Origin of the sequence: Paractinoplanes rhizophilus, from assembly GCF_042664765.1 — a bacterium.
Classification (GTDB): domain Bacteria; phylum Actinomycetota; class Actinomycetes; order Mycobacteriales; family Micromonosporaceae; genus Actinoplanes; species Actinoplanes rhizophilus.
Genome location: NZ_JBHTBJ010000010.1, coordinates 56714 through 172056 on the forward strand (window position 1 = coordinate 56714; position 115343 = coordinate 172056).

General features: G+C 70.9%; 101 protein-coding genes and 1 tRNA gene (2 of these 102 running past the window's edge). 44 read left to right on the forward strand and 58 right to left on the reverse strand.

The window, feature by feature from the left end:
* On the reverse strand, window positions 1-4031 hold the 5' portion of the coding sequence (locus tag ACFQS1_RS16255) for a type I polyketide synthase (protein WP_378968770.1). The gene continues 1621 nt to the left of window position 1, outside the view; 4031 of the gene's 5652 nt are visible here — the first part of the coding sequence; it begins with the start codon at window positions 4029-4031; its stop codon lies off the left edge, out of view.
* 286 nt (window positions 4032-4317) lie between these two features.
* On the opposite strand from ACFQS1_RS16255, the gene ACFQS1_RS16260 reads away from it, so the two are divergent.
* On the forward strand, window positions 4318-5568 hold the full coding sequence (locus ACFQS1_RS16260) for a condensation domain-containing protein (RefSeq protein WP_378968772.1): 1251 nt from the start codon (window positions 4318-4320) through the stop codon (window positions 5566-5568).
* Here the strand turns inward: ACFQS1_RS16260 and ACFQS1_RS16265 are convergent.
* The 19 genes from ACFQS1_RS16265 to ACFQS1_RS16350 form a co-directional block, all read right to left on the reverse strand.
* On the reverse strand, window positions 5480-6460 hold the full coding sequence (locus tag ACFQS1_RS16265; RefSeq protein WP_378968774.1) for an aldo/keto reductase: 981 nt from the start codon (window positions 6458-6460) through the stop codon (window positions 5480-5482). The two genes, ACFQS1_RS16260 and ACFQS1_RS16265, sit on opposite strands and share 89 nt — an antisense overlap.
* Window positions 6457-6945: a hypothetical protein gene (locus tag ACFQS1_RS16270; RefSeq protein ID WP_378968776.1), complete on the reverse strand. Its 489-nt coding sequence runs from the start codon at window positions 6943-6945 to the stop codon at window positions 6457-6459. Before ACFQS1_RS16270 ends, ACFQS1_RS16265 begins: the two co-directional genes overlap by 4 nt.
* Window positions 6938-8986 (reverse strand): transketolase, encoded by a 2049-nt coding sequence (gene tkt, locus ACFQS1_RS16275; protein ID WP_378968779.1) that lies wholly within the window; start codon window positions 8984-8986, stop codon window positions 6938-6940. Before tkt ends, ACFQS1_RS16270 begins: the two co-directional genes overlap by 8 nt.
* Window positions 8983-9921: a sucrase ferredoxin gene (locus ACFQS1_RS16280; protein ID WP_378968781.1), complete on the reverse strand. Its 939-nt coding sequence runs from the start codon at window positions 9919-9921 to the stop codon at window positions 8983-8985. Before ACFQS1_RS16280 ends, tkt begins: the two co-directional genes overlap by 4 nt.
* A complete protein-coding gene (locus ACFQS1_RS16285) occupies window positions 9918-11279 on the reverse strand; it encodes a PLP-dependent aminotransferase family protein (RefSeq protein ID WP_378968784.1) in 1362 nt (453 codons plus the stop codon). The genes ACFQS1_RS16280 and ACFQS1_RS16285 overlap by 4 nt, the downstream gene beginning before the upstream one ends.
* Window positions 11276-11842 (reverse strand): hypothetical protein, encoded by a 567-nt coding sequence (locus ACFQS1_RS16290; RefSeq protein WP_378968786.1) that lies wholly within the window; start codon window positions 11840-11842, stop codon window positions 11276-11278. Before ACFQS1_RS16290 ends, ACFQS1_RS16285 begins: the two co-directional genes overlap by 4 nt.
* Window positions 11829-13088 carry a hypothetical protein gene (locus ACFQS1_RS16295; RefSeq protein WP_378968788.1) on the reverse strand — a complete coding sequence of 420 codons (1260 nt, stop codon included), beginning with the start codon at window positions 13086-13088 and terminating at the stop codon, window positions 11829-11831. The genes ACFQS1_RS16290 and ACFQS1_RS16295 overlap by 14 nt, the downstream gene beginning before the upstream one ends.
* 67 nt (window positions 13089-13155) lie before the next feature.
* Window positions 13156-14421 (reverse strand): PLP-dependent aminotransferase family protein, encoded by a 1266-nt coding sequence (locus ACFQS1_RS16300; protein ID WP_378968791.1) that lies wholly within the window; start codon window positions 14419-14421, stop codon window positions 13156-13158.
* 399 nt (window positions 14422-14820) lie between these two features.
* The gene (locus ACFQS1_RS16305) at window positions 14821-15522 is read right to left on the reverse strand and encodes a hypothetical protein (RefSeq protein WP_378968793.1); all 702 of its coding nucleotides are present in this window, start codon (window positions 15520-15522) and stop codon (window positions 14821-14823) included.
* 14 nt (window positions 15523-15536) lie between these two features.
* A complete protein-coding gene (locus ACFQS1_RS16310; RefSeq protein WP_378968795.1) occupies window positions 15537-16301 on the reverse strand; it encodes a hypothetical protein in 765 nt (254 codons plus the stop codon).
* An 839-nt stretch (window positions 16302-17140) separates the two neighbouring features.
* Complete coding sequence (locus ACFQS1_RS16315) at window positions 17141-17341, reverse strand: DUF2750 domain-containing protein (RefSeq protein WP_378969113.1); 201 nt, start codon at window positions 17339-17341, stop codon at window positions 17141-17143.
* A gap of 266 nt (window positions 17342-17607) precedes the next feature.
* A complete protein-coding gene (locus ACFQS1_RS16320) occupies window positions 17608-18129 on the reverse strand; it encodes an N-acetyltransferase (RefSeq protein WP_378968796.1) in 522 nt (173 codons plus the stop codon).
* Complete coding sequence (locus tag ACFQS1_RS16325) at window positions 18126-18413, reverse strand: type II toxin-antitoxin system TacA family antitoxin (RefSeq protein ID WP_378968799.1); 288 nt, start codon at window positions 18411-18413, stop codon at window positions 18126-18128. The genes ACFQS1_RS16320 and ACFQS1_RS16325 overlap by 4 nt, the downstream gene beginning before the upstream one ends.
* A 443-nt stretch (window positions 18414-18856) precedes the next feature.
* A complete protein-coding gene (locus ACFQS1_RS40655) occupies window positions 18857-19168 on the reverse strand; it encodes an immunity protein TriTu family protein (RefSeq protein ID WP_465263208.1) in 312 nt (103 codons plus the stop codon).
* Window positions 19162-26004, reverse strand: a complete 6843-nt coding sequence (locus ACFQS1_RS16330; protein ID WP_378968801.1) for a TreTu family toxin — start codon at window positions 26002-26004, stop codon at window positions 19162-19164. The genes ACFQS1_RS40655 and ACFQS1_RS16330 overlap by 7 nt, the downstream gene beginning before the upstream one ends.
* A 55-nt stretch (window positions 26005-26059) precedes the next feature.
* The gene (locus tag ACFQS1_RS16335) at window positions 26060-32509 is read right to left on the reverse strand and encodes a carboxypeptidase regulatory-like domain-containing protein (protein ID WP_378968802.1); all 6450 of its coding nucleotides are present in this window, start codon (window positions 32507-32509) and stop codon (window positions 26060-26062) included.
* Window positions 32510-33302: 793 nt separating this feature from the next.
* A tRNA-Met gene (locus ACFQS1_RS16340) sits at window positions 33303-33376 on the reverse strand.
* 118 nt (window positions 33377-33494) lie between these two features.
* Window positions 33495-36479, reverse strand: a complete 2985-nt coding sequence (locus ACFQS1_RS16345) for a UPF0182 family membrane protein (protein ID WP_378968805.1) — start codon at window positions 36477-36479, stop codon at window positions 33495-33497.
* A gap of 83 nt (window positions 36480-36562) precedes the next feature.
* On the reverse strand, window positions 36563-37594 hold the full coding sequence (locus ACFQS1_RS16350) for a YlbL family protein (protein ID WP_378968806.1): 1032 nt from the start codon (window positions 37592-37594) through the stop codon (window positions 36563-36565).
* Between the two features lie 112 nt (window positions 37595-37706).
* Here ACFQS1_RS16350 and ACFQS1_RS16355 point away from each other — a divergent pair, with 112 nt between their 5' ends.
* The gene (locus ACFQS1_RS16355; RefSeq protein ID WP_378968807.1) at window positions 37707-38993 is read left to right on the forward strand and encodes a zinc-dependent metalloprotease; all 1287 of its coding nucleotides are present in this window, start codon (window positions 37707-37709) and stop codon (window positions 38991-38993) included.
* Window positions 38994-38997: 4 nt separating this feature from the next.
* On the opposite strand, the gene ACFQS1_RS16360 is transcribed toward ACFQS1_RS16355, so the two are convergent.
* Together ACFQS1_RS16360 and ACFQS1_RS16365 are read right to left on the reverse strand one after the other, a co-directional pair.
* Window positions 38998-39594, reverse strand: coding sequence for a hypothetical protein (locus tag ACFQS1_RS16360; RefSeq protein WP_378968809.1), 597 nt, complete (start codon window positions 39592-39594; stop codon window positions 38998-39000).
* 120 nt (window positions 39595-39714) lie between these two features.
* Window positions 39715-40248, reverse strand: coding sequence for a M48 metallopeptidase family protein (locus ACFQS1_RS16365; protein WP_378968810.1), 534 nt, complete (start codon window positions 40246-40248; stop codon window positions 39715-39717).
* Window positions 40249-40679: 431 nt separating this feature from the next.
* Between ACFQS1_RS16365 and ACFQS1_RS16370 the strand changes: the two genes are divergently transcribed.
* The 4 genes from ACFQS1_RS16370 to ACFQS1_RS16385 all read left to right on the forward strand — a co-directional run bounded on the left by ACFQS1_RS16370 (window position 40680) and on the right by ACFQS1_RS16385 (window position 44743).
* Window positions 40680-40841: a DUF5679 domain-containing protein gene (locus ACFQS1_RS16370; protein WP_015625326.1), complete on the forward strand. Its 162-nt coding sequence runs from the start codon at window positions 40680-40682 to the stop codon at window positions 40839-40841.
* Window positions 40842-41039: 198 nt separating this feature from the next.
* Window positions 41040-42041 (forward strand): hypothetical protein, encoded by a 1002-nt coding sequence (locus tag ACFQS1_RS16375; RefSeq protein ID WP_378968813.1) that lies wholly within the window; start codon window positions 41040-41042, stop codon window positions 42039-42041.
* Between the two features lie 78 nt (window positions 42042-42119).
* On the forward strand, window positions 42120-43466 hold the full coding sequence (locus ACFQS1_RS16380) for an ABC1 kinase family protein (protein WP_378968815.1): 1347 nt from the start codon (window positions 42120-42122) through the stop codon (window positions 43464-43466).
* A 17-nt stretch (window positions 43467-43483) separates the two neighbouring features.
* A complete protein-coding gene (locus ACFQS1_RS16385; protein ID WP_378968817.1) occupies window positions 43484-44743 on the forward strand; it encodes a M18 family aminopeptidase in 1260 nt (419 codons plus the stop codon).
* Window positions 44744-45062: 319 nt separating this feature from the next.
* Here the strand turns inward: ACFQS1_RS16385 and ACFQS1_RS16390 are convergent, their stop codons facing one another.
* From ACFQS1_RS16390 to ACFQS1_RS16400, 3 genes are all read right to left on the reverse strand, one after another.
* On the reverse strand, window positions 45063-45425 hold the full coding sequence (locus ACFQS1_RS16390) for a WhiB family transcriptional regulator (RefSeq protein ID WP_020513791.1): 363 nt from the start codon (window positions 45423-45425) through the stop codon (window positions 45063-45065).
* A gap of 141 nt (window positions 45426-45566) precedes the next feature.
* A complete protein-coding gene (locus tag ACFQS1_RS16395; protein ID WP_378968820.1) occupies window positions 45567-45944 on the reverse strand; it encodes a hypothetical protein in 378 nt (125 codons plus the stop codon).
* Window positions 45945-46091: 147 nt separating this feature from the next.
* Entirely contained in the window at window positions 46092-48239 is a 2148-nt protein-coding gene (locus tag ACFQS1_RS16400; RefSeq protein ID WP_378968822.1) for an ATP-dependent DNA helicase UvrD2, read from the reverse strand.
* Between the two features lie 81 nt (window positions 48240-48320).
* Between ACFQS1_RS16400 and ACFQS1_RS16405 the strand changes: the two genes are divergently transcribed.
* Window positions 48321-48563 (forward strand): mycoredoxin, encoded by a 243-nt coding sequence (locus ACFQS1_RS16405; RefSeq protein ID WP_378968824.1) that lies wholly within the window; start codon window positions 48321-48323, stop codon window positions 48561-48563.
* Window positions 48564-48577: 14 nt separating this feature from the next.
* Here ACFQS1_RS16405 and ACFQS1_RS16410 read toward each other — a convergent pair whose 3' ends face one another.
* The 6 genes from ACFQS1_RS16410 to ACFQS1_RS16435 form a co-directional block, all read right to left on the reverse strand.
* Window positions 48578-49234, reverse strand: a complete 657-nt coding sequence (locus ACFQS1_RS16410; protein ID WP_378968827.1) for a hypothetical protein — start codon at window positions 49232-49234, stop codon at window positions 48578-48580.
* The gene (locus ACFQS1_RS16415) at window positions 49231-49707 is read right to left on the reverse strand and encodes a hypothetical protein (RefSeq protein ID WP_378968829.1); all 477 of its coding nucleotides are present in this window, start codon (window positions 49705-49707) and stop codon (window positions 49231-49233) included. The genes ACFQS1_RS16410 and ACFQS1_RS16415 overlap by 4 nt, the downstream gene beginning before the upstream one ends.
* A 22-nt stretch (window positions 49708-49729) precedes the next feature.
* Window positions 49730-50623 carry a phytanoyl-CoA dioxygenase family protein gene (locus ACFQS1_RS16420; protein WP_378968830.1) on the reverse strand — a complete coding sequence of 298 codons (894 nt, stop codon included), beginning with the start codon at window positions 50621-50623 and terminating at the stop codon, window positions 49730-49732.
* Between the two features lie 102 nt (window positions 50624-50725).
* Complete coding sequence (nudC, locus tag ACFQS1_RS16425; RefSeq protein WP_378969115.1) at window positions 50726-51685, reverse strand: NAD(+) diphosphatase; 960 nt, start codon at window positions 51683-51685, stop codon at window positions 50726-50728.
* Window positions 51686-51807: 122 nt separating this feature from the next.
* Window positions 51808-53127: a M16 family metallopeptidase gene (locus ACFQS1_RS16430; RefSeq protein WP_378968832.1), complete on the reverse strand. Its 1320-nt coding sequence runs from the start codon at window positions 53125-53127 to the stop codon at window positions 51808-51810.
* Window positions 53124-54431: a M16 family metallopeptidase gene (locus tag ACFQS1_RS16435; RefSeq protein ID WP_378968834.1), complete on the reverse strand. Its 1308-nt coding sequence runs from the start codon at window positions 54429-54431 to the stop codon at window positions 53124-53126. The genes ACFQS1_RS16430 and ACFQS1_RS16435 overlap by 4 nt, the downstream gene beginning before the upstream one ends.
* Before the next feature lie 246 nt (window positions 54432-54677).
* On the opposite strand from ACFQS1_RS16435, the gene ACFQS1_RS16440 reads away from it, so the two are divergent.
* From ACFQS1_RS16440 to ACFQS1_RS16450, 3 genes are read left to right on the forward strand one after another with little or no spacing between them, the layout of a single operon-like run.
* A complete protein-coding gene (locus ACFQS1_RS16440; protein ID WP_378968836.1) occupies window positions 54678-55751 on the forward strand; it encodes an ABC transporter substrate-binding protein in 1074 nt (357 codons plus the stop codon).
* Window positions 55752-55765: 14 nt separating this feature from the next.
* Window positions 55766-56524: an ABC transporter ATP-binding protein gene (locus tag ACFQS1_RS16445; protein WP_378968839.1), complete on the forward strand. Its 759-nt coding sequence runs from the start codon at window positions 55766-55768 to the stop codon at window positions 56522-56524.
* Window positions 56514-57452, forward strand: a complete 939-nt coding sequence (locus tag ACFQS1_RS16450; RefSeq protein ID WP_378968841.1) for an ABC transporter permease — start codon at window positions 56514-56516, stop codon at window positions 57450-57452. Before ACFQS1_RS16445 ends, ACFQS1_RS16450 begins: the two co-directional genes overlap by 11 nt.
* Here the strand turns inward: ACFQS1_RS16450 and ACFQS1_RS16455 are convergent.
* Window positions 57449-58330: an RAD23 family protein gene (locus ACFQS1_RS16455; RefSeq protein WP_378968842.1), complete on the reverse strand. Its 882-nt coding sequence runs from the start codon at window positions 58328-58330 to the stop codon at window positions 57449-57451. The two genes, ACFQS1_RS16450 and ACFQS1_RS16455, sit on opposite strands and share 4 nt — an antisense overlap.
* 36 nt (window positions 58331-58366) lie before the next feature.
* Window positions 58367-58570: a hypothetical protein gene (locus ACFQS1_RS16460; RefSeq protein WP_378968844.1), complete on the reverse strand. Its 204-nt coding sequence runs from the start codon at window positions 58568-58570 to the stop codon at window positions 58367-58369.
* 113 nt (window positions 58571-58683) lie between these two features.
* On the opposite strand from ACFQS1_RS16460, the gene ACFQS1_RS16465 reads away from it, so the two are divergent.
* Window positions 58684-59397: a lysophospholipid acyltransferase family protein gene (locus ACFQS1_RS16465; protein WP_378968845.1), complete on the forward strand. Its 714-nt coding sequence runs from the start codon at window positions 58684-58686 to the stop codon at window positions 59395-59397.
* Between the two features lie 83 nt (window positions 59398-59480).
* Here ACFQS1_RS16465 and cspE read toward each other — a convergent pair whose 3' ends face one another.
* Window positions 59481-59684: a transcription antiterminator/RNA stability regulator CspE gene (cspE, locus tag ACFQS1_RS16470; RefSeq protein ID WP_020513806.1), complete on the reverse strand. Its 204-nt coding sequence runs from the start codon at window positions 59682-59684 to the stop codon at window positions 59481-59483.
* A gap of 223 nt (window positions 59685-59907) precedes the next feature.
* Here cspE and ACFQS1_RS16475 point away from each other — a divergent pair, with 223 nt between their 5' ends.
* Complete coding sequence (locus ACFQS1_RS16475; RefSeq protein ID WP_378968847.1) at window positions 59908-60315, forward strand: pilus assembly protein CpaE; 408 nt, start codon at window positions 59908-59910, stop codon at window positions 60313-60315.
* Here ACFQS1_RS16475 and ACFQS1_RS16480 read toward each other — a convergent pair.
* The 4 genes from ACFQS1_RS16480 to ACFQS1_RS16495 form a co-directional block, all read right to left on the reverse strand.
* Complete coding sequence (locus ACFQS1_RS16480) at window positions 60312-63701, reverse strand: UvrD-helicase domain-containing protein (RefSeq protein ID WP_378968850.1); 3390 nt, start codon at window positions 63699-63701, stop codon at window positions 60312-60314. The genes ACFQS1_RS16475 and ACFQS1_RS16480 overlap by 4 nt on opposite strands.
* Window positions 63698-67594: a PD-(D/E)XK nuclease family protein gene (locus tag ACFQS1_RS16485; protein ID WP_378968851.1), complete on the reverse strand. Its 3897-nt coding sequence runs from the start codon at window positions 67592-67594 to the stop codon at window positions 63698-63700. The genes ACFQS1_RS16480 and ACFQS1_RS16485 overlap by 4 nt, the downstream gene beginning before the upstream one ends.
* A 433-nt stretch (window positions 67595-68027) precedes the next feature.
* The gene (locus tag ACFQS1_RS16490) at window positions 68028-68570 is read right to left on the reverse strand and encodes an LOG family protein (RefSeq protein WP_378968854.1); all 543 of its coding nucleotides are present in this window, start codon (window positions 68568-68570) and stop codon (window positions 68028-68030) included.
* Window position 68571: 1 nt separating this feature from the next.
* A complete protein-coding gene (locus tag ACFQS1_RS16495) occupies window positions 68572-69351 on the reverse strand; it encodes an LOG family protein (protein ID WP_378968855.1) in 780 nt (259 codons plus the stop codon).
* 207 nt (window positions 69352-69558) lie between these two features.
* Here ACFQS1_RS16495 and ACFQS1_RS16500 point away from each other — a divergent pair, with 207 nt between their 5' ends.
* Entirely contained in the window at window positions 69559-69741 is a 183-nt protein-coding gene (locus tag ACFQS1_RS16500) for a hypothetical protein (RefSeq protein ID WP_378968858.1), read from the forward strand.
* Between the two features lie 3 nt (window positions 69742-69744).
* On the opposite strand, the gene dapE is transcribed toward ACFQS1_RS16500, so the two are convergent.
* Window positions 69745-70824: a succinyl-diaminopimelate desuccinylase gene (gene dapE / locus ACFQS1_RS16505; protein ID WP_378968859.1), complete on the reverse strand. Its 1080-nt coding sequence runs from the start codon at window positions 70822-70824 to the stop codon at window positions 69745-69747.
* Between the two features lie 75 nt (window positions 70825-70899).
* On the opposite strand from dapE, the gene dapD reads away from it, so the two are divergent.
* Window positions 70900-71847, forward strand: coding sequence for a 2,3,4,5-tetrahydropyridine-2,6-dicarboxylate N-succinyltransferase (gene dapD / locus ACFQS1_RS16510; protein ID WP_378968861.1), 948 nt, complete (start codon window positions 70900-70902; stop codon window positions 71845-71847).
* 3 nt (window positions 71848-71850) lie between these two features.
* Here dapD and ACFQS1_RS16515 read toward each other — a convergent pair whose 3' ends face one another.
* Window positions 71851-72654, reverse strand: a complete 804-nt coding sequence (locus tag ACFQS1_RS16515; RefSeq protein WP_378969117.1) for a LysR family transcriptional regulator ArgP — start codon at window positions 72652-72654, stop codon at window positions 71851-71853.
* Between the two features lie 76 nt (window positions 72655-72730).
* Here ACFQS1_RS16515 and ACFQS1_RS16520 point away from each other — a divergent pair, with 76 nt between their 5' ends.
* From ACFQS1_RS16520 to ACFQS1_RS16545, 6 genes are all read left to right on the forward strand, one after another.
* Window positions 72731-73327: a LysE/ArgO family amino acid transporter gene (locus ACFQS1_RS16520; RefSeq protein ID WP_378968863.1), complete on the forward strand. Its 597-nt coding sequence runs from the start codon at window positions 72731-72733 to the stop codon at window positions 73325-73327.
* A gap of 60 nt (window positions 73328-73387) precedes the next feature.
* Entirely contained in the window at window positions 73388-74410 is a 1023-nt protein-coding gene (locus ACFQS1_RS16525) for a DNA polymerase III subunit beta family protein (RefSeq protein WP_378969119.1), read from the forward strand.
* Window positions 74411-74443: 33 nt separating this feature from the next.
* A complete protein-coding gene (locus ACFQS1_RS16530; RefSeq protein WP_378968865.1) occupies window positions 74444-74758 on the forward strand; it encodes a metalloregulator ArsR/SmtB family transcription factor in 315 nt (104 codons plus the stop codon).
* On the forward strand, window positions 74755-75147 hold the full coding sequence (locus ACFQS1_RS16535; RefSeq protein WP_378968867.1) for an SRPBCC family protein: 393 nt from the start codon (window positions 74755-74757) through the stop codon (window positions 75145-75147). Before ACFQS1_RS16530 ends, ACFQS1_RS16535 begins: the two co-directional genes overlap by 4 nt.
* 68 nt (window positions 75148-75215) lie before the next feature.
* Entirely contained in the window at window positions 75216-75974 is a 759-nt protein-coding gene (locus tag ACFQS1_RS16540) for a class I SAM-dependent methyltransferase (RefSeq protein ID WP_378968869.1), read from the forward strand.
* A 7-nt stretch (window positions 75975-75981) separates the two neighbouring features.
* Window positions 75982-76689 carry a carbon-nitrogen hydrolase family protein gene (locus tag ACFQS1_RS16545; RefSeq protein WP_378968871.1) on the forward strand — a complete coding sequence of 236 codons (708 nt, stop codon included), beginning with the start codon at window positions 75982-75984 and terminating at the stop codon, window positions 76687-76689.
* A 51-nt stretch (window positions 76690-76740) separates the two neighbouring features.
* On the opposite strand, the gene ACFQS1_RS16550 is transcribed toward ACFQS1_RS16545, so the two are convergent.
* The gene (locus ACFQS1_RS16550) at window positions 76741-77469 is read right to left on the reverse strand and encodes a class I SAM-dependent methyltransferase (protein ID WP_378968873.1); all 729 of its coding nucleotides are present in this window, start codon (window positions 77467-77469) and stop codon (window positions 76741-76743) included.
* A gap of 329 nt (window positions 77470-77798) precedes the next feature.
* Here ACFQS1_RS16550 and ACFQS1_RS16555 point away from each other — a divergent pair, with 329 nt between their 5' ends.
* A complete protein-coding gene (locus ACFQS1_RS16555) occupies window positions 77799-78452 on the forward strand; it encodes a hypothetical protein (RefSeq protein WP_378968875.1) in 654 nt (217 codons plus the stop codon).
* 60 nt (window positions 78453-78512) lie between these two features.
* Here ACFQS1_RS16555 and ACFQS1_RS16560 read toward each other — a convergent pair whose 3' ends face one another.
* From ACFQS1_RS16560 to fdxA, 7 genes are all read right to left on the reverse strand, one after another.
* Window positions 78513-79154 (reverse strand): SIMPL domain-containing protein, encoded by a 642-nt coding sequence (locus ACFQS1_RS16560; protein WP_378968877.1) that lies wholly within the window; start codon window positions 79152-79154, stop codon window positions 78513-78515.
* A 62-nt stretch (window positions 79155-79216) separates the two neighbouring features.
* Window positions 79217-79855 carry a hypothetical protein gene (locus tag ACFQS1_RS16565; RefSeq protein WP_378968879.1) on the reverse strand — a complete coding sequence of 213 codons (639 nt, stop codon included), beginning with the start codon at window positions 79853-79855 and terminating at the stop codon, window positions 79217-79219.
* Between the two features lie 72 nt (window positions 79856-79927).
* Window positions 79928-80896, reverse strand: a complete 969-nt coding sequence (locus tag ACFQS1_RS16570; RefSeq protein ID WP_378968881.1) for a S8 family peptidase — start codon at window positions 80894-80896, stop codon at window positions 79928-79930.
* A 116-nt stretch (window positions 80897-81012) separates the two neighbouring features.
* Window positions 81013-82515, reverse strand: a complete 1503-nt coding sequence (locus ACFQS1_RS16575) for a hypothetical protein (protein WP_378968884.1) — start codon at window positions 82513-82515, stop codon at window positions 81013-81015.
* The gene (locus tag ACFQS1_RS16580) at window positions 82512-82931 is read right to left on the reverse strand and encodes a hypothetical protein (RefSeq protein ID WP_378968886.1); all 420 of its coding nucleotides are present in this window, start codon (window positions 82929-82931) and stop codon (window positions 82512-82514) included. The genes ACFQS1_RS16575 and ACFQS1_RS16580 overlap by 4 nt, the downstream gene beginning before the upstream one ends.
* Before the next feature lie 99 nt (window positions 82932-83030).
* On the reverse strand, window positions 83031-84122 hold the full coding sequence (dapC, locus tag ACFQS1_RS16585) for a succinyldiaminopimelate transaminase (RefSeq protein WP_378969122.1): 1092 nt from the start codon (window positions 84120-84122) through the stop codon (window positions 83031-83033).
* Window positions 84119-84442 carry a ferredoxin gene (fdxA, locus tag ACFQS1_RS16590; RefSeq protein ID WP_378968888.1) on the reverse strand — a complete coding sequence of 108 codons (324 nt, stop codon included), beginning with the start codon at window positions 84440-84442 and terminating at the stop codon, window positions 84119-84121. Before fdxA ends, dapC begins: the two co-directional genes overlap by 4 nt.
* A gap of 83 nt (window positions 84443-84525) precedes the next feature.
* On the opposite strand from fdxA, the gene ACFQS1_RS16595 reads away from it, so the two are divergent.
* Entirely contained in the window at window positions 84526-85488 is a 963-nt protein-coding gene (locus tag ACFQS1_RS16595; RefSeq protein WP_378968890.1) for a GNAT family N-acetyltransferase, read from the forward strand.
* A gap of 42 nt (window positions 85489-85530) precedes the next feature.
* Here ACFQS1_RS16595 and ACFQS1_RS16600 read toward each other — a convergent pair whose 3' ends face one another.
* The 3 genes from ACFQS1_RS16600 to mshB all read right to left on the reverse strand — a co-directional run bounded on the left by ACFQS1_RS16600 (window position 85531) and on the right by mshB (window position 87479).
* Window positions 85531-86001 (reverse strand): hypothetical protein, encoded by a 471-nt coding sequence (locus tag ACFQS1_RS16600; protein WP_378968893.1) that lies wholly within the window; start codon window positions 85999-86001, stop codon window positions 85531-85533.
* A 135-nt stretch (window positions 86002-86136) separates the two neighbouring features.
* Window positions 86137-86589 carry a hypothetical protein gene (locus ACFQS1_RS16605; RefSeq protein ID WP_378968896.1) on the reverse strand — a complete coding sequence of 151 codons (453 nt, stop codon included), beginning with the start codon at window positions 86587-86589 and terminating at the stop codon, window positions 86137-86139.
* Window positions 86586-87479: an N-acetyl-1-D-myo-inositol-2-amino-2-deoxy-alpha-D-glucopyranoside deacetylase gene (gene mshB / locus ACFQS1_RS16610; RefSeq protein ID WP_378968898.1), complete on the reverse strand. Its 894-nt coding sequence runs from the start codon at window positions 87477-87479 to the stop codon at window positions 86586-86588. Before mshB ends, ACFQS1_RS16605 begins: the two co-directional genes overlap by 4 nt.
* 63 nt (window positions 87480-87542) lie before the next feature.
* Between mshB and ACFQS1_RS16615 the strand changes: the two genes are divergently transcribed.
* The 5 genes from ACFQS1_RS16615 (at window position 87543) to ACFQS1_RS16635 (ending at window position 93726) form a co-directional block, all read left to right on the forward strand.
* Window positions 87543-89405, forward strand: a complete 1863-nt coding sequence (locus tag ACFQS1_RS16615; protein ID WP_378968900.1) for a S9 family peptidase — start codon at window positions 87543-87545, stop codon at window positions 89403-89405.
* 68 nt (window positions 89406-89473) lie between these two features.
* Window positions 89474-90028: a Uma2 family endonuclease gene (locus tag ACFQS1_RS16620; protein ID WP_378968903.1), complete on the forward strand. Its 555-nt coding sequence runs from the start codon at window positions 89474-89476 to the stop codon at window positions 90026-90028.
* 32 nt (window positions 90029-90060) lie between these two features.
* Window positions 90061-91497 (forward strand): TldD/PmbA family protein, encoded by a 1437-nt coding sequence (locus tag ACFQS1_RS16625; protein ID WP_378968906.1) that lies wholly within the window; start codon window positions 90061-90063, stop codon window positions 91495-91497.
* The gene (locus tag ACFQS1_RS16630) at window positions 91494-92954 is read left to right on the forward strand and encodes a TldD/PmbA family protein (RefSeq protein ID WP_378968908.1); all 1461 of its coding nucleotides are present in this window, start codon (window positions 91494-91496) and stop codon (window positions 92952-92954) included. The genes ACFQS1_RS16625 and ACFQS1_RS16630 overlap by 4 nt, the downstream gene beginning before the upstream one ends.
* A 400-nt stretch (window positions 92955-93354) precedes the next feature.
* Window positions 93355-93726, forward strand: a complete 372-nt coding sequence (locus ACFQS1_RS16635; RefSeq protein ID WP_378968910.1) for a hypothetical protein — start codon at window positions 93355-93357, stop codon at window positions 93724-93726.
* A gap of 33 nt (window positions 93727-93759) precedes the next feature.
* On the opposite strand, the gene ACFQS1_RS16640 is transcribed toward ACFQS1_RS16635, so the two are convergent.
* Entirely contained in the window at window positions 93760-93978 is a 219-nt protein-coding gene (locus ACFQS1_RS16640) for a hypothetical protein (protein ID WP_378968912.1), read from the reverse strand.
* Between the two features lie 34 nt (window positions 93979-94012).
* Between ACFQS1_RS16640 and ACFQS1_RS16645 the strand changes: the two genes are divergently transcribed.
* The 4 genes from ACFQS1_RS16645 (at window position 94013) to ACFQS1_RS16660 (ending at window position 98623) form a co-directional block, all read left to right on the forward strand.
* Window positions 94013-94534, forward strand: a complete 522-nt coding sequence (locus ACFQS1_RS16645; protein ID WP_378968914.1) for a hypothetical protein — start codon at window positions 94013-94015, stop codon at window positions 94532-94534.
* A gap of 299 nt (window positions 94535-94833) precedes the next feature.
* The gene (locus ACFQS1_RS16650; RefSeq protein WP_378968917.1) at window positions 94834-95658 is read left to right on the forward strand and encodes a hypothetical protein; all 825 of its coding nucleotides are present in this window, start codon (window positions 94834-94836) and stop codon (window positions 95656-95658) included.
* Between the two features lie 14 nt (window positions 95659-95672).
* Window positions 95673-97595, forward strand: coding sequence for a fumarate reductase/succinate dehydrogenase flavoprotein subunit (locus tag ACFQS1_RS16655; RefSeq protein ID WP_378968919.1), 1923 nt, complete (start codon window positions 95673-95675; stop codon window positions 97593-97595).
* Complete coding sequence (locus ACFQS1_RS16660; protein WP_378968921.1) at window positions 97595-98623, forward strand: succinate dehydrogenase/fumarate reductase iron-sulfur subunit; 1029 nt, start codon at window positions 97595-97597, stop codon at window positions 98621-98623. The genes ACFQS1_RS16655 and ACFQS1_RS16660 overlap by 1 nt, the downstream gene beginning before the upstream one ends.
* A 403-nt stretch (window positions 98624-99026) precedes the next feature.
* Here the strand turns inward: ACFQS1_RS16660 and ACFQS1_RS16665 are convergent, their stop codons facing one another.
* Together ACFQS1_RS16665 and ACFQS1_RS16670 are read right to left on the reverse strand one after the other, a co-directional pair.
* Complete coding sequence (locus tag ACFQS1_RS16665) at window positions 99027-99569, reverse strand: GNAT family N-acetyltransferase (RefSeq protein ID WP_378968924.1); 543 nt, start codon at window positions 99567-99569, stop codon at window positions 99027-99029.
* A gap of 51 nt (window positions 99570-99620) precedes the next feature.
* Window positions 99621-100397, reverse strand: a complete 777-nt coding sequence (locus tag ACFQS1_RS16670; protein ID WP_378968926.1) for a TetR/AcrR family transcriptional regulator — start codon at window positions 100395-100397, stop codon at window positions 99621-99623.
* Between the two features lie 86 nt (window positions 100398-100483).
* Between ACFQS1_RS16670 and ACFQS1_RS16675 the strand changes: the two genes are divergently transcribed.
* Together ACFQS1_RS16675 and ACFQS1_RS16680 are read left to right on the forward strand one after the other, a co-directional pair.
* Entirely contained in the window at window positions 100484-102004 is a 1521-nt protein-coding gene (locus ACFQS1_RS16675; protein ID WP_378968928.1) for an MFS transporter, read from the forward strand.
* Between the two features lie 156 nt (window positions 102005-102160).
* Window positions 102161-102796, forward strand: coding sequence for an alpha-ketoglutarate-dependent dioxygenase AlkB (locus ACFQS1_RS16680; RefSeq protein WP_378968930.1), 636 nt, complete (start codon window positions 102161-102163; stop codon window positions 102794-102796).
* A gap of 148 nt (window positions 102797-102944) precedes the next feature.
* Here the strand turns inward: ACFQS1_RS16680 and ACFQS1_RS16685 are convergent, their stop codons facing one another.
* A complete protein-coding gene (locus tag ACFQS1_RS16685) occupies window positions 102945-103772 on the reverse strand; it encodes a hypothetical protein (protein WP_378968933.1) in 828 nt (275 codons plus the stop codon).
* A 191-nt stretch (window positions 103773-103963) separates the two neighbouring features.
* On the opposite strand from ACFQS1_RS16685, the gene ACFQS1_RS16690 reads away from it, so the two are divergent.
* Genes ACFQS1_RS16690 through ACFQS1_RS16735 form a run of 10 tightly spaced genes read left to right on the forward strand, consistent with a single transcriptional unit; the run spans window position 103964 to window position 112965 of the window.
* Window positions 103964-104695: an ABC transporter ATP-binding protein gene (locus tag ACFQS1_RS16690; protein ID WP_378968935.1), complete on the forward strand. Its 732-nt coding sequence runs from the start codon at window positions 103964-103966 to the stop codon at window positions 104693-104695.
* Entirely contained in the window at window positions 104692-105396 is a 705-nt protein-coding gene (locus tag ACFQS1_RS16695; protein ID WP_378968938.1) for an ABC transporter ATP-binding protein, read from the forward strand. Before ACFQS1_RS16690 ends, ACFQS1_RS16695 begins: the two co-directional genes overlap by 4 nt.
* Window position 105397: 1 nt before the next feature.
* Window positions 105398-106276 carry a branched-chain amino acid ABC transporter permease gene (locus tag ACFQS1_RS16700; protein ID WP_378968940.1) on the forward strand — a complete coding sequence of 293 codons (879 nt, stop codon included), beginning with the start codon at window positions 105398-105400 and terminating at the stop codon, window positions 106274-106276.
* The gene (locus ACFQS1_RS16705) at window positions 106273-107310 is read left to right on the forward strand and encodes a branched-chain amino acid ABC transporter permease (protein WP_378968942.1); all 1038 of its coding nucleotides are present in this window, start codon (window positions 106273-106275) and stop codon (window positions 107308-107310) included. The genes ACFQS1_RS16700 and ACFQS1_RS16705 overlap by 4 nt, the downstream gene beginning before the upstream one ends.
* A 16-nt stretch (window positions 107311-107326) precedes the next feature.
* Window positions 107327-108634 carry an ABC transporter substrate-binding protein gene (locus ACFQS1_RS16710; RefSeq protein WP_378968944.1) on the forward strand — a complete coding sequence of 436 codons (1308 nt, stop codon included), beginning with the start codon at window positions 107327-107329 and terminating at the stop codon, window positions 108632-108634.
* 45 nt (window positions 108635-108679) lie between these two features.
* A complete protein-coding gene (locus ACFQS1_RS16715) occupies window positions 108680-109423 on the forward strand; it encodes an SDR family oxidoreductase (RefSeq protein WP_378968947.1) in 744 nt (247 codons plus the stop codon).
* Window positions 109420-110196: an SDR family oxidoreductase gene (locus tag ACFQS1_RS16720; RefSeq protein ID WP_378968949.1), complete on the forward strand. Its 777-nt coding sequence runs from the start codon at window positions 109420-109422 to the stop codon at window positions 110194-110196. Before ACFQS1_RS16715 ends, ACFQS1_RS16720 begins: the two co-directional genes overlap by 4 nt.
* Window positions 110193-111185, forward strand: a complete 993-nt coding sequence (locus tag ACFQS1_RS16725) for a phosphotransferase family protein (protein ID WP_378968952.1) — start codon at window positions 110193-110195, stop codon at window positions 111183-111185. The genes ACFQS1_RS16720 and ACFQS1_RS16725 overlap by 4 nt, the downstream gene beginning before the upstream one ends.
* Complete coding sequence (locus ACFQS1_RS16730) at window positions 111185-112384, forward strand: acyl-CoA dehydrogenase family protein (protein ID WP_378968954.1); 1200 nt, start codon at window positions 111185-111187, stop codon at window positions 112382-112384. The genes ACFQS1_RS16725 and ACFQS1_RS16730 overlap by 1 nt, the downstream gene beginning before the upstream one ends.
* On the forward strand, window positions 112381-112965 hold the full coding sequence (locus ACFQS1_RS16735) for a TetR/AcrR family transcriptional regulator (protein WP_378968956.1): 585 nt from the start codon (window positions 112381-112383) through the stop codon (window positions 112963-112965). The genes ACFQS1_RS16730 and ACFQS1_RS16735 overlap by 4 nt, the downstream gene beginning before the upstream one ends.
* A 38-nt stretch (window positions 112966-113003) precedes the next feature.
* Here the strand turns inward: ACFQS1_RS16735 and ACFQS1_RS16740 are convergent, their stop codons facing one another.
* A complete protein-coding gene (locus tag ACFQS1_RS16740; protein WP_378968958.1) occupies window positions 113004-113360 on the reverse strand; it encodes a hypothetical protein in 357 nt (118 codons plus the stop codon).
* A 246-nt stretch (window positions 113361-113606) separates the two neighbouring features.
* Between ACFQS1_RS16740 and ACFQS1_RS16745 the strand changes: the two genes are divergently transcribed.
* Window positions 113607-113798 carry a hypothetical protein gene (locus tag ACFQS1_RS16745; RefSeq protein ID WP_378968961.1) on the forward strand — a complete coding sequence of 64 codons (192 nt, stop codon included), beginning with the start codon at window positions 113607-113609 and terminating at the stop codon, window positions 113796-113798.
* Between the two features lie 72 nt (window positions 113799-113870).
* On the opposite strand, the gene ACFQS1_RS16750 is transcribed toward ACFQS1_RS16745, so the two are convergent.
* Together ACFQS1_RS16750 and ACFQS1_RS16755 are read right to left on the reverse strand one after the other, a co-directional pair.
* Window positions 113871-114419 carry a DUF6886 family protein gene (locus ACFQS1_RS16750; protein WP_378968963.1) on the reverse strand — a complete coding sequence of 183 codons (549 nt, stop codon included), beginning with the start codon at window positions 114417-114419 and terminating at the stop codon, window positions 113871-113873.
* A 12-nt stretch (window positions 114420-114431) separates the two neighbouring features.
* Window positions 114432-115343: the 3' portion of an alcohol dehydrogenase catalytic domain-containing protein gene (locus tag ACFQS1_RS16755; protein ID WP_378968966.1), read on the reverse strand. The gene runs 177 nt beyond the window's last position; the window shows 912 of its 1089 coding nt (coding positions 178-1089); its start codon lies off the right edge, out of view; the stop codon is at window positions 114432-114434.

A 115343-nucleotide genomic window follows, 5' to 3' on the forward strand; every position in this document is an offset into this window, starting at 1 on the left:
CAGTCACCGCGGCCGTTCTGCTGGGCCCAGGCGTTGAGGAACGCGTTGGCGGCCGCGTAGTCGGCGCTACCCAGCATGCCGGTCAGGCTGGCGATGCTCGAGAACAGCAGCAGGAAGTCCAGCGGCTGGCCGGCCAGGCACTCCTCGATCAGGACGGTGCCGTGCAGCTTCGGCGCCAGGACTTTCATGACGTCTTCGCGCGAGCGCTGCCGGACCAGGCCACCGCCCGCCACCCCGGCCGAGTGGACCACTCCGTGCAGGGCGCCGAACCGGTCCCGCACCTGGGCGAGCACCGACTTGAGCGAGTCCCGGTCGGTGACGTCACCGCGGACCACGAGCACCTCCGCGCCCGCCTCCTCCAACTCCTCGATGGCCGCGGCCAGCTGCGCTCCCTGTAACGAGTCCGTGGCCGGCGAGGCCGATCGGCCCATGAGCACCAGCCGCGGCTCCAGACCGGTGTCGGCCAGGGCCTGGGCGGTGACGAGCCCGATGCCGCCCAGCCCTCCGGTGATCAGGTAGGTGCCGTTGACCCGCAGCCTCGGCCGCCCGGGAAGGGACGTCCGGGGCACCGGCCGCAGCCCCGGCTCCCACCGGGCCGATCCGCGCAACGCCACCAGCGGCAGGTCGAGCGTCGCGATGGTGTCGGTCAGCATCTCGGCGCGCGTGCCGGCGCCGACGTCCACCAGCACGCAGCGCAGGTTCGCGTACTCCTGTTCCAAACTCCGCAACAGGCCGTGCACCATTGCGGTGGCCGGGTTGACCGTCTCGGCGCCGGTGACGTCGACCGCGTTGCGGGCCAGGACGAGAAGGATGGTCTCGTCCCGCCCTCGGGACCGCGCCACGGCCCGGGCGCAGGCCACCAGGTCGTGGTAGCCCCGCTCGAGCTGCTCGTCGAGATTCGCGCTGCTGACCTCTGCCGGACCACCGGCCAGCAGGGCATGGGCGATCAGCAGCGGAGCGTCCGGAGCGAGGTCGGACAGGATCCGGGTCCAGTCCTCCTCGGAGCCGGGGGCGAGGACCCGGCCGCCCGTGGGGGCCGGCCCGGTGGCCGGGCGCTCGGGGGCGGTCGCGATCCGGGTGCGGTAGCCGGCCCGCTGGAAGGCGCGCCGGAAAGCCGCCGCGTCGGGCAGCCCGCCCGGCAGGACCAACAGGGCGTCCTGCCCGCCGATCCGCGCGGCCGGGACCGGTGCGGTGCCCTCCAGCCTGCGGGTCCAGTCCCACGCCGCCAGGCTCCACTCGGACGCCGGTGCTCCGGGAACCGGCACCCCGGGCGCACTCTCCGCCGGGGATACGGCGGCCGGCTCGGCGACCGGGGCGGTGTCCTCGGTGGACGTCGGCGCGGCGGTCTCGGCCGGCGCCACCGGAAGGGCGTTGTCCCGCGCCGGCGAGTGGGTGACGGCTCGCTCGACCCAGAAACGACGGCGCTGGTACGCGTATCCGGGCATCTGGATGCGATGCAGGCCGCGGCCCGCATCCCGGCGGGCCAGATCGACCGGCAGGCCCTCGACCCACAGCCGGCCGAGCGTCTCCTCCAGGTCGTGCCGGCCCCGCTTGTCCGGCACGGTGGCCGGCGACGTCGGGAGGGCGACCGAGCCGGAGGACCGCACCTCGGCGTCGCCGCGCATCAGCGCGCTCAGCGTGTGCCCGGGACCGACCTCGAGCAGGAACGCCGGTCCCGCCTTCAGCAGCGTGTGCAGCGCGGGCGCGAACAGAACCGGGTCGACCAGCTGGCGGGCCCAGAAGCCGGGCTCTTGCGCCTGCTCGCCGGTCAGCTCCTGACCGGTGGCGACGGAGACCAGCGGGAGCGCGGGCGGCGACAGGGTGACGTCCTTGAGCATCGCCTCGAACGCCGCGGCGGCCGGCGCCATCATGGGCGAGTGGAACGCATGTGAGCTGCCCAGGCGGCTGGAGGCGATGCGATCGGAACGCAGCCGCTGAGCCACGTCCTCGATGGCCTCCTCCGGGCCGGAGACGATGGTCTGGGCCCGTCCGTTCACCGCGGCGAGCGACACGTCCTCGTTGAGATACGGCTCGACGGCCGCGCGACCGGCCGCCACGGCCAGCATCCGGCCGCGCGGCATCTCCTGCATCAGGCGGGCCCGCTCGGAGATCACGCGCAGACCGTCCTCGCGGCTGAATACCCCGGCCACCGTCGCCGCCGCGATCTCGCCGACGCTGTGGCCGAGCACCCGATCCGGGGTGAGTCCCCAGTCGGCGAGCAGATGGGCCATGGCGCACTCGAGCAGGTAGATCAGCGGCTGGGCCAGGCGCGTCTCCGCCATCACCTCCGGATCCTCGGCGGTGAGCCAGGCCCGCCTCAAGTCGAAGCCGAGCAGGGGCTCGAGGATCTCGAACGACTCGTCGCAGTACCGCTGGAACACCGGCTCCTCGCGATAGAGCTGGTGCGCCATGCCCGGGTGCTGGGCGCCCTGGCCCGGGAAGCAAAAGACCGGCGAACGGCGGGTTCCGTCGGCGCGAATGCCCGCGTTGCCCGACCGCAAGGCGGTCACGGCGCTCCCGGCGTCGCCGGCGACCAGGGCCCGGCGGTGGCGGCGCTGGGTGCGCCCGACGCGCAGGGTGTACGCGGAGTCGTGGAACGCCCGATCGTCGACGTTCTCCAGGTGGTCGGCCAGGCGGTCGGCGTACGCGTCCAGGGCCTTCTCCTCGGCCGCCGACCAGACCAGCAGCTCGCACGACCGGTCCGCGACCAGCGGGGTGCGGTCGGTCGCCGGCGCCTCCTCGAGGATGACGTGCCCGTTCGTCCCGCCGATCCCGAACGAGCTGACCCCGGCCCGGCGCGGCCGGTCCGCCACCCGCGGCCACGGCGTGGTCTCGGTCAGCACCGTGAACGGGGTCTTCTCCAATTGCAGCTTGGGATTGAGCTTGCGCAGGTTGATGCTGGCCGGTAGCACCTCGTGCTGCAGGGCGAGCACCGTCTTGATGAGACCGGAGGCGCCGGCTGCCTGGGCCATGTGCCCGACGTTGCCCTTCACCGACCCGAGTCCGCAGTACTGGGCCGGCAGCGGTTCACCGGCGACCCGCTGGAACGCGTCGACCAGCCCGGCGACCTCGATCGGGTCGCCGACCGAGGTCCCGGTGCCGTGCGCTTCGACGTAGGAGATGTCCCGGGGGTGAACGCCGGAGCTGCGCAGCGCGGCCGCGATGCACTCGGCCTGGCCGACGGGACTCGGCGTGGTGAAACCCGCCTTGCGGTCGCCGTCGTTGTTCAACGCGGTGCCCCGGATGACGGCCAGCACTTTGTCCCTATCGGCGAGCGCGTCGTCGAGGCGCTTGAGCAGGACGACACCGGCCCCGCTGCCGAAGTTGGTGCCGTCGGCGTCGGCGTCGAAGGGCCGAACGACCCCGTCCGACGAGACGATGCTCCCCTCCTGATGGATGTACCCGTAGGCGATCGGGAACTGGATGCTCGCCACCCCGGCCAGGGCCATGTCACAGTCTCGGGTCTGCAACGAGCGGCACGCGGTGTGCACCGCGGTCAGCGTGGAGGAGCAGGCGGTATGGACGGTCAGCGCCGGTCCCCGCAGCCCGAGCCGGTGGGCGACGAACGTGCCGACGTAGTCGGGGTGGTTCGCGATCTCGATGGACAGGAATCCGACGGTCTGCATGATGTCGGGGATGGGCTCGAGGTGGTCGACGCGGTAGCGCTGGTCGTTGGTCCCGCCGAACACGCCGATCGCGCCCGGGTACCGCGCCGGGTCGTAGCCGGCCTGCTCGATGGCGCTGTGGCAAAGCTCCAGGAAGACCCGCTGCCCGGGATCGCGCAGCTCGACCTCCTTCGGCGTCAGCCCGAAGCAGCGGTGATCGAACATGTCCGGCTCGGGCATGATCGGCCGGCGCCGGACGTAGCCCGGATTGGCCAGGTAGTCGGGCGACTCACCCCGCCGCAGCAGGTCGTCGTCCTCGAGCTCGGTGCAGCAGTCGCGGCCGGCCACGAGGTTGTCCCAGTACTCGCCGACGTCCATCGCCTGCGGAAAGCGAACTGCCGTTCCGATGACCGCGATGAATTCCATCATATCTCCCCCGCTTCTCACACCGTCGAATCAATACATCACCAGCGGGCGGTCGGCAGATCTGTGAAATTCCGCCCGCATGGACCGTCCAATGTCTTCTCCCGTGGGCGCGTAACCGACCGGCGCTGGTCCTGAGAGCCGCATGGTTTCTACCATGGACGCGATTCGATGAGCAAGGCCCGGAGCGCCGGTGTAGCCCGCGGCAATTGCTCTCGCCGGGTCCGTGGTTTACCTTTCCCGATGCGAGAGGCCGGGCTCCGGCCGGCCGTCGACGAAAGGCCGCCGCATGACGTCTTATGCCATACCGACCTCGGTTCAGCAGGAGGTCTGGATCGCCTCACTGGGCCGGGGCGGATCGTCGGTGACCGTCCCGGCGATACTCCGGATCCCGGGCGGGGTCGACCGGGCCCGGCTGGGTGCCGCGCTCGATGCGCTGACCGTCCGGCACACCGCCCTGCGCACCGTCTTCCGGCTCGGCGAACCGCACCGGGCGGTCATCGCCGAGCCGTACGCGATCCCGGTCGTCACCGCGGAGCCGGACGTGCCCGGCCCGGCCGGGCCGATCGCGTCGGCTCAGCAGCCGTTCCCCCCGGAGCTGCCGGAACGCGCTCGCGCCGTCCTCATCGGACTCCCCGACGACACGCACCTCCTCGCCTTGTCCGCGGACCACCTGGTGTGCGACGGGACCTCGGCTCAACTCCTCGGGCAGGACCTGGCGAACAGCTACCGCGACGGTCCGCAGCGCCTGCTGTCCGGCGGCGCCGACGACAGCTACGCGCGGTTCGCCGAGCACCAGCGCTCATGGTGGGACGGGCCGGCGGGCGCCCGGGTCCGTGACTTCTGGGACCGCTATTTCGACCGGTGGGGTTCGGGACTGCCGGGCTGCGCACTGGCCCGCGAGTCCGGCGCCCCGGGGTCGGAAAAAGCGGACCTTCCATTGTCGGCCGACGCGCGTAATGGTCTCGACGAGGTAGCACGGAAATGCGGGACGACGCGTTTTGTCGTATTGGCGGCAGCCATCCTTCGCCGTCAATTGTTGGAGACCGGTGCATCCGCCGCCGGTTTGAGCACGGACTTCCACGGCCGCACGGTTCCGTGGGCCGCGACGACGGTCGGACTTTTCGCGCACGGACTCAACGTCCATCTCAGCGCGAATGAGAAAGAAGATTTGACGTCCGCGGCCTCGGCGGTGCGCGACCGGCTCGAGGAATGTACGGCATCGGCGATCCCGCGCCGGGCCGTGATGAGCGGCCGAACGGAAGCCGGCGGCCCGGAGATGCCCAATCTCCATCTCGTCCCGGGCAACCGGCGGGTGCCCCGCACCCGCCCGTCCCGGGATGACGCCGATCAGCTGCCGCTACCACAGGTCCTCGATCTGTCGTTGTTCATTCAGGCTCGGCCCGGCCGGTTGACCGTCGAGCTGTCCGCCGGTCGCGGCGAGGCGACCGTCAGCGTCTGGATGTATCGGCGTGACTTCGATCCGGAGCGGGTGACGGACTTCTTCCACGCGGTGACGGAAGATCTGGCCACGACGTGACGACGCCGTCGATCTCGGCCGCGAAGTCGGCGCCGAGCTCCAGGCCGACGGCCGCCGCGTTGTTCCGCACCTGTTCCGGCCCGCTGGCGCCGGCCACCGCGGCGGTGACCCCCGGCCGGCTCAGAACCCAGGCGAGGGCCACCTGGGCCGGATCCGCCTCCCGTCGCGCGCACAGCCCGGCGAACGCGTCCGCGCGGGCCTGCGCGCCACCGGACCGGATCCGTGCCGCCCGCTCGGGTCCCATCCGGTCCAGCCGGCTTCCGGCCGGCTGCCGCCCCGACCGGTACTTGCCGGTCAGCAGGCCCTGAGCGAGCGGCGCGTACGCGAGGAAGGCGAGGTCCCGCGACCGGCAGTACGGCAGCAGCCGCGCCTCGGCCCCGCGCGAGAGGAGGTTCAGCTCGTCCTGCACGCACCCCATCCCGGGATAGGCGCGCACCGCCCGTTCCAGGTCTTCCGGGCCGAGGTTGGCACATCCGGCCACCCGGACCAGGCCTTCGGCGACCAGTTCGGTCAGCGCTCCCATGGTGTCCTCGACCGGGACGTCCGGGTCCGGCACGTGCAGCAGATAGACGTCCACCCAGCGGGTCCGAAGCCGGCGCAGCGACCCGAGAAGGGCTTCCCGGATCCGGTCCGGCCGCGCCGACGCCGGTCGCCCGTCGAACTCCGAGCCGCCTTTGGTGCACAACACCACCTCGTCCCGATGCGGGGCGAGAACGGCGCCGAGGATCTCCTCCGCCCGGCCACGGCGGTCCCGCCCGTAGCTGTCTGCGGTGTCGAACGTGGTGATGCCGCAGTCCAATGCGGCCGCGATCGCGGCCACCGAGGACGCCTCGTCGTTGTACTTGGTGAAGCCGCTGGTGCCCAGGACCATCCGGCCGCCGGGGAACGTCACGACGACACCGTGGCCAGCGGACCGCTGACGTACGGGCCGATGCCGTACATCCGCACCGGTTCCAAGGGGACCAGGACGTGCCGGCGCCCGCGCGCGTCGGTGACCGGCTCGGTGGCCGGCGCCGCGGCCCGGGCATAGCAGGTGAGGACCGTTCCGTCGTCCCGATGTTTCTGCAGCGCCAGCCGCGGGACGTGCTTCAGGTCGCGGTCGCGGACCGTGTCGAGATAGAGGAACATCGTCAACGAGGCCGACCGGTCGAACTGCAGCTTGACCGCCGCCAGGTGGGGCCAGCCGGAACTGCCGTAGCTCGCGACCGCGCACATGTAGATGGCGTTCCAGGTCTCCACGAAGTCACGGGCCCGCAGGGTCCGGTCCGGCTTGGCGAAGAACGACGTCTGCACCGGGCCTGCCCGGTCGAGCGATGCGTCGAGGATCTTCTGCACCCGGTCCAGACCGGCGGGATCCCAGTCCTCGGTCTCATTCATGATCGCTCTCCCCGTTCCTCGTCGTCGTTTCCGGGCGGGTGAGCAGGCGGCGCGCCGCGCCGACCACGTTCCCGGCCGTCATCCCGAAATGCTCGAGCAGGACATCGCCGTGATCGGAGGCGCCGAACTCGTCCACCGACAACACCTCGCCGTCCAGCCCGACCCACCGATGCCAGCCCATCGAGGACCCGGCCTCGACCGCCAGCCGGATCCGGACAGCCGGCGGCAGGACGGCGTCCCGATATTCGGTCTCCTGCGCGCCGAACAGCTCCCAGCAGGGCATCGAGATCACCCGGACCGCCGTGCCGGAACGGGTGAGCTCGCGTGCCGCGGCCACGGCCAGATGGACCTCGCTGCCGCTGGCAAGCAGCAGGATGTCCGGTTGACCCGGGCAGTCGGCGAGCACGTATCCGCCCCGGGCGACGCCGGCCGCCGCGGCGGCCGCGCCGGCCTCGTCCAGAACCGGTAGGAGCTGGCGAGCCAAGACCAGGGCGACCGGGCCGTCGGTCCGGGCCAGGACCGCACGCCAGGCGTGAGTGGTCTCGTACGCGTCGGCCGGGCGCATCACCCAGAGACCGGGCATGGCGCGCAGCGAGGCCAGGTGCTCGACCGGCTGATGGGTACGCCCGTCCGCCCCGATGGCGATCGAGTCGTGCGTCCAGATCCACAACACTGGAAGACCCATGAGCGCGGACAGCCGGACCGCCGGACGCATGTAGTCGCCGAAGGTGAGGAACGTGGATCCGAACGGCTTGGGGATGCCACCGTGCAACGCGAGCCCGTTGACGATCGCGGCCATCCCGTGCTCCCGGACCCCGAAGGCCAGGTTGCGGTCCGGAGCCGCCGCGGTGAAGAAGCTCGCCCCGGCCACCGCGGTCTTGGTCGAGTCGACGAGGTCCGCCGCTCCGCCGGCCATCGTCGGCAATCGGTCGCTGAGCTCGTCCATGATCAGCCGGGAGACGTTGCGGGGGGACACCGGCTCGTGTCCGGGAACCGGGAAACCGGCCAGCACGTCCGCGGGGACCGGCCCGTGCGCCGCATCCCACCCGGCCCGCAGTTCCGGGAACTCCCGGCTCCACTCGCCGAAGGTCTTTTCCCACAGGGATCTGTCCCGGTCACCGCGCGGGCGCGCGTCGAGCATCCGGGCGCTGTCGGCCGGGACCTGGAAGGTGCGGGCCGGATCCAGGCCGAGCGCGGCCTTCGTCCGGGCGGCCTCGGTGGCGCCGAGCGGGGACCCGTGCGCCTTGGTCGTCCCGCGTACCGCCTCGGCCGGGTACCCGATCTCGGTCGGCAGGACCACCAGGGTCGGCCGGCCGTCGCCGCGGTGCCGTGCCCGGCGCAACGCGTCCGCGAGAACCTCGACGTCCTCGACCGCGGCAACCTGCTCGACCGCCCAGCCGCTGGCCCGGAATCGAGCGAGCTGATCCTCGACACCGAACGACAGCGAGGTCGGGCCGTCGATGGTGATGCCGTTGCTGTCGTAGCACACCACGAGCTTGTCCAGGCCCCATTGCCCGGCCAGGGAGATCGCCTCCTGGCTGACGCCCTCCATCAGGTCGCCGTCCGACGCCACCACCAGCGTGGCATGGTCGACGATCTCGAACCCCGGGCGGTTGAACCGGGCGGCCAGCAGGCGTTCGGCCACCGCCAGGCCGACTGCCGTGGCCAGCCCTTGACCGAGCGGACCGGTGGTGGTCTCCACGCCGGGCGTCAGGCCGCGCTCGGGGTGACCGGGGGTGATCGAGCCCAGGCGCCGGAACGATCGCAGGTCGTCCAGGGTCACGGCATAACCGGCGAGGTGCAGCAGGACGTACTGCCAGGCCGAGGCGTGCCCGGCGCTGAGCACCAGGCGATCCCGGTCCGGCCAGTCCGGCCGGGCGGGGTCGTGCCGCAGCACGTCACCGTAGATCGCGCATCCGAGCGGCGCGAGGGCCAGCGCCGCCCCGACGTGGCCGTTTCCGGCGTGCTCGACGGTGTCGATGATCAAGCCCCGGGCCGTGGCCACCGGCCCGGCCCACCGGGAGCTCTCGGCGCCGGTCACGCGTCGTGTCCGATCGGCTCGGCCGAGTGCAGCTCGACGCACGACCAACGGACCGGTGTCGAGGGCCCGGCGTCGGTGCAGGACTGGAGCCGGGCCGGCGACTGGTCCTCGGAACGGACCGTCACCGTGTGCCGGCGCCCGTCGGCCGTGGTGAACCGGCTGCGGTAGGTCCGGTCGCCCGCCTCGACCGCTCTCTCGACCAGTGACACCTCGTCCAGCCCGAGGTACGAACCCTGCTGGCGGAGCGCGTCGTCGGCCGCCTGCTCCGGGATGGTGTACGTCGACCGGCCACGGAAATGCTCCAGTTCGATCCGGCCCGCCTCGGTCGCGGCCGTGATCGCCGCGGCCGCCGCCGGGTCGACCCGGCCGTAGTAATGCCCGTGCGGGAAGACGACCACGTTCGCCGCGAACTTGTGCCCCCCGACGTGTGCGGTGCGGCGGGCCCGATCGCCCACCTGCGCCCGGAGTGCGACGTGCACCGCGGCGCCGCTCCGCCCGCAGCACGGGTCGCCGGCCTCGTTCGCGCAGACCGCGTACAACGGCTCCGCCACCGGTTCAAAGTCCGGCGGGAGCTGCCCGGCCGCCAGGGCCGCGAAGTCGAACCCCAGCAGGTCGGCGAGGCCGTCGACCGCCCTCCGTCCCCATCCGGGCGCCCGGCCCGGCGCGCGCACCGCGGCGTAACACCACCGGGGCTCCTGCTCGGCGGGTGGGCTGATGAGCTGCGTCCGTACGCCGATCCGGCGCTCGATCCGGTCCAGTTCGGCGGTGCCGGCCGGGTCGAGGCCGCTCTCGGTCAGGGCGTTCTTGCCCCATGGGCCGGCGTGCTCCAGCAGCAGCCAGGCGGTCACCTCGAGCGCGGTGGCGGTCAACGGATCGCCCAGCTGCTGGGCGAGCACCGAGCACGCCGGCGTGTCCGGACTGACGATTGCGGTCATCGGGCGTCACCTTTCAGGAGGGCGCGGAGCAGTTCGAGATCGGCGCCCAGCGCGTCCGGCGGCACCGAGATGTTGAGGCGAATGGCTTGGGTGGCGGGATACAGCCGGCTCCACACCTGTTCGTCGGCGCCGAACAGGTACATCGGGTTGACCTTGAGCCCGATCCGGGCCGCGTCCGTCGCCCACCCGGTGATGGCGCGTCCGGTGTGCAGGTCCGGGATCCGGCGAAGCGCCGAGTAGCCGGCCACCGGGTCCGGCACTCGGTCCACCGGCACGAGCAGGCCACTGCGGTCGGCGATGTCCAGGGCTTGCAGGAACTCACCGCGGTGCGCGCCGGCCACGGCGCGGAACTCGGTCAGCGCCGGTTCGCCGCACCACGGCAGGCGCGCGGCGCGGAAGGCCTCCGCCAGCACCGGGGCCCGTCCCGCCCCGCCCGGGTCGAACACCGCCAGCAGGAGCGCCAGGTGAACCGCGGCGACCCGCCCGAGGCCCACCGACACCGAGTACCCGCGTTCGAAGCGATCCGCCCGCGCGTAGGCCAGCAGCTCGGGATCACGGGTCAGCATGATTCCGCACCGGATGCCCGGCACCGAGAGATCCTTCGACGGGCTCATCAGCACCGCGGTGCGCTCCAGCGATCCGATCCGGGCCCGCAGCTGAGCCCGGAACTCGTCGGCCGGCTGGAACGTCGGCAACGCGAAGACGTGGTCCACGACGTCGAACGACGGTGCGAGGGCCTGCCGTACCGGCGCCGTCCGCGCCCACGCCCCGCTGACCCCGTTGGGCGCGATGTCCACGAGCAGCGGCCCAACGTCCCGTTCCCCGGATACTCGCAGGATCCGGCCGTCCGCGGTGTAGTACGCGCACACCGGGACCCGGTGCCGGGCCGCGGATTGCTCGAAGCTGCAGTACAGCGGCAAGGGGAAGGCCGCCGGCAGGCGCCGGGCCGCGGCGAAACCCAGCAGGACGCTGATCGCCTCGGTACTTCCGTTGAACAGCACCACGTGCTCGGGTTCGAGCTCGGTGTCCAGGTACCGCCCGGCGAGCTGAGCGATCAGGGAGCGGTCGGCGAGATCGTCCGCGCCGGTGTAGTCGGCGAGCCGCCCGTCGAACATGTCGTCGTACATCCGGCCCAGCCAGTGCCGCACCGCCGTGACGGGCATCCGGCGGTTGATGCCGTACCCGATCTGGCGCGCGGTCGCGGTGGCGCCGGAGCGGATACGGCGGTAATAGGTCACGCACTGCACGTCGGGCAGCGCCGGGAAGCCGGCGTCCGCCGGAGCGGCGAGCGGTGGATAAGAGCCGGTGACGGGAGACAGCGAGTCCAGCTCCGGCGCGGTCCCGACGGCCGGCATCACGCTGCCGCACCCACGACGAGGTGCAGACGCAGGTCGCGTGCGCCGTTCAGAGCGGTGTGGGTGTGCCGGGTGTCGACGAAGTAGGCGTCACCGTCGGCCGGCATCCGAAAGACGTTGTTCTCGTCGACGAATACGAACACCGCGTGCTCCGTCGTCTCGATGGCGACATGGACGCGAGGCGTGGCGTCGCGGTGCACCGAGTAGCAATGCCTCGGATCGACACCGAGCAGCCGCGCCCGGAAGACGGTGAACGGGAAGCCGGCCAGCACCTCGGCGAGGTACGTGCCTTCGAGCTCCGGGTTCAGGGTGTCGTACTCCTGTTCCGGGGCGATGTCCTTCTCCTGGTAGCAGGACTCGTACCAGGGATCGGTCGAGCCGGGCCGGATCTGGAGAGCGAGCTGCCGGGTGGACTCGAAGATGAGCGGATGCTTCTCCAGCAGGCCGCTCGTCTCGGCGCGCAGCCGTTCCACGTCGATGCCGAGCGGGAACCGCCCGACGAGCGGCGCGCCCGTTGCGCCCCGGACGATCCACTCGGGCTCCGGCATTGTCTTACGGTCGTTCATCGACGCGCTCCATCCCGTGGTCGTCGACCAGGTATTGGTCAGGGACCGGCAATTGTCCGAACTGTCGTGCGTGCACGAGCGTGTAGGCACCGAACGAAGTGGCCAGGAGGCGGTCGCCGACGGCGAGGCGGGTCGCCGACGGCGTCCGTGCGGTACGCCGGAACCGATCCTTTTCGTACAGCGACGGACCGAAGACGTCGCCGGTGAAGACCTGCGATGCGTCGGCGACCGGGTGGAACGACGGGTAGGCCCAGGGCGCGAGATTCCACGCCGACGCGTCGACCACCACGCCCTGACCGTGCGGCGACGCGCAGTCGGCGTCGAGCACCTGGGTGACCAGGTAGGCGTGGTCGAGGGTGAGCGCGGCCCCGGGCTCCATCCACACGCTCAGCTCCGGACCGTCGTACGCGCGGAGCTCGGCCCCGATCGTCCGCAGTGTCGCGTCGAGGAGGTCAGGTCGTCGCGACAGGCGCAGCAGGCCACCGCCCAGGTTGATCTGATCGACGGTGCCCAGCAGGCGGGCGACGAGCACGGCGTACCGGGCCCGGAAGGCCAGGAGGTCCGGGGTCACCTCACCGGTGTGCACGCGTACCCGCCGCACGGGTTGCGGCGCCGACCGGAGGCGATCGGCGAGGCGCTCGTCGAGCACCAGCCCGAAACGGCTTTCCTGGCCCCGGCTGGTGGACGAGCGCAGGACGTCCGGGAGCGGCACCCGGACTCGCACCCCCCAGTCCACCGCGCCACCGGCCGCCGCGGGGAACGGCTGTTCCAGCAACTGGTCCAGCTGCACGGGCGACTGCGCGTCGAAGAGCACACCGCCGGCGAGCAGGTCCGGAATCTGTTCCCGGGCGAACGCCGGGCCGGTGGCGGAGATGCGGCTGAACCCGAGGCTCCGGGCCAGCCGGAGCTCCTCGGCCGTCGCCACGTCCGCGGCCCGGACTGTTTCCCGCAGGAGCCGGACGATCGGCGCGCTGGCGCAGGCCTTGAGGGCACAGTGCATGCTCAGGCCGTGCCGGGCCAGCAGGCGCCCGAGGAACCCGATGTGAGCGGTCAGGCCGGGAACGTCCCAGAGAATGCCGGGGGTCGACTTGACCTGCGCGGCCGCCCGGACGATCCGCGCCGGCACCGCGTTTTCCGGCGGGTCGAACGGTGCGGCTCCGTCCGCCGTCTCCGTACCCCGGAAGACCGGGGATTCCCGCAGGGCCGTCACCTCAGCCGTGTATCGCGTCCATCCACCGGTGCGCACGCTTCCCCCTTAGCGCCACAGAAAAATCTCCTGGGATGTCGGTGCCGTCACGCCGTCGAGAGTGGACTCAGTCGCCGGCGGTGGCCACCACGCTTCGCCCCAGACGGTCGCTCGGGAGCGCGGCTTCGTCGCCCGGCTCGAACCAGTACGGCCGCCCCGCGGCGTCCCGGACATCGTGGGCCAGGCGGAGCACCTTCTCGGCGTCACCGTCCCGCGCCGCCGTGAATGCCTGGACAAGCAGATCCACCGACTCCTCGCGGGCGCCGGTGAACGTCAGCTCGTTGACTCCCAGACGCAGCGCCGGCCCGGGTACGCCGGGCAGGTCCACCTGGACGTTCACCCGGATCTGTCCCTCGTAGAGGCATCCGGCGAACGCGTCCGTCGCCGCCGCGTCCCCGATCCGCACCCACACCTGGTGGTTCTCCGTCGCCCGGCCGTCCTCGAGCACGACATCGAATCCGGCCTCGCCCAGCCCGGTCTCGAAACGGCGAGCGTTCGCGACGGTCTGCGCGGCGTATGCGGGCCCGAACACGGTGAACTCGGTGGCAGCCACCCCGAGCGCCAGTGTCTCGGCGAAGTGGTGCGACGAGAGGAGCGTGAACTGCGCCTCGGCGATGGCCCGGTGCAGCTCGGGACGGCGGGTCATGAGCACGCCCTTGTGCGGTCCGGGGAAAGTCTTGTGCGTCGACCCGCCGATGGAGTCCGCGCCGTCGTCCAGCGGGTTCGGGTGCGCGCCGCCGAGCACCAGCCCGAGCGAGTGACTGCAGTCGACGTGGACAAGCGTGGCGGGCGACTCGGCCCGGACCGACTCGACGACCGCCGTCACGTCCAGGACCTGACGGCTGTTCTGCAGGTCCAGGTAGACGAGCCGGGGCCGGTGGGTGCGCAACGCCGACCGCAGCGCGGTGTCGTCCACCGTGCCCGTACGCACCGGCAACAGCGAGACCTCGAAGCCGAGCCGCCGTGCGACCGAACCGGTGGCGTAGTGCCCGCCGCGTTCCGGGTGGACGCACAGAACGTGTCCGCCGGGCGGCCCGCCGAGGCCGGCCAGGGCGAGGACCATCGCGCTCATGCCGGAGATCGGCCGCACGTTCACCAGCTCGGTACCGGCCAGATCCCCGAGACTCGACTTGGTCAGGTCGGTCTCGAGGAAGCCCACCGACTGCCCGCCACGGAACTGCCAGAAGCCCGGGTCCAGGCCGTCGTTGAAGAAGTAGCGGTGGTAGAAATCCGTTCCCAGCACGCTGGACGCCAGCGGCGAGAGCCGGTTCTCACTGGGCACCAGGTTGAGCGCGTCGCGCGACGTCCGGCCGGCATCGGCCAGGACCCCCATGACGTCGCCTAGACGTCTTTTGACCGCGGCCGGTTCGTGACCGCTGATCCGCATCCGGTTTGCCACGTCGCCGTCGATGGCTCAAACGAGCGAGGCGACGAGTGCGAAATTGCGGGCACGCACAAACATTGAATTCACAACAATTTCCCCCCGGTACAAAGCAGACCACGAACCAGCCATTCGAGAAACGCGATTGGCGAGTTGTGGCCACAATGCGAAGTGTCGCGAACAATAGCAACTCTATGTCGCTTCGACGAGCATGAATGCTACCTACGGCGCCGAGAGGCTGTCAAGGGACGGGTGTCCGGTGCAGACATCCCGAGATCACTCACAGTAGATGAGCACGTACGGTAAGTAGGAACCTTCCCGCGTCCAGGCCATCCGGAGCGCACCTCAGCGTCACGACCCTTCGATACTAGGCATATCGAATTCAGTCGAATCAATGTCGAGTCGGGAATTCCGGTCGTATGCGGCCGCGCCGATCTCGGGTGGCTCCGCCGAGCCGGCGGCGAGCTGGGGGCGCGGAATAATGGCTCGATCGAGTTGCCGGGCCAGCCGCGGAATAGAGGTCGAGGTCAAATAAGCTTCCGCCCCGGCGTCGAGGGCACGGCGTATCACGCCCTGATAGTCCACCCCCAGACTCTCGTCCGCCACCTCGGCGATGACGATTCTCGCGGCGGGGAACATCGCCCGGAGATTGCCGATCAACTGGGGACTTGCGGGTGGTAGCAGCAACACGTCGGTCGTCGCGGTCGCCGCCCGCAGGTCGACGACGATGTAGCCGTCGCCGAGTTCGGCGGACAACGCGGCGCGCGCCGATTCCGACAGTTTCATCGCGGCGGCGACCACGGTCACCCGGTCGGGCACGTCCTCGGCGGCCCGGTCGGGCCGGCTCGCCGGCCCGGGCACCTCCTCCGCGGCCCGGTCCGGGGAAATGACGACTCCGGTAAGCACGCTACCGGCACCGGTTATCGTGGCGACCCGGGCGCCGCCGCGCACGATGGCGATCTCCTCCCCGGGCTGGAGCGCATCGATGCGGGCCACGACGTCATCCGGAAGGCCCGTGACGTCGATACCGGCCGCGTCGGATCCATCGGTCATGGCACCGGCGATGATCAGCCGGTCACCGGCGGGGCGGCGGCCACCTCGTTGATGACGCGGGCGACCTCGCGGCGGCCCAGCAGCTCCAGCCGGGTGCACTCCACGGCGGTGATCTCGGTGGCGGATGCGCCCGGCCAATTCCCCCACAGCGGCGCCTCGCTGGAGTTCACCAGATGGACCGGCCCGGGCCACGGCGTGTACGTGGCGTTGTGCACCGCGATCAGGTGCCGGAGCCAGTCGACGGCCGCACCGGTGAGTTCGGCGGCGATCTCCCGGGCCACGACGGCATCGCCGATGTCACCCATCAGGACGTCGGTCGCTGCGGCCATCAACGCCTCCCGCATCAGCCCGAGCACCCCGGCCGGGTCCTGCCGCAACGACGTCTCGGAGACGTCCACCGTGGACGCGCGATCACCATAGCGGCTCAGCAGGCTCTCGAACGACGTCGCGACGAAGCTCGGCGGGCAGCCGGCGCCGTCAACAGCGATGACCGGAACGACCCGGCCGGTGCGCTCGAACAGGATCCGGGCGATGTCCTGCCCGATCGGTGCGGCCATGCAGAACGCGGCAACGCAGGCGATCTCGTCCTCGGGCGTGGCCAGACGTCCCAGTAGTTCCCGCGCCCACTCCTCGCTGGTGAACGCCTGCGGCAGCCGGCCGCCCAGCACGTCCACCAGCCGGACCGTCAGCTGCGTGCTCAGCCCGGTCAGCCGTGGCCGGCGTTCCAGGCCCGGATAGTCCAACCCGAGCACGACGGGCAGCCGTTCCCCCGATGCCATCACAGCGTCATACCCTCCCGTAGAAGACGCTCGATATCCAGCACATCGTAGGCACCGATCGGCTACGTGGTCGCCCCGCACCGTAACTGCTGACGGCGAGGCTCGATGAACGCTGCATGAAGTGCCGCCACAACCGTGGGCGCCTTGGTCGCTCGATCGCTCCATTGCTTCAGCACTTCCGGCGGACGGGCGAGCGCCGTCCGCAGTTGAATGTGTATCTGCTCGGCCGTCGCCCGGTCTTGTATGTCGGGATCGGGATCCGAGTCGACCGCGATGTCGAGCTACGACTTGGCCAGGCGGCGTTTGCGGAAGAACCAGCGGATGCACCTGTTGCGGTTGCCCGCCGAGGAGTCCGGGTTGCGGGCTGGACTGCTGTAAGCGTTGCAGCACAAGTACCCCATGCGGTTCATGACCGCATTCAAGAAGGCGGCCGGCCGAAGCCGGGCCGCGCCACGCACTACAGGCCCACGGCCCACGCGCACGCCGATCAACGCCGAGCCGCCGAGTAGGTCCACCGCATTCGCCGAAGATTCGATGATCAATCTTCAGGATCCGGATAGCCGCACTATAAGAGCCGCCTCAATCCATCGAAATCTGGGAGAGTTTGACCTCGATTGATGGCAACCGTGACGGCAACCCAGGCTTACCGGAGCATCGCCCGACAATCAACCATTCACGCAACGTGACTTCCTGCGACAGACCCACCGCTCGCCTGACCTTACTTCCCGTATGGCGGCTCGCCGAGTGCATGGCTGAGACGATTGAGTACCTCGTCAGCAGTGAAGTCCCATCCGGTTAGCCGCTGCCCACTCCAATTGATACCCACGCGGAAGTCATCCTTAGCAGGTCCGGCAGCGCCGCACTTCGCCAATGATCCAAGGGCATCGAAACAGCACGAAATTGAGTCCCCATAGATTAGCGGCCCGCTGCGCACGGGCCTCCGATGACCAATAGGGAAAAGCTGGCCGCCCAGAACTCGAGAGTGGGGTGGGGCTGCCACCGTCGTCTCGAACCCACCAAACAGTATGAGTTTGGACGATCTCGCGGAAGAACGCCGCCGCCTGAGCCCGCTTGTGCTAGCCCTTGAAGCGAGCCGCCGCAGTTGTGCACGAGGACCGGCGTTTCGCCTGCCATCACATAGTACGTGTGGCATATTCACGACCGACACGGAGCGTTACCTATCCGGGCAGGAGCTGTCACCTGGTCTTTCGTGGATGGGCCCGATAGCGGATCGGGCTGTCGGGCCGCGTTGACGGCAACCGTGACGGCAACGTGCACAGACCACCACGTCCGAACGACACCCGTGCTACCTGGCGAGGGCCCGGCGGAGGTCCTTCATCAACAGCAGCAGGTGCATCGGGTCCGTGGGGCTCGGCTCGAACTTGGCCAGGCGCAGGTAGAAGTCTCGGGCGGCGTCGGTTTCGCAGTGGATGAGCACGGCCCGGACACCGATGACCTCGGCGGCGGCGGCAATCCGCCGCAGCGCGTCGACTACCAGGGCACGTCCGAGGGCGGCACCCTGGGCGCTGCGGTCGACGCCGAGCCGGGTCAGGATCACCACGGGCTGGTGGTAACGGCCGGCGCCCTGCCGTAGTCGCGGAGAGGCGTCAGCCGGGGCGACGCTGCCTGCCGCGAGCGCGTAGTAACCGACAACGCGGCGATCCGGGTGATCGGAGTCGCCGACGACGTACACGCGGGACAGCCCGGCCCGGTGTGCCTGCAGGGCATGCTCGGTCAGCCAGACGGACTGGGCCGGCGAGCCGCAGTCGAAGCCGCTCACCACATGCGCAGCCGACAACGGCTCGACCGGAGAGAAACGCGAACTCACCGCCGAGCCTCGCCCAAGTCGTCGAGGACCGTCGGCGTGCTCAGCAGTTCCCGCAAACCGGCGATGTCGCAAGCCGAGCGGTCCAGAGCCTCGTCGAACACCTGCCACGCGTCCTCGTCCAGCAGGAACGCCCGCCGGTCAGCCAGCACATCAGCAGCCGCGTCGGTAGCCGCCTTCAACACGAACGTCGACACACTCGCACCAGCGGCCAGACTGGCCGCCTCCAGCAACGCCTTCTGCTCGGCATCCACCCGCAGATGCAGCCGCTCCGCCTTCGCACTCATCACCCAAGTGTACGCACAACGTACGCCAGCACGAAGGGCTGGACCGAGGCTGGTCCAAATTTGCTCTACATAATCAAGAACGGCCCGGCCGATGGCCGGGCCGCGCGCACGCGCTACAGGCCTACGGCCCCGCGCGCACGCCGTCCGCACCGAACCACTGACCCCGAACTCGGACAGTGGGGGACGGCGCCATACCACCCGGCTGATCGGCGAAACGACCCTCCGCCCGGGATGTCGCGTCGCTGTGCGGCCACAGCAGTCGGGCGGTCCGGTTCGGGCACCAGCCCAATATATCGATCAGTGCTGATATGTATCCGAGACTGACGGCAACCTTGACGGCAACCCAGGAGAACACCCACGCACGCGAGGGCCCAGCGAGGCCAGCCGATAGCGGAGCGTAGTGGCTGCTTCAAATCGGCGCAGGCATAACCAACGCTCGCCGCCTACGATCGGATCACCCACTGACGGACGATTTCCATTACCTGGTCTAGCTCCTGCCGAGAATCAATCTGCCGATGTTCAGAGCGGACCTCAGAAGTTGCGACGTCGATGAGATCAAATTCGGACTGCCCGTCTTCCCAGAGAACAATTTGACTCATCATTTCCGAGCTTTCCAGTATCCATCGAATAGAGCGGGGATTCCGATCTCCTGGTGATTCCTCGATTTCGGAACTGGCACCCAGACTTGTCGGAACATGCTCCGGGCGAGTGATCCAACCACGGAAAGCTTCCAGCAGCTCAGAGCCCCTTAGCATCCGGCACCTCCGCCCAGCGTAATGTTCTTCGCCGCCGGCAGCTCAAGCGGCGCACCACCCTTGCTAACCGCCAGTCGCGAGAAGACAGTGCTGGAGTCTGACATCTTGAAGTCGCCCGGACGACCACCTGGAATCAGCGACGACCGGGGAACATCAAACTCTGCATACACGGATCCTGGACGCGCGGACCTGTACGCCTCTGGATCAGCTGGATGCACCACGTAGGTGAGGCCGCCACCCCCACGCTGCACCATTCCTGTCCTCACCATCGCATCATATTCGGCCTGCGACATCCACCGACCGACTCGGGCAACGTCGTCGCCGCCATCGTTGTGGACGAGCACGGGCGTGTTGCCGGCGAGCACATAGTACGTATGCAGGTCGTCGATGGTCAGGTTGTATGCGGGGGCCATGCGGTGGGTGGTGACACTGAAGCCGTCCACGTGAGCTGGCGCGCCGGTCGGGGTCAGTAGGACGTCGCCCTTTTCGAGGTCGTCGGCGCGCTCCCAGCGGCCGTCGGTTTCGTCCCAGAACGGGTGGTCCTCAGTTGTCGTCAATGGCTTGCCGTCGATGGTCAGGGTGTAGAGGTCGTCGTCGTGGACCCAAACCGTCTGTACCTTCCGGATCCCCTTCTGGCCGGTCTCCGGGTCAGCGGCCTGGACCTCGTCGCCCTCCTTGACGTCCTTGAACGTCTTGGTGGTGCCGTCGGCCATCAGGACCTGCGTGTCGGCTGAGAAGCTCTTCCGGCCGCCGGCCGCGAACGCTCGGCTCTGGCACGCCGGCAGACCCGATATCGCCTCCCCGATCATGCCGATCGCCGCGAGGCCCGTCTTCCAGGCCGGCGTTCCGTGGGCCTCCGTCTCCGCGTGCACGGCTGCCTCGGCGGCCCCGTTGCTGAGCATCAGGTAGGCCGGCATGGAGCAGTTCTCGGAAAGCTTGACGCCGTCGCCGCAGGCGTTGACGATCGCCATCAGGTACTGGAAGTCGGCCAGTGTCTGGCCGCCGTTGCCTTGGCTCAGTGAGGCGATCTGGGCGTTGTAGGCGTTGATGAACGCCTGGATGTTGGTGACCTGGTACTGGTCCAGGCAGAGCACGTCGGTAACGCAGACATGGGCGATTTTTTGCTTGTCCGCACCCAGCGTTTCGACGACGGTGATGTCGCCCTTGGCGTTGCCCTTTCTGGCGCTGCCACTGCCACCGTGACCATGCCGCTCACCCGGCTGGACACTCTTGCCGGTGCCCTCCAGAGGCGTGCCGAACTGGTTGTCAAGCTCCGGGTCCTGGGCTCGGAGTCCGCTCGGGTCCGACAGCGTGGTCGGGTTGTTGCCAGCGTAGGCGTAACCGTTCCATTGTTGGGGATCGGCCAGGTCCTGAACCGGGTCGACCGAGATGAACCGGCCGATCCCCGCGTCGTACTCCCGGACGCCCAGATGGGTCAGGCCAGTGTTGTCGAGGGTGCCGCCGACGAAACCACGGTTGTTCGGCCAGGCGATGGCGGAGGTGCCGCGGGACGCGCCGAACGGGGTCTGCCGGCGGATCGTGGAGCTCTGGGTGTCGCGTTCGATGGCAACCGTGGCGGTGCCCTGATGATCGCTGGAGAGCCACGTCACGCCGGCGGCGGTGCGGGACGCTATCGTGGAACCGCCGAACGTGTAGTAGCGAGTGCAGGTGGTCGCGCCTGTGGCGGTGGTGTAGCGGACATCCTGACCGGGCAGGAACAGGATCGTCCCCGCGGAGTCGCGGCTGACCAGCCGGTTGCCGTCGGCGTCGTAGATGTAGCTGGTGGTCCCGCTGCTGTCTGTGCTGCTGGCGAGATGACCCTCCGGGTCCCACGTCAAGGTGCCGTTGCCGGACGCGGTCGGCCGGGTCAGCGTGTTGCCGGTGTTGTCGTACGTGTAGCCGGCCGTGACGCTGGAGGAGCCAGTCGTGACTGTGGTGCCGCTCAGCGCGTGCGGACGGCTGGACCCGGTGGCCGGGTAGTTGTACGTGGTAGTGGTATTTAGGTCAACCGAGGTGGTCGCGTGGTCGACTTGGCTGCGCCGGTTGCCGGTCACGTCGTAGGCCCACGACTGCCAGTACGGCGCCGGGCCGCCGAGCCCCGCCGTGCTGGGCGCGGTGTTGCAGTTGCTGGTGGCAGGCGTCCATGCCTGGGTCAGCCGGCGCAGGTAGTCGTACTGGAAACACTGGTTGTCGCCGGTGGCCGCGTCGGACGATCGGGTGACGTTGCCCGCGTTGTCGTACGAGTAGCTGGTGTTGGTGACCGTGTAGGGGGCGACCGAGTCGCGGTCGGTGCGGGTGCTGGTGAGCCGACCGGTCTCGAGCTCGTAACCGAAGGTCTGGTAGACCCGCTTACCCAGGTCGTCGTACAGGCCGGGGTAGAGCATCAGTTCGCTGATGCGGCCAAGCGCGTCGTAGGTGGTGCGGGCGGCGTAGCTGATCGCTCGACCGCCGAACCCGCTGGTCGAGTTCGTCGGCAGCCCGGTCGTCGTGTCGTAGTGGTAAGACACCGATTCGAGGGGCAGGTCACCAGCTGCCGGATACGTCGTGAAGTCGAGACTGCCGTCCACGTTGTAGCCGACGTTGACGGCGTATGTACCGCCAAGTCCGGTCTCCGTGGACGGGATCTCGTACGCCTCGACGATGGGCCGGTAGGCGTCGTCGTATGCCTCGATCCGGCGGGTGTAGTTGGTGACGCCGACGTACCGGATGGATTTGTCGAGTTGCCCCTTGGCGAGGTTGTCGTAGAACCAGCGGGCCCGGGTGCCGACCCCGGTCTGGAAGACGGCGGTGCGGCGGTCGAGGTTGTCGTAGCCGTACTGGAGTTTGATGCCGCGGGCGTCCACGGTGGAGGTGACCCGGCCGGCGGCGTCGTAGGTGCTGGTGGTGGTGCCCTTGTCCGGGTCGGCCGCGGTCAGTTGCCGGCCGCGCAGGTCGTAGGTGTAGTCCCAGTGGTTGCCGGCCGCGTCGGTGACCCGGGTCAGCTGGCTCTTGCGGTTGAAGGTGTATGTGGTGGTGTCGTAGGCGCCGGTGGGTGTCGCGGCGTGGTACTGGCGTACGGCGGTCGTTCGGCCGAGCGCGTCGGTGAGCGTGGAGGACGCGGTGCCACCGGACGGCGGCGTCACGTCGACCCGGTCCCCGCCGTACGCAGTGGTGGTCCGCCATCGTTCGGTGGTGTACGGCTGGAAGATCGAGGCTGTGATCCGGCCGGCGCCGTCGTACACGGTGCTTGTCTGGTTGGGTACGTCCTGCCGGTCGGTGGCGGTGGACAGGGTGGTGCTCGCCGCCCCGCTGGCGTAGTAGGAGCCGTGCTCACGAACCTGCCGCCCGGCGGAGTCGTAGAAGATGTCGGTGAGCAGCCGCCCACCCGACGGCGACGGGGACTGGGTCTGCCGTGGCCGCAGCAGCCCGTCGTAGAGGGCGTAGCTGGTCAGGTAGTTGCCGGCCGCGTTCAGGGTGTTCGTGCCGACCGCGCTGGGCGCAGTATTGCTGACCAGGTAGCTGAAGGTGCTGCTGGCGGTCTGGGTGGCCTTGTCCCGGCCAGGCTGCCAGACCGCGGTCAGCCGGCCCAGCCCGTCGTAGGTGACCTCGGTCGTCTTGCCGTTGGGGTCGACCACCTTGGTGGGCACACCCCATGCCGGGTTGATCGTAGTGGTGGTCGTGTGGCCGAGGGCGTTGGTCAGCACGGTCTGGGTGACCAGCCCACCGCCGGCCGAGGTGTAAGCGATAGTGCTCTGGTGGTTCAGTGCGTCCCAGGCGCTGGTGATCCGCCCGCCGCTGTCGTACGCGGCGCGGCTGACCTGCTCGTAGGTCGGGCTGCCGGCGTTCCACGCCTTGGCCTGCTCGGTGCGTGTCACCAGCCCGCGGGTGGGCGCCGTGCCGTAGATGGTGGCGCCGTCGAAGTACGTCCGGGTGTCGGAGACAACGTCGTCGTCGGTGAGCTCGGTCAGGTCGTCGGCCGAGGCGCACGGCACGGCCAGGGTCAGGGCGCGGTGGGCCGCCGTCATCACCCAGGCGGTGGTGTTGCGCGGCTCGTAAGTGGTCATGGTGCAGGTCTCGTCGCCGGTGACGGCGTCGTCGCCGGCGTCGTCGACCGCCACCGTCATGCCGTAGGCGTCGAATGTGTTGCGTACGGAGTGGACGCGTTCACCGCGCCCGCCGTCCAGCACGGTCCGGTCGTGGCTGGCCACCGCCGCGGTGAAGCGGGCCTGGACGGTGTCACCGTTGATCGTGCGGCTGGCGGTGGCGTCCGACTGCCACGGCTCCGTGACCTGGCGGGAAACGACGGCCCCGTCGGGTCCGTTGTAGACGGTCGACTCACGCGCCATGCCGGCGTACGCGTCCTCGTCGTTGACCGTCGGCACGCCGGTTCCGGTCACCGTCACCGTACGGGTACCCGAGGCAGCCTTGTCGCCGTGCATCCCCCGGAAGTACTTCGTCTCGGTGTACGACTGCTCGCCGGCGTCGCCGACGGTCACCCCCACCCGGGAGTAGCCGCGCCACACCGACCAGGTCTTGTCCTTCGCCTCGATCAGCCCGTCGTCGTCGGTGTAGTGCCACGCCGGGGCGCCGATGTAGCTGTACTTGTACACCACCCGGGGGCTGCCCTTCGGCGTCACTCCCCCGGTGTTGTCGGCCTCGTAGACGGTGGTGACGACGTACTTGTGGAAATAGTCGATGACCGGATCCTGGTAGCCCTCCGGCGTCCACCGCACCGGATAGCAGCGCTTGGTGTTCGACGCCGGCGAGGTCGGAACATTCGTCTGCGCCACACATTCCGGATCGGAGTAGAGCACGCTCACCGTCCCGCCGGACTCGTACCGGATCTGCGAGATCCGCCACCAGTTCATCGCCGCGGCGAAGTCGATGGTGTCCACCCGGTTGTTCATCTGCACCCCGGAGAACTCGACGTCCGGCACGCTCTCCGACCCGCCGGCCAGACCGGTGTGCGACAGCTTCGACAACCACAACCCTGCCCGGGTGCCGTCGCCCGGATCAGGGAAGGTGTGCGTCAGCGTCCACCGGTCCACGCTGTCGTACGACGACCCGTTCCAGACCTTCGTGGTCACCGTCGACAACCGTGTGGTCGACCAGAACGACGGGCTGTACGTCTCGCACGTCGACCCGGTGCACTCCTGATCCCACGGCGTGTCCGGCCAGTGCGCTTCGTCATGGGTCGAGCACTCCGACAGGCACCGGTCGGCCACCCCGAAGTCCACCCGGGCCGGCGCGCTCGCGGCGAACCGGCTGTCCATCCCAGCGTCGCGGCGGGTGCCGTACTCGATGTGGTCCAGATGCCCGTCCCGGATGTAGCTGACCACGTTCGAAGAGGTCAGGTTCCGGCCGTACTTGTTGGTGTCGGTCGAGTACCAGTACGAGGCGGAATTGCCGTTCACGTCAACGACGTAGTCCAGGTTCCAACGCCACGCCTGGGTGCAGCTGGAATCGGCGAACGCCGTCGCGTGGCACGGCTCGTGCGCGTTGTTGCCGTACACCGGCAGCGTCCAGGTCGACTTCGTGACCGGGTCGCCGGAGCTCCAGCCGGGCAGCCGCTGCGCACCGAACCAGAACTGCGTGCCGTCGGTGATGGTGACCACCCAGTACTCGCCGTCATCGTCGCCGTTGCTCGCGCCGGTCTTGCGCTCGATCCGGGAACCGTCGTCGGCGCGCAGATGCCACCGATCCTCGGACGAGTTGTAGATCAGCTCACCGGAGTGCCCGGCCAGCGACAGCGTGGCATTGTCGGTTGCCCAGCACATGTCGCCGGTCTTGGTGGTGTTGTTCGCGTCGCCGCCCATGTCGTCCTGGCACTGCTCGTACCGGCGCTCGATGAAACCGCCCACGCTGGTGTCGAAACCCTCGCCCGCCCACGACGGCTGGTTGTTCGACGCCGCTTGGCGGCCGTCGACCGACTGCGCCGAGTACGAGAGGTTCAACGCGGGGACCGGGGAGCCCGCCGCCGGCGGCACCCGCATCGGATAGGACCACGAGAAGTCCCCCGAACTGCCGCCGGCCGACCAGATCGACGACGGCTGCAACGAGGTCGCCGCGAAGCTGCCCGCCTCGCCCGAGGTCCCCGCGCTCAGAGCGACGAGTGCCGGCGCCGAGGCCGCCGAGGTGCTGCTGGCCGCACTGCCGGGCAGGCTGACGGTGGCGGTCACGCTGCCGGCCTTCGGGTCGTTGCGCGACGGCAGCGGTGTGCCCGCACACTCCCGCCGCTCCGGCGTCGTCAACGCGCATTCCGGCAGGGCCACCAGCCGCAGCCGCGACGCCCAGTCCCCGCCGTACGCCGTCCGGAAGGTGCCGTAGTCCACCGACAGATCGACCGCGGCGGCATGCGGATCCCGATCGGCGCGGTCCACCTGTAACAACACCCCGCGGACCCCAGCCCGTGCGGTCGCCGCCCGATCCAGCACCCGAACCCCGACCTTCGCCGGCGCCACCGCGGCGGCCCGCGCAGCCGCCCGCTTCCCGGCCACCCGGACCGTGCCTGGCTGCGCAACCCGCACCGGAAGCCCCGGCGCCCGCGCGGCCTGACTCGCCGGCCCAGGCACCGCCACCTCGGCCGCGCCCGCCGCCGGCCACACCGGCGCCGGCTTCTTCGTGCCGTCCGGCATCGCGGCCTGCTTCACCGCCACCGGGTCGACCTTGCTGACCGCCACGGCCGGCATCTTCTTCGCCGTCGGCGGGGTGAACGGCTTCGGCCGGTCCGCCCAGGCGGGCGCCTGCAGCAGGCTACTGAGGACCGCCGCCGCGGTAGCGACAGCGATCAGCCGGCGGGCACGGCCCGTCCGGCGCCGGCGGATCGGCGGCGGGATGAGGGCAAGGGGGTCCTTCACCAGGTGCCTCCATGGAGCGGGAGCGAGCGCGGAAACGGGCCGGGAGGTGGGGTGGTCACTGCGGTGGGTCGAAGCGCAGGCCGAGGCCAGGCCGCAGGACCGGCTGGCGGTAGGTGTATTGCAGGGCCCAGGTGCCGTCGGCGTTCTCGATGCCGATGGTGGCGCCGCCGCCCTTGGTCAGGAACGTGCCGTCGACGGTGGGGTAGGCGAACGAGTAGCCGCCGGCTTCGTCGAAGATGACCTGGAAGGTGGTGCGGGTGGTCGGGTCCTCGTAGGACGAGACGTTGCGCCACTCGACGACGTACTGCCGGTTGGGTGCCGTTCCCCGGGTGGCGGTGCGGACGCTCGCGTTGCTGTCGACCACCCAGTCGTGCCAGAACGGATAGACGGCGGCGTTGGGTTCCTCCGGGTTGCGCGGCGACGGGATCGGCCAGGCGTCGGAGTTGGGGGTGCCGGGATCCTCGAAGGTGACCAGGCCGTTGCTGTCCACATAGCCCGTGCTGTAGGTCTGGCCGTAGAGGGTGACCGGGAACGGGAGGGTGACGGGAGCGTAGTCCTCGTCGCCGGTGATCGGCAGCGCCGTGCCGCCGGCCGGTGTGTAGGTCACCGGTTGTTCGGTCAACCGGTAGCCGGCGCCGGCGGGCGTGGTGACCCCGGCGAAGTCGGCGGCGGCGACCGTGCCGGTGCCGACCGTGACGTCGTCGACCGTGGAACCGGTGCAGGTGCCGGCGCGGGTGGCGATGACCGCGTACGTTCCGGCCGGCACGTTGTCGATCCGGTACGTGCCGTCCGCGCCGGTGGTGACGGTCTGCCCGGCCGCGGCCACCGTCGCCCCGCCGACCGTGGTGCCCTGGCACGAGACCGTGCCGGCGATGCTGCCCGCGCCTGGCGGACTGGGTGTGAACGTCACACCCTTGCCGGTCTGCAGCAGTTGCTCGTTGTAGAGGTACTGGAAGCCGATCGTGCCGCTGCCGTTCTCGATGCCGACCGTGGCGGAGGACCCCTGTGCCTGCGGGCTGGTGGACGGGATCGACCCATAAGCGAAGGTGATCGAGCCGTCCTCGCCGAGGATGGTCTCGAAGGTGGCCCGGGTGGCGGTGTCACCGGAGCGGTAGACGTTGCGCCACTCGACGACCCACTTGCGGTTCGGTGCTGTGCCGGTCGTCGCGGTCGCGATGTGCGAGCTGCTGTCGAGCGCCCAGTCATACCACTGGGGGTAGACCGCGGCGTCCGGCTGGCCCTCGGCGCCCGGCGTGGGCAGCTCGTTGTTTACCGGGCCTATCCAGCCGAAGAACAGCGGGTCCTTGAACGCGAGCACCCCGTTGGCGTTGATCCAGGCCGAGGTGTACTGCTCGCCGTACAGCTTGATCGGGAACGGCGGGTTCTTCTGCCAGGTCACCTCGTCGCCGGTCCAGTCTTCGGTGACCGTGCCCGGGATGAACGTCGTGGTGCCGGCGGTGCAGGTGTAGCCGAACTCGTCGCCCGCGGTCATCACCGACAGGTCCACGTCCATCGTGCTGCCGGGGAAGTTCACGACCTGCTTGGCGTACCGGCCCGGGCAACTACTGGTCCCCGTGGCCACCTGCACGGTGTATTCACCGATCGGCACCCCGGTGAACGAATAGTTGCCGGCCGCGTCGGTGACCGTGCTCCGGCCACCCGGGTTCAACGTCACGGTCAGCCCGGCCGCCGCGCTGCCGGTCACCGCCACCGAAGCGGTGCCGCTGACCGTCCCGGCCGCGTGCGGGGTGAACGTGATCGTCCCGTTCGAGTTGACCCGCGCCTCCTGGAAGGAGAACAGCGTGGCCACCGTGCCGGAGGCGTTCTCGATACCGATCGTCGCCGCCGCGCCCTGCTGCAGCGCGGTGCTCAGGGTGCCGTAGTTGAACGCGACCTCCCCGGTCGTCTCGGTGAACACCACCTCGAACGTGATCCGGTCCGGGCCGCTCGGCCGGAACTTCGCGTTGCGCCACTCGATCACATACTTGCGGTTCGGCGCGGTACCAACCGTGCTGGTCCGCACGCTCGCCGACGCGTCGATCTCCAGGTCGTCCCAGAACGGGGCGACCACCGCGTTCGGCGCGGCCGCGGTCGGCATCGCCGGGTTGACGTACGAGTTCGTGCCCAGGTTCGTGTCGAAGGTGACAAAGCCGTTCGTGCTGACCGTCGCCGAGGTGTAGCTGCGGCCGTGGAACGGGAAGCTGAACGGCAAGCTCACCCCGGTCGTGGCGTCGTCACCGGTCAATGCCAGCACGGTGCCCGCCGACGTGAAGCTGCCGGACACCTGCTGGCAGACGTAGCCCATGCCGCTGTAGTCGAGGCCCCGCTGCAGATCCCGGACCGTGTCCGCCGTCAGGTCGACTATCTCCTGCGCCACTTGCGGGCACTTCTGGTTCTGCGCCGAATAGACGGTGTACGTGTCCGCGACCAGCCCGTCGAACCGGTACGAGCCGTCGGACGCCGTAGTGGTCGACAACCCGCCCGGGTCCAGCGTCACCTTCGCGCCGGAGATACCCGTGCCCGACATGCTCAGCACCTTGCCGGACAGCGAGTGCAGGTCCAGCGCGCCGACACCCTCGGGGTGGTCGAACACGACCGCCTGCCCGTCGGCCAGCGCCGGGGTGTTGCGTGAGTACGTCAGGCCGTCCCCGGCGTCCGGCGCGGCGATGCCGACCGCGGCCGCGGCGCCCTTCTCGGCGTCCGAGTCGAGCCCGGTGTAGTTGGTGGTCACCGTGCCGTCCGCGGCCAGCACCGCCGTGAACGAGACGCGCTGCGAGGTGTTCGCCTTGCGCTGCACGTTGCGCCATTCGATGGCGAACGTCGCACTGCTCCCGCTGCCGGTGGCGGACGTGCGGACACTGGCCGAGGAGTCGACCACCAGGTCGTCCCAGAACGGCGCGACCATCGCGGTCGGGTTGACGGCCGACGGCAGCGAGCCTCCGTCGTACGGATGCGAGCCGCTCGGATCGGTGAACGAGACGATGCCGTTGGTGTCCACCCACGCCGTCCGGTACGCCTGCCCGTAGAACGGGAACGCGAACGGCAGCGCCACCGTGGCGACCGCGTTGTCACCGGTCAACGCGACCACGCTCTGATCGGCCGGGCTGAACGCCTGCGCCCGCGTGTCACAGGTGTAGCCGAGCCCGTCAGCGACCGGCATGAGCAGCAGATCGAGGGAGCCGTTCCCGCCGATCGGCACGTCCTCGGCGACCGCCCGCAGGCCACAGGACCCGCCGTAGGTGGCGGTGACCGTGTACGTGCCGGCCGAGAACCCGGTCAGCAGGTACGTCCCGTCAGCGCCCACGGTCGCGGACGCCCCACCCGGATCCAGCCGGACCACGGCTCCGGGCAGCGGGTTGAACTCGCCGTCGATGACGAAGCCGGTTAGCGTCGCCGGCTGGACCACACTCAGCTGGACCGTGCCGATCTCGGACGAGACCCGACCGGCCGTGTCCACCGCGACCGCGTAGACCGTGATCGCACCGGCGGTGGCCGTGTTCAATGTGATGGTGACCGCGCCACCGGCCGCGGACGGAGTCGCCGTCAGGTTCAGCGCTTTGGTGTTGAAGCTGTACTTGTACGACACGACGTTCGTGTCACCGCCGGAGCCGATCACCACGTTCGCGGCCGTGCCGACCGTGACCGAATCGCCGCCGGGCAGCGTCACCGTGGGCGTCTCCGGTGCGGCCAGCTCGGCGAGCTTCGAGGCGGCCGGGACGAAACTGTAGAACCTGACGTCGTCCACCGCCCCGTTGAGGAACCCGTCGTCCACACCGTTCCACCGCCGTTTGCCCACCGCGAACCCGGCGGTCGCGTTGAAACCGCCGCTCAGCGTGGCGGTGGCGGTCTGCGCGGCGCCGTCGACATAAAGCGTCAGCTTCTTGGTGCCCGCATCGTATGTACCGACCAGCAGCGTCCATTTCCCGGCCGTCGGCGCCGCGTTGGACAGCACCGAATACACCGCCGGGTTGTCGGCGTCCGCACCGGCCATCATGAACCGCCACCGGTTGTCGGCCGGCGAGTAGCCGAGCGTGTAGGCGCTGGTGTGGCTGCCGAAGGCGGACACCGCCGTGGGCTGTCCGGAACCGCCGGTGGCGGCGAGCCGGACCCGGGCGGTGACCGCGAAGCTGGCGTCCGTGCGCACCGGCGTGGCGACGCCGGTGGTCGGGTGCGGAGCCGTGAGCGCGCCGGTCAGAGTGGCGGCACCGGTCGAGCCGTCGAGGGTCAGTGCCGAACCCGCACCGCCACGCCCGGTGGTCCGGGTCGCCCCGGAGGTCAGGGTGAGCGAGTTGGCGTGTCCGGAGTCGTCCGCAGTGGTCGTGCCGGCGTCGTCGAACGACCACCGGGCGGCCGGGCCGGTGCCCGCCTGCACCGTGAACGAGTACGTCAGCGGCGACGCCGAGTACCAGCCCGCCTTGTCCTTGGCCCACACCCGCATCGTGTAGACACCGTCACGCAACGGCACGTACGGCACGGTCACGCTCTGCCCGGCGCTCGCATTGACCTGGGTAGCTGCGGACGCCTGCAACCCCTGGTCCAGCGTCCACGCGTACCCAGCCAGGTCGGCCGCACCGCCGGACGGCGGCGCGAAGGTGAATTGCCCGGACAGGCCGACGCCACCGCTCGGCGTGCCGGCCGGATAGTCCGCCGAAGTGACCGAGGACGGAGCCGGTGGCGCGCTCACATCGACGGTGAACTCACACGTCGCCGAGAAGCCGCCGGTGGCGTGTGCGTCGTTGGTGCGGGCCTGCCACACGTACGTCTTGCCGTCGGTCAGTTTCCCGGCCGGGATCGCCTTGGCGACCAGGGTCTTGTTGCCGGCCGACTGGGACACCTTGTTCGACTCGCTGCGCGAGCTGCCCGACTGCCACCAATAGAACGAGGTGGTCAGGCCCTGGTCGTTGTCCGGGTCGGTCTGCCTGGCCGCCAGCGTCGGGGTCAGGGTGCGCACGTACGGCCGGGACGAGCCGGTCGCGCAACCCTTGGCGTCGGAGTTGCGCTCGGAGGGGGCCGCCGGCGCCGTGTTGTACGTGATCGCCAGCTTCGGCGACTTGTGGTTGAACCGCTTCCACTGGTTCTTCGTGCCCTCGTCGATCGCCCGCAGCCCGAGGGTCAGCGAGGTCCAGTTGCTCGCCGCCGCGTGGGCCACCATCGCGGTCGTGTTGAACTCGATCGTGCCCGTGCCGGCGCAGCCGTGGATCGCACCGACCTTACGGTTGGCGGCCGTCTGCGCGGTGTACGAGCCGTACCAGGTCGGCTGGTTGTTCCACGTCACGCTCGACGAGATACCGCTGGTCATCCACACCTTGGCGTTCGACTTCGGGCTGCACGTCCAGGAGTGCCGCTGCTCGATGCGGAACGTCGCCGAGAGGATCTGCTTGGACCGCACTTTGCTGACGTCCATCGAGAAGAACGACCGGATGATGTAGTCCGAGCACCCCGAGCAGTCTTCGGTACGACCCGCGCCGGCCGATCCGTACGTCGAGCCATTGTTGAGCGCCGACGCGTTCTTCCAGAACGAGCTGGTCTTGTATTTGCTCCACACGGTCGTCCAAGCACCGCCGGCTACCTGCCCGCTGACCGCCGGGTCGAGGTAGACCGGGAACTTGGTGGCCGGGTCGGCGAGCAGCTTCGCGTCGGGGCGCAAGGTGAGGATGTTCTTGCTGAACGTCATCGGCATCACCGCGCGCTTGGCGGTCGCGGCCACCGTGGCGGTCCGCCCGGACGGCTTGGCCGGCTTCGCCCCGGCCGCCTCGGACTGGTTCACCGCCGGCTTTTTCGCCGCCGGTCCGGCGGGTTTCTGCTGGTCGGGCTCGGCCGGCGGGGTGCCGCTCTCGGCGGCATCCTGCACCGAGGCGTCCCACATCAGCGGCGCGGGCGCGGTGAACACCGACTTGCCGTGCTTGTCCCGGGCCACCAAGCCGCCCTGCGGGGTGGCCCGGACCTGCACGCCCTTGGTGGTCAGGCCGAACTTCAGGGTGCTCAGACGGGGATTCGCGGCGGCCTCGCGGTCACGCACGATCAGCAGCTCGCTGAAGCCGAGCGAGTCGGCGGTCACCTGCAGGTCCACGTGCGGCAGCACGTCCGGGTAGAGCGCGATGTTCCCGCGCAGCACCGGCTTCGGCAGCGTGTCCGGCCAGGAGAAACTGATCTCATTCGACCCGTCGCGCAACCGGGCCAGCGGACCGTCGCCGCCGCCGGAGAGCGTCATCGGGAGCGCCGCAGCCCGCGGCGCTACACCGTCCGCGGTCTTCGCCAGCGTCGTGTCGATCGGCATCCAGGTGGAGCCGTGCTTGACCCGGACCGGCTCGATCGACTCCTCGACCGTATGGGTCCCGTCCGGGTTCACGAACGTCTGCGCCACCTCCGACCGCTCCGCCAGGATCTCCACCCGCTTGCCACAGGTCCGCGTCATCGCCGCCGCGGCCGCTTCGGTGGCCTGCTCCGCGACGCAGGCGGGCTTCGCGGACGGCGCCGCGGCGGCGGTCGCGGCCGGAAAACCCACCAATGTGGACAGAACGAGCAACGGAGCGGTGAGCCAGATGATCGATCGGGATCGGCGAAGAGATGGCGAAATGCGGCGGCCGGCAGGCATCAGACTTCCCCCATGAGATGACCATCCGTGATGATCACATCACAGTCGATCAAACGTCTGATGTCAATATGGACGATCATCGAATGCGTGCACCCATGCACCATCCGACCGCACCCGAGCACATCCCGTAGACCCGGTCACCGGTGGGCCGTAGCGAACGTTGACGATCATGAAATCCCTGCTCAGAAGACCGCTGTCGAAGTCCTGGAGCGTTGGCGGCGACCGACCCGGGCCACGTCGACCGACTTTGACGCATGACGCGCTTACCTGCATGCGGCCACCTATCCAGGGGTGATTCCGCGGGTATTGCACCGGTTCGGGCGTCTCGGTGTGGCTCGCTGTTACGAGCACCTAAACCAGGTTCGTGCCGCCACGCGATGCGCAGCCGAAGGCAAGCAAGCCCCAGAGGACCCAACCGCCCACCACCCGCCCACCGCAACCACTCGCACCGACCACGCAAAGCGCAGCCGAAGGCAAGCAAGCCCCAGAGGACCCAACCGCCCACCACCCGCCCACCGCAACCACTCGCACCGACCACGCAAAGCGCAGCCGAAGGCAAGCAAGCCCCGGAGGACCCAACCGCACCACCCACCCACCGCAACCGCTCGCACCGTGGGGGGTTCGGGGGGCTCGGCCCCCCCGGCAGACATGCGAAGAGGCCCCCGGTCCGCGCTTTCCGCGGACAGAGGGCCCCTAGGACTCGTAGCGGGGACAGGATTTGAACCTGCGACCTCTGGGTTATGAGCCCAGCGAGCTACCGAGCTGCTCCACCCCGCGTCGGCTCGTTAACACTAGCGCAACCCGGCGGCCGCCTGCAAAACGGCGCCGGGTTGCGCGCGTCACCTCAGCCCGCCGGGCGTCGCCGGCGGGCTGAGGGCTCGGCATGGGCCTGGCCTCACCCGCCTGGCGTTGCCGATGGGCTGGCCGGTGCGGATGGGGCGGTCGAGGCGGACGGGCCCGCCGTGGTGCCGGCCGCCGCGGCCTGCTGGGCGGCCTGGAACTTCGCCATGGCGGCGTCCAGCTGTTGGAGCGCCTGGCCGTACTTCGCAAAGTCGCCGGACTGCTGAGCGGTCCGCACGTTGTCGATGGCCTGGTCGACCTCGGCCGCGGCCGCGGCCAGCTCGGAGTTGAGCGTGGCCGGCGGCACGTTGCCGCTGTTGTTGCCGGTCTGGCCCTCGTTGCCGGTCTGGCCCTGGTTGCCGCTCTGCGGCGGCGAGCCGGAGGTCGCCTGTTTGCCCTGGGTGACCAGCGCGTCGAGGCCCGCCTTGAGGCTGTCGGCCAGGACCACGTAGGTGCCGCCGTCGCCGTACGACATCAGGACCTTCTGCAGCAGCGGCGCCGCGGTTTCCTGGTTGCCGGTCTTCACGTAGACGGGCTCGACGTACAGGATGCCGTTCGCCACCGGCAGCGAGATCAGGTTGCCGTACAGGACCTGTGCCTGGTTGTTGTTGGTGGAGAGCAGGCTGAGCTGCTGCCGGACCGCGGCGTTGTTGGTCATCTTCTGATGGACCTGGACCGGTCCGGGGATGACCGTCTGGTCGGGCAGCTCGAGGACCTCGAGCTTGGGTTTGTTGTCGACGTACGACCCGGAGATCAGCGCCGCCAGGTTTTCCCGGTTGGCCGGGGTGACGCCGGCGGTGAGCTGGAACCTGGTCTCCTTCTGCTCGGGCAGCTGCACGTTGAGGTAGAACGGCGGCTGCTTCACGTTGCTGGACGGCGCGTCCGGCGCGTTCGGCACCTGCCAGAAGTCCTGCCCGCTGAAGAACGCCCGCGGCTCGGTGACGTGGAACTTGGTGAGCAGGTTGCGCTGCACCTTGAAGAGGTCCTGCGGGTAGCGGAAGTGGGCCTCGAGGGAGGCCGGCGTCTCCGCCTTGGGGATGATCAGATCCCCGCCGAAGGCCTTGTTCCACGCCTTGAGGATCGGGTCGGTGTCATCGAACTGGTACAGCTTCACCGTGCCGTCGTACGCGTCGACGGTGGCCTTGACCGAGTTGCGCATGTAGTTGACGTCGTCGCGGGCGAGGGCGAACTGCCCCTGACCGGTGAGCTCGTCGCGCGTCTCGTTCGCCAGGTTGATCTTCTGGGAGTACGGGTAGCTGTTGGACGTCGTGTACCCGTCGAGGATCCAGACGATCCGGCCGTCGACCGCCGCCGGGTACGGGTCGCCGTCGATGGTCAGGAACGGCGCGACCTTTTCCACCCGGGAGCGCGGGTCGCGGACGTACATCAGCTTCGAGTCGTCGTTGACCGCGTCGGAGAGCAGGAAGTTGCTCTCGGTCAGCTTGATCGAGAAGACCAGCTTGCGGAAGAACGAGCCGATCGGCACGCCGCCCTTGCCCTCGTACGTGTAAAGCTCTTCGGCGTTGTTGTTCTCTTCCTGCGGCCGATCGAACTCCACCTTCTTGTTCTTGTCGGTCTGGCCGACGATGGCGTACTCGGTCGACTGCTCGCCGTAGTAGATCCGCGGCTGGTCGACCTTGATCTCGTCGGTCTTCGCCGAGCAGCCGGGCGGGCGGTCGTCGCCGAGGAAGCCGGAGACGAAGAACGGGAGGCCACCGCAGACGACCTGGTTGGCCGGGGCCGCCACGAGGCCGTAGCCGTGGGTGTAGACGGTGTGCCGGTTGAGCCAGTTGCGCTGCTGCGGGGTCAGCTTGTCGTCGTTGATCTCGCGGGCGCCCACGACGTAGTCGGCGGTCTTGTTGTCGATCGTGTACCGGTCGACGTCGAGCTTCTTGCCGAAGTCGTAGAAGCCGCGCGACTGCTGCGACTGGGTGAACGCCTGCGAGACCAGCTGCGGGTCGACGAGCCGCGCGCTCTGCGCGCTGGTGTCGCTGGCCAGGGTGGCCGGCGGCACCACGTTGTTGGCCTGATATCGATCGGCTTCCGTGGTTTCCAGGCCGAAGGCGGCCCGGGTCGCGTTGATCGACCGTTGGATGTACGGCGCTTCCTTGTCGGCGAGGCTGGGCTTGACCGAGAAGTTCTGCACGGCGAGCGGGTAGATGCCGCCGATCGCGACCGCCGAGATGGCCAGCAGCGCCAGCGAGACGCCCGGCCAGACCAGGTTGCGCATGCCCGCGTTGGAGAACACGATGATCGCGATCGCCACCACGATGGAGATGTAGGCCAGGATCTCCTTGGCCGGCAACAGCGCGTTGACGTCGGTGTAGCCGGCGCCGTAGAGCCCCGGCGACACGTGCTGCTCGAGCAGCAGGGCACGCCGGTCCAGCACGTACGCGACGGCCTTGAGCAGCACGAACACCGCGACCAGCGTGGTCAGGTGGGCCCGGGCCGCGGTCGTCATGCGGTCGCCCACGCCCTGCAGGCGCACGCCGCCGAAGACGTAGTGGACGGCGAGCGCGCCGAGCACGGAGAGGACCACCGCGGTGAACGCGACGCCGAGCAGGTAGCGCCAGAACGGGTACTCGAAGACGTAGAACCCGATGTCCACCTTGAACTGCGGGTCGTCGACGTTGAACGGCTGGCCGTTGCGGAAGAGCATCCACTGCTTCCACTGGCCCTGTGCGGACAGGCCGGCGAAGAAGCCGATGATCACGCAGAGCACGGTGATCCAGGTGCCCAGGCGCGGGGCGATGACCATGCGGTAGCGCTCGAGCGTGGCCTGCTCGGCCGAGTGCGGGCGCAGCAGGGGCCGCAATCGGTACGCCAGGTAGAGGTTGGCGCCGATGATCAGGGCGACCACCACCCCGATGACCAGGAAAAGGATCAGCCGGGTGAGCAGCACGCCGGAGAAGACGTTGACGAAGTCGACCTCGTTGAACCAGAGGTAGTCCGTGTACGCGTCGATGCCCCAGCCGAGCAATGTGAACAGAAGGAAGACCCCGACCAGGACGCCGACGGTGACGCGACCGCGCCGGCTCATCCTCGGCAGAGGGCTGTTACGCATGACCAACGTGGGCTCCACACATCATTTGGGGCAACCGGTGTCTCACATTACGACATCTGTCACGACGCCGAGCACGGCTTCGGGGTGCCACCGCTGGTGAAGGCCTTGAGCGCCGTCAGGGCGTCGTCCACCGTGGCCACCTCGGCCATCGGGAGTCCGTCCACGGCGTTCTTGAGCGCTTCGGCGCAGTTGTCCTTGGGCACCAGGAAGATTTGAGCGCCGGCGCGCTTGGCGCCGACCAGCTTCTGGGGGATGCCACCGATCGGTCCGACGTTGCCGTCGTCGTCGATCGTGCCGGTTCCCGCGATGATCTTGCCGCCGGTGAGGTCGGCCGGCTCGAGCTTGTCCATGATCCCGAGCGTGAACATGAGTCCGGCGCTCGGACCGCCGATCTTGTCGAGGTCGATCTTGACGTCGAACGGGTGCGGCTGCTTGGTGCCGATCTCGACGCCCAGGCGGGGCGTCTTGTGGTCCGTGGCGTCGGGCTTCGTCGTGATCTTGGCGCTGCCGGCCTGGCCGCCGCGGGTGTAGGAGATCGTGAACGTGGTGCCGACCGGCTTGGCCCGGACGGCGTCGGTCAGCCCGCTGGGGTTGGTGACCTTGGCGCCGTCCACCGCGGTGATCACGTCGTCGGCCCGCAGCAGGCCGGTGGCGGCACCATCGGCGGAGATGCTTTTCACGTACGTCTGCACGGGGTAGCCCAGCTTGGTCAGGGCCACGGTCACGGCGCTCTCCTGCGACGCCGTCCACTCCTCGGCGTTCTGCTGCTCGACCTGCTTCTCGGTCTGACCGGGCGGATAGATCAGCGCGCGCGGCACGACCGCGTCCTTCTTGCTGAACCAGCTGCTGATCGCCCACACCAGCTCGACCTGGGACTGCACGTTCACCGTGGTCAGGCGAAGCTGGCCGGCGGACTCGGTGGTCTTCGCGTTCGTCACCTGGATCACCTGGGTGCCGTTGCTGGAACCGAGCGTGTTCACCGTCGGGCCGGGTTTGAGCACGACGTACGGCAGCGGCGCCGCCATGACACCGACGGCGAGCAGCGCGGTGAGCAGGGCGCCGAGGATGACTGTGACACCGCGACGTCTCATGCGCGTGAGACTATCGTCCCCACCTGAGCGAACTCTGAGCTGGCAGCGCGTTCTCTCTGAGCTGACACGACCACCGGTCCGCGGGGGGCGTTTCGCGCGTACGGTTGACTACGTGCCTGATATCCCGTTCGGCTTCTCCCTGCCGGGCGCCCAGCCGCCCGACCCCTCCGACCCGCAGCAGATGCAGCAGTTCATGGCGCAGCTGCAGCAGATGTTCGCCGGCGGCCCCGGCAGCGGCCCGGTGAACTGGGACCTGGCCCGGCAGGTCGCGGCCAGCCAGCTCGCCGCGTCCGGCGATCCCGCGGTCAACATGTTCGAGCGCCACCAGGTCGAGGAGAGCCTCCGCCTCGCCGACCTGTGGCTCGACCCCGTCTCCGCGCTCCCGAGCGGCATCCGCGTGGCCGCCGCGTGGAACCGCAACGAGTGGATCTACAACACCCTCGACGTGTGGAAGAAGCTGTGCGACCCCATCGCGGGCCGCATGGTCGGCGCCATGGGCGATCTCGTTCCCGAGGAGGCCAAGGCCCAGCTCGGCCCCATGCAGTCGATGGTCGCCACGCTCGGCGGCGCGCTGTTCGGCGGCCAGCTCGGCCAGGCGCTCGGCCAGCTCGCGGCCGAGGTGCTCTCGGCCGGCGACATCGGACTTCCGCTCGGGCCGACCGGCACGGCCGCGCTGGTGCCGGCCAACATCAAGGCGTACGGCGAGGGCCTGGAGCTCCCGGAGGACCAGGTCCGGCTGTACGTGGCGCTGCGCGAGGCGGCCCACCAGCGCCTCTTCGGGCACGTCCCGTGGCTGCGCGCGCACGTGCTGAGCGCCGTCGAGACGTATGCGAACGGCATCACCGTCAATCGGGAGGCGATCGAGGAGGCGATGAGCCGCGTCGACCCGAGCGACCCCGAGTCGATGCAGGCCATGGCGCTCGAGGGCATCTTCACGCCCGAGGACACCCCGCAGCAGAAGGCTTCGCTGGCCCGGCTCGAGACGGCGCTGGCGCTGATCGAGGGCTGGGTCGGCCACGTGGTCGACACCGCCGCCGGCGATCGCCTGCCCAGCGTGTCGGCCCTCGGTGAGGCGTTCCGCCGGCGCCGGGCCGCGGGCGGGCCGGCCGAGCAGACCTTCGCCGCGCTGGTCGGCCTCGAGCTGCGTCCGCGCCGGCTGCGCGAGGCCGGGGCGCTGTGGGCGGCCGTCACCGAGCACCGCGGCATCCAGGGCCGCGACGCTCTCTGGGGCCACCCCGACCTGCTGCCCACCGACGACGACTTCGCCAACCCGCAGGCCTTCGCCCAGAGCTCCCTCGACTGGGACATCAGCGAGCTGGAAAACCTGGGCGACGCCCCCCGGGAAAGCGGCCCGGACGAGAAGGGCCCGGACGAGAAGGGCCCGGGCGAGCAGAAATAGCGACTCAGCCGCCCAGGAGGGCTCGGGTGTTCTCCCAGCCCTCCAGGGCCGGGTCGAGCGAGGCCAGCTCGGCCGGTCCGCGCAGGCGCCGCCACTCGGGGGTGGAGGTCACCTCCCCGGGTCGCGGCGCCTTTTTACGCAGCAGCTGAGCCGAGGCTGTGTCGAGATCGTGGTCCACCAGCCAGGTGGGCGCCGGAAGGCTCGTGGCCACGCCCAGCAGGCCGTTGCCGGCTCCGCCCGGGGCGACGGCGACGGCCTTGCTGTCCAGGGGCTGCAGCAGCTTGCCGAGGATCATGCCGGGGATGTCAGGCGCGTCGGCCGCGATGACGGCCGCCTGGTCGAAGCCGTCGGCCGCGGCGGCCGCGAAGACCGGCAGATAGGTCGCGCTGGGCACCTCGTAGACGTGCATGCCGGGCCAGGCGATCTCGTCGGCCAGCTCGCGGTCGCCGGGGGTGGTGGCGATGGCCGCCTCGGCCTGGGCGAGCCGGGCGAGCAGGTCGACGACGTCCTCGGCCAGCGCGGCGCGCCAGGCCACCCGGTCGACGCCGGGCGGACTCCACTCGACCGGCACCAAGAGGGCGGCCACGACCCGGCGTACCACGCACCCACCCTAGCCCGCGTTGCAGCTCAGCCCGGATGCGGGCGGCAGCGGGCCGGGACGGCAGCGAGATCGCCGCGGCGGCGGGGACCGAGCGCGGCCTCGTACGATATATGGGTTTTTCTAATCGTCGCCGAGCACGAGCCCGGTCGCCGCGGAGATGCCCTCGAGATAGCCGCGGGCCCGCTCGGACTTGGGGTAACGCGCCACGAGATCCCAGAAGCGCTGGCTGTGCGACGGGACCACGAGATGGGCCAGCTCGTGCAGCAGCACGTAATCGATCACCCAGTCGGGCATCTCCTGGATGCGGTGGGAGATGCGGATCGTGCCGTCGTCGGGGGTGCAGGAGCCCCAGCGGCCGTTCTGGTTGGTCACCCAGCGCACGCTCGCGGGGGTCACCTGATGGGCCTGATCGGCCAGGTAGCGCGCGGTGAGGCGGCGCGCCCGGGCCAGCAGCTCGTCGTCGGTGCGCCGGATGCGTTCCTCGCGGGCCGCCAGCCGGGCCAGCATGCGCTCGACCCACTCGGTTTCCTCGGCGCGGGAGAAACGGTCCGGGATGAGCACGACCACGCGCTCACCGTCGCGATACGCGGACACCGTCCGGCGCCGGCGCTGGCTGCGCCGCACTTCGACGACAGGCTTACGCGTCCGGGCCATTACCGGCTCGCGCGGCCCAGATTCGGGTTCACGTTGAGACGCTAATCCGTGAGACCCATGTCACCGCAAGGGTACGGGCGATGACACGCGCCGGATATGGGCGCTTCCTCCCCGTATAACCGAAAAAATTTTGCACCCTCGCAACATCTGTGCGGACCGGCCAACGTAACGCACGCCGCGAAGCGGCTTCCAGGCCCAAATCGTCCTTTTCGCCGTAAATTTCCGGCGTGTTCGGGCGCAACTTCGCGAAAAGGGCGATTTCTCCCGGCACACTCACGTCGGCGGCGCTGAAGTGACATGGAATTGGCCGGACCTGGGTAGTGACCGCCCTGCGGGAGGCCACATCCACGTGGCCGCGGAGCGGCTCAGCGCCACCTGCGAACCAACGGCATCGGGCCGACCCCGGCCGACGAACATGACGAGGAGGAACCGTGGCCGACAACACGTACAACGGCTACTGCGTGAAGTGCAAGGAGAAGCGCGACTTCCAGGGGACCGTGGAGGTCTCGAAGACCGGCATGAACATGGCGAAGGGCAAGTGCCCGGTCTGTGGCACGACCGTGAACCGGATCCTCGGCAAGGCCAAGGCCTGATTCACGCTTGCGGGTAGAGCGGCGCGGTGCGTCGCTCTACCCCATAACCGTGTCGGGGCGGACACGTTGAGTAGTTTGTGGATAACGGCACGAGCCTGTGGATAACTCGCGTTTAGCTGTGGACAACGAGCCTCCCGCGCCCGCCGGACCTGTGGACAACCAACTCGCTCCGCACCGTGGGCGTGACAACCTGTCACGGTGAACCGCCCCACCCTGATTCCCGGCCTCCCCCGCGTCTGGCGCGGGCCCGGCGAGCTGCAGATCGGCTCCGACCCGGCCCGGGCGCTGCTGCTGCGCCTTCCCGACGAGCGCTGCGAGAAGGTCCTCGACCTGCTCGACGGCAGCCGCTCCGAGCGGGTCGTGCTGCGCGGCGCCGCCGAGCTCGGCATCCCCGAGGAGCACTGCCGCTCGCTGCTCGAGACCCTGCGGACGGCCGGCCTCACCCTTCCGGCGTCGTCGCTGGTCCCGCCGAGTTTCGGGGCCGACGCCCGGCGCCGGCTCACCGGCGAGGCCGCCGCGCTGGCGCTGCACGGCATGCCCGCCCCGGCTCAGTCGCTGCGGCGCCGATTGGCGGCTCACGTGCTGCTGGCCGGCCACGGGCGGCTCGCCGCCCCGATCGCGGTGGCGCTCGCCCAGGCGGGCGTGGGGCACGTGCGGCCCGATGTCACCGGCAAGGTGCAACCGGGCGAGCTGCCCGGCGGGCCGCTACGCGGCGCCGATGTCGGCCGGCGGCGGCGCGACGCGATCAAGGAGGTTCTGTCGCTCCTGGTGCCGGGGACCACCGAGGGGGTACGCCGCATCGCACCGACCCTGCGCATCCAGCTCGACCACGACGAGCCGGTGTCCGTGCTCGCGCATGCGCTGGCGGTCCGGCGCCAACCGCACCTGGCCGTGACCATCCGGGAGGGCGCCGCGGTGGTCGGCCCGCTCGTCGGCCCCCGCGGCCGGCCGTGTCTGCATTGCTTGGACCTGCACCGTCGCGAGCGGGACGCGACCTGGCCCGGCCCGGTCTCGGCCGGCGTCGAGCCGTGCGCGGTCAGCACGCTGCTGGCAACGACGGCGTATGCGGTCGCCGAGGCGCTGACCTTCCTCGACGGCGGCACCCCGCAGACCGCCGGGGCGACCGCCGAGATCACGGCGCCCGGCCGGATCCGGCGGCGCAGCTGGCGCCCGCATCCGGAGTGTCCGTGTGCCCGCTGACCGGAGTTTTGGGTTGATAACGGGCGAAGCCGCATCGGCCGGGCGGTTGGCCGGCGATTCGTCGGTCACAATGATCTGGTGAGCGACATACCGCGTCGTGCCGCGTCCCGCACCGCGAGACTGGCCGCGCTGCCATTGGGCTTCGCCGGGCGCACCGCGCTCGGCCTCGGCAAGCGCGCCGTCGGGATAGCGACCGACGTCATCTCGGCCGACATCCAGCAGCGCACCGCCGAGCAACTGTTCAGCGTCCTGGGGCAGCTCAAGGGCGGCGCCATGAAATTCGGGCAGGCGCTGTCGGTGTTCGAGGCCGCGCTCCCCGAGGAGATGGCCGGCCCCTACCGGCAGGCGCTGACCAAACTCCAGGAAGCCGCGCCGCCGATGCCGGTGGCCAGCCTGCACAAGGCGCTGGCCGAGCAGCTCGGCGACGACTGGCGCGAGAAGTTCACCGAGTTCGACGACAGCCCGGCCGCCGCGGCCAGCATCGGCCAGGTGCACCGCGCGCAGTGGAAGCTGCCGAAGGCCCGCAAGAACGCTCGGCAGAAGACCGTTGAGGTGGCGGTCAAGGTGCAATACCCCGGCGCCGGCGAAGCGCTGCTGGCCGACCTCAAGCAGTTGTCCCTGCTGGCCGGCATGTTCAAGATCATTCAGCCGGGGATGGACATCAAACCGCTGATGGCCGAGCTCCGCGCCCGGATCACCGAGGAGCTCGACTACGCGATGGAGGCCGAGACCCAGACCGCCTTCGCGACCGCCTTCGAGGGCGACGACGAGATCTACGTCCCCCGGGTGATCGCGGCCGCGCCGCGGGTGCTGGTCACCGAGTGGGTCGAGGGCACCCCGCTGGCCAAGGTGATCAGCGACGGCTCGCCCGCGGAGCGCGACGAGGCCGGCCGGCTCATGGCCACCCTGCACTTCTCGGCACCGGCCCGGGCCGGCCTGCTGCACGCCGACCCGCACCCCGGCAACTTCCGCATCCTGCCGGACGGCCGGCTCGGCGTGATCGACTTCGGCGCGGTGGCCCGGCTGCCCGGCGGCCACCCCGAGCCGATCGGGCGGCTGGTGCGGCTCGCGCTCGACGGCGACGCCGAGGCGGTCGCCGACGGCCTGCGCGACGAGGGGTTCATCAAGCCCGACGACGAGCTCGACGCCGACGCGGTCCTCAAGTTCCTGCGGCCGATGATCGAGCCGCTCGCCGTCGACGAGTTCCGGTTCACCCGCTCCTGGCTGCGCGGCGAGGCCGCCCGGCTGAGCAGCCCGCGCAGCCCGGCCTACCAATTGAGTCGCAAGCTCAACCTCCCGCCCTCCTACCTGCTGATCCACCGGGTGACGCTGGGCTCGATCGGCGTGCTGTGCCAGCTGGAGGCCCAGGCGCCGTACCGGGCGATCGTGGCGAAGTGGCTGCCCGGATTCGCGCCGGTCGCATGATCTGATGGGATAGGGCGATGGACGCCTCGGCCCACATCGACGATCTCGGCGGCTTCATCCAGGCCTCGCCCAGCTCTTACCACGCGGCGGCCGAGGTGGCGCGGCGCCTGACCGAGGCCGGCTACGCGGCGCTCGACGAGACCGCCGACTGGCGCGAGGCGGTCCGCCCCGGCGCCCGGCTCGTCCTCGTGCGGGACGGCGCGGTGATCGCCCTGGCCCTGCCCGGCCAGGTCGGGTCGGCCACGCCGTTCCGCATCCTCGGCGCGCACACCGACTCGCCGACGTTCAAGCTCAAGCCACGCCCGGCGCTCGCGTCGAACGGCTGGCTGCAGGCCGCGGTCGAGGTGTACGGCGGCCCGATCATCGCCTCCTGGTTCGACCGCGAGCTGGAGCTGGCCGGCCGGCTCGTGACCCGCGACGGCACGACCCACCTGGTGCGCACCGGCCCGTTCGCGCGCATCCCGCACCTGGCGATCCACCTCGACCGCGAGGTGAACACGTCGTTCGCCCCCGACCGCCAGCGCGACGTGCAGCCGATCTTCGCCGTCGACGGCCCGGACGTGCTGACCCACCTGGCCCAGCTCGCCGGGGTCTCGGCCGCCGAGATCATCGGGCACGACGTGGTGACGGTGGACACCGCCGCCCCGGCCCGGTTCGGCGCTTCCCGATCCCTCTTCGCCGCGCCCCGCCTCGACAATCTCTCCTCGGTGCACGCCGGGCTGACCGCGTTGCTGGGCTTCGAGGGCGGCGACGCCGTCGCGGTGCTGGCCGCTTTCGATCACGAGGAGCTGGGGTCGGAGAGCCGCTCCGGCGCGTCCGGCCCGATGCTCGCCGACGTGCTGGAACGCGTCGCGGCGGCCGTGGAGATCGACCTGCACCGGTCGATCCCGGCATCGTGGTGCCTCTCGGCCGACGCCGGGCACGCCGTGCACCCGAACCGGCCCGACAAGCACGACCCGACACACCGGCCGGCCGCCGGCGGCGGCCCGCTCCTGAAGGTCAACGCCAACCAGCGCTACACGACCGACGCGCTCGGGTCGGCGCTGTGGGCGCGCACCTGCGAGGCGGCCGGCGTGCCGTGGCAGCCGTTCGTGTCGAACAACGCGGTGCCCTGCGGCTCGACGATCGGCCCGCTCACCGCGACCCGCATCGGCATCCCGACGCTGGACGTCGGGACGCCGCTGCTCTCGATGCACTCGGCGCGTGAGCTTTGTCACGTCGACGACCCGGCCTACCTGAGGGCCGCGACGGAGCTGTTCTTCGCGGGCGCCGCCTGAGATCCCGCGGTTGGCACAGCGAAAGCCCGTCCGCGCGAACGCGGACGGGCTTTCGTCAATGGTGAGTTCTCATCGCGTCAGCGGGTCTCAGTAACGCCCACCGCCGAGTTCGCGGGAGGCCCGGTGGTGGGCCTTCATGGCTACAAGGCGAGCGGGACGGTGTGCCTCAGGTGTGTAGTCACGCTGAGGCCGAGGCATTCGAGCCCTGGACAACGCTTCTTGGAGAAGTCTCATTTTGGAAGCTCCATTCGTGCTCATTCTCGGTCTCTGCTTTCGGTAGGTGGCCTCGGAAGGCCGGTATGGGGAGGGAGTTGTCGGGTCAGGCCGCGAGGCGGACCTGGTTGCGGGACTCGAGACCGTTCGCGGCGAGCCGCTCCTCGACCTCGACTGCCAGCTCGGCGTCGCGCGCCACGTCCGCCTTACGCGGACGGCCACGGGGCCGCTTGCGCGGAACCACGGCGCCGCGCTCGAAAATCTCGCCGCCCCAGACTCCCCAGGGCTCGTTCCGCTCGACCGCGCCGGCGAGGCACTCGACGCGCAGCGGACAGTCCCCGCAGAGCGACTTGGCCAGCTCCAGCTGGGCCGGGGAGTCCGAGAACCACAGGTCCGGGTCGAACTTCCGACAGGGCAGGTTTGCCTCGATGTCGACGCTCACGTCGATCGGGGCCAGCGCCAGACTCATAAAGCCCGGTCACCTCTCTCTTCTTCTTCGATCTTCTGGATCGCAGTGCTGGTCGTGCACCGGCCGGTGAGCCGGCAAAAAATTAGGCCGCGGACCCTGTACGGGTTCCGCGGCCTCGAGGTGAGCCGGAGGTCTGGTTTATCAGACCGGCCTTCCTCGAGGCGGGACACCGTCGGCGCCATCCGTGTAGCGCTTGCTGGAGCCATCGATGCCCTTGAACCCAGTGGTGCTGATGGTGCTGGTGCTGGTGGTGCCGTTGGTGCCAGTGATCCCGTTGGTAAGCATCAGGACCTGGGCCAGCTCGGCCTGGGCCTGGGCCTGGTGCACCCGCGAAACCGGAGCCCGCTCCGCGGCCAGCACAGCCACCGGAGCGGCGGCAGGTGCGGTCAGGGAAACGGTCGGCCACTGGTTCGCCCGGAAAGCCACCGGGGTCGCCCGGAAAGCGATCGGAGCGGCCGACGGAGCGCAGGCACGGGTCAGCGGCATCGACGGTCGCTGCGTCATCGTGTAGATCTCCATCGTTGCCACCTCCTCCAGAACGTTGCGCTCGGTGGGATCGAAACTCGATCCCTCTTGGTGTTTCGGACCCGGGCGAGCAGGCTCGCTCGCCGTGGTGTGTCCTGAGGCTATGCCTCCCCCGGAGGCGAGGGCAAACGAATTAACGGACTAGTTTCCAAAGTTTTTTGCCGAGGCTCCGGACGACACTTCGTCGGGGTCGGCGCCGCCGACCAGAGCGAAGACCTGCTGCCCGTACTGGCTCAGCTTGCGCGGCCCGATCCCGGCGATCGCCAGCAACTCGGCCGGGGTGCTCGGGCGCCGCTCGGCCATGGCCACCAGCGTGGCGTCGGTGAACACCACATACGCAGGGACTTTGAGCTCCTCGGCGGTGGTCTTGCGCCACGTCTGGAAGCGTTCCAGCAGGTCCTCGTCCAAATCGGACGGACAGGACGGGCAGCGGCCCAGTTTGCGGTCGGCGCCGGCCAGCAGGGTGGCCCCGCAGACGCGGCAGGACGACACCTGCGGGCGCCGCCGGTCGGGTTTCCGACTCCGCTCGCCGGCCCGCTCGGCCGGCGAGTTGCGCTCGAGCTGCGGCAGGAAGCGGCACGGGCGCCGCGGCCGCCCGCCCGCCGAGCGGGCCTGACCATAGGAAAGCCACAGCCATTGCCGGGCCCGGGTCACCCCGACATAGAGCAGGCGGCGCTCCTCCTCAAGCTGGTCGGGGGTCTTCGCGTACGTCGTCGGCAGCGTCCCGTCGGAGAGACCCACGAGGAACACCGCGTCCCACTCGAGCCCCTTGGCCGAATGCAGTGAGGCAAGCGTCACACCCTCGACCGTCGGCGCGTGCTGCTGCTCGGCGCGGCGGGCCAGCTCGTCGTTGAACGCCGCGAGCGAGACGTCGCGCTGCACTGCCCCGGCCACGCCGATCGGCACGAGGGCGGGCGCCTTCGCGTACTCCTCGGCCAGGGCGACCAACGCGGCCAGCGCCTCCCACCGCTCGCGGGCGGCGCCGCCGGCCGGCGGCTGCTCGCGCGACCACCCGGTGGCCGCGAGGGCCTCGACGACCGCCGGCACGAGCGGCGTCTCGCCGGGCGTGGAGCGCACGGCGGCGCGCAGCGCGATCATCGCCTGCCGGATCTCGGGCCGCTCGAAGAACCGCTCGGCGCCGCGCACCACATACGGCACCTCGGCCTCGGTGAGCGCCTCCTCGTAGGTCTCGGACTGGGCGTTGGTGCGGAACAGGATCGCGATCTCGCTGGCCGCAATGCCGGTGGCGATCAGCTCGCGGCACCGCCGGGCCACCGCGGTCGCCTCGCCCGCCTCGTCGGGAAAGATCTTGAGCTCGGGCTCGGGGCCGGACGGGCGCTGGCCGACCAGCTCGAGCCGCAGCCGCGCCTCGCTGCCCCGGGCCTGCCGGATCACCGCGTTGGCCAGCCCGACCACCTGCGGGGTCGAGCGGTAGTCGCGGACCAGCCGGACGACCACCGCGTCGCGCCGCTGCCTCGGGAAATCGATCAGATAGGCCGACGTGGCGCCGGTGAACGAGTAGATCGTCTGGCTGGCGTCGCCGACCACGGTCAGGTCGTCGCGCCCGCCCAGCCAGGCGTCGAGCAGTCGCTGCTGCAGCGGGTTGACGTCCTGATACTCGTCGACCACGAAGTGGCGATATTGATTGCGGATCTCCTCGGCGACGTCGGCGTGCTCCTCGATCCCCCAGACCGCGGCGCGCAGCATGTCCTCGAAGTCGATCACGCCCTGGCGCCGCTTGATCGTCTCGTACGCCGCGAAGACCTCGGCGACCTTGGCCGGCTCGTGCGGGGGCTCGCGCAGCGCCTTGGTGGCGGCCACCGGGTACTCGCTCGGCTCGACCAGGGATGATTTCGCCCACTCGATCTCGGAGGCCAGATCGCGGGCGCCGGTGCGGTCGGCGCGCACGCCCGCCCGGGCGGCCGCGAGGCCCACCATGCGGGCCTTGGACTCCAGGAGCTCGGGCATCTGGCGGCCCTCGAGCAGGCGGGGGGCGAAATAGCGCACCTGGCGCAGGGCCGCGGCGTGGAAGGTGCGGGCCTGCACGCCGGTGGCGCCCAGGGCGCCGAGCCGGGCGCGCATCTCGGCGGCGGCGCGGGCGGTGAAGGTGACGGCGAGCACATGCCGGGGGCTGACCTCGCCGGTGAGCGTGCGGTAGGCGATGCGATGGGTGATCGCCCGGGTCTTGCCGGTGCCCGCGCCGGCCAGGATGCAGACCGGCCCGGCGGGCGCGGTCACCGCCGTCCGTTGCTCGGGGTCGAGACCGGCCAGCACCGCATCAGTACGCACGCTGGGAATCATGGCACCCCGGTCTGACGTTATGCCGCACGGCGAAGTGCCATGTGATTCAGCCGAAGGGATCCTTGACCGATGTTGACCATGTATTCGACGTCCTGGTGCGGCTACTGTCACCGACTCAAGTCGCAGCTCGACCGCGAGGGAATTGCCTACGACGTCGTCGACATCGAGCAGGACGAGGCGGCCGCCGAGTTCGTGCAGAGCGTCAACGGTGGCAACCGCACCGTGCCGACCCTCCGCTTCGACGACGGGTCCGCGCTGACCAACCCGTCGATCATCCAGGTCAAGGACCATCTCGCGGCCATCGCCGCCTGACTCACCCGCCTGACTCACCCGCCGGCGAAGGCCGCCGCCTCTTCCTCTCCCGACCCGATGAGCTGGTCCAGTTCGGCATCGCCGAGGGCCAGCTCATCGGCGAGAGAGGCAAAGAGCAGCAGGTGTACGGCGATACGCACGCCCTCGTCGATGTCGCCGACCGGCACCACCTCGCCCAGCGCCGCGCGCACCAGCATCTCGGCGTCGAGCGTCGGTATCGCCGCGGCCGCGTGGTCGTGCACGGCGGTCGCGACCGTCCGGCCGATCTCGGCGAGCGGCGCGCCCGGCTCGAACCGCCGGCGCACCGCCAGACCGAATGCGATCTCCCACACCCGGCGTGCCGAGTCGTCGACCGCGCCGGCCGGCGAGCCGTACCGCGACGGCGCCTCGTCCCGTGCCGCCTGCCGCAGATAGCGCCCGGCCTCGGTGGCGATCACCCCCGCGGCACGCGCCGTGCCCGGCGGCAGCTGGCCGGAGAGCGCCCCGACGGCCGGCTGGTCCGGGGACCGCGCGGCGTCGTCCGCCCGCGCCGACGTTGTTTCCGAGCGGCGAGACCGGCGACGGCTCTTGGCGAGGGCCGGGCGCTCCCGCACCTCGACCGGCGCGGCCGGGACGGGCATGGCGGACGTCGGCTCGGCGGCACGCAGGGACCGGCGCCGGTTCTTCTTCACAGCGTCCTCCGGCCGACGACCCGGTTGCGCGGCCGGTCGAACCGGGCCACCCGTTTCTCGGCCTGATCGACCAGCGCGTGCAGTTCCGCCTCCGGCGCCCCGGGCGGGCGGGCCAGGTCGCCGACCACGTGACAGATCAGCTCGAAACGGCGCAGCTCGGGCACCCCGTGGACGAGCTCGGGCTCGGCGATCCCGGCCCGGATCATCGCCTCGGCCTCGCGGGCCAGCTCCCCGCCGGCCGGCAGCGACTGATACTCGAGCAGGTCGCGCACGTAGCGGGTGATGTCGCGCGGATCGCGCCCGACGAAGCTGCGGCGCACCGCCACGACGAACAGCTCGCGCAGCAGGCGTACGGCCCGCGGCGAGTCGCCGAGACGCGACAGCGACCGCGCCGGGCGCTCCTCCTCCATCGCCTCGAGGATGAGCCGGCCGGCCGCGGTCGCCGCCTTGTCCAATGTCCCGGTTTGCCCCATATAGGGGACTCTAACGGGGTAGTTACGGGATGAGAGCCGGAATGCTGGAGTCGAGCAGGCCCCGCTCCTTGAGCGCGCCGTAGAGCGGCGTGGTCTCCGGGTAGTGGCCCCAGGCGTGATCGCCGGTGCCGTCACCCTCGGGGCAGTGGCCGAGCAGCTGCTTCTGCACCGGGTCGAGACCATCGAACCAGGACTGGCCGGGCAGGCCGGCCACGTCGTCACGGCCCGCGATCCAGCGGTACGTGTACCCGAAGAACGCGCCCATGCGGGTGAACGGCGAGTAGTTGTCCGAGCGGGCATGCCAGATGCGCCGGTCGAAGACGACCAGGTCACCCGGGTTGGCGGTGATCTGGGTCGCGCCCTCGGGCTGCGGCCACGGAACGCCGCGGTTCGGCGGGCCGGGCAGCCAGTTGGTCTTGTGGCTGCCCGGGATCACGGTGAAGTTGCCCCGGCCGGTCTCGCTGACGTCGGAGAACCAGAACGCGAGCTTCACGGAGAACATCGGGCGGGGATCGGTCTCGATCTCCCGGTTCTGCCGGCCGCCGTCCTGGTGCCAGTGCCACCATTCCTTCTGCTTCTCGTGGATCTGCGGGTGCACGTCCACGTGGGAGTGGTAGATGTGGATGTTCCAGCCGAGCAGCGACCAGATGTACTTGAACGCCACCGGGTGATCGATCAGGTACGCCAGCTCGGGGACGGAGGTCACCGCGGACAGCTGGTGCAAGGCGCCGGTCGCGTTCAGCCCGTGGCCGCCGGGCTGCTGGGCCCGCTCGTACGCGGCCTGGATCGCGTTGCGCCCGACCTCGATCTCACCGGCGCTGAGCACCCCGGGAACGACGAGGATCCCGTCCCGGTCGAACTGGGCGCGCTCGTCCTCCGTCATGGGCACCCATGCGGGCGCTTCCACCTGCGTCATCGAAGAATCCACCTCTCGGTCTTTGTATTCGAGACGCAGCAGAGGCCCGTTTTGGTTACTCCGGAACGAGAAAACTTTTTCATTTGGAGGAACGTCAATACGTTATCGGGCGAAACCGCCCAACCACGTTTCGATCAGGTAATACGCGATCGAAGAGCGCATCGGCGGACTCATCCGGACACCGGAGCCGGGGTGCACGAAGTCCCCGGCGATCATCTTGGCGATGTCGTCGCGGGTGAACCAGTGCGCCTCGTCGATCTCCTCGGGATCCAGCCGGATCGGCGCGGCCGGGTCGGCGGTGGCGTGGAAGCCGAGCATCAGCGAGCCCGGGAACGGCCAGGACTGGCTGCCCGCGTAGGTGAGGCTGGTCAGCGGGATGCCCACCTCCTCGGCCACCTCGCGCAGCACGGCGGCCTCGGCCGACTCGCCCGGCTCGACGTAGCCGGCCAGGCACGAGAAGCGGATGACGCCGTCCGGGCCGACCGGCCAGGTGGCGTTGTGCCCGAGCAGGCAGCGGCCGTCCGGCCCGGCCACGCCGTCGTGCACCAGCACGATCATCGCCGGGTCGGTGCGCGGCCACATCTCGTTGCCGTCGGGATCGCGCCGCACCCAGCCGGCCTCGGCCGCGGTGGTAGCCAGGCCGGTACGCGGCGAGAAGCCGTGGCTCGCGTGCCAGTTGCTCAGCGCGACCGCGGTGGTGAACAGCCCGGCGTCGCGGGCGTCGAGCAGGTGACCCACGTCGCGCAGGGTCACCGCCCGGGCGCCCTCGACCTCGGGCAGGGGCGCGGTGAGCGTCCAGAGGGTGGTGCCGTCGGTGTCGACGCCCAGGAAGCGGCGCTCGGCCTCCGGTGCGTCGGCGGCGGCCAGCAGCACCAGCCCGACGCCGCCGTCCGGCCGGTCCGCCACCAGGGCGCGGCCGCCGCGCGGGTCGACCACCAGCACCAGGCCGCGCGACCACGCCTCGGCGAGCCAGGCCTGGTCTCGCCGGCGCAGCGCGGAACGGTCGAGCGTGCTGCGGGCCAGCGGCGGGGTCGGGAACTCGGGCGTGCTGCGGGCCGGCAGGGCCGGGAACTCGGGCGTGCTGCGGGCCGGCAGGGCCGGGAACTCGGGCGTGCTGCGGGCCGGCAGGGCCGGGAACTCGGGCGTGCTGCTGGCCGGCGGCGTCGCCGGGACCTCGGGGGTGCTCACGCGGTGCCGCGCACTACCGGGGTGAGCGCGGCCAGCGGGGCCTCGACCCTCTCGGCGTCGCCCAGCACCACCGTGATCGCCCGCGACGGCGCCAGGAACTCGGCCGCCGCCGCCGACACGTCGTCCAGCGTCGCCGTGGCCAGCGCCGCCGAGTGCTCCCGCAGGTGCTCGAGGCGCAGGCCGAAGCTCGCGTACATGCTGGCCAGGCCGGCCAGCCCGGCCTGGGTGGACATGCCGAGCCGCAGCGTGCCCAGGGCGTAGCGCCGGGCCTGCTCGAGCTCCTCCTCGCCGGGCGGCAGGCTCGCGATGCGGCCCAGCTCGTAGAGGGTCTCCAGCAGCGACGGGCCGGTCACCTCGGTGGCGACCTCGGCCGCGACCATCAGCGCCGAACCGGCCAGGTAGTGCTCGATCGCGGTGTGCGGCCCGTACGTGTAGCCCTTGTCCTCCCGGATGTTCTCCACCCAGCGTGACGAGAAGTACCCGCCGAAGACCATGTTGGCCAGCTGGAGCGCCGCGTACCGCGGATCGGTGCGCGGCACCGCCGGCAGCGCCATCCGCAGCGAGGACTGCACGGAGCCGGGCCGGTCGACCAGGATCAGCGGGCCGGACTCGAGCGGCGGCGTGGCGGGCGTCGTCTCGTCCTTACCGGGGCCGGTCCAGCTGCCCAGCGCCTTTTCCGCGGCGTCGATCGCCTTGTCGGGGTTGATGTCGCCGACGAGCACCAGCACCGCGCCCTCCGGCCGGAGCCGCTCGGCGTGCAGCGTGCGCAGCTGGGCCGGGCGGACGCCGCGGACCTGCTCGGGCTCGGGCGTCTGGATCGCGTACGGGTGCTTGCCGTACATCCGCTTCAGCAACGCCGTCCGGGCCAGGTGCGCCGGCTGGCTCAGCGCCACGTTGATGTGGTCGACGAGGCGGTCGCGCTCGGTCGCCACCTCGGCCTTCGGGTACGCCGGGTCGGTCAGGACCGCGGCGAGGATCTCCAGCATCCGGTCGAGGCCGCTCGCCAGCGCGTTGCCGGTGACCAGCAGCCGGTCGGGGTCGAGCCCGGCGGAGAGGCCGCCGCCGACCGTCTGCAGCTCGGCCGCGATGTCGACGCTCGACATCGTGCCGGTGCCGGTGAACAGCGCCTGGGAGAGCAGGGTGGCCCGAGGCAGCGGCGCCTTGCCGAACGGGACCCGCAGCCGCAGCTCGACCAGCGGCACCGCCGAGCGCCGGATGGCGATCACGGTGAGGCCGCCGGGGAGCGTGCGCTCGGCCTGCTTGGGCAGCTTGAGCTTGGCGTCGGGGACGAGGTCGGGCAGGGTCTTGCTGGTCATTGGGCAGCTCCCGGGGTGACCTCGACGACGGCGCGGGACTCGGGGCGCAGGGCGCTCGCGGCGGCGACGACCTGTGCCTCGGTGACCTCGCCCACGAGCTTGGGCAGATCGTTGAGCAGTTCGGGGCGGCCGCGCTGCAGCTCCAGCACCGCCATCGGCAGCGCCCGGCCCAGCACGGCGTCGGTGTCGCGCAGCAGGTGGGTCGCGATGCGCGCCTGGGTGCGCTCGAGCTCGCCGGCGGCGAGGCCGTCGTGCACCAGGCGGTCGAGCTCCTCGTCGACCGTGCGCAGCACCTTTTCGGCGTCGCCGCCGGGCGGCATGTGCGCCTGCAGGAGCAGGGCGGTCGGGTTGCGCACCTGGAACTCGTCGCCCATGAAGCCGATGTACCCGCCGATGCTGGTGACCGAGCGGTCGCGCTGGACGAGCCGATCGACCAGGCGGGACGCCTCGCCGTCGGTGAGCACCTCGGCGAGCACGACGAACGGCAGGTAGTCGGCGAAGCCGGCGATCGGGTCGGGCACCCGCCAGCCGGCGGCCACGGCGGGCAGCGGGGCGAGGCGGTCGGTGTAGGCGTCGCGCCGCTCGGCGTCGAGGGCCGGCTCGTCGAAGTCGGGCAGCGTGGGCGCGGGGCGAGCCGGCACGTCGCCGAAGTGCCGCTCGATCATGACGGTGGCCGCGGCCACGTCGAAGTCGCCGGCCACCGCGAGGGTCGCGTTGCCGCTGGCGTAATAGCGGTCGAAGAACGCCTTCGCGTCCTCGACCGTGGCGCTGTCGAGGTCGCCGAACGAGCCGTACCCGTCGTGGCTGTTGGCGAACGTGGAGAACATGACCGGCGGCAGCTTGAGCCAGGGGAAGCCGCCGTACGGCCGGTTCAGCACGTTGACGCGGATCTCCTCCTTGACCACGTCGATCTGGTTGCGCAGGTTTTCCTCGGTCAGGCGGGGGCCGCGCATGCGGTCGGCCTCGAGGAAGAGGGCCCGCTCGAGGGCGCCGGACGGCAGCACCTCGAAGTAATCGGTGTAGTCCAGGTGGGTGGAGCCGTTGAAGGTGCCGCCGGCGCCCTGCACGTGCCGGAAGTGGGCGAGCTTCTCCAGGTTTTCCGAGCCCTGGAACATCAGGTGCTCGAAGAGGTGGGCGAAGCCCGTGCGCCCCTCCGGCTCGGAGCGGATGCCCACGTCGTAGACGACGGCCACGCCCACCACGGGCGCGCTGCGGTCGGGCGTGAGGACCACCCGCAGACCGTTGTCCAGCGTGAACCGCTCCACCGGGTACTTCGTTGCCGGAATCTTGCCTCTGCGCGCCACGGCTTGACATTAGCGCGCCCGGTGTACGCCGTGGCGACGACAGGTCACCGGAGCGCCACGCCACGTTCCCGCCATCCGGTCGTGGGCTTGACGTCCGATTCCCACTTCCTCCATTATTCCCATGCATCAGATAGGGGAAGCAGGGTTTAGCCGAGTGCGGGTCGCCGTCGCGGAAGCCATCGAGGTCGTCGTCGACCACAAGACCCTTGCCGAACTGTCCCCGATAACGAGTAACTAGGAGTGAGCATGAGCTCCCGCACCCTCCGTGCGCTTGCCCTCGCCGCCACCGCCCTGATAACCGCGACCGCCCTGACCGCCTGCGGCGGCGACGACAAGGACGCCGCCTCCGCCTCGGGCAGCGGGTCCGCCGAGGCCTCGGCCATCCGCCTCGGCTACTTCCCGAACATCACCCACACGCCCGCCTTGCTCGGGGTCAACAAGGGCTTCTTCCAGGAGGCGCTGGGCAGCACCAAGCTCGAGGCCAAGACGTTCAACGCCGGCCCGGCCGCGATCGAGGCGCTGTTCTCGGGTGCCATCGACGCCACGTACATCGGCCCGAACCCGGCGATCAACGGATGGGCGCAGTCGAAGGGCGAGGGTCTGAAGATCATCGCGGGCAGCACCTCGGCCGGCGCCGGCCTGGTGGTCAAGCCGGGCATCACCACCGCGGCCGGCCTCCAGGGCAAGAAGATCGCCACCCCGCAGCTGGGCAACACCCAGGACGTCGCGCTGCGCGCCTGGCTCAAAGAGAACGGGCTCAACGCCGACACCCAGGGCGGCGGCGACGTCTCGATCCTGCCCCAGGACAACGCGACGATCCTGCAGGCGTTCGCCCAGGGCGCGATCGACGGCGCCTGGGTGCCCGAGCCCTACTACAGCCGGCTGCAGCTCGAGTCGGGCGGCAAGGTGCTGGTCGACGAGAAGGAGCTGTGGCCCGGTGGCCAGTTCGTCACCACTCACCTGATCGTCACGCAGGAGTTCCTCAAGAAGTACCCGGGCACGGTCAAGAAGCTGCTGCAGGGTCACCTCAAGGCGCTGGACTACATCAAGGCCGACAACACCGGCGCGCAGAAGGCCGCCAACGACCAGCTCGCGGCGCTCTCCGGCAAGCCGCTCAAGGACAACATCCTCGCCGCGTCGTTCCAGAACCTGACCTTCACCGCCGACCCGATCGCGTCCTCGTTGTTCACCAGCGCCCAGCACGCCCAGGACGTCGGCCTGCTCAAGCCGGTCGACCTCAACGGCATCTACGACCTCGGCCCGCTGAACGAGCTACTCAAGGCGGCCGGCCGGCCCGAGGTCAGCGACGCCGCGGCCTGAAAGGCGGAATCACCATGCGCGTCCTGGAACATCCCCTGGTCCGCCTCGACAACGTCGCCAAGCAGTACGGGTCGGGCAGCTCGGCGCTGCTGGCGCTCGACCGGGTCTCGCTGACCGTCCGGCCGGGCGAGTTCGTCTGCCTGCTCGGCGCCTCCGGCTGCGGCAAGAGCACGCTGCTCTCGCTGGTCGCGGGGCTCGACAAGATCAGCGGGGGCACCCTGGACACCGGCGGGCGGAAGGTGTCGCTGATGTTCCAGGAGCCCGCGCTCTTCCCCTGGCTCTCGGTATCCGGCAACGTCGAGCTGCCGCTGCGGCTGCAGGGCGCCGGCCGGGCCGAGCGCCGCAAGCGCGCCGAGGAGCTGCTGGAGGTCGTGCGGCTGCGCGGCTTCGGCGGCAAGCGGCCGCACGAGCTCTCCGGCGGCATGCGCCAGCGCGTGGCACTCGCCCGCGCGCTGGCGCAGGACGCCGACATCCTGCTGATGGACGAGCCGTTCGGCGCGCTCGACGCGATGACCCGCGACATCCTGCACGACGAACTCGAGCGGATCTGGCGCGAACAGGAGCTCACGGTCCTGTTCGTGACCCACAACGTGCGCGAGGCGGTCCGGCTCGGCGACCGGGTGATCCTGCTCAGCAGCCGGCCCGGCCGGGTGATCGAGGACTTCCCGGTCGCCCACGAGCGCCCCCGGCGCATCGACTCGCCCGAGGTCTCCGGCCAAGCCGCCGAGATCACCGACCGGCTCCGCGCGGAGGTGGCCCGCCATGCCCATTAAGTACCCGTCCGCCCGCGCCGGGCTGGAAAGCGGCACGGCCGAGGCGGCCGTCCCCGCGACGCCGGCGAAAGTGGCCGTCAACCCGCAGGCCGCCGAGGTCACCGGGCTGGACGCGCTCGAGCTCGCGGGCCACGCCCGCACCGGCGCGGCCGGCAAGCGGATCTGGCGGAGCGCCTGGCCCAAGCTGCTCGCCGTCGCCATCGTGCTGATCGTCTGGCAGGCCGTGGTCTGGTCGGAATGGAAGCCGGAGTACGTGCTGCCCGGCCCCGAGACCGTCGTACGCGACCTGGGCGGCGTGCTCACCGACGGCGGCTTCTGGGACGGCGTACGCCTCACGCTGATCCGGGCGCTGACCGGATTCGCGCTGGCCGTGCTGATCGGCACGGTCGTCGGCGCGGCGGTCTCCCGCTTCGCGCCGCTGCGGGCCGCGATCGGCTCGCTGATCACCGGCCTCCAGACGATGCCGTCGATCATGTGGTTCCCGCTGGCCATCCTGCTCTTCCAGATCAGCGAGAGCGCGATCCTGTTCGTGGTCGTCCTCGGCGCCGCGCCATCGGTGGCGAACGGCCTGATCAGCGGCATCGACTACGTGCCGCGCACCTGGCTGCGGGTCGGGCAGGTGCTGGGCATGCGTGGCCTGGCGAAGTACCGGCACCTGATCCTGCCGGCGTCGCTGCCGTCGTTCATCTTGGGCCTCAAGCAGGGGTGGGCGTTCTCGTGGCGCAGCCTGATGGCCGGCGAGCTCCTGGTCATCGTGCCGGGCGCGCTGTCCATCGGGGTACGCATGCAGCAGGCGCGCGACCTGTCCGACTCCAGCCTGGTGATCTGCTACATCATCGTGGTCCTGGTGATCGGCATCCTGATCGACGTGCTCTTCAACACCGCCGACAACGCGCTCCGCAAGCGCTGGGGTCTCACCAGCAGCTAGCGGACCCGGACCGACTTCATGACGTCCTCGACCACGTAGTCCCACTGCTTGTGGGTGCCTGGGATGGAGACATAGAGGACCGCCGCCGTGGGCTTGCCCACGTCGATGACCGCCACCGCGGAGAGCTCGTCGGTGGCGGTCAGGCCCCGTGCGTGGAAGTGCAGGCGGAACTCGCTCAGATAGGCCGGGCGCCCGCCCAGGGTGGTCAGGCCGTCCCTGATCGTCTCCAGCGTGTTGGGCTGCGGGTAGTACTCGGCCCGGACGTCGGCGGCCACCTGCCGACCCACGCACTCGAGGTTGAGCGACACCGCGTCGTTGTCGGCGGCCGGGACGGCGGCCGACAGGATCGAGGCGTGGTACTGGCCGGCGCTGTAGTTCTCGGTCACGAAGTGCTGGCCGACCTTGTACGGGACCTCCAGCGTCCCGGCCCGCCACACGTCGTCCCACGGCACCCACGGCGCGCCGTACGCCCGATACGAGATGCCGGCCTCCTCGTCGACCGTGCGGGCGCCGGTGGCAGCCGGCGGCGCGCTCGGCACCGCGGTGGGCGCGGCGTTGGGCGACTCGGTCGGTGCCGGGCAGGCCTGGGCCAGCGGCGGGCGTACGTCGGTGGGGGCGGAGGCCTTGTCGCGAAAGGGGTTGGTGTCCCCCGAGAACGCCAGCGCCAGGATGATCACCAGGCCGATCGCGACGATCCCGCCGGCGATGCCCCCGAAGATCTGAAGTTGCCGCCGGCGGCGCCGCGGGCCGTCGGGCCGCGGCGGCTCGGGCGGGGCCGGCGCCGGCGCGCCCGGGAGCCGCGGCGCGGCCACCATGCCCGACGCGAACCGGTCGCCGGGGCGCTGCCAGGCGAACGTCTCCGGGGGCGGCTCAGACATGAATCCCAGTGAACACCACGCACCTGAGAACCCGGGTCACCGCGTCAGCGCCGGGTCTCCGTCCCGCTGGTCGTCGCCCACGAGGTGCGCGATGCGGTCGCCGACCGAGGTCAGGTCGGCGGTGGCGCGCGGGGCGGCCGGATACCACGGCGCGAACACCACCACGAGCACCAGGGCCAGGCCGGCGCAGGCCACGGCCAGCACGAAGGCCAGCTCACGGCGGGCCGGCGTGCTGCGCATGCGATTCCTCCCGGGCCCGGCGAACAGAAGCGTCACAGGGTTAGACGCAGTCGGCGGCCGCACGGTTGCACCCGAACCAGCCGATCTTCAGAAAGGTCCGCTACCGTCTTTCCATGGAACTCGTGTATCCCCCGGTCATCGCCTTCGCCAAGACGATGTTCCGCGCGCTCGACCTGCGTATTCAGATCGACGGCGCCGAGCACATCCCCGCGGAGGGCGGTGCGGTGCTCGCGAGCAACCATGTGAGCTACCTGGACTTCATCTTCTGCGGCCTGGCCGCCCAGCCGGCCAAGCGGCTGGTCCGGTTCATGGCGAAAAAGTCGGTCTTCGACCACAAGATCAGCGGCCCGCTGATGCGCGGCATGCGGCACATCCCGGTCGACCGGGACGCGGGCGCCGGGTCGTTCCGCGCGGCCACCAACGCGCTCAAGGGCGGCGAGGTGGTCGGCGTGTTCCCCGAGGCGACGATCAGCGAGTCGTTCACGGTCAAGGAGCTGAAGTCGGGGGCGGTCCGGCTGGCCCGCACGGCCAAGGTGCCGCTGATCCCGATGGCGGTCTGGGGCCCGCACCGGATGTGGACCAAGGGCCACCCGAAAGAGCTGACCAAACGGCACGTGCCGGTGCTGATCAAGGTGGGCGAGGCGATCGAGATGCCCAAGGGCGTCTCACCGGACGCGCTGACCGCACTGCTGAAGGAGCGCCTCAGCGGCCTCCTGGACGCCGTGCAGAGGGCGTACCCGGAAAAACCCGCAAGCGACGACGACCGCTGGTGGCTTCCCGCCCACCTCGGCGGCACGGCGCCGCTGCCGCAGGCAGCAGCCGTCTGATCGGCACGCCACCAGGGCGAACGGCGCCGCATCCCTCGGCGAGGGGTGCGGCGCCGCCTTGTTTGACCCGATCTCGGCCGAGATCAGAGGGCGCGGATGTTCGCGGCCTGCGGGCCCTTCTGGCCCTGGGTGACCTCGAACTCGACCCGCTGGTTCTCTTCCAGGCTGCGGTAGCCCGACATCTGGATCGCGGAGAAGTGGGCGAAGACGTCGGCACCGCCGTCGTCGGGGGTGATGAACCCGAAGCCCTTGTCCGCGTTGAACCACTTCACAACGCCGGTAACCATGATCGTCTCCTCGACGGTCGATCGCTCTTGACCATTATGGACTGGAGCGAGGTGGTAAGACCCGGTTTCCCCGAGTCTCGTGTCGCCGTACTGATCGCCCGTACCGGAGGAATCCGGGTTACGACAAAGAGCGCCTGGGGCAGACTTCCCCACAGGCGCTCCTGAGTACTTGGGAACCAAACGAACAACGGTCGGAGCGTAGCACGGGTATGGAGGCTCAGCGGTGATCGGCGCACAACTCGCACGACAGCTCAAGGAGGCCGGGCTGGTCTGGAAGCCGGCGCTCGGCGACCATTTCGCCATCCCGGACCGCGATCTCGACGACGAGGTCTTCGTGCTCAGCAACATGACCATCGAGGTGCACACGATGCCGGAGGGACGGGTGATCGGCTTCAACGGCACCACCGAGTGGGCGCTCGACGACGTGGAGATCGAGGAGACCGTCTGGCTGCCCCGCGAGGACCAGCTGCGGGAGCTGCTCGGCGGGACTTTCCGCGGGCTTCGCCGCGATCCCGCGGGCTATGCGGTGACCATCGCTCTGCTGGGCGAGGAGCGGGAGTTCGTGGGTCCGGGCGCCGAGGACGCGTACGCCGCCGCGCTGCTGCACCTGCTCGCGGCGGCCACCGACTAGTCACCCGATTCGGGCACCTCGGCGATCAGGGCCGCCAGCGCGTCGGCGTCCAGCAGGTCGGCGGGCCGGACCGTGACCTGCTCGCGCACGTAGTGGAAGCCCGCGCGCACCCGGTTCACCGGCACGCCCGCCAGCGACGCCCAGGCGATCCGGTATGCGGCCAGCTGGACCGCGGCCGCCTCGGCCGCGGGTCCGGACGGGCGGCGGCCGGTCTTCCAGTCGATCACGTCGTAGCGGTTGCCCGAATCGGCGAAGACCGCGTCCATCCGGCCACGCACCACCACGCCGGCCACCGAGGTCGCGAACGGGACCTCCACCTCGATCGGGGTGCGGTCGGCCCACTCCCCCGTCAAAAACGCCTCCTGCAGGGCCGCCAGTTCCTCGTCGGCGGCCGCGTCGTCGTCGGCCGCGCCGGGCAGCTCGTCGATGTCGATCAGCCGGGCCGAGCCGAAGCGCTGCTCCAGCCAGGCGTGGAAGGCGGTGCCGCGGCGGGCATACGGCGTCGGCCGCTGCGGCAGCGGACGGCGCAGCGACCGGGCCAGCCCCTGCGGGTCGCGGCGCAGCACCACCAGCTGCGAGACGGACAGGTGGGCGGGCAGCGCCACCTCGATCGGCCCGTCCCGGCGGGACCGCTCCTCCCGCTCGGCCAGCAGCAGATCCGCTTCGCGCCGCCACCGCACGATGTCCTCGTCCCCGGGTTCGTCGAGCGTCGGCAGGCCCACCAGGTCGGCCGCGAAACCTGCCCGGGCGGCGATCTCGGGGTCGTGGGCGGCCAGGTCGGCGAACGCCTCGGCGGCCGAGGCCTCGGGCCGGGCGATCATGCGGCGGATCAGGTCGGCCGCGGCCGTCATGGCGGGGCGGCGGCGGCCCAGCGGGTCGAGCGGCCACTCCAAGGACTGCACCTCGTCGCCGGCCGGATTCGAGGCGTCCGGGGCCGGTTCCGGCACCCAGCGGTCCACCACCCCCGAGCCGGCCGCACAGGTCGCGCGGATCTCGTCGAGGAAGACCGACGGGCCGCGCGGCCGCTTCACGCCGTCGCCCCACCAGTAACCGGAACACAGCAGCAGGCGGCGGGGACGGGTCACCGCCACGTACGCGAGACGCCGTTCTTCTCTCTCGTCGTGCTCCCGCCAAGCCCGGCCGAACGCGGTGACCGCCGCCAGCACGCCCTTCTGGTCGACCGCCTCGGAAAGGTCGAGCCGGGGCAGCCCCTCGGCGTCGCCGCGCAGCGGGAACGGCAGCACCCCGATGCCCATCAGGTAATGGTCGGTGGCGCGCACCTGGCCCGGCCAGACGCCCCGGCTCAGCCCGGCCACCGACACCACGTCCCACTCCAGGCCCTTCGCGGCGTGCGCGGTCAGGATCTGCACCGCGCCCTCCACCACGTCGACCTGGCCCGGCTCGAGCCCGCGTTCCTCCTCCTCGGCGGCGGCCAGGAACGCCAGGAAGCCGGCCAGCGTGCCGCCGTCGGTCTCGGCGGCGTAGCGGGCCGCCACGTCGCCCAGCGCGTCCAGGTGGCCGCGCGCCAGGCCCGCGTCCCCGGCTCGCCAGCCGCGCACGGCGACCTCGACGTCGAGGCCCGCGGTGCGCTCGATGTCGGCCACCAGATCGGGCAGCGGCTGGTCCAGGCGCTGCCGCAGGGCGCTCAGCTCCCGGCTGTACGCGCGCAGCCGGGCGTACCCCTCGGCGGAGTACTGCTGAGGCGCGCCCAGATCGGCCATCGCCTCGATCAGGGTGGCGTCGTCGAGCCGGTCGCTCAGGAACTCCTCCGGGTCGGCCCGGCTGACCACCTCGGCGCGGGCGGCGGCCAGACCGCGGGCCCGGCGGTGCAGGGCCACCAGGTCACGCGGGCCGATCCGCCAGCGCGCGCCGGTCAGCAGGCGCAGCAGCGACGCCCCGTCGGTCGGGTCGGCCAGCACCCGCAGCGTGGACACCACGTCGCGTACCTCGGGGGTGTCCAGCAGACCGCCCAGGCCGACCACCTCGACCGGCAGGCCGCGGGCGCGCAGCGCCTGCTCGATCGCCAGGATCTGGCTGCGCACCCGCACCAGCACGGCGCTGGTCGGACGCTTCTCCACCGGGATCTGCTCGGGCGCCGCGTCGAGCATGCCGGCCGTGATCCGCCAGGCGGCGAGCATCTGGTCGGCGATCCAGTCGGCCTCTTGCGCGTACGTCTCCAGCAGCGCGCAGGTGACCGTGCGGCCGCCGACGCTGGCCGCCACCCGGGGCGCCGCCTGCAGGGTGGCCACCTGGGCACCGAAATCGCGCAGCGGGCGGGACAGCTCGTTGGCCACCTCGAGGATCTCCGGGCGGTTGCGCCAGCTCTTGGTGAGGCTCCGGACCGGGGCGTCGCGGCCGTCGCCGGTGACGAACTCGCGCGGGAAGCGGTCAAGGGTGCCCGCCGAGGCGCCGCGCCAGCCGTAGATCGACTGGCACGGGTCGCCGACCGCGGTCACCGGGTGGCCGCCGCCGAAAAGCGCGTTCAGCATGGTCACCTGAGCGTGGCTGGTGTCCTGGTACTCGTCCAGCAGCACGATCCGGAACCGGCCGCGCTCGATCTCGCCGACCTCCGGGTGGTCCCGGGCCACCAGCGCGGCGCGGGCCATCTGGTCGCCGAAGTCCATCGCCTCCAGGTCGAGCTTGCGCTGCTCGTAGAGGCGCACGAGGGGCAGCAGGGTGAGCCGGTGCCGCTGGCGCTGCAGCGCGTCGGCCACGTCCTTGTAGACCCGGCCCGGCATCTCCTGCACCTCGGCGAAGAAGCGCCCGGTCCAGGCGGCCAGCTCGTCCGGGGTGACGAGATGGTCGGCCAGCTCGGCGGCGAGCGCGAGCACGTCGTCGGTCACCGTGCCGGGGGCGCGGTTCAGGCCGGTCATTTCGCCCGTGTACGCGCGGACCAGCGAGTCGACGATCTGCCAGCGGGCCGCCTCGGTGAGCAGCCGGGCGGACGGCTCGAAGCCGGCGCGCAGGCCGTGCTCGGTGACCACCCGGGCCGCGTACGAGTGATAGGTGGAAATGGTCGCCTCGCCGACCAGCGCGTCGTCCCGGCCCAGCCGGCGCACCAGCTGGCCGAGGCGGGTGCGCACCCGATGCGCGAGCTCGCCGGCCGCCTTCCGGGTGAAGGTGAGGCCGAGGATCTGGTCGGGATGCGCGTACCCGTTGGCGACCAGCCACACCACCCGGGACGCCATCGTCTCGGTCTTGCCCGAGCCCGCCCCCGCCACCACCAGCAGCGGCTGCACCGGCGCCGAGATGATCGTTTCCTGCTCGTCGGTCGGCCGCGGCAGGCGCAACAGCCTGGCCAGCTCGGACGGCGTGTATCGCGGTCCCGAGTCGGCACGGCGGCGCGGCGCCGCCGGTTCGTCGGCGAAGAGGCTGGGCTGGGTCACTGCGTATCTTCTACTACCTGACGTCCCTTGCCGGAGATCGGGCAGCTGGTGCGGACCGGGCAGACCCGGCACCGGTTGTTCGCCACGGCGGAGAAGGTAGCAGCGGCCATCGTCTCGGCGGTGCGCCGGACCATCTCGTACGCCCATCGCGGATCGGTCGCCTGAGCCAGCGGCACCTGCATCTGCTCGCGGGCGTCCTTGCCCGGACCGAGCTGCACCAGCGCCGCGCCGCCGCTCTCGGCGCCGTGGTCGGCGAAGGCGCCGGCCTCGACGGCGGCCTGGTAGCCGGCCAGCTGGGCGTGCTCCTCGAGATCGGCGTTCGACACGGCGGTCGTCTTGCCGGTCTTGAGGTCGATCACGACGAGCCGGCCCTCCTCGTCCACCTCGAGCCGGTCCACCCGCCCGGTGAGCTGGATCGGCCGCCGCTCGTCCTCGAGCCGCACGGTGAACTCGTGCTCGATCGCCAGCAGCCGCCGCGGGTTGGCGGCGAGCCAGCGCAGCAGCTTGTCGACCATCCCCTCGGCGCGCTCCTGCTCCGGCCCGGACAGCCAGCGGGCGGCCAGCTCGATCGCGTCGAATCGCGCCGACACGTACTCGACGAGCTTCTCCCGGTCGGCGTTGGCGTCCTCGGCGAGCATGGCCGCGGCGTGCACGAGGTTGCCGACGCCCTGAGCCGGCCCGGGTGGCGCGGCGCCGCCATGGCGCTCGAGGAGCCAGCGCAGGCTGCAGCGGAGGGCGCTCTCCATCGAGGACGGCGTGACCTTGACCGGCTCACCCTCGTCGACCAGCGGCCGGTCGTCGGAGAGCGGCCGCAGACCCCACCACTCGTCCGGGTGCGCGCCCGGCACCCCGGCCGCGGCCAGGCGGGCGAGCTCTTTCGCGGCGGCGAACCGCCGGGCCGGCGTCTGGTCACGGCCGACGACGACGGTACGCAGCTCGGCCACCAGACCGGCCAGCGTCAGGGCACGCGGCGCCCGCCCCACCGGGATCTCGGTCTCGGGGAACGACCGCGACTCCCCCGCGTCGCTCCCATTCGATCGAGTCGCGGCGGCCGCCCGCGCCTCGGCGAGGCCCTTCTCAGCTTCGGCTGCGCCCGAGCTGGCTGCGGCCGGACTGGTTGTGGCCGGACTGGTTGTGGCCGGACTGGTTGTGGCCGAGCGGGCTTCGGCTGCTCTGGCTTGGGCCGGGCCGGTCTTGGCGTCGGCTGGTCCCATGTCGCCCCCGGATGGGCCCGCGTCGCTTGCGGATGGGTCGGCCTCGTTCCCGGGCGCGCCGGCGTCCGTGTCGGGCGGGCCGGCGTCCGTGTCGGGCGGGCCGGCGTCCGTGTCGGGCGGGCCGGCGTCCGTGTCGGGCGGGCCGGCGTCCGTGTCGGGCGGGCCGGCGTCCGTGCCGGGCGGGCCGGCGTCCCATGGGTCCGGCTCTGGTGGCACGTCCGGGGGCGGCGGCATGTCGGGGGGCGGCGGCGGGGTTCCCGGGTCGCCCGGGAGCGGGAAGGACAGCTCGGTGAGGAAGCGGCTGGGCTGCTCCTCGCCCTCGGCGCCGCCGACGCCGGCCGAGGCCACGGCGGTGACGATCAGTTTGCGGCGGGCGCGGGTGGCGGCCACGTAGAAGAGGCGGCGCTCCTCGTCGAGCAGTGCCGAGGTCTCGCCGACGACCGCGGCCGGGCCGGTGGCCACCCGGCCGGCCAGGACGTCGACCAGGCGTTCGGAGCCGAGCAGGCTGCCGCGCAGGCGCAGGTCGGGCCAGATGCCCTCCTGGACGCCGGCCAGCACCACGACGTCCCACTCCAGGCCCTTGGCGGCGTGCGCGGTGAGCAGGCGAACGGCCTCGCCGCGGTCGGCGCTCGGGGCGATCGAGTCGGCCGGGAGGTCTTGGCCCAGCACGTGGTCGAGGAAGACCTCGGTGCGGGCGCCGGGCAGGCGGTCGACGAAGCGGGCGGCCGCGTCGAACAAGACGACCATCGAGTCGAGATCGCGGTCGGCGGCCTCGGCGCGCCACTGCCGGGCCCGGGCCACGTCGGCGTCGTCGGCGAGGCCGACGCGGGTGCTCATCCCATACCACCGGTCGGACAGGCCGCTGGCGCGCCAGACCGTCCAGAGGACCTGCTCGGCGTTCGCGCCGGGCTCGGCGGCCGCCGCGCGGGCGGTGGCGATCAGGCGGGCGACCTGCTGCGCGGGAGCGGCCCAGCGGCGCTCGACCATGTCCAGGCCGGCCGGGTCGCGGACGGCGTCGACCAGCAGCTCGCCGGAGGGCCGCCGATCGCCGGCGGCCAGCGCGAGGGCGCGCAGGCCCTGGCGGAGGCGACGCTCGGCCAGGGGGTCGGCGCCGCCCAGCGGCGAGTGCAGGAGGGCGACCGCCGCTTCCTCGTTGAGCGCCTCGGGGTCGAGGGCGCAGCGCAGCAGCAGGAGGAAGGGCGCCACGGCCGGCTGCAGGTGCAGCGGCATGTCCTCGGCGTGGGTCACCGTCGGGACCCCGGCGGCGGCGAGGGCTCGCTGGTAGGACGGCAGCTGCAGGGAGGTCGAGCGGAGCAGGACCGCCATCCGGGACCAGGGGACGCCGTGCAGCAGGTGCGCCTCGCGCAGGGCGTGGGCGACATATGCGCTCTCGGCGGTAGATGCCCGGAAGGTGCGCACGACCGCGCCCTCGGCAAGAGGATCCGGCGTGCGTGCCCGGCCGGCCGCCTGGGCGGACCCATCAGGTTGCGCGGAAACGCCAGGTTGCGCGGGCGCGGTGGGAGACGCGGGCGCGGTGGGAGACGCGGGCGCGGTGGGAGACGCGGGCGCGGTGGGGGGCGCGGGTGGGTGCATCGGGCGGTGGGTGATCGGGCCTCGCATGTGGCGGGCCACCCGGGAGGTCACCGTCAGCAACGCGGACGCGGCGCGGTAGTTGGTGTGCAGGGTGATGGTCTCGGCGACGGCGCCCGAGGCGGTGCGGAACCTGGCCGGGAAGGAGCTCACGGCGGTGGGGTCGGCGCCGCGGAAGGCGTAGATGGACGAGTCGGGGTCGGCGAAGGCGACCAGGGGCTTGCCACCGCCGGCGACCTGATGGAGGAGGTGGATCTGGGCGGGGTCGGTGTCGGCCAGCTCGTCGACGTAGACGAACGCCAAGCGGTCGCGCTCGGCGGCGAGCAGGGCGGGGTCGTCGGCCAGCAGGCCGGACGCGGCGCGGACCAGCTCGGCGGGATCGTACGCGCTGGAGCCGCGGGTGGTGACGTCGCGCAGGGCGAGCACCGCGACGTACTCCCGCAGGAAGCGCGCCGCCGCCGGCCAGTCGTCGCGGCCCAGGCGCTCGCCCAGGCGGGCCAGCTCGGCGGGGCCGACGCCGCGCTCGGCGGCGCGCTGCATCAGGTCGCGCAGCTGCTGGGCGAAGGCCCTGGTGGGGATCGCCGACCGGAGGGCCTCGGGCCAGCCGATCTGGTCGGGCTCGCCGGGGTCGCCGACCACCTCGAGGAGCTCACGGATGATCAGGTCTTGCTCGGGGCCGGTGAGCAGGCGTGGCGACGGCTCGCCGCGCTCGGCGGCCGAGCGGCGGAGCAGGGCATAGGAATACGCGTGGAACGTGCGCACCAACGGCTCGTGCATGATGCGGCCTCGGTCGCCGGCTATCCGCGCCTCGATGCGGTCGCGCAGGGCCGCGGCGCCGCGGCGGCCGAAGGTCAGGACCAGGATGCGCTCGGGGTCGACGCCCTCGGCGATGCGCGCCGCCACCGACTCGACGAGCATCGTGGTCTTGCCGGTGCCGGGCCCGCCGACCACGAGCAGCGGGCCGTCGGCGTGCGCCGACACGTAGTTGTGCAGCTCATCGGGGATCAGCGTGGGCAGCACGGCGGGGCGGCGCCGGACCAGGCGATAGACAGGCCGGCGCACCGAGGCGGAAGCGGCCGGCGTGCTCACGGCATCAAGGAAACCACGGGGGTACGACGTTTTCGACGCGCGGCCTGCCGCACCTGGCGCCGGCCTCGATCAACGCTCACGCCGCGGCCGGCCCGGTCGTCAGCTCGTCCGAGACGAACGGGTGGGCCATATCGACCGGCACGAGTAATCGAGCGATTACCGATCGACATGTCTTGACGGTCCCCCGAACGGGGGCCAGGGTCGATTTAGACCGATTGAGAGGGACGTGCCCCGGCGAGTTGCGACCCCGTCGGGTGAATCCGGCGCGAGCGCACCGAGCGCGTCCGGTGAGAGCGTGCTGCTGGCGCGCCCCCGGCTCCACCCGCGGGCTCACCGGGGCCGAGGCCACGCCGGGCGGGTGTGGTGACACCCGCCCGGCGTGGCACCTTTCACGACGCACCTTTCACGACGCACCTTTCACGGCGCCCCCCTTTTACGACGCGGACTCGATCTGGTCGAGCGCCTCGCCGATCGATTTGGCCACCGAGACCCGGGCCAGCGCGGCCGGCCGCACGAACGCGGTGCCGGCCAGCTGGTCGAGCCAGGCGAGCAGACCGTCGTAGAAGCCGTCCGGATCGAGCAGCACGATCGGCTTGGCGTGCAGGTCGAGCGTGGCGGTGGTCCACACCTCGAACAGCTCGTCGAGGGTGCCGAGGCCACCGGGCAGGGTGAGGAACGCGTCCGACCGCTCGATCATCAGGTTCTTCCGGGCGCCCATGTCGCCGGTGACGATCAGCTCGTCCGCGTTCAGGTCGGCGACCTCGAGGTCGACCAGGGACTGCGGGATCACGCCGAGCGTGTGTGCCCCGCCGGAGCGGGCGCCGTCGGCGACCGCGCCCATCATGCCGACGCAGCCGCCGCCGGAGACGAGCGTGTGGCCGCGGGCGGCGAGCTCGGCGCCCGTCTGCGTGGCCAGGTCGAGCCATTTCTGATCGAGGGTGCTGGAGGAGGCGCAGAAGACGCAGATAGCGGCCACGTCACCGCTTCCCGTCGGCGGCGGCGAGGGCCGCGTCGGCGTTCACGATGATCTGTACGGCCTCGTCGACGTCGTCGGTGACCTGGATGAGGTCGAGGTCCGACTCGCTCACCTTGCCGTCCTTGAGCAGCGTCTGCTTGATCCAATCGAGCAGGCCCGACCAGTACTCGGCGCCCATCAGGATCACCGGGAAGCGGGTGACCTTCTTGGTCTGCACCAGCGTGATCGCCTCGAACAGCTCGTCGAGCGTGCCGAACCCGCCGGGCAGCACCACGAACGCCTGCGCGTACTTGACGAACATGGTCTTGCGGACGAAGAAGTACCGGAAGTCGATGCCGACGTCGACCCAGTCGTTGAGGCCCTGCTCGAACGGGAGCTCGATGCCGAGCCCGACGGACATGCCGCCGGCCTCGGTGGCCCCGCGGTTGGCCGCCTCCATCACGCCCGGCCCGCCCCCGGTGATCACCGCGTACCCGGCCTCGGCCAGCGCGGCGCCGAGGTCGGCGGCCATCTCGCACTCGACGCTGTCGGGCTTGCTGCGCGCCGAGCCGAAGACACTCACGGCCGGCGGCAGGTCGGCCAGCGTGTCGAAGCCCTCGACGAACTCGGACAGGATGCGCAGCGATCGCCAGGCATCTTTGGTCCGCCACTCCCGCCGGTTGCTCGAGTCGAGCAGTTTCTCGTCGGCGGTGCTCGTGGGGAGGGATTCGCGGCGCAGCGTGACCGCTCCGCGATGACGCTCCGGCGCCGTGCGCCGTCGCCCGTTGGTGCTGTCCGTCATGCCACAAAGGTAGTGCGGACGGTCAGCAGCCGGTGAATAACCGGTTGGGTTTCGGTAAGAGGATTGCCACCGGCGGACCTTTTTGGCAGGTTGAAGCAACGGACGGTAGCTCTTAAGCGTCTGTACAGTTACGAATCCACGGCAGCGTTAGGAACCACGGCAGCACGGCGCCCGGCCCCGGCCGGGCTCCTGGCTTAGGGAGCCACCGTGACGAACAGGTACGAGCGGATGAAGGCCCAGCGCCGCATGCAGCGGCGCATCCGGATGGTGGTCGAGGAGCGGCGGATGGCCCGCGCCGAGACCCCGCCACCGAGCGATCCCGAGAAGACCGTCGAGATCCCGCCGCAGGCACTACGCGCCATCGGCAGGTTCCCGGTCGACGCCCTGTAAAAGCTAGAACGAGGGGGCGGCCAGCCAGCGGTGCAGCGTCGCCGCCCCGTCCCGGATCTTGCCGATCTCGACGTGCTCGTCGGGCCCGTGCGCGAGCAGCGGATCGCCCGGGCCGTAGTTGAGCGCCGGGATGCCCAGTGCCGCGAAGCGCGCCACGTCGGTCCAGCCGAGCTTGGCCGCCGGCTCCGAGCCGACCGCGGCGAGGAACTCGCGGGCCGGCGCCGCGGTGAGCCCGGGCAGCGCGCCCGGCGCCGAGTCGGTGCGCTCGAGCTCGAAGCCCTCGAACACCTCGCGCACGTGCTCGAACGCCTGCTCCTCGGTGCGGTCGGGGGCGAAGCGCATGTTGACCTCGACCACGCACTCGTCCGGCACCACGTTGCCGGCGACACCCCCGGCGATGCGAACGGCGTTGAGCCCTTCCCGATACGTACACCCGTCGATCGTGACCGTGCGGGGACGGTAATCCTGAAGTCGCCGCAGCACCTCGCCGGCCGCGTGGATCGCGTTGACCCCGCGCCAGGCGCGGGCGGTGTGCGCCCGCCGGCCATGCGTGCGCACCAGCGCCCGCAACGTGCCCTGGCAGCCGGCCTCGACCACGCCGTACGTCGGCTCGAGCAGCACCGCGAACTCGGCGCGCAGCCACTCCGGGTGCGCCTCGGCGACCAGCGCGAGACCGTTGTACCGCGACTCGATCTCCTCGGCCTCGTAGAAGAGGTAGGTGATGTCGTATCCGGGGTCGGGCAGCGTCGCCGCCAGGTGCAGCGCGAGCGCGGCGCCGGACTTCATGTCGGACGTGCCGCAGCCGTAGATGAGGTCGTCGACCACCGTCGAGGGGAAGTTGTTGTTGATCGGCACCGTGTCGAGGTGACCGGCCAGCACCACCCGCTGTTCGCGTCCGAGATCCGTGCGGGCCATCACCGTGTTGCCGAGCCGGCCCACGCTCAGATAGGGCGCCTTCCGCAGGACCTCCTCGACACAGTCGGCGATCGCCTTCTCGTTGCGGGAGACGGACTCGATGTCCACCAGGGCGCGGGTCAGCACGACCGGGTCGACCAGCACGTCCGGGGTAAGCGGGTTGGCCATGAGCCGCACCATACCGGCACCGGGCGAATCCCCCTCGGAGTTAAGATCCTCGTCACGTCCCCTAGGATCTGGCTCGTGGAAACCGCGCTCTCGACCTCGCCCGCCTGGGGTATCGGCCTGGCCACCGTCACGGCGGAGGGCCAGGTGCTGGACACCTGGTATCCGACCGGCTTCCTCGGCCTCGGCGACGCTCCGGCCGAGACGCCGGCGCTCCCGGCCGGGCTGACCGGGCCGCGCTCGCTGCCGGGCCTCTCGGTGATCGAGGTGTCCGTCACGATCGACTCGCTGAGCGACCCGATCAAGGATGCCCCGGACGCGTACCTACGGCTTCACCTGCTCTCCCACCGCCTGGCCCGGCCGAACACGATCAACCTGGACGGCATCTTCGGCGCGCTGGCCAACGTCGCGTGGACGTCGGCCGGCCCGTGCCCGCCCGACAAGGTCGACGAGCTTCGCCTGCTCGAGCGGGCCGCGGGCCGCCACCTGCAGGTGTACGGCCTCGACAAGTTCCCGCGGATGACCGACTACGTCACGCCGACCGGGGTGCGCATCGCCGACGCCGACCGGGTGCGCCTCGGCGCCCACCTGGCCGCCGGCACCACGGTCATGCACGAGGGCTTCGTCAACTACAACGCCGGCACGCTCGGCGTCTCGATGGTCGAGGGCCGCATCACGCAGGGCGTCGTGGTCGGCGACGGCTCCGACATCGGCGGCGGCTCGTCGATCATGGGCACCCTCTCCGGCGGCGGGAAAGACCGGGTCAGCGTCGGCGAGCGCAGCCTGATCGGAGCCAACTCCGGGATCGGCATCTCGCTCGGCGACGACTGCGTGGTGGCGGCCGGCGTCTACATCACCGCCGGCTCCAAGCTGACCCTGCCCGACGGCCGGGTGGTCAAGGCCCGCGAGCTGAGCGGGCAGGACAACCTGCTGTTCTGGCAGAACTCGGTGACCGGCACCCTCGAGGCGCGCCCGCGCGTCGGCACCGGCATCGAGCTGAACTCGGCCCTGCACGCCAACGACTGACGACTAGGTCCGAAGCGATGCGGCGGCGGCCGACCGGACCGCCGCCGTCAGGTCCCGGAGCACCGCCGACTCGATCTTCCAGCACTGCCAGTAGAGCGGCACGTCGAGGTATTCCGGCGATAACTGACGGTAGTGACCGGCCGCGATGTCCGGCAGAGCGTGATGTTCGGGCACCATTCCCCAGCCCAGCCCGAGCCGGATCGCCTCCACGAAAGCCGCGGCGGCCGGGACGTAGTGGATCGGTGGCTCGGTCCGGCGCCGCAAGGAGGCCAGGAAGCGGTGCTGCAGCTGGTCCTTACGGTTGTAGACGATCATCGGCGAGTCCAGGTCACCGCGGCCGACCGGCAGGTAGCGCATCGACCCGAGCGGCTCGAGCCGGCAGCCCTGCACCGCCACGTGCTCGGCCGTGACCGCGGCCATCGCGGTGCCCGAGCGCAGCAGGTCGGCGGTGTAGTCCTGGTCGTCGGTGTGCAGCTCGTAGGACGGCCCGGGCACCGCCGCCAGCGCCGGCAGGAACCAGGTGTCCAGCGAATCCGCGTTCACCACGATCGACACGCGGGTGCCGTCGCGGGCCTGGGCGAGCGCCTCGCGCTCCAGCAGCTCGACCTGCCCGGCGAAGCGGATCAGCGCCTCCCCGGCGGGCGTGGCCACGCACGGTTTCGCCCGGCGCACCAGCACCTGCCCGACCGCGCTCTCCAGCGCCTTGATCCGCTGGCTCACCGCCGACGGCGTCACGTGCAGCTGCCGCGCCGCCGCCTCGAAGCTCCCGGTGTCCACGACGGCCTGGAACGTCGCCAACTGCACCATGTCCACGTAAGGAAATCTAAACCAAATTCAAAATCTTTAGTTTGAGTACGAGTTGAGCACCGCTTAGCGTCGAACCGTGGTCACCTCCGTCCTCGCCGGCTTCGCCGCGTCCGCCGTCCTGATCGTCGCCATCGGCGCGCAGAACGCGTTCGTCCTGCGCCAGGGTCTGCGGCGGGAGCACGTGCTCGCGGTGGTCGCGATCTGCGCGGTCTCCGACCTGGTGCTGATCCTGGCCGGGATCGGCGGGCTGGGCGCGGTGGTGTCGGCTCGTCCCGGCGCGGTGACGGCGATCCGCTGGATCGGGGCCGCCTTCCTGGTCTCGTACGCGATCATGGCGGCCCGGCGCGCGGCCCGCCCCTCGACGCTGAACCCCGCCGAGCGCACGCCCACGACCCTCGGCGCGACCCTGATCACCTGCCTGGCGCTGACCTACCTGAATCCGCACGTCTACCTCGACACCGTGCTGCTGCTCGGCTCGATCGCGCAGCAGCACCCGCACCGGTGGCTGTTCGGCATCGGCGCGGCGGCGGCCAGCCTGGTGTGGTTCGCCGCGCTCGGCGCCGGCGCGCACAAGCTCGGCCCGCTGCTGGCCCGCCCGGCCGCCTGGCGCGTCCTCGACGGAGTGATCGCCCTGGTCATGCTCGGTGTGGCGGTAAACCTCGCGACCGGTTAGGGTCCGGCCCTTGACTCTCCAGCAGGTGGAGACACCAGGGTCAGCGAGGTGCGAGGAGAGATGCGCGGCATCGGCGAGGTGGCCCGGGCCAGTGGGCTGGCGGTCAGCGCGCTGCGGTTCTACGACAACCAGGGCGTGCTGGTCCCGGCCGAGGTCGACCCGGCCAGCGGCTACCGGCGATACACCGACGAGCAGGTGCGCGCGGCGCGGCTGATCGCCGGGCTGCGCCGGGTGGGCCTGCCGGTCGCCGAGATCGCCGAGGCGGTCCGCGAGATGGGCGACCCCGGCCTGGTGCGCGACCGGCTCGACCGCCATCGCCGGCGGCTCGAGGACGGCCTGGCCGACGCCAAGCGTGAGCTCCTCCGCATCCACGCCCTGCTCGACCTGGAGGAGAACCTGATGACCCGGATCACGCTGCCCGCTGCCGCGCTTGCCGCGAGCCTCGACGCGGTGCGCTTCGCCGCTGCCGACCCGGCCGGGCTGCTGCCCGGCGTGCTGTTCGAGACCGGCGACGGCCGGCTCACCTTGGTGGCCACCGACCGATTCCGGATGGCGCTGGCCGAGGTGGCCGCCGTCGTCGAGGGGCCGCCGGCCCGGCTGTTGCTGCCGCTGGACTTCGTCGAGCAACTGCGGGGCGTGGACGGGGTGGTCACCCTCGACCTGGCCGCGGAGGTGCGGGCCGAGGCCGGCGGGAAGGTGATCGGGTGCAAGCCGCTGCCGGTCGACTTCCCCGATTACCGGCGCCTGCTCGACCACGGGCGCGAGCCGGCGGTCCGGGCGACGGTCGACACCGCGGCGCTTCGCGAACTCGTGGCGGCCGCGCCCGGGACGCCGCGGGAACACGACGGGACGGCGTACGAAATCGTGATTTTTGGTCTTGATCTTGACGGAAGCGTGCGCCTGGCCACCGAGAGCGAGTGGTCGGCGGAGCACGTGGCGGTCAACCGGGAGTTCCTGCTGGAGGCGCTGGACGCGGGCGGCGCCGGGCAGCTGGTGCTGGAGCTGGACGGCCCGATCCACCCGCTCGCGGTGCGCGTGCCCGGCGAGTCCCGCTTCTCGGTGCTGATGCCGGTGCGCCCTTGACGTGTCGGAGATTTCCGACGCATTATCGACGGCATGCCGGAGATGGACGTCTTCGGCGCGCTGGCCAACCCGGTGCGCCGTCAACTGCTCGAGGCCCTGCGCGGCGGGCCGCTCCCCGCGGGTGAGCTCGCCGCGCGCTTCTCGCTGAGCCGGCCCTCGATCTCCGAGCATCTGGCCGTCCTGCGCCAGGCCCGGCTCGTCACCGAGGAGCCCCGCGGCCGGCATCGCTACTACCACCTGGCCGCCGAGCCGCTGGCCGACGTGCAGGACTGGCTGCATCCGTTCGAGCGCTACTGGCGGCAGCGCCTCACCGCGCTGCGCGACCTCGTCGAGGGAGACAACCCATGAGCATCACTTCCACCAAGATCGAGTGCGATCAGTTCATCGCCCGTCCGCCGGCCGCGGTGTGGCGGGCCCTCACCGAGCCCGACCTGCTGGCCTCCTGGTGGGCGCCCGGCGATATCAAGCCGATCGTCGGTCACCGCTTCACCATGGACATGGGCGAGTGGGGTCACCAGCCCTGCGAGGTCCTCGAGGTCGAGCCCGAGCGGCTGCTCAGCTACACGTTCGCCGAGGGCGTGCTGAACACGACGATCACCTGGCGGCTCGAGCCGGAGGGCGCCGGCACCCGGCTCTTCCTCGTGCACGACGGCTTCGAGCCGGGCTCGCCGGCGCTCGAGGGCATGGGCAACGGCTGGCCCGGCATCCTCGCCCGGCTTGCCGTTGTCATACCGTAACCATGTTTCGAGCTTGAGGAGCGTCACAACCGAGGCCGACGCACAGGTGCCGTCGCTAACGTCGGCTTGTGCGCAGCGGGCAGCAGTACGGCGAGCCGGTCGACTCGGCCATGACCGTCCTCGGCGAGCGCGCCACCGGCCTGGAATTCGCCTGGCTGGACGGCCGTCCCGGGGAGCCGTCGTGGTCGTACCCCGATCTCGCCCGCGCCTTGCTCCGCCACGCCGGCTCCCTGCTCGACCTCGACACCGGCAGCGGCGAGCTCCTCGCCGAGCTCGCCCCGCTGCCGTCGCACACCGTCGCCGTCGAGACCTGGGCCCGCAACACCCCCGTCGCCCGCGACCGGCTGAGCCCCTTCGGCGTGCCGGTGCTCACCGAGCTGCCGGGCGGCGAGGACGAGTTCGACGTGGTGCTCAGCCGGCACGGCCGGCTGCCCGCCGCCGACATCTGCCGGCTGCTGCGCCCCGGGGGGTCGCTGCTCAGCCAGCAGGTCGGCAGCGACGATCTGGCCGGGCTCAACGCCGCGCTGGGCGCGCCCGCGGCCTACCCGCGCAGGTGGAACGCCGAGATCGCGGCGGCCCGGCTGGAGGCGGCCGGCCTCCAGGTGACCGACGTGCGCGAGGAGCACCCCACGCTCCACTTCGACGACGTCGCGTCGGTCGTACGCCGGCTGCTCGACCTGCCCTGGCAGATCCGCGACTTCAGCCCCGAGCGATACGCGGACGCCCTCGCCCGCGTCGACTCGTTCATCCGGCTGCACGGCGGGCTCGTCGTGACCGCCCATCGCTTCCTCGTCCAAGCGGTCCGCCCCTACCCCCCGAAGGAATGATCGGCTCATGCGCTCCCTGATCATCGCCGTCTGTCAGCCCCGCGTCGCCGCCCTCGACGTCGCCACCAACGCGATCCGCCACGCCGCCGCGGTGCGCGCGGCCTCGGCCCGGGTCGTGGTCTTCCCCGAGATGTCGCTGACCGGTTACGAGCTGGAGGCGCCGACGGTCGCGCCCGACGATCCGCGGCTCGCACCGCTGGTCGAGGCGTGCGCGGCGACCGACACGGTGGCGCTGGCCGGCGCACCGATCGAGGGGCCGTACATCGGGATGCTGGCGATCGACGGCGCCGGCGCGCGGGTGGCCTACCGCAAGCAGCACCCGCACACGAGCGAGGAGCGGTTCCGGCCCGGCCCGTCGCCCGAGGTGCTCGAGGTCGACGGCTGGCGGCTGGGGCTGGCGATCTGCCGGGACACGGGCGTCGCCTCGCACGTGGCCGAGACGGCGGCGCTGGGCATCGACGCGTACGTGGCCGGGGTGGTCGACTCGCCGGCCGCCGAGGCCGTCGTCGCCGACCGGGCGCGGCGGGTCAATCAGGAGTACGGCGTGTGGGTGGCGGTTTCCTCGTTCGCCGGGCCGACCGGCGGCGGGTACTCGGAGACGGCCGGCCGCTCGGGCATCTGGGCGCCGGACGGCCGGGTGGAGGCGCGGGCCGGGCGGGCGCCGGGCGAGATCGCGCGGGCCACGATGGTGGCCTCGTCGCTGGCCCATCTCTAGCATCCACCGCGACCCCGGGCCTGTTCCGGCTTTCATCGCGGGCGCGGCCACCTACGGCGTCGCCAGCACCAGCGTGGTCCGCAGGTCGAAGGTCACCGATCCGCCGAAGTCGTCGAGGATGGCGCTCAGCCCGTCGAGGATCTCCTGCCGGATCTCGGGGGCGTGCCGGCGGAACGGCGAGAACGTCTGCATCAGCGCCAGATAGCGCGGCTTGCCGAAGACCGGGCGGTCGTGGAAGCGGTGCTCGGCGACATCCGACCAGACGCCGGAGGCGACCGCGTCGTCGAACACCCAGCGCTCGTCCTTGTCAGGCACGCTGGGGTCGATCCGCATGAGCAGCTCGTCGATCGCGGCCGACTGCGCGGGGTCGGCGTAGTTGTACCGGTGGTGGAAGATCGCCAGCACCCCGTCGGGCCGCAGCGCGTCGCGGGCACGCTGGTGCCGGGTCTGCGGGTCCATCCAGTGCCAGGCGGTCGCGCAGGCGATCAGGCCGACGCCGCCGGGCGGGGCGGTCCAGTTCTCGAAAGTCGTCTCGGCCACGCCGGCGCCGGGGAAGTTGGCCCGCAGAACGGCGGCCATCCGCGGGTCGGGCTCGATCGCGGTGAGCGGCGCGCCCAGGCCGAGGAGCAGGCCGGTGGCCTTGCCGGTGCCGGCGCCGATCTCCACCACCTCGGCGGGCGGGCGGCCGAGACGATCGAGGATCTTTTCGCGTACGTCATCGGGATAGCCCGGACGGACGTCGTCGTACATCGATGCCACTTCGCCGAAGATCCCCGTCACGGCCCGAGCGTAGCGGCGGCCCGGTCGATGGCGCAGGCGCGTACGGATTAGGCCGACCGGCCGCATTGCGCGCTCGTCCCGGCGTACGTCTCGCATTCTCCCTTGCGCGACCGGCTCGCCCGTCGTGACCACCTCGGATTCGCCGGCGCCGCTGCGACGTGCCGTCCCCCGTTGGGGTTAGCCCGGACAGGCGCACCTGTGCGTTATATCCGCACGCAACGGCGGACCAACAACCGATCACATGACCTTGGCTCTTCGGGGACCGTTGAACAGGCAGTTCTATCGGGTCCCTGAGGAGGAGCTCGCCTCATGCGAAAGCAGGCACTCTCGTGATCCGGCTCGACGCGCTGAGCCGGCGGCGCGCCGCGTCCGGCTCGACGGCATCATCGGAGTCGCCGCAGCGGGATCAAAGCGGCGCCCCGACCGGCCACATCGAGCTGCGACCGTCCGATCACGAGGAGCCGACCTGGGAGGTCCGCCACCCCGGCGACCGGCCGCGACGCCGGCTCGACGGCCGCACCCGGACGATCCTCGCGGTGGCGGCGGCCGCCACGGTGGTGGTGAACGCCGGCGCGGCCTGGCTGTACTGGCGGATCACCGGCTCGGAGACCGGTCACTGGGGCGCGGCGGCCACGGTGGAGCTCACGCTGCGCGCTCGTTCCGACATCCACCGTCCGTTGCTCGCCGGGCAGACCGGCAACCTCACGGTCACGGTGACCAACGACGACGACACCCCTGTCAAGATCACGTCGGTCGGCCCCGGCACCGGCCGGATCGTGCCCGACGCGGAGCACCGCGAACGCGGCTGCCAGGACCCCGGCGTGCGGCTGACCAGGGATCGGTTCGCGGTCTCGTGGGAGGTGCCGCGCAACACGATCGGCGCCTTCACCCTCCCGGGAGCGCTGTCGATGCCGGCCGAGTCGCCCACGGTCTGTCACGGCGCCGTGTTTACCGTGCCGATTCAGGCGTACGGGCGCACCTGATCCCCATTCCCGTGCCCGTTGCGACGGTCGCGGTCGCGTCGACGTCAGCCGAGCCGGAAATTAGTCGCTTTTGTCGCCCAGGTCGGGCTCGGTGATCGTCACCCGGACCAGCACCGAGGCCTGGACCGTCTGCCGCTGCGGGTCCAGCTCGAGCGGCGGGGGCGACGCGCGCCCGGCGTCGAAGGCCATCCCGCGGGCCGCTATCGGCACGATCCCCGCGCCGCCGGCGATCTCGTCGGAGATCTCGACCAGCTTGTCGACCCGGGCGCCGACGGCCGCCGCGTACTCCCGGGCCCGGTCGAGGGCGTCGGTGATCGCGGCGGCGCGGACGTCGGCGCCGGCCTTGCTGCCGCGGCGCAGCTGCCACCACGGCCCGAAGATCGAGACCAGCTCCATGCCGGCCAGGCGCGGCAGCATCTCGCCCAGCGCGCCGAAGTCGCCCACCGTCACCGTCGTGTCGACGTTGCCGGTGAAGGCGCCCTTCTTGAGATCCGGATACGCCTGCACCCCGCCGGTCTCCCGGCGTTCGATCGCCTCGCCGTACGAGTCGAGCTCGGCGCGGAGCGCCGCGGACTGCTCGGCGAGGCGGGCCAGGACCGCGTCCTTGTTTTTGCCGCGGACGGTCACCGAGACGTTGAAGACGGCAATCTCGGGCGGGACTTCGCGTACGGCCTCGCCGCGCACCACAATCGTCGGTTGCATGCTGCTCATTGTTGTCGCGTTGCTCCCTGCGCGCTCCCGGGTGCTATCGGCGGATCTTGGTGCTACCGGCGGATCTTGGCCGCCTCGGTGAGCGCGTCCCGGGCGTCGGCCACCAGCCGGTCGGTGTCGCCCGGGATCGGCCCGGCGAGCAGCTCGGCCCGCTCCACCCGGCCGCCACGCAGGTGAAGACGGAACAGCCCACGCGGACCGTCGACGACCCGGATGGCCTCGCGTTCCCGCAGACGCTCGCCGGCGTCGTCGATCAGGCGGTAGGCGTCGGCGATCTGCGCGCGCAGATCGCTCTCCCCTTCGGGCCGCGCGTGCGCCGGCTCCCGCTCCGGTAACGCAGCGTAGCCGTTACGGCGCAGAATCATCGGCACGAGGGCAGCCTTCATCCGCGCGCTCGCGAGCGCCTCGAGCAGCCCCGCCGCCACCCCCGCCGGCCCCAGAGCCGTCCACCAGGACGGGTGCAGTCCGATGTCGATAAACCGCCCCAACGCGTCGACCACCGCAAATGCCGTGCCCGTGCGGTCGGGCCCACCGATCCGATCGAGCCGCGGCAGCGGCCCACCCCCACGGGCACGAATCGCCATATTCTCTACTTCGGTCACGAACCGGCGCGCGTCCCCCACGCGTGCGTCGTCGTCCCGTTCCGCTTGAACGGATGGAAACAACGTCGATCCCCCCAGATCTGAGCGCACCGAGAGTAACGCACCGGGGGACACGCATTCGACCCCCTGAATGCGTGCGTTCGTGCCATTCCGCGCAGTTGATCAGGACTTTCGACGGGCCCGCACGATCATGAAGAGCGCCAAGCAGAGCACCAGCAGAAGCACCCCAACCGCAACAAACAACAACGGAGGCAGCCCCTCGCTCTTCTCCACCGGCGGGTACGCAACCGGTTCGTCCTGCGTGGGCGGAGCCGCGGAGGTCGCGCTGGGCGCCACGCGAGGCGCGGTCAGGGCGGCAATCACATCCAACTGGCCATACCCGTAGTAGTCGTCCCGCCCCTTGGGACCCTGATCAACAGCGGTGCCGGTGAGGCGCTCGGCCACCTCAGCAGCAGACATGTCGGGGTACCGAGCCCGCATCAACGCCGCGGCTCCGGACACCAGTGCGGCCGAGTCGCTCGTGCCGTGCACGAGCTCATATTTGTTGTTCGGCCGAGCGACCGTCATCGCGGTGCCGTAAGTGACGACATCGAGCGTGTCGCCGTAGTTGGAGAACGACGCGACCTTGTTCTTGCGATCGACCGAACCGACCGCGAGCACACCGGGCAGGGCCGCTGGGAACGCAACGGTCTTGTGGTCATTGCCGGCGGCGGCGACGAGCACGACGTCGGCGGCGACCGCCTTTTCGATCGCCTGCCGCACCGCGTCACTCTCCGAGTACTGCCCGAACGACATGTTGATGACCTTCGCGCCGTGCTCGATCGCCCAGTCGATGCCTTTGGCGAGCAGTGCCGGGTCCTCGGTCGGCGTCACCGACATCACCTTGCTTCGAGGCGCTACCCCGAGAAGGCCGTCGCCGCTGCCGTGCCCCCGCCCGGCGATGAGGGTCGCGATGCCGGTGCCGTGCGGGCCGCTGTCGATGTCGTCGGCCTCGCCGTCCCGGACCGTGTTATGGCCGGGGACGGTCGCGCCCCGCAGATCCTGATGGGAGCTGTCCACACCGGAATCGAGCACGGCGACGATCACCCCCTCGCCGCCCTTGCCGAGTTCCTGCGCCTCGGCCAGCTTCATGGGGCCGAAATACCACTGGCTCTCTCTCGTGGCATCAGCCCGGGCCGGCAGGCCGGTCAAGAGGACGGCAAACAGGACGGCGCCGACGGCGGCGCCGCCCGTACGGACGCATCGGATCACCCGCGCCAGCCGATCACATTGGGTCCAGGATCATGCCGCGGATCGTCGGTGGACGGTGCGATCACCGGGTCGACGCCTTCCGCGACCTGCCACGGATTGTCCGGGTCAAAGCCGTAGCCGTCGTCGTCACCACCCGACCGACGGCCGCCGCGACCGGCTACGCCGCCCGCGACTCCGGCGTTGCGGTTCGGTCCGACCGGGTCGTCAGGAAGCCAGGACGGGCGCGGTGGGCGACTAGCCCGGCCGCGCGCCGTGGAGCCTCTCGCCCCGGCGCCTCGCCCGGCTCCCACCCCACCCAGGCCTTCCGACGAGCCTGCCGTGCCAGTACGGATGCCTCGGCCGCCGGTGCTCCCCGATTCCGTCAGTCCGCCACCGGATGTACGGCCGGCGCGACCGCCGGCCGCGCCCCGCCCGCCAGCAGTGCCGATCTGGCCCAAAGCGCCGATCCCCGAGCGGCCGGCCCCGCCACCACCAGCGGGCTCACCGATGACGCCGCCCGGCAACGCCGGACGGGTGGGACGGGCGCCACCGCCGCGCGGCACACGACCACTTGGCGCGATTGGTGCGCCGCCGCCCGTGGGCAGCAGGCCCGGCACCGTGCTGACCGGGCCACCGCCGCCACCGCCGCCGGTGGGAAGGGTGCCGCCACCGCCGGGAAATCCGACCGTGTCACCACCGCTGGGCAGGGCCGACGCGCCGCCGGGCGGGGTGATCACGCCGGCCAGATCAGGGCCGCCTCCGTCGCTCACCGCGCCGCCGCCTCCAGCACCAGCACCAATGCCCGCAGTTCCGCCGACGACCGATCCGCCCGTGTCGCTGCCGCCCGGACCGCCGCCGTCCGGCACAGTCGGGTTCTGCCCAGGCAGCGTCGGGGGCGGATTATGCGGCACCGCGGCGCTGATCCCGCTCGATCCGGATGTGGTCCGGCCGTGCCCTCCCGTGTCCTCACCGCTTCCGGGCTCGTCGAACTTGTCCCCGACGGACAGTTCGTATTTCTCGGGGACCTTGAGGAGGGCTACCGAGTCCTCGACCGCACGCTCCGCACTGATCATCGCCCGCCGGGCCTGCTCGTCGATCTCGTCCTCGGCGTTGTCCCACCAGCGCGGGACCAGGTCGTCGCTCTTGTCCTTGTACTTCTCCCAGAGGGGCTGGATTGTCGTCTTCGCCGTCTGGATCGCGGTCAGGATGTTGTCGAGGCCGCTCGCCGTGGCGTCGGCGTCGGCGGAGGCCGTGTCGAGGCGGGCGATCAGGATGTCGAGCTCGTTGACGAAAGCCGCCGACGACTCGTTCTCCTCCGGGGGCCAGGCCGCGACCAGCTCGGCGCGGGCGGTCAGCAGCGCCGCGCGCTGGCTGCGTACCGAGCCGGCCAAGGTGCGCCACGCGCTCACCTGCTGGCGGCCCGGGGCGTCGTCCTCGTTCATCACCATCGACCAGAGGCGGGGCGTGTTGTAGGCGCCCCAATTCGTGCACCAACTGCTGGTCAGCACCGGGTCGCTCATACCGCCTCAGCTCCTCCGGCGCGCCGGGTCGTGGGGTGGCCGTCGACCTCGGCCCGGCGGCGCTGGGAGTCGGCCACCGCCTCGGCCATCAGGCCGCGCACGTCGGAGGCGCGCTGGGCGGCCCGGCCGTCCGTCGCGTCCAGGGCGTCGGCGACCTTGCCGGCGGCCGCGGCCAGGACGCGGGCGGCCTCCATGTACGCCACGACGTTGTCGGTGGACGCCTTCAGGCTCTGCACGTATCGTTCCTTGGCGGCGTGCACGCCGCCGCTGGCGCTGTTGGCCCCGAACTCGACCCCGGACGAGAGGTCCACACTGGCGCGCGAATATCCCGACTCGAGAGTCTGTGTCGTGTCGTTCTGCACCTGGTTGGAGAACTTGGTCAGCCCGTCGGTCTCGACGCGCACCCCGTCAGCCACGATCGCCTCCCCGCAGCGTCGCCGTCTGATTACGCCCCGAGGGTAGCGATGGTTGTCGACGGATGAAAACCCCGTCTGCCACGAGCAGATTACGTTGCGTCAGGTGAGGCGGGCCACCGCGGCGGCGACGCGCTCGTCGGTCGCGGTCAAGGCGACGCGTACGTGCTGGGCCGCGGCCGGGCCGTAGAAAAGGCCGGGCGCCGCGAGGATGCCCCGCTCGGCGAGGTCGTCCACGGTCTGCCAGCAGTCCTCGCTGCGGGTCGCCCACAGGTAGAGACCGGCCTCGGAGTGGCTGATCTCGAAGCCCGCCTTGGTCAGCGCCGTGCGCAGCGCGTCGCGGCGGGCCGAATACCGCTCCCGCTGCCGGTCGACGTGCTCCTCGTCGCCGAGCGCGGCGATCATCGCGGCCTGGACGGGAGCGGGAACGATCATGCCGGCGTGCTTGCGGACCTCGAGCAGGCCCGCGATCAAGGCCGGGTCGCCGCCGAGGAAGCCGGCGCGATAGCCCGCCAGGTTGGACCGCTTGGAGAGCGAGTGCACGGCGATGACGCCGGTGTAGTCGCCGTCGGTCACCCGGTCGTCGAGCACCGAGACCGGGCGGGTCTCCCAGCCGAGCGCCAGATAGCACTCGTCGCTGACCACGGTCACGCCGCGCTCGCGGGCCCAGGACACGACCTTGCGCAGGTGCTCGACCGGGAGCACCTTGCCGGTCGGGTTGGACGGCGAGTTGATCCAGAGCAGCTTGATGCGCCGGTCGGGGCCGAGCGCCGTCAGCGAGTCGCTGCGGGCCACCGTCGCGCCGGCCAGCAGGGCGCCCACCTCGTACGTCGGGTAGCACACCGACGGGATCGCCACGACGTCGCCGGGGCGGACGCCGAGCAGCGTGGGCAGCCAGGCGACCAGCTCCTTCGAGCCGATCGTGGGCAGCACGCCGAGCCGGCCCGAGGCGCCGCCGGCCCGGGCGAGCCAGCCCGCGATCGCCGCGCGGAGCGCCGGGGTGCCCGCGGTCAGCGGATATCCCGGCGCGTCCGACGCGTCGGCGAGCGCATCACGGATGAGAGCCGGAACCGGATCGACCGGGGTGCCGACCGACAGGTCGACGATGCCGCCGGGATGCGCGGCGGCCTTGGCCTTCGCCGGCTCCAGCAGGTCCCAGGGGAAGTCCGGCAGGGCCGACGCGAGAGCGCTCAGTGGTCGCCCCGGGGCGGCTGGGCGGCCACGAACGACGCGTCCTTGTCGATCTTGCCCTTCTTGGCGGCGCCACCGGGCGAACCGAGGTCCTCGAAGAACTCGTAGTTCGCGTTCGTGTAGTCCTTCCACTGGTCGGGGACGTCGTCCTCGTAGAAGATCGCCTCGACCGGGCAGACGGGCTCGCACGCCCCGCAGTCCACACACTCATCGGGGTGGATGTAGAGCATCCGGTTGCCCTCGTAGATGCAGTCGACCGGGCATTCCTCGATGCATGCCTTGTCGAGCACATCGACGCACGGCTCAGCGATGATGTAGGTCACGGGTCTTTCTCCTCCATTGCCACGCCGCGGGAACCAACGGCGACAGATGCAGAGCCTAGTATCTCCGCCGGAGGAGGTGACACGTGCTCCGTCGGCAGGATGTGGGACACCGGGTGGTGGTACGCCGGATTGTAGGCGTATCGCAGGATCGAACACTGTATTCCGATGCCCTCGGGGAGCTGGTCGACCTCACCGAGACCGATCTCACAATCGCCACCGAGAAGGGCACTTTGCGGGTGCCGCTGCAGGAGGTGCACCGGGCCAAGCGGGTCCCGGCCGCCCGCCGCCCGCCGGCCGCCGAGGTGATCGGCCTCGAGCTCGCGGCCAACGACGCGTGGCCCGCTCCGATCCAGTCCCGGCTGGGCGGGTGGATCCTGCGGGCCGCCGGCAACTGGACCGGCCGGGCGAATTCGGCGCTGGCCGTCGGCGACCCCGACCGGCCGCTGGAGGCGGCGATCGACGCGGTCCAGCAGTGGTACGCGGCACACGGGCAGCAACCGCTGATCAATGCGCCGATGCCGCTGGCCGCCCCGGTCAACGCGGCCCTCGACGAGCGCGGCTGGACGGCACGGCCGCTCACGCTCGTGCAGACCGTCCCGGTCCCGGCGCTGCTGGCGGCGATCCCGGCGCGGGGCGACCTGCCGCCGGTCGAGCTGGCCGACGCACCCGGCGACGACTGGTTCGCCATGGTGGCCGAGCACAAGGGCACGCTGCCGGCGGCCGCGGAGCGCATTCTCACCGGCGTACCCGAAGTGGTTTTCGCTCGGGTCCGCGACGCGGACGGTGACCTGATCGCCGTGGCCCGCGGCGCCGTCACCGGCCCACGACGATGGCTCGGCATCTCGCTGCTGCAGACCGCACCGCCGGCGCGCCGGCGCGGCATCGCCCAGCAGGTGCTGGGCGGCCTGGCGCAATGGGCGACGCAGCGCGGCAGCACCCGCGCCTACCTGCAGGTGGAGGAACGCAACGCGGCGGCGGTCGCGCTCTACGGCCGGGTGGGCTTCAGCACCCACCACACTTATCTGACCAGGGAAGCGCCGCTCTGACCAGGGAAGCGCCCGCCGCGCTGACCGGGAAGCGCCGGTGTGCTAGCGGCGGACGACCCGGCGCGGCTTGGCGGCGCGGGTCTCGGTGAACGCCTTGAGCGAGCGCGACCGGTAGTCGCGGCCGAGCATCACGGCGAGCCAGTAGCCCAGCAGCGTGCCCACTATCGCGAAGCCCAGGTAGAGCCAGACCTGCGAGAAGAAGTCGCCCGCGCCGCCGGCGAACGGCTGGCCGCCGCTGATGAACGGTCCGACGAGGACGGTCAGCAGCATGCCGCCGACCGCGCCGAAGACCAGGTCGGGCAGCAGCCACTCGCTCGGACGCTTGCGCTGGCAGGCCAGGAACGTCCAGACGGCGAGAGTCAGGCCCAGCACCCCGAACATGATGAGCGTGGCGGTGCTCTCGGCCGAGTCGTCGCCGTCGGAACCGAAGCGGATGATCAGGCGGGCCGCCACGTTGATCGCGAACAAACCGACCGCCAGCGCCGCGGGCGGGAACCAGCGCTGCTGCCTCATGCGTTCCTCCCTGGAAACCCCTGTCTGTGGCACGGGATCGTAACGCCCGGTGAACTTCCGGCGCTCGACCTGCCGGTCATCTTTGCGGATGACGCGTGCAGGAGCGCTTGCGGAAAGCTGAGAGTCCGCTGCGAGTTATCCGCGCGGGATCCGTTTGAGGATCTGGCGGTACGCGTACACGGCGAAGGTCAGGCTGCCGGCGAGGATCATCACGAGCGCGACCCAGTCCTCGCCGCCGAGCAGATAGTCGCCCTCGGGGGTGCGCACGCCGGCGGCGAACAGCATCATCAGGGTCCACACTGCCCAGGGCGGGCCGAGCGCCCAGCGGCGGCCGGTGGTGGCGACCGCGAACCAGGCGATCGCCCAGTTGGCCACCACCGCGAGCAGGATCGCGACGCCGAGCAGCGGGCCGCCGCCCGAGCCGATCGGGTCGCCCCGCCAGATCGAGGTCAGGTCGCCCCAGCGCAGCGAGGTGAGCAGCAGCTCGAGCACGCCGGTGACGACCGCCGCGACGGTCGCGACGAGGATGCCGCCGACCCGGATGACGGGCTCCCACTTGGTGGGGGCGGGCTGCTCCGGCTGGATCATCGTGACGCCGTCGCCGACTGCTCTATTTTGAGGCCGCTGAACAGGTCGCTCTCCCAGTTGTGCGGGCCTGCGCCGGGCCCGCGGCTGCCCTTGGCCAGCAGGAAGTACTCCACGCCCATGAACTCGCCGCCGAAGTCGCCGGCGATGCCGTACAGCCAGGAGTTGTCCGGGATCTGCGTGGCGTGCGCGCGCATCGCCGCGACCTTCTGCTGGTAGTGATCGGTGCCGTCGACCCGGGCCGCGATCTCGTCGTCGGTGTGGCCGAACGGCAGGTCCTCCACCTTTTCCACGTCGGCGAACGGGTTGTCGTCGAGCTCGCGGAACGCTTCCATGCCCTCGCGCAGCACGCTCAGCGGCATCGCGGTCCAGTAGATCTTCTGCGGGCCGTCGGGGCCGGCCAGCTCGGCCGCGCGCATCGCCACCCGGTGCGCCTGAATGTGGTCGGGATGGCCGTAGAAGCCGTTCTCGTCGTACGTGATCATGACCTGCGGCCGGATCTCCTTGATGATCTCCAGCAGGAGGCCGGCGGCCTCGTCGACGTCGGCCCGCCAGAACGCGCGCGGATGGTCGTTGGTCGGCAGGCCCATCATGCCGGAGTCGCGGTAGTGGCCCGGGCCGCCCAGGATGCGGTGATCGGTCACGCCGAGCGCGGCACATGCCCGGCTCAGCTCGACCAGGCGGTAACCGCCGAGCTGGTCGGCCTGCCTGGCCTCGAGCTGGGCCAGCTCGGGGACGTGGATCTCGCCCTCCTCGCCGAGGGTGCAGGTCACGAGCGTCACGTGGGCGCCGGCGGCGACGTAATGGGCCATGGTGGCGCCGGTGCCGGTGACCTCGTCGTCGGGGTGGGCGTGCACGAGCAGCAGGCGGCGCGCGGGCAGGGCGTCAGTCACGCGCGCCACTTTACGCGGAGCCGGGCTGCGGGTTTGCAGGGCGGAACGGGGGCTTGATCAGCGATGCTGGACGGCGTGGACTACCCCGGACTCGCCGGTCGTACCGGTCACTTCAGCTACGGCGCTCCGCGCGCGGTGACGATCGGGGCCGACGGCGGCCGGGTGACCTTCCTGCGGTCGGCCGGGTCCGAGGACCCGGCCGCGTCGCTCTGGACGCTGACCGTGGCGACCGGCGTGGAGACCATGGTCGCGGCGGGGCCCATTGACGCGTACGCGGTGGATCGTGACGCCCGGACGGCGGCCTTCGCCCGCGCCGGCCGGCTCTTCCGCGCCAACCTGATCGACGGCGATGTCGTCGAGGTGCCGACCGCCGGTTCCGCCCAGGATCCACGGCCCGATCCCACCGGCCGCTTCATCGGGTACGTGACGGCGGACGGCGGCTCGGCGTCGCTGCGGGTCGTCGGGCCCGGCGGCGACCGGCTGCTCGCCGGCGAGCCCGGCACCGCGTGGCGCGAGCACGGTGGCCTGATCTCGTGGGGCGTGCCCGACCCGGCCGCCGCCCAGTTCGGCCGGCGGCGCGGCTGGTGGTGGTCGCCCGGCGGCGGCCAGATCCTGGCCACGCGTACGGCCGGCGCGACCAGCCTGCACCTGCTCGACCTCGACGAGGGCTGGGTCGACGTGCATTGGGACCGGGAGACCTATCCGTACGTGGTCAACGTGCGCTGGGCCGACGGCGGCGGGCCGCTGATGACCGTGCTGCGCCGGATGCAGCAGCACGGCCTCGTGCTGGCGATCGACCCGCGGACCGGGGAGACGCAGGTGCACGCCGAGCTGGCCGACGCCCGCTGGGTGGAACCGGTGGCCGGCACGCCGCGGCACCTGCCGGACGGCCGGGTGCTGGTCGGCGGCGAGCTGGCGCACGACGGCTTCGACGCGCGCTGCCTGTTCGCCGACGGCAGCCTGCTCACCCGGCCCGGCCTCTACGTCCGGCGGGTGGTCGGCACGCTGCCCCGGGCCGGGGCGCCGACCGGCGCGCCCGACCTCGTGGTGGAGGGCACCGACGGCGACCCGTCGTCGCAGGCGGTGTTCCGCGTCCGTACGTCATTGGGCGGAGGCGGCGCGGAAGCGCGCAAAATCACCACGACCCCCGGCTGGCATCGCGCCGAGGCCAACGGCGACGTCCTCGTCCTCGACGACACCGTGTGGCGCGGCGAAGCCCGCGTCGCCACCCTGCGCAACTTCGCGGCGCCGCTGCCCTACCACCCGCGCCCGATCCTCGAACGCGTCACCGACCGGCGCCTGCCCGCCGCCGTGCTGTATCCCGCCGGCTTCGTCGGCGGCGGAAAGATTCCCGTGCTGGTCACGCTGGGCGACGGGACCGGCCACCAACAGGTCGTGACCGACCCGGCGGCCTGGCAGGAGCGGCAGTGGTGGGCCGACGCCGGCTTCGCGGTGGTCAGTGTCGACAGCCGGGGTACGCCGGGGGTGGCGCCCAGCTTCGAGAAGGTGGTGCACCGCCGCCTCGGCGACGTGGCCCTGGCCGACCAGGTCGACGCCCTGCACGCGCTCGTCGGCAAGCACCCCGACCTCGACCTGAGCACGGTGTCGGTGCGCGGCACCGGCCTCGGCGGCTGGCTGGCGGCGATGGCCGTGCTGCGCCGCCCCGACGTCTTCCACCGGGCGGTGGCCCGCGACCCGGTGACCGACTGGTACCGCCTGCCGGCGCCGTTCGCGGAGCGTTATCTGGGCGATCGCTCGGACGGGGCCGACGTGTATGCCCACCACAGCCTGGCCGAGGCGGCGGCCCAGTCGGACCGCTCCCGCCCGCTCCTGCTGGTCGGCGCCGAGCTGCCGGGCCTCGATTCGGTCCCGGCCGCCACCCTCGACGAGGAGTTAGCCTTCCTGCGGAGGCATCCCAGACGGTAGTCACGAGGAGGGTTGGCATGAGACTAGTCTTAGTGAGAGACTCTGACCTCGATCGCATGGGAGACGACATGACGACTGCCATCTTCAGCGACGGGCATGCGCTGACCGAGGAGGAATTCCTCGCGATCGGTGAGACGCCCGAGCGCATCGAGCTTTTCGACGGGAGCCTCCACGTGAGCCCGGGCCCCACCCCTCGCCATCAAAAGATCTCTCTTCTCCTGGCCACGACGTTGATTCCGGCCGCGGACGCTGCCGGCTTACAGGTGCTCGAGGCCATCAACCTCCGGGTCGGCACGGACAGAATTCCCATTCCCGACCTGGTCATCTCGACCGAGATCGACCTCGACGAGTTGGTCGTCGACGCCTCCGACGTCCGGTTCGTCTGCGAGATCACCTCACCGTCCAACGCATCCACCGACAAGGTGCTCAAGATGCACTACTACGCGGATGCCGGGATCCCGTGGTATCTCCTCATTGACACCAAGGCCCGCGCCCTGCACCTGTATCGGCTCGACGGTGACAAATACCTCGAGGAGGCCGCCTGTGAAGCCGGCGACGTCCTCCGGCTGACCGAGCCGGTCGCTGTCGCCATCGACACCGCGGAGCTGTTCCCGCCGGTCTGAGTTTTGTCGTACCGGTCGCCTAGGGTCGGTGCATGAGCCACTTCGATGAGGCGTATGCGGCGGTGCAGGCCGCTCTGGACGCCGGGGCGCGTTATGCGGACGCACGAGTCATGGTGCGCCGCACCGAGTCGATGACCGCCCGCGACGGGGACGTCGAGGATCTGAGCTCCGACGAGAGCGCCGGGCTCGGCGTGCGCGCCCTGGTGGGTTCCAGCTGGGGTTTCTACGCCGTGCCCGATCTGTCCGACGGCGCCGCCCGCGCGGCCGGGCGCCGGGCCGCGCGGATCGCCGCGGCCAGCGCGACCGTGCCGGGGCCGCCGATCGATCTCGTGCCGGCCGGCGCGGGCGAGGCCAGCTGGGCCAGCGACTGCGTGGTCGACCCGCTCGGCGTGCCGCTGTCCGACAAGGGCGACCTGCTCGTCCGGGCCACCGCCGCGGCCCGGGACGCGGGCGCCGACATCGCCGAGGGCCTCTACCAGATCTGGGACACCCGCAAGTGGTTCGTCTCCAGCGAGGGTCACCGCATCGACCAGCACATCCGCGAGTGCGGCGCGGGCGTGTCCGCCAGCGTCATCGGCGACGGCGAGATCCAGCGCCGCTCGTGGCCGTCGTGGGGCGGCCAGCACGGCACCCGCGGCTGGGAGCTGGTCGACGAGCTCGACCTGATCGGCAACGCGCCGCGCATGGCCGAGGAGGCGCGCGCCCTGGTCACCGCGCCGCTCTGCCCGGCCGGCGAGACCACGCTGATCCTCGGCGGCGAGCAGCTGGCCCTGCAGATCCACGAGTCGGTCGGGCACGCCATCGAGCTCGACCGCATCCTCGGGTGGGAAGCGGCGTTCGCCGGCACGAGCTGGCTCGACCTCGGAAAGCTCGGCTCGCTGCGCTACGGCTCCGAGCTGATGAACATCACGATCGACCCGGGCATCCCCGGCGCGCTCGGCAGCTTCGGCTACGACGACGAGGGCACCCCCGCCACCAAGCGCGACGCGGTGCGCGACGGCATCTGGGTGGGCGTGCTCGCCGGGCGCGACTCGGCGGCGGTGGCCGGGCTCGACTACGCGGGCAGCGTCCGCTCCGACGGCTGGGCGCGGTTGCCGATGGTCCGCATGACCAACGTGGGCCTCGAGCCGGGTCCGCACACCCTCGACGAGATCATCGAGGCCACCGACGACGGCGTCTACATGGAGACCAACCGGTCCTGGTCGATCGACGATCGACGGCTCAACTTCCAATTCGGATGCGAGATCGGGTACGAGGTGAAGAACGGCAAACGCGGCCGCATGCTGCGCAACCCGACCTACACCGGCATCGGTCCCAAGTTCTGGCAGTCAATGGACATGCTCTCCGCCGAGATCGTCCCCTGGGGCACACCGAATTGCGGCAAGGGCCAGCCCGGGCAGGTCGGGCACACCGGTCACCCGGCGGCGCCGGCCCGGTTCACCAACGTACGGGTGGGGGTGCGCGGATGACCGCCGACATCAGCCGGACCGGCGCCGAGCTGGAGCTGGCCGCCCGGGTGGTCGAGCTGGTCCGCTCGGTCGCCGGCCCGGCCGCCGAGGCCGAGGTCGTGGCCTGGCACAACGCCGAGGCGCTGACCCGCTTCGCCAACTCGGCCATCCATCAGAACGTGGCCGACGCGACCACCACGGTCCGGCTGCGGATGCATCTCGACGGCCGCACGGCCGGCGGCTCCACCACGATCACGTCCGCCGACGGGCTGCGCGCGCTGGTCGAGCGCACGGCCGACGCGGTGCGCCTCAGCCCGGCCGACCCGACCTGGCCCGGCCTGACCCCGCCCTCGCCGCTGCATGTCTCGGCCGGCCACCCCGGCTCGGGCGAGCGCTCGGGGCTCGACTTCGGCTTCGACGAGGCGACCGCGCGCGCCGACCCGGCCGAGCGGGCCGCGCGGGTGCGCGATTTCGTCCGGGCCGCGGGTGGCCTCGAGACGGCCGGGTTCTGCCGCACGATCTACACGTCCGCCGCTTTCGCGAACAGCGCGGGCCAGGCCGTCGAGGGCCGCACCGCGGAGGCCGCCCTGGACGGCATCGCCCGGGCGAACGGCTCCGACGGCGTGGCCCGCCTCGCCGGCGGGCGCCTGGCCGACATCGACGGCGCCGTGCTGGGCGCACGGGCGGCGGCCAAGGCCCGGGCCGGGGAACGCCCGATCGAGCTGCCGCCCGGGCGCTACGAAGTGGTGCTCGAGCCCGAGGCGGTCGCCGACGTGCTCAGCAACTTCGCGATGTTCGGATTCAACGGCAAGGCGTTCGCTCAGCGGCAGTCGTTCGCCGAGCTGGGCGCGGAGCAGTTCGACCCGTCGGTGACCATTGTGGACGATCCGCTCGGCAGCCGCGGCGAGCCCGCGCCGGGCCTGCCGTTCGACACCGAGGGCACACCGCGCGCGACGCTGGTGCTGGTGCGCGACGGGGTGACCAAAGCGGTGGCGCACGACCGCCGCTCGGCGGCCGAGGTGGGCGCCGAGTCGACCGGGCACGCCGCGCCCGATTCGCGCACGTGGGGCCCGATCGCCACGAGCATGCGGCTGGAGGCCGCGCCCCCGGCGACCGAGTCGGTCCTGCCGCCGGCCGACCCGGGCCCGACGGCCGAGTCGGCCCGGCCGCTGGTGGCGCACATGGAGCGGGGGCTGCTCATCACCGACCTCTGGTACACGCGGGTCCTCGACCCGAAAAGCCTCGTCATCACCGGCCTGACCCGCAACGGCGTGTGGCTGGTGGAGGACGGCGAGATCATCGCGGCGGTGGGCAACATGCGGTTCACCCAGTCCTATCCGCAGGCACTGGGCATCGGCATGGTGCGCGGCATCGGCGCCGAGTCGGTCCTGCTGCCCGACCGCTGGTCGGGCGTCCGGTACGCGGCGCCGGCCCTGCACCTGGCCAGCTGGAACCTCACCGGCAACGCCTCGGGGTGACCCACCGCCGCCCGCGGCCAGCGGAGCCACGGCCGGCCGCGGCGTTCCGTGGCGGGCGCTACCCACGGGGGCGCTCGCGGCGGCGCGCTTGACCGGCCGCGCTCGCCCGCAGCGGCGCTCTTAATGCCGCGCTTGACTGGCCGCCGCGCTCGCGGCGACGCGTCTGCCGTGCGGCGACGCTCGCGGCGACGGGCTTGACCGGCTGCGGCGCTTGCGGCGGCGGGCATTGACCGGCGTGTTTCACTGGGCCGGTGAGCGACGCGCCGCGCGACCCCAGCCAGGACGACGCCCCGACCAGCAGAATCCCACTCGGCCGGGAGCCGCAGGAGCACGCCGACGAGCCGGTTACCGGCGCTCCTGCCGGCGCTTCCGACTCATCGCCTCTGGGCGGATCGGCCGCTTGGTCGTTCGGCGGGTCATCGGGCGCGTCCGGCTCAGAATCGGCGTCCGGCACGGAATGGGCCTCAGCCTCAGAATCGGCGTTCGGCTCAGAATCGACGTCTGGCTCAGAATCGACGTCCGGCATGGAACCGGCGTTTGGTGCAGAATCGGCGTTTGGCGCAGAATCGACGTCCGGCATGGAACCGGCGTCCGGCTCAGGGTGGGCGTCCGGTTCGCAATCGGCGTCCGGCGGGTTCGGCTGGACGCCGCCCTTGGGCGCGACCGACGAGACCACCGTCGGCTCGACCGCGGGCACGGCAGCCGGATCCGGCGCGAGCGCGCAGGCGGCGAGTCCCGGATCGGCGACACAAGCGGGCAGTGGGCAGGCTAGCGGCGGACAGACCGGCGGTCAGGCGAGCAGCCGTCAGGCGAGCAGCGGCCGGGCGAGCAGCGGCCAGGCGAGCAGCGGCCAGGCGAGCAGCGGGCCGGCCAGCGGCGGCCAGACCGGCGCGCAGGCGAGCAGCGGGCAGGCCAGCGGCCGGCGAATCGGTGGACAGGCGAGCAGCGGGCAGGCCAGCGGCCGGCGAATCGGTGGACAGGTGAGCGGCGGGCAAACGGGCGGTGGGCCGGCGGCGGGTGCCAAGCCTGGCCGGCGGCGGATGCTCGGCTTCGGGCCGGTGGCCGATCCCGGGGACGAGCGGCAACGGCGGCGACGACGCTGGTTCATCGCCGGCATCTCGGTCGCGGGGGCCGTCATCCTGCTGGCGATCTGCGCGGGTGCTTTCTCGGTCATCTCGGCGATCGACGGCGTGCGGGACCGGGCCGCCGCGGCCCGGGAGGAGCGGGTCGTGCGCGAGTTCGACTGCCTCGACCTCGAGCGCCGGCTCAACCGCCTGATCCCGCCGGGCGCCACCGCCGGGCCGGCCGCGCGGGCGACCGCCATCCGCGACGAGAACTCGGCGGTCCGCATCTACGTCGACCAGTTGGACTCGCAGCGGGACGAGGATGCCTGGCGCCAACTGCTCGACGCGCGCACGATCTATGCCGACGCGCTGGATCGGCAGGCGAAATCCCGTACGCCCGCGTTTTATGTCGCTCCCCGGACCACCGACGACCTTGCCGTCGCCGACGAGCTGATGCGATGGTCTCCGGCGCCATGCGCCGGACCGATCCGCCGGCTGGCCGCGCCGGAGCTCTGAGAACCGGAGCTCTGAGAACCGGACGCCGGGCCGATCCGCGCCGCAGACGTCATATGCCGACCGATCCCCGGTTGTCGCGGCGTCGGAGCCCGGCAACCGGCGCCGGCCAAGATCGAGTCCTCGTTTGCCCATGTCAATGCGAGTGCGAATCAGATTTTGTGACATAGACATCATCCCTGAGCCGCAAACTGTCCCACCCCCGGCGTAACGTGTGCCACACATCACGGACGCATGGCGGCTGTGGGGCTCCCCCGCCCGTTAACAGCCGGGTCACATGACAGGCACGTCAGGGAGAACGAATGACGACGACGGCAACGAGGCCGAGCGGGCCGGCCGACAATCGCGGTGCGCGTGCACGTGCCGCGATCGCGGCGAAGACGTTGCGTACTGACCGATGGTGGTTCCCCCCACTGGTCACTTTCGTGGGTCTAGCGGCATGGGTCATCTACGCGACCGTCCGCGTCTTCATGCACAAGTGGTATTTCGTCGAGGACTACCACTACCTCACGCCGTTCTACTCACCGTGTCTGACCGACCGGTGCGTCGAGGGCGCGGCCGAGTTCGGCACGCCGCTTCCCAGCTTCTGGCTCATCCCCGAGGCGGCGTTCACCCTGCCGTTCCTGCTGCTGTTCCGGTTGACCTGCTACTACTACCGCAAGGCGTATTACCGCGCGTTCTGGCTCTCGCCGCCGGCCTGCGCGGTTCCCGACGCCCACGGGAAATACACCGGTGAGACTCGGTTCCCGCTGATCTTCCAGAACATCCACCGGTACGCGTTCTACGCCGCCGTGATCATCTCGCTGATCAACACCTGGGACGCGATCCGTGCCTTCCAGAGCCCGAGCGGGTTCGGGTTCGGCCTCGGCAACATCATCCTGGTCGGCAACGTGGTGATGCTCTGGCTCTACACGGTGTCCTGCCACTCCTGCCGGCACATCACGGGCGGGCGGCTCAAGCACTTCTCGAAGCATCCGCTGCGCTACCGCTTCTGGACCTTCGTCTCCAAGCTGAACACCCGGCACATGGAGCTCGCCTGGATCACCCTGGGCACGCTGGCGCTCACCGACTTCTACGTCATGGCCGTCTCCGCCGGCTGGTTCTCCGACCTGCGATTCATCGGCTGAGAGGAGCGACGACGATGACCACACGCATCGAACGGCACCACTACGACGTCGTCGTGATCGGGGCCGGCGGCGCCGGCCTGCGCGCGGCGATCGAGGCCCGGCTCGCCGGGAAGAAGACCGCGATCATCTCGAAGTCACTGTTCGGCAAGGCGCACACGGTCATGGCCGAGGGCGGCGCGGCCGCCGCCATGGGCAACGTGAACTCGCGCGACAACTGGATGGTGCACTACCGCGACACCATGCGCGGCGGCAAGTTCCTGAACAACTTCCGGATGGCCGAGCTGCACGCCAAGGAGGCGCCCGAGCGGATCTGGGAGCTGGAAACGTACGGCGCGCTGTTCGACCGCACCAAGGACGGCAAGATCTCGCAGCGCAACTTCGGCGGCCATGAGTACCCGCGGCTCGCCCACGTCGGCGACCGCACCGGTCTCGAGCTGATCCGCACGCTGCAGCAAAAGATCGTGTCCCTCCAGCAGGAGGACTACGCGGCCACCGGCAACTACGACTCCAAGATCCGGGTCTTCGCCGAGACCACGATCACCGAGCTGATGCTCGACGGCGACAAGGTCGCGGGCGCATTCGGCTACTACCGGGAGACCGGCGAGTTCCTGCTGCTCGAGGCTCCGGCCGTGGTCCTCGCGACCGGCGGCGTCGGCCGGAGCTACAAGGTCACCTCGAACTCGTGGGAGTACACCGGCGACGGCCACGCGCTCGCCCTGCGGGCCGGCGCGACGCTGATCAACATGGAGTTCCTCCAGTTCCACCCGACCGGCATGGTCTGGCCGCCCAGCGTCAAGGGCATCCTGGTCACCGAGTCGGTCCGGGGCGACGGCGGCGTGCTGCGCAACTCCGAGGGCAAGCGGTTCATGTTCGACTACGTCCCCGACGTGTTCCGCAAGCAGTACGCGGAGACGGAGGAGGAGGCCGACCGCTGGTACACCGACCCCGACAACAACCGCCGCCCGCCGGAGCTGCTGCCCCGCGACGAGGTGGCCCGGGCGATCAACAGCGAGGTCAAGGCCGGCCGCGGCACCCCGGCCGGCGGCGTCTACCTCGACGTCTCCACCCGGATGCCGGCCGAGACGATCATCAAGCGCCTGCCGTCGATGCACCACCAGTTCAAGGAGCTGGCCGACGTCGACATCACCAAGGAGCCGATGGAGGTCGGCCCGACCTGCCATTACGTGATGGGCGGTGTCGAGGTCGACCCCGACACCGCGGCGGCGGCCGGCACGGTGACCGGCCTGTTCGCGGCGGGCGAGGTCTCCGGCGGCATGCACGGATCCAACCGGCTCGGCGGCAACTCGCTGTCTGACCTGCTGGTCTTCGGCAAGCGCGCCGGTGAGCACGCCGCGGCGTACGTGGATGCGCTCACCAAACGACCCAAGGTCACGACCTCCGACGTGGAGTCCGCGGTCGACCTGGCGCTCGCCCCGCTGAGCCGGCAGACCGGCGAAAACCCGTACACGCTGCAGCAGGACCTGCAGGCGGTGATGGGCGACCTGGTCGGCATCATCCGCCGGGCGGGGGAGCTCTCCGACGCGCTCAAGCGGCTGCAGGAGCTCAAGCAGCGGGTCGCCAACGTCGGCGCGACCGGCGGCCGGCAGTACAACCCCGGCTGGCACCTCGCCCTCGACCTGCGCAACATGCTGGTCGTCTCGGAGTGCACGGCCAAGGCGGCGCTGGAGCGGGAGGAGTCGCGCGGCGGTCACACCCGCGAGGACTTCCCGGCGATGAACCCCGAGTGGCGCCGGGTCAACCTGGTCTGCTCGCTCGACAAGACCGGCGACGTGCATCTCGAGCGCAAACCGCTGCCCAAGATGCGCGAGGAGCTGATCACTCTGTTCGACCGCGCCGAGCTGTCGAAATACCTCACCGATGAAGAGCTGGTCGAGTTCGATGCGCTCGCCGGCGCGGGCAAGACGGAGGCGAAGTAATGGGCACCAAGCGCCACTTCCGCGTCTGGCGCGGGGACTCGTCCGGCGGCGAGATCCAGGACTTCGACGTCGAGGTCAACGACGGCGAGGTCGTGCTCGACATCATCCACCGGCTGCAGGCGACCCAGACGCCCGATCTGGCCTGCCGGTGGAACTGCAAGGCCGGCAAGTGCGGCTCCTGCTCGATGGAGATCAACGGCATGCCCCGGCTGGGTTGCATGACCCGGATGTCCACGTTCGAGGAGACCGAGACCGTCACGATCACGCCGCTGCGAACCTTCCCGGTCATCCGCGACCTGGTCACCGACGTCTCCTTCAACTACGAGAAGGCGCGCGAGACCCCCGCGTTCGCCCCGCCCGAGGGGGTGGCGCCCGGCCAGTACCGCATGCAGCAGGTGGACGTCGAGCGCTCGCAGGAGTTCCGCAAGTGCATCGAGTGCTTCCTGTGTCAGAACACCTGCCACGTCGTCCGCGACCACGACGAGAACAAGGCGGCCTTCTCGGGCCCGCGCTTCTTCATCCGCGCGGCCGAGCTCGACATGCACCCGCTCGACGCGAGGGAAGATCGCAAGGAGTACGCGCAGGCCCACCAGGGTCTCGGCTACTGCAACATCACCAAGTGCTGCACCGAGGTCTGCCCCGAGCACATCAAGATCACTGACAACGCGATCATCCCGATGAAGGAACGCGTCGTCGACCGCCGCTACGACCCGCTGGTCTGGCTCGGCCGCAAGATTTTCCGCCGCGACCAGCTGGACGAGCCGGCCCGCACCCCCGCGACGGTCGGTTCGGCGGCGCCCGAGGTGCACACCCCCGGCACACCGTTCACGAGCGCCCGCCAGGGCGAGGCCCCGCCGGTCCGCGACGACGGCCGCATGGACGTCGCCGAGCTGGCCCTCCCGCACCAGGGCGGCCCGTCCCCGTTCGGTGACGACCAGGACTTCCCGCTCGATCAGATCACCTACACGCCGCCGGCCTCCGAAAAGCCGGTCGTCGACAAGCCGGCCTCCGACGACGAGATCCACTGACGGGCCGAACCACCCGGACTTATCGCAACGCATTCCAGGAGGAGGCTGCCGGCTTCGCGGCCGGCAGCCTCCTTTCATCCGTACGGGCGGAAGGCGGCGTCCCCCTGCCCGCCGACCGCATTGCCCCGCCGACCGCGTCGCCCTGCCCCCAACCGCGTCGCCGCTGCCCTCAGGCTGCGTCGTCGCGTCGCTCGACACACTGCATAGCGGCCGCACTCAAGCCCGCATCGCCCGGCCCACCGTGTTGATGGCAAGCCGCATCGTGGTGGCGGCGCACCCGAACCGCCCATCGCGCTGACGGGGGAAGCCACGCATCACGCCGGCGACGAACCGGGCGTCACCCCTTCGCGCCGGATCCCTTCGCGCCGGATGGCGAGCCGCGCACCGTGGTGGGCGGCTTTGGTCAGCGTGGGTCGGTGGGTGGGTCGTCGCCGGTGGCCAGCGTCAGCTGGGCGATGGCGATGTCGTGCCAGGCGCCGTTCTTGAAGCCGATCCGCGGGTGGACGCCGACCGGACGAAAGCCGAGGGCGGCGTGCAGCCCCTCGCTCGCCGCGTTCGGGAGAGTCATCTTCGCCACCGCCACCCGGAACCCGCGCTCGGTCAGGCGGGCGAGAAGGGCCGTGTACAGGGCCCGGCCCAGCCCCGACCGGCGCCGGCCCGGCGACAGGTAGATGCTGGTCTCGCAGGACCAGCGGTAGGCCTCGCGGGCCGCGAACGGGCGCGCGTAGGCGTACCCGACGACGTCGCCGCCGGTCTCGGCGACCAGCCATGCGTGGGAGCGGGACGTCTCGCGGATGCGGGCCGCCATCTCGTCGTCGGTGGGCGGGCTGATCTCGAAACTCACCGCCGTGTCCAGGACGAACGGCCGATAGATGGCCGCGCATGCCGCAGCGTCGGACTCGTTCGCGGCGCGGATCGTCAGCTCCGCCGATGCTTGCTCAGCCAACCCAGAACCTCCAACGCGGACATGCTCGATCACGTCGTTTCTGATGACCCGTCAGGTCTTGTCCGCCGCCGGATGCGGAGCGGGCGTCGGCGGACCGCCGGCGACCAGCCAGTGCTCGAGGCCGTCGACGATGCGCTCGAGCCCGAAGGCGAATCCCTCGTCCCACAGCTGCCGCGGATCGAGATCGGTCACCGGATTCGCCCGGCGCCACTGGTCGTAATGCGGGTGCTCGGGGCCGATCTTGTCGAGGTAGGGCTCGATCTCGCGGAGCACCTCGGAGGGCGTGACGTTGTCCCGGCCGAAGCCGGCGGCGATCGCGGCCTCGATGGTGGCCGAGCCGATGGCGTGCGCATGGAGCAGCGAGCTGACGTGCGACATCGCGAACCCGGTGAAGCCGGCCTCGGTGAGCAACGCCACCAGCCGATCGCCCATGCGCATGGCGTTGGGCCCGAGGGTGGGCTTGTTGCCGAGCAGGCCGATCATCCACGGGTGGCGCAGCAGCGTGGCACGCAGGCTGTTGGCGAACACCGTGACGCTGACGCGCCAGGGCGCATCGGCGGGCTCGGGAACGTAGACCTCGCCGAGCACCTCGTCGAGGGCCAGCTCGAGCAGCTCGTCCTTGTTCGCCACGTGCCAGTACAGCGAGGTGGCGCCAGCGCTCAGGCTCGAACCGAGGCGGCGCATGCTCAGGCCGGCCGCGCCCTCGGCGTCAAGCAACTCGATCGCTGCGCGGACGATCTGCTCGCGGCTGAGCGCGGGCTGGCCGCCGCGGGCGCGGGGCGGACGCATCCACACCGAGCCGTGGACGAAATCCGGCTTCGAAGGCATACCCCATCCTATAAGCCGCTCGAACAGCGTGCGGCTTCAATGGTACGCTGTTCGAGTCCTCGCACAGCGTACGAGAGAAGCGCGTCATGCCAGAACGCAATCCACGCCGCTGGTTGATCCTCGGGGTGCTCTGCCTGAGCCTGCTCGTGGTCGTCATCGACAACATGGTGCTCAACATCGCCATCCCGTCGCTGATCCGCGACCTCGGGGCGAGCCCGTCCGAGATCCAGTGGATCATCGATTCGTACATCCTGGTCTTCGCCGGTCTGCTGCTGACCGCGGGCAGCCTCTCCGACCGGCACGGCCGGCGCCGTGGCCTGATCATCGGCCTGGTCGTGTTCGGCTTCGGGTCCGGGCTGGCCACCCTCTGCCAGACGCCCGAGCAGCTGATCGCGGCGCGCGGCCTGATGGGCGTCGGCGGCGCGTTCCTGATGCCGGGCACCCTGTCGATCCTCACCACCGTCTTCGACGAGCAGGAGCGCAAAAAGGCGATCGCCATCTGGAGCTCCGTGCTGGCGCTGGGCGGCCTCGGCAGCCCGGTCATCGGCGGCCTGCTCCTGCAGCACTTCTGGTGGGGCTCGGTCTTCCTGCTGAACGTGCCGGTCGCGGCCATCGCCATCGTCGCGGCGCTGCTGATCATCCCGGAGTCGCGCGGCGCGGCCACCCGGCCCGACCTGCTCGGCGCGCTGTTCTCCATGGTCGGCATGACCGCCCTGGTCTGGGCGGTCATCTCGACGGCCCGCGACGGCTGGGAGTCCGCGCAGACCATCGGTGGGTTCGTCGTCGCGGCTGTCGGGATAGCCGCGTTCGCCCTCTGGGAACGCCACGTCGCCGAGCCGATGCTGCCGCTGTCGCTGTTCCGCGACCGCAACTTCGCCGGGTCGAGCTTCTCCATCGTGCTGCTGTCCTTCTCGGCCGGTGGCGTGGTGCTCGCGCTGACGCAATACATCCAGTTCGTGCTGGGCTATTCGCCGATCCGGGCCGGGCTCGCGTTCGTCCCGATGATCCTGACCGTGATGGTCTTCAACGGCGTGGGCGTGGTGGTCGACAAACGGCTCGGCACCCGCGCCGCGCTGGCGATCGGCCTGCTCCTGATGGCGGGTGGTTTCGGGGTGCTCGCTTTGCTGGAGCCGGGCGACGGCTATCTCAAGCTGGCCGCCGCGCTGGTCGTGATCGGCATGGGCAGCGGCATCGCCGGGCCGGCGGCCTACGGGACGCTGTTGGGCGCGCTGCCGCCCGAGCGGGTGGGTGTCGGCTCCGCGGTGAACGACACCGTCCAGCAGGTCGGTCAGGCGCTGAGCATCGCGGTGCTGGGCAGCGTGCTGACCGCGGCCTACCGGTCGGCGATGCCCGGCGAGGTGGCCGCCCAGGCCCGCGACTCGATCGGTGAGGCGCTGCGCATCGCGGCCCAGACCGGCGACGCGGCGCTCGCCCAGGTGGCGAAGGACTCGTTCGTCGACGCCGTTGCCACGACATCGCTGATCGGCGTCTTCGGCGGCATCGCGGCGGCGGTCGTCGCGGTAGCCGTCCTGCGCCCCAAGCCGAAACCGCCGGCGGACGCGACACCCAGCCCCGCGCCGATCCCGGTCCCCGAGCACCAGCCATGACTGACCAGCCCGTCGGTGCTCCCGGCCTCCGCAGCCCAGCCACCCCGGACCACCCCTGCGGCGGTCCCGCGCCCCGCGGACCAGCCCTGACGGAGTTGTCCACAGGCCCGGCTCCGCGGGTCGCCGCCATTCGCACGGATGTACTAACATGGCCGAGTGACCAGCACTTATCAGCCGTCGATGCTCGACCTCGTGGCCGGGCCCACCCCCACGCTCGAGCCGCTCGCCGGCCGCCTGACCCGTCACCGGCTGACCGCCGGCGCCTGGGTCGACGTGCTGCCCGGTTGGCTCCAGGGCTCCGACGAGGTCTTCGACACCCTGCTCGCCATCGACTGGCGTGCCGACCGCCGCCAGATGTATGACAACGTGGTCGACGTGCCGCGGCTGCTCCGATGGTTCGGCGGCGCCGAGCCGCTCCCTCATCCCGCGCTCACCGAGGCCCGGGCGGCGCTCTCCGCGCACTACGCCGACGAGCTGGGCGAGCCGTTCGCGACCGCCGGCATGTGCCTCTACCGCGACGGCCGCGACAGCGTCGCCTGGCACGGCGACACCCTCGGCCGCTCGGCCCGCCACGACACCATGGTCGCGATCCTGTCGCTCGGCGCCCCGCGCTACCTGTCGCTGCGCCCGCGAGCCGGCGGCCACGACACGATGCGCTTCCCGCTCGGCCACGGCGACCTGATCGTCATGGGCGGTTCGTGCCAGCGCACCTGGGAGCACGCCATCCTCAAGACAGCCAAGCCGGTCGGCCCGCGCATCAGCGTCCAGTTCCGCCCGATCAACGTGGCCTGAGCCAGGCGCAGGGTCCGGCCGCGAGGCGAGGACCAGCACGAGGGCGAGGACCAGCACGAGGGCGAGGCCAGGGGACCGACAGGATGCCAGGGGCCGACGCGCGCGCGAGGGCCAGGCCGGCGCGCGACCAAGGGCCGGTTACGAACTACTAAGGGCGGCCGCCGGAAGGAACGTCCCAGAACTCGGTCCAAAGAGACGTGCTCACGTCGTTGCCCCAGAGCAGGCCTCGTTCTGAGGCGGCCGCGATGGTTGCCACGGTTCGCACGAAGGACAGGCTGACCAGGTGCCAGTCACTGCCGGCCGAGCGAGCCCCGGCGTCGAACGCCTGCATGGCGGCGAAGGTGGGCTCGTAGCGGGGCAGGTCCAGCTCGTTCAGGACGGTGACCAGCTCGGCCGTCTCCGGGACGGTCAGCCAGCCGTGGATGCCTTCCGTGCGGCCGAACCGGTAACCCCAGACGGCACCCCTGGTGGCCAGCGCCTCGAGCAGCCCACGGACCGGCGCGGTAACCGGGACGTGCTGGTGTTCCAGGACGGGACGGTAGTAGTCGGGCGTGATCGTGCGGCCCAGGAATTGTGACCAGCCCAGGCAGCGGGTCGCCACCGCCGCCTCATGCAACGCCGTCAGCGCCTCCACACCTTGGGGGTCCTGGTCCTGGAAGAAGCGGCATCGCTCGCGCTCGGGGCAGTCGAGCACGTTGCACGTCATCTGCCGGCCGGTCAGGCGGTCGATCGAGCGGTCCCCGGCGTACCGCAGGTCGGCCCCCAGCCAGGTGCAGTATCGGGCCAGGTCGGTGGGCCACTCCCGTAGCTCCGCCATCAACTGCCGCCAGGTGTCGCCGTACTCCGACTCGACCTGCAATATCTCGGCGAGCCACGGGACCGCCACGCCGGAACGCATCAGCTCGGTCAGTCCGGGAACGACCTCGTCCCGGTAGCGGACGTAGTCGAACACGTGAATCTTGGCGTCAGCACCCACCTCACCAAGATCTCATCGCTGAGGTAGCGGCCGCAGTCGATTTAACTCGATACCAACCCGTTGCCGAACAGCAGTCAAACAGAGCCATTGACGCCGCCGCCGCGAAAGTTACACTCCAAGTGTAAAAAGTTGACCTTCGCAGGCCTGCACGCTCCACACAGGACATCCGCCGGTCCGAGCCCGAGGTGACCATGTCAACACCCGATGAACAGGGGCTTTCCCTTCATCACCTAACCGTCCGCTTCGGCGGTCTACTCGCCCTCGACGATGTCTCGCTGCGCGTCCCGCCCAAGAAGGTGATCGGCGTCATAGGCCCCAACGGCGCCGGCAAGACGACGCTTTTCAATGTGATCTCGGGGTTCGTCGCGCCGCAGTCGGGGGCGATCACCCTCGACGGCCGGCCCTGGCGACCCCGTCCGCACCACCTGCGCCGGCACGGCATCGCCCGCACCCTTCAGGGCGTCGGCCAGTTCGGTGGCATGACCGTCCTGGAGAACGTCCAGGTGGGCCTCAAGGCCCCCCGCGGCAACAGAGGCTACCGCGGGTCCAAGAGCCAGCAGGACGCGTACGCCGCGCTCGAGCGCTGCGGCGTCGCCGACTACGCGAACGCCTACCCGGGCATGCTGCCCTACGCCAAGCGCAAGCGGGTCGAGCTGGCCCGCGCCCTGGCCGCGCGGCCGCGGATCCTCATGCTCGACGAGCCCGCCGGCGGCCTCGACGCCGACGAGATCGACTGGCTCGCCGATCTGATCCGTGAGGCCGACACCACCGTCCTGCTCGTCGAGCACCACATGGACCTGGTCATGTCGGTCTGCGACGAGATCCTGGTGCTCGACTTCGGCAAGCCCATCGCGCTCGGCTCCCCCGGCGAGATCCGCACCGATCCCAAGGTCGCCGAGGCCTACCTGGGGGCAGCGGCATGACGGCCCTCCTGGAGATGACCGGGCTGACCGTCGGCTACGGCGCCGCCCCGGTCCTGCACGAGGTCGACCTGAGCGTCAGGGAGGGCCGCATCGTCACCGTCCTCGGCGCGAACGGCGCCGGCAAGACGACGCTGCTGCGAGCCGTGAGCGGCCTCCTGCACCAGAGCGCCGGAAAGATCACGTTCGACGGCGTCGACCTGCGGACCGTCAAGGTCGAGCGCCTGGTCCGGCACGGCATCGCGCACGTCCCCGAGGGCCGCGGCGTGGTCACCGAGCTGACCGTCGACGAGAACCTGCGGCTGGGCGGCCTCTGGCGCAAGCCGCGACCGGATCTGGGCGAGATCTACGAGCTGTTCCCGCCGCTCGCCAACCGCCGGAACCATCTAGGACATCAGCTCTCCGGCGGCGAGCGCCAGATGCTCGCGATCGGCCGTGCGCTGGCCGCCAAGCCGCGCCTGCTGCTGCTCGACGAGCCGTCGCTGGGGCTGGCGCCCAAGATCACCGCGCAGATCATGGGCCTGCTGCGCGACCTGCGCGACCGCACCGGCCTCGCCGTCCTGCTGGTCGAGCAGAACGTACGCAGCGCGCTCTCGGTGGCCGACGAGGGCGTGGTGCTCAACCTGGGCCGGGTCGTGACCAGGCAGAAGGCCGACACGCTCGCCGACGACGCCGATCTCCGGCACGCCTACCTGGGGTTCTGACATGGACCGATTCCTTTATCTGACCTTCGACGGGCTCAGCCGCGGCGCGGTCTACTCGGCGTTCGCGCTGGCCCTGGTGCTGATCTGGCGGGCCGCGCGGATCGTGAACTTCGCCCAGGGCGCGATGGCCGTCGCCACCGCCTATGTCGCCTATTCGGTGGCGAGCGCGACCGGCTCGTACTGGATCGGCTTCGTGGTCGCCATCGTCGGCGGCCTCGTCCTCGGCGCGGTGGTCGAGCGGGTGGTGATGCGCTTCGTCGACCACTCGTCGCCGCTCAACGGCGTGGTGGTGGCGCTCGGCCTGGTGCTGATCATCCAGGGCGTGCTCGGCATGATTTACGGCAACAACTTCCGCCCGGCCGAGGCGCCGTTCAGCCGGGACGCCTTCCAGGTCGGCGGGGTAGCGCTCCTCTCGCGCTACGACCTGTTCGTCTTCGCCGCGGTGGGCGCGGTGGTCGTCCTGCTCACGCTTCTTTTCACGCGTACGTCCACCGGCCTGCGCATGCGGGCGGCGGCTTTCGCCCCGGACGTGTCGCGCCTGCTCGGCGTGCCGGTCGGCGGGATGCTGACGCTCGGCTGGGCGCTGGCCGCCGCAGTCGGCTCGCTGGCCGGGATGCTGGTCATCCCCACCGAGCTGGGCCTGCATCCGAACGCGATGGACCTGCTGTTCATCTCGGCGTTCACTGCCGCGGTGCTGGGCGGGCTGGACAGCCCGATCGGCGCGGTGGTCGGCGGCCTCGTGGTGGGCCTGCTGCTCGCGTACGTGAGCGGCTATCTCGGCGCGACCGTGGCGCCGATGGCGGTGCTGATCCTGCTCGTGGTGGTGCTGCTGGGCCGACCGGACGGCCTGTTCTCGAGGGCGAAGGCGAGGACCGCATGACGATCTTGGCGCAGCGCGCGACAAAGACCGACAACCGGCAGAAACCGCCGCCCAGCCGGTGGGCCCCGCTGCTGATCGTCCTGGTCGGGGCGGCCGCGGTGGTGAGCCTCACCTACGTCCTGCCCCCATTCCGCAACTACCAGCTGGCGACGATCGGCGCATACCTCTGCGTCACCGCGGGCCTGACCGTCCTCACCGGACTCAACGGCCAGCTCAGCCTCGGCCACGGCGCCCTGATGGCCACGGGCGCGTACACGCTGGCGCTCTGGCAGGACAAGGTCAACCTGCTGTGGCCCGGCATCGTCGTGGCGATCGCGGTCACGACGCTGGTGGGCGCGGTGATCGGGCTGGCCGCGGCCCGCCTCCGCGGCCCCTATCTGGCCGGTCTGACCCTGGCCGTCGCCGTGGTCGTCCCGAGCATCACCAGCACGTTCGACGAGACGTTCAACAGCGATCAGGGACTCTCCGTGGCCCTCGATCCGCCACCCGGCGTGCTTCCGGTGGAGCAGTGGCAGGCGTGGATCTGCTGGGCCGCCGCGCTGCTGACGGTGCTGCTTCTGGCGTACGTGATCAGGGGTCGCTTCGGCCGGGACATGCGCGCGGTGCGCGACGACGAGACCGCCGCCAAACTCGCGGGCGTCAGCGTCGCCCGTACCCAAGTCCTGGCCTTTGTCATCTCCGCGGCCTGCGCCGGCCTGGCCGGCGCCCTGTTCGCCGTGCTCGCCCAGAGCGTCTCGCCGGGCGCCTTTCCGCTCACCCTCTCGCTCTTCCTGCTGATGGCGATCGTGATCGGCGGGCTCGGCCGCTTGTCGGGGGCGCTGATCGGCGCCTTCCTGCTGGTGGCGCTGCCCTCGGCGGCCCAGTCGATCGCCGAGGACGCGGGCTCGCAGCATCTCGAGGGCAACCTGGCGCTGACCGTCTTCGGCGTCGTCCTCGTCCTCGTCATGCTCGCCGCGCCCGGCGGGCTGGCCTCGCTTCTCGAGAGGGCTACCGCTCGCATCCCACGACGCATCAAATCCCCCAAAAAACCGTAATCAGAAAGGCCGGAAAATGAGTCTTCAGTCAGGTCAAGGGTGGTGGCGGGGCGGTCCGACGGGGAAACGCGCCGCAGCCGTCCTCGCCGCGCTGCTGCTGGTCGCAGGCTGCAGCAACGGAAACGGAAACGGCAGTGGCGGCAGCAGCGACACTCCCGGCGTGACCGACAGCGAGATCCTGGTCGGCACGCATCAACCGCTCACCGGACCGGCCGCGGCCGGCTACTCCTCGATCGCCCCGGCCACCAAGGCCTACTTCGATTACGTCAACGCGAACGGCGGCGTGCACGGCCGCAAGATCAATTACAAGATCATGGATGACGGCTACAACCCGGCCAACACCCAGACGGTCGTCCGCCAGCTCGTGCTGCAGGACAAGGTGTTCGCGATCCTGAACGGCCTGGGCACGCCGACGCACACCGGCGTGCTCGACTTCCTCAAGACCAACCGGGTGCCCGACCTCTTCGTGGCCAGCGGCAGCCGCAGCTGGAACCAGCCGGACAAGTATCCGGGCACGTTCGGCTTCAACCCCGACTACACCGTCGAGGGCAAGATCCTCGCCACGTACGTCAAGGAGACCTACCCGGGCAAGAAGGTCTGCTTCCTCGGCCAGGACGACGACTTCGGCCGCGACAGCCTGGCCGGCATCGAGAAGATCCTCGGAGCGGTCACGGCCAAGCAGAACTACGTGACCAGCAACCCCAACGTCGGCCCGCAGATGGGCGCGCTCAAGGCCGCGGCGTGCGACGTCGTCATGCTCGCCACGATTCCCGGATTCACCGCGCTGGCGGTCGGCACGGCCGCGAAGATCGGTTTCAAGCCGAACTTCGTGGTCAGCAACGTCGGCTCCGACCCGACCACGGTGAGCAAGACGCTGGGCGCGGCGGCGCCGCTGCTCGAGGGCCTGGTGGCGGCGAACTACCTGCCGCTGGCGACCGACGACGCCAACCCGTGGATCCAGCTTTACAAGAAGGTCAACAGCCAATACAACGGGAACGCCGAATTCGACAACAACGTCGTGTACGGCATGTCGGTCGGCTACCTGTTCGTCCAGGCACTGCAGGCCGCGGGCAAGGACCTGACCAGGGACAAGCTCACCGAAGCCGTGCAGAAGGGCGGATTCACCGGGCCCGGGCTGGTGCCGGTGCGCTATTCGGCGCAAGATCATTCCGGGTACGCGGGTGAGCAGCTCACCAAGCTCACCGGCGGCAAGGCGGTGTACTTCGGCACGCCGTACACGACCGACGACAAGGACGGCGCCGTCACCGCGTACTCGGGCGCGGCGGCCGCGCCTCCGCAGAACGGCATCCCCGCGGCACAGTAGCGTCGGGGTCGGAACGAATCACGAAGTGCGAGCAGAGGAGCGGCGATGGCGGACCAAGTGGCGATCGTGACCGGAGCCAGCAGGGGAATCGGCTTCGCCATCGCGCAACGCTTCGTTGCCGAAGGTTACAAGGTCGCCGTCACCGGGCGCAACGCGGAGGCGCTCGCGCAGGCCGCGCTCGATCTCGGCGGCCCGGAGGTGGCGATCGGCATCCCCGGCAAGGGCGATGACGGCGATCACCGGGCCGCCGTGGTGGACACGGTGCTCGGCCGGTTCGGCCCGATCACCACGCTGGTCAACAACATCGGGATCAACCCGGCGTACGGCCCGCTCGGCTCGCTCGACCTGGGCGCCGCCCGCAAGATGATCGACGTGAACGTGCTCGGCACCCTCGGCTGGGTGCAGGAGGCGCTGCGCGGCGGTCTGTCCGAGGGCGGCGCCATCGTCAACATCTCCTCGGTCTCGGGCGTACGCCCGGCGCCGGGCATCGCGTTCTACGGGGTGACCAAGGCCGCGCTGATCCACCTCACCGAGGAGCTGGCCGTCGAGCTGGCGCCGAAGGTGCGGGTCAACGCGGTCGCCCCGGCGGTGGTCAAGACCAGGTTCGCCACGGCCCTCTACGAGGGTCGCGAGGAGCAAGTGGCGGCGACGTACCCGCTGCGCCGCCTGGGCGTGCCGGAGGACGTGGCCGGCACGGTCGCGTTCCTGTGCGGCCCGGACGCCGCCTGGATCACCGGCCAGACCGTCGTCATCGACGGCGGCGTCACGCTCACCGGGACGGTGCAATGACCCGGCGGGTCGTAGTCACCGGGGCCGGCGGCGGCATCGGCGCGGCGCTGGCCCGCCGGTTCGCCGCCGACGGCGCCCGGGTGATCGTCAGCGATCTCAACGCCCCGGCGGCGCGCCAGATCGCCGCCGAGGTCGGCGGGCTGGCCGTCGCCGCCGACGCGGCGAACGAGGACGACACCCGGCGGCTGATCGAGACGGCCTTCGCCGAGCTCGGCGGGGTCGACCTGTTCTGCTCGAACGCCGGCGTGCTGACGGCCGGCGACGAGAACACCCCCGACGAGGCGTGGCAGCGGGACTTCTCGGTCAACGTGATGTCCCATGTCTACGTCACCCGGCACCTGCTGCCCCGCTGGCTCGACCAGGGCTCGCATCGCCTGCTCGTCACGGTCAGCGCCGCGGGGCTGCTCTCGATCCTCGGCAGCGCTTCGTATGCGGTCACGAAACACGCCGCGCTGGCGTACGCCGAATGGCTGCGCGCCACGTACGCCCATCGGGGCCTGATCGTGCAGGCACTCTGCCCGCAGGGCGTGCGCACCGACATGCTCACCCGCGGCAACGAGCGCGACAGCGCGAGTGCCCGGCTGCTCGCCGAGGGCGCGCTGGAGCCGGCCGAGGTGGCCGAGGTCGCCGCCAAGGCGATCGAGGGCGAGAGCTTCCTGATCCTGCCGCACCCCGAGGTGGCCGACTACTACAAGCTGCGGGCGACCGACACCGATCGCTGGCTCGGCGGGATGAACAAGATCCAGCGAGCGTTCGAGGGTGATCGCGCGTGAAGGGCCTCGACCTCGAGAAGCTGCGGACCTATCTGGGATCGGCCCGGCCGCTGACCGGCGAGATGTTCGCCGGTGGAAGGTCCAATCTCACGTACGCCGTGACCGACGGCGAGCAGCGGTGGGTGCTGCGCCGTCCCCCGCTCGGCCACGTCCTGCCGACCGCGCACGACATGGTCCGGGAGCATCGGGTGCTGGAGGCGCTCGCCAAGGCCGGATTCCCCGCGCCGCAACCCGTCGCGCTTTGTACCGATATTTCGGTTATCGGGGCTCCGTTCTACCTGATGGAGCACGTCGACGGCCGGATCTACCGCGAGGAATCGGATCTGTCGGGCATGGGCGAGGCGGCCCTGCACGACCTGGTGCTGCGGCTGGTGGACACGCTCGCCGACCTGCACGCGCTCGACCCGGCCGCGATCGGTCTCGCCGACTTCGGCCGGCCCGAGGGCTTCAACCAGCGCCAGGTCAGCCGCTGGAAGAAGCAGCTGGACGCCTCCCGCAGCCGCGAGGTGGCCGGCATCGACGAGCTGCACGCCCGGCTGGCCGTCGACATCCCGGCCGGCGGCCCCGGCGCCGTCGTGCACGGCGACTACCGGCTCGACAACGTCCTGATCGGCGCGGACCTGCGGATCAACGCGGTGCTCGACTGGGAGATGTCCACGCTCGGCGACCCGCTCAGCGACGTGGCCCTCATGCTCGTCTACGCCGGCCTGCCGCTGCAGGTCAGCGGCGGCCGCGCCACCGTGCCGCTGCAGGTCGCCGGGCATCCCTCGCTGCGCGAGATGAGCGCCCGCTACGCCGCGCGCAGCGGTCGCGACGTGAGCGACCTGCACTGGTACGTGGCCTTCGCCGCATTCAAGCTCGCGGTGATTCTCGAGGGCGTGCACTACCGCTACGTTCAGGGCCAGACCGTCGGTGCGGGGTTCGATTCGATCGGCAACCTGGTCGGCCCGCTGGTGATGCGCGGCCACAAGGCGCTGGAGGGGAACTGATGGAGTTCGGCTTCGACGCGAAGACCGAGGACTACCGCAAGCGGCTGCAGTCCTTCATGGACGAGCACGTCTACCCGGCCGAGCCGTCGCTGAGCTCGCACACCGGGTGGGAGCCGCCGCCGGTGCTCGCCGAATTGCAAGCGCGGGCCAAGAGCGAGGGCCTGTGGAACCTCTTCCTGCCCGGCGAGCACGGCGCCGGCCTGACCAATCTGCAGTACGCGCCGCTGGCCGAGATCACCGGCCGCAGCCCGTCGCTGGCCCCGGCCGCCTTGAACTGCGCCGCCCCGGACACCGGCAATATGGAGGTGCTCGCCGAGTTCGGCTCGCCCGAGCAGCAGCGGGAATGGCTCGAACCGCTGCTGCGCGGTGAGATCCGCTCGGCGTTCGCGATGACCGAGCCCGGCGTGGCCTCGTCGGATGCCACCAACATCGGCACCCGGATCGCCCGCGACGGCGACGAGTACGTCATCAACGGCCACAAGTTCTACATCAGCGGCGCCATGAACCCGAACTGCAAGATCTTCATCGTGATGGGCAAGACCGACCCGTCCGCCGAGCGGCACGTGCAGCAGAGCATGATCCTCGTGCCGCGGGACACCCCGGGCCTGACCGTCAAGCGCGGGATGCGGGTCTTCGGATACACCGACGGCGATCACGGTGGCCACGCCGAGGTGCTCTTCGAAGACGTACGCGTGCCGGCCTCGAATTTGATCGGCACCGAGGGCAGCGGCTTCGCGATCTCGCAGGCCCGTCTCGGCCCCGGACGCATCCACCATTGCATGCGCCTGATCGGCATGGGCGAGCGTGCGCTCGAGCTGATGTGCACGCGGGCGCTGTCCCGCACCCCGTTCGGACGGCCGCTCGCCGAGCAGGGCGTGGTGCAGGACTGGATCGCCGAGTCCCGGGTGCGCCTCGAACAGGCCCGGCTGCTCGTGCTCAAGGCGGCCTGGCTGATGGACACGGTCGGCAACAAGGGCGCACACACCGAGATCCAGGCCATCAAGATCACGGTACCGTCCACCGTGGAGTGGATCATAGACAAAGCCATTCAGACGTACGGCGCGGCCGGCGTCAGCCAGGACACGCCGCTGGCCGCGCTGTGGACCGCCGCGCGCACGCTGCGCCTGGCCGACGGCCCCGACGAGGTGCACAAGCGATCGCTGGCCCGCCGGGAGCTCAACCGCTGGAGAGACAGGTGACCGCTTCCCCGCAGCGGGTGGACGGCCGCACGGCCCGCTCCGAGCGCACCCGCAACGCCATCGTCGACGCGCACCAGCAGCTGATCCGCGAGGGCGACCTGCGCCCCACGGCGGAAAAGATCGCCAAGCAGGCCGGCGTCTCGCTGCGCGCCCTGTGGAGCCACTTCGCCGACATGGAGGCCCTGTTCGCCGCCAGCGGCGAGCGCGTCCTGGAGCTGCGCGACGCCTCGCACCGCCCGATCTCGCCCACGCTGCCGTTGGCCGAGCGCATCGAGGCGTACGCGAAGCAGCGCGCCCGCATGCTCGAGCAGATCGCCCCGAACGCCAAGGCCGCGGCCACCAAGGAGCCGTTCTCCGAGACCTTGCAGCGCTATCGGCGCCTGCACGTGACCCGGGTGCGCGACGAGCTGGCGGTGTTGTTCGCCGCCGAGATCGACGGCGACGAGGAGTTGTTGAACGCTTTGACGGCGGTCAGCATGTGGCCCACCTGGTCCACTTGGCGCGAGCCGATGAACATGTCGGTGGCAGCGTCACGCGCCGCCCTGGCCCGCACCATCAACGCCCTGCTGACCGTTCGATAAGTAAGCAGAACGGGCGCAGAAAACCACTCAGCACGGCTTCACATGAATGCCTGCGGCAACAGGCCCGCGCACCACGCTTTCTCCAATCCGTCAAGGAGATCTGGGAGCCTCGTGTCGATGTCCACCGCGACCGGCTCGGCAAAGTCCGGCGGTGGCGGCACCGACACGGTCTGGCCGCTGTAGTGCCCGCAAGATGGGCACCATCGGTACCGGGCCGACTTGCCCCCGGACAGACGCTGGTAGTAGCTGCGCACCGAAACGGTACCGTCAATCGGGCACATCACCTGCCGCGGCTCGACCCAAAACGAGACCTCTGCGAATCCCTGCTCGATGGAAAGGGCATCCCGCCAGTCATACGTCCGCCACGTTCGATCGGTACCAAGCATGTCCGCCACCTCGCGAGTCTATGAGGTTCTCCGCACGAACTCGTTCCACATCCTCACCCCATACGCCTCGGCCTGTCCCTCGGTGCCTGTGTGTCCGAACGCCGCCATCGACGTCTTCTCGTAGGTGGTGCGCACCCACGGCGCGTGGTCGAGCGCGACCCACGAATGGGTGCCTCGGTGTTGACGAAACGGGCCTGGACCGTGACTCTGGCGATCGTGCGGGTCGCGGTGGGCGCCGACTTCCACGGGTCGTAGATGCTGCCGGAAACCTCGGCCCCGTCCGGCCCGTTCAGCACCCGCGACTCGCGGGTCATCCCGGCGTACGCGTCGTCGTCCGGAACCGAGACCTCGCGCGAGTCGGTCACCGACACCGACGGCGTGCCGGACGGCAGGTGGTCACCGTTCACCGCACGCGAGAGCGCAGCGCAACCATCGCATCCCCCGTAGATCGATATGCCGATCGGAACCGTAGTCGCGGGGTCACTTACGGTCAACAATCTAAATATTGAAAACTTAGAATCAGTACCCGGGGCGGGATTGGGCGTTGCGCAGGCGGATGCCGCTGTAGCCGACGGTGCTCTCGATGACCTCGTCCCAGAAGGACCACAGGTTGTCGAGCAGGCGCAGCTGGATGCCCGCCTCCGCATGGCACGCGATCAGGTCGCCGACCGGCTCCGGTGGGCCGAGCGGCACGACCGGCGAGGTGGCCACCAGGGCGTGCGGCTCGGCGCCGGGCGAGGAGACGTGGTGGAACGCCTCCTCGGCGAAGCGGTAGGCGTACAACGTCGTGTTCTGCAGGGCGGGCAGCCACGCGTACTCGATCGCGTGCACCCGCTCGCCGCAGCCGGCCCCGATGATGCGGTCGCGGTCGGCCTCGGTGGTGCCGTCCCGCACCCAGGCCATGGCGCGCGGGCATTGCCGGGGAAACCAATAGCTGGGCGCGTTGCGCCCGTCGACCGCCCACACGTACGGGGTGTCCGTGCCGGACGTGGCAGCCACGTGCGGGGCGAAGCGGGTGAGCGTCGGGTCCTCGGAGAAGTGCAGCACCTGGCCCGGTTCCGGTCGCATCCGGACAGCCTGTCACAACACGACGACGGAGCGAGCACCCTCCCCTCTGGACATGCGGTCGAACGCCGCCGGGACGTCGGCCAGGCCGATCCGGTCGGAGATCAGGTGGTCGACCGATAGCGTGCCGGCGAGCACGTCGGCGGCCAGCCGCGGGATCTCGGCGTCGAAGTCGGCGGCGCCGTACACCGAGGAGCGCAGGCTGCGGGCCGAGGAGAAGATGTCCAATGCGGACAGCTGCACCATGTCCTCGTTGCTGCCCATGCCGACAACCGTCACCTTGCCGCCGCGGCGGGTGGCGCGCCAGGCCGCGCGGATCGTGGCGGCGCGGCCGACGCACTCGATGGCGTGGTCGGCGCCGCGGCCGCCGGTGCGCACCCGGATCTCCTTGGAGAGCGTGTCCGAGGAGACCACGAAATCGGTGGCGCCGGCCGCCTCGGCCAGCCCTTTCTTGGCCTCGGAGACGTCCACGGCGATGACGTCGGCGGCGCCGGCCGAGCGGGCCGCCGCGACCACCGAGAGGCCCACGCCGCCGAGCCCGATCACCACGACCGACTCGCCGGGCGCGACCTGGGCGGTGTTGCGGACCGCGCCGACGCCGGTGAGCACGCCGCAGCCGAGCAGGGCCGCGCGGTCGAAGCCCAGCTCGGCCGGAACCCGGATCACCGCGTTCTCGGGGGCGACCACCTGGGTGGCGAACGCGCCGAGGCCGAGCGCCACGTGCACGGGCGCGCCGTCCAGGGTGATGCCGTTCTCGAGGGCCGCTATGCCCGAGGACGTCGAGCAGAGCCAGGGCTCGCCCTGCGCGCAGAACCAGCAGCTGCGGCAGGGCGGCTGCCAGTTGAACACCACGTGGTCGCCGACCGCCGCGCGGGTCACGTGGTCGCCGGCCTCGATCACCTCGCCGGCCGCCTCATGGCCCAGCAC

Coding starts and splice junctions, on each gene's coding strand:
- ACFQS1_RS16660 (WP_378968921.1), top strand. CDS start 97,595: ATGGGCACCAAGCGCCACTTCCGCGTCTGGCGCGGGGACTCGTCCGGC.
- ACFQS1_RS16720 (WP_378968949.1), top strand. CDS start 109,420: ATGACCCGGCGGGTCGTAGTCACCGGGGCCGGCGGCGGCATCGGCGCG.
- ACFQS1_RS16545 (WP_378968871.1), top strand. CDS start 75,982: ATGCGCTCCCTGATCATCGCCGTCTGTCAGCCCCGCGTCGCCGCCCTC.
- ACFQS1_RS16570 (WP_378968881.1), bottom strand. CDS start 80,896: ATGAAGCTGGCCGAGGCGCAGGAACTCGGCAAGGGCGGCGAGGGGGTG.
- ACFQS1_RS16715 (WP_378968947.1), top strand. CDS start 108,680: ATGGCGGACCAAGTGGCGATCGTGACCGGAGCCAGCAGGGGAATCGGC.
- ACFQS1_RS16700 (WP_378968940.1), top strand. CDS start 105,398: ATGGACCGATTCCTTTATCTGACCTTCGACGGGCTCAGCCGCGGCGCG.
- ACFQS1_RS16465 (WP_378968845.1), top strand. CDS start 58,684: ATGGAACTCGTGTATCCCCCGGTCATCGCCTTCGCCAAGACGATGTTC.
- dapE (WP_378968859.1), bottom strand. CDS start 70,824: ATGGCCAACCCGCTTACCCCGGACGTGCTGGTCGACCCGGTCGTGCTG.
- ACFQS1_RS16710 (WP_378968944.1), top strand. CDS start 107,327: ATGAGTCTTCAGTCAGGTCAAGGGTGGTGGCGGGGCGGTCCGACGGGG.
- ACFQS1_RS16345 (WP_378968805.1), bottom strand. CDS start 36,479: ATGAGCCGGCGCGGTCGCGTCACCGTCGGCGTCCTGGTCGGGGTCTTC.
- ACFQS1_RS16305 (WP_378968793.1), bottom strand. CDS start 15,522: ATGACCGATGGATCCGACGCGGCCGGTATCGACGTCACGGGCCTTCCG.
- ACFQS1_RS16260 (WP_378968772.1), top strand. CDS start 4,318: ATGACGTCTTATGCCATACCGACCTCGGTTCAGCAGGAGGTCTGGATC.
- ACFQS1_RS16615 (WP_378968900.1), top strand. CDS start 87,543: ATGCTGGACGGCGTGGACTACCCCGGACTCGCCGGTCGTACCGGTCAC.
- ACFQS1_RS16495 (WP_378968855.1), bottom strand. CDS start 69,351: ATGACGGACAGCACCAACGGGCGACGGCGCACGGCGCCGGAGCGTCAT.
- ACFQS1_RS16310 (WP_378968795.1), bottom strand. CDS start 16,301: ATGGCATCGGGGGAACGGCTGCCCGTCGTGCTCGGGTTGGACTATCCG.
- ACFQS1_RS16730 (WP_378968954.1), top strand. CDS start 111,185: ATGGAGTTCGGCTTCGACGCGAAGACCGAGGACTACCGCAAGCGGCTG.
- ACFQS1_RS16430 (WP_378968832.1), bottom strand. CDS start 53,127: ATGACCAGCAAGACCCTGCCCGACCTCGTCCCCGACGCCAAGCTCAAG.
- ACFQS1_RS16650 (WP_378968917.1), top strand. CDS start 94,834: ATGACGACGACGGCAACGAGGCCGAGCGGGCCGGCCGACAATCGCGGT.
- ACFQS1_RS16350 (WP_378968806.1), bottom strand. CDS start 37,594: ATGAGACGTCGCGGTGTCACAGTCATCCTCGGCGCCCTGCTCACCGCG.
- ACFQS1_RS16525 (WP_378969119.1), top strand. CDS start 73,388: ATGCGCGGCATCGGCGAGGTGGCCCGGGCCAGTGGGCTGGCGGTCAGC.
- ACFQS1_RS16455 (WP_378968842.1), bottom strand. CDS start 58,330: ATGTCTGAGCCGCCCCCGGAGACGTTCGCCTGGCAGCGCCCCGGCGAC.
- ACFQS1_RS16605 (WP_378968896.1), bottom strand. CDS start 86,589: ATGATCCAGCCGGAGCAGCCCGCCCCCACCAAGTGGGAGCCCGTCATC.
- ACFQS1_RS16440 (WP_378968836.1), top strand. CDS start 54,678: ATGAGCTCCCGCACCCTCCGTGCGCTTGCCCTCGCCGCCACCGCCCTG.
- ACFQS1_RS16390 (WP_020513791.1), bottom strand. CDS start 45,425: ATGAGTCTGGCGCTGGCCCCGATCGACGTGAGCGTCGACATCGAGGCA.
- ACFQS1_RS16445 (WP_378968839.1), top strand. CDS start 55,766: ATGCGCGTCCTGGAACATCCCCTGGTCCGCCTCGACAACGTCGCCAAG.
- ACFQS1_RS16325 (WP_378968799.1), bottom strand. CDS start 18,413: ATGAGTGCGAAGGCGGAGCGGCTGCATCTGCGGGTGGATGCCGAGCAG.
- ACFQS1_RS16630 (WP_378968908.1), top strand. CDS start 91,494: ATGACCGCCGACATCAGCCGGACCGGCGCCGAGCTGGAGCTGGCCGCC.
- ACFQS1_RS16365 (WP_378968810.1), bottom strand. CDS start 40,248: ATGGCCCGGACGCGTAAGCCTGTCGTCGAAGTGCGGCGCAGCCAGCGC.
- ACFQS1_RS16385 (WP_378968817.1), top strand. CDS start 43,484: ATGGACGCCTCGGCCCACATCGACGATCTCGGCGGCTTCATCCAGGCC.
- ACFQS1_RS16575 (WP_378968884.1), bottom strand. CDS start 82,515: ATGAGCGACCCGGTGCTGACCAGCAGTTGGTGCACGAATTGGGGCGCC.
- ACFQS1_RS16530 (WP_378968865.1), top strand. CDS start 74,444: ATGCCGGAGATGGACGTCTTCGGCGCGCTGGCCAACCCGGTGCGCCGT.
- ACFQS1_RS16625 (WP_378968906.1), top strand. CDS start 90,061: ATGAGCCACTTCGATGAGGCGTATGCGGCGGTGCAGGCCGCTCTGGAC.
- ACFQS1_RS16450 (WP_378968841.1), top strand. CDS start 56,514: ATGCCCATTAAGTACCCGTCCGCCCGCGCCGGGCTGGAAAGCGGCACG.
- ACFQS1_RS16290 (WP_378968786.1), bottom strand. CDS start 11,842: ATGAACGACCGTAAGACAATGCCGGAGCCCGAGTGGATCGTCCGGGGC.
- ACFQS1_RS16750 (WP_378968963.1), bottom strand. CDS start 114,419: ATGCGACCGGAACCGGGCCAGGTGCTGCACTTCTCCGAGGACCCGACG.
- ACFQS1_RS16745 (WP_378968961.1), top strand. CDS start 113,607: ATGCTGCCGGAAACCTCGGCCCCGTCCGGCCCGTTCAGCACCCGCGAC.
- ACFQS1_RS16460 (WP_378968844.1), bottom strand. CDS start 58,570: ATGCGCAGCACGCCGGCCCGCCGTGAGCTGGCCTTCGTGCTGGCCGTG.
- ACFQS1_RS16395 (WP_378968820.1), bottom strand. CDS start 45,944: ATGGAGATCTACACGATGACGCAGCGACCGTCGATGCCGCTGACCCGT.
- ACFQS1_RS16655 (WP_378968919.1), top strand. CDS start 95,673: ATGACCACACGCATCGAACGGCACCACTACGACGTCGTCGTGATCGGG.
- ACFQS1_RS16620 (WP_378968903.1), top strand. CDS start 89,474: ATGACGACTGCCATCTTCAGCGACGGGCATGCGCTGACCGAGGAGGAA.
- ACFQS1_RS16415 (WP_378968829.1), bottom strand. CDS start 49,707: ATGGGGCAAACCGGGACATTGGACAAGGCGGCGACCGCGGCCGGCCGG.
- ACFQS1_RS16280 (WP_378968781.1), bottom strand. CDS start 9,921: ATGACCGCAATCGTCAGTCCGGACACGCCGGCGTGCTCGGTGCTCGCC.
- ACFQS1_RS16600 (WP_378968893.1), bottom strand. CDS start 86,001: ATGAGGCAGCAGCGCTGGTTCCCGCCCGCGGCGCTGGCGGTCGGTTTG.
- ACFQS1_RS16705 (WP_378968942.1), top strand. CDS start 106,273: ATGACGATCTTGGCGCAGCGCGCGACAAAGACCGACAACCGGCAGAAA.
- ACFQS1_RS40655 (WP_465263208.1), bottom strand. CDS start 19,168: ATGCTAAGGGGCTCTGAGCTGCTGGAAGCTTTCCGTGGTTGGATCACT.
- ACFQS1_RS16670 (WP_378968926.1), bottom strand. CDS start 100,397: ATGCCTTCGAAGCCGGATTTCGTCCACGGCTCGGTGTGGATGCGTCCG.
- cspE (WP_020513806.1), bottom strand. CDS start 59,684: ATGGTTACCGGCGTTGTGAAGTGGTTCAACGCGGACAAGGGCTTCGGG.
- ACFQS1_RS16675 (WP_378968928.1), top strand. CDS start 100,484: ATGCCAGAACGCAATCCACGCCGCTGGTTGATCCTCGGGGTGCTCTGC.
- ACFQS1_RS16695 (WP_378968938.1), top strand. CDS start 104,692: ATGACGGCCCTCCTGGAGATGACCGGGCTGACCGTCGGCTACGGCGCC.
- ACFQS1_RS16300 (WP_378968791.1), bottom strand. CDS start 14,421: ATGGGGGTCCTGGCCGATGCCGGCCGGACGTCGCGCGACGCGCTCAAC.
- ACFQS1_RS16560 (WP_378968877.1), bottom strand. CDS start 79,154: ATGCAACCGACGATTGTGGTGCGCGGCGAGGCCGTACGCGAAGTCCCG.
- ACFQS1_RS16535 (WP_378968867.1), top strand. CDS start 74,755: ATGAGCATCACTTCCACCAAGATCGAGTGCGATCAGTTCATCGCCCGT.
- ACFQS1_RS16270 (WP_378968776.1), bottom strand. CDS start 6,945: ATGAATGAGACCGAGGACTGGGATCCCGCCGGTCTGGACCGGGTGCAG.
- ACFQS1_RS16515 (WP_378969117.1), bottom strand. CDS start 72,654: ATGGTGCAGTTGGCGACGTTCCAGGCCGTCGTGGACACCGGGAGCTTC.
- ACFQS1_RS16420 (WP_378968830.1), bottom strand. CDS start 50,623: ATGACGCAGGTGGAAGCGCCCGCATGGGTGCCCATGACGGAGGACGAG.
- ACFQS1_RS16405 (WP_378968824.1), top strand. CDS start 48,321: ATGTTGACCATGTATTCGACGTCCTGGTGCGGCTACTGTCACCGACTC.
- ACFQS1_RS16690 (WP_378968935.1), top strand. CDS start 103,964: ATGTCAACACCCGATGAACAGGGGCTTTCCCTTCATCACCTAACCGTC.